Annotated in this window: 95 protein-coding genes and 3 pseudogenes (2 of these 98 running past the window's edge); 53 read left to right on the top strand and 45 right to left on the bottom strand. The window is 73.4% G+C overall.

The genetic code is table 11. The features are described 5' to 3' along the window. Positions 1–359, bottom strand: the 5' portion of a protein-coding gene (locus tag ACFV3R_RS17210; protein WP_385582709.1) for a glycoside hydrolase family 3 N-terminal domain-containing protein. The gene continues 130 nt to the left of window position 1, outside the view; the window shows 359 of its 489 coding nt (coding positions 1–359); its start codon is at positions 357–359; its stop codon lies beyond the left edge, outside the window. A gap of 151 nt (positions 360–510) precedes the next feature. Between ACFV3R_RS17210 and ACFV3R_RS17205 the strand changes: the two genes are divergently transcribed. From ACFV3R_RS17205 to ACFV3R_RS17180, 6 genes are all read left to right on the top strand, one after another. Then, complete coding sequence (locus tag ACFV3R_RS17205) at positions 511–1,449, top strand: sugar phosphate isomerase/epimerase family protein (protein WP_385582706.1); 939 nt, start codon at positions 511–513, stop codon at positions 1,447–1,449. A 52-nt stretch (positions 1,450–1,501) separates the two neighbouring features. Continuing rightward, the gene (locus ACFV3R_RS17200; RefSeq protein ID WP_385582703.1) at positions 1,502–3,211 is read left to right on the top strand and encodes a dihydroxyacetone kinase family protein; all 1,710 of its coding nucleotides are present in this window, start codon (positions 1,502–1,504) and stop codon (positions 3,209–3,211) included. A gap of 59 nt (positions 3,212–3,270) precedes the next feature. Beyond that, a complete protein-coding gene (locus ACFV3R_RS17195) occupies positions 3,271–3,786 on the top strand; it encodes a ribose-5-phosphate isomerase (protein ID WP_385582700.1) in 516 nt (171 codons plus the stop codon). A 76-nt stretch (positions 3,787–3,862) separates the two neighbouring features. Next, positions 3,863–5,266 (top strand): gluconate:H+ symporter, encoded by a 1,404-nt coding sequence (locus ACFV3R_RS17190; protein ID WP_385582697.1) that lies wholly within the window; start codon positions 3,863–3,865, stop codon positions 5,264–5,266. A 75-nt stretch (positions 5,267–5,341) separates the two neighbouring features. Beyond that, positions 5,342–6,274, top strand: coding sequence for an NAD(P)-dependent oxidoreductase (locus ACFV3R_RS17185; RefSeq protein WP_385582694.1), 933 nt, complete (start codon positions 5,342–5,344; stop codon positions 6,272–6,274). 126 nt (positions 6,275–6,400) lie between these two features. Then, the gene (locus tag ACFV3R_RS17180; RefSeq protein WP_385582692.1) at positions 6,401–7,081 is read left to right on the top strand and encodes a GntR family transcriptional regulator; all 681 of its coding nucleotides are present in this window, start codon (positions 6,401–6,403) and stop codon (positions 7,079–7,081) included. 1,691 nt (positions 7,082–8,772) lie between these two features. Here ACFV3R_RS17180 and ACFV3R_RS17175 read toward each other — a convergent pair. Beyond that, a complete protein-coding gene (locus ACFV3R_RS17175; protein ID WP_385582689.1) occupies positions 8,773–9,624 on the bottom strand; it encodes a LysR substrate-binding domain-containing protein in 852 nt (283 codons plus the stop codon). Positions 9,625–9,705: 81 nt separating this feature from the next. Here ACFV3R_RS17175 and ACFV3R_RS17170 point away from each other — a divergent pair, with 81 nt between their 5' ends. Further along, complete coding sequence (locus ACFV3R_RS17170; RefSeq protein ID WP_385582686.1) at positions 9,706–10,200, top strand: cupin domain-containing protein; 495 nt, start codon at positions 9,706–9,708, stop codon at positions 10,198–10,200. 172 nt (positions 10,201–10,372) lie between these two features. Beyond that, positions 10,373–10,732 (top strand): DoxX family protein, encoded by a 360-nt coding sequence (locus ACFV3R_RS17165; protein WP_385582683.1) that lies wholly within the window; start codon positions 10,373–10,375, stop codon positions 10,730–10,732. Between the two features lie 314 nt (positions 10,733–11,046). Here the strand turns inward: ACFV3R_RS17165 and ACFV3R_RS17160 are convergent, their stop codons facing one another. Then, on the bottom strand, positions 11,047–11,436 hold the full coding sequence (locus ACFV3R_RS17160) for a DUF3592 domain-containing protein (RefSeq protein WP_385582680.1): 390 nt from the start codon (positions 11,434–11,436) through the stop codon (positions 11,047–11,049). A 654-nt stretch (positions 11,437–12,090) separates the two neighbouring features. On the opposite strand from ACFV3R_RS17160, the gene ACFV3R_RS17155 reads away from it, so the two are divergent. Beyond that, the gene (locus ACFV3R_RS17155) at positions 12,091–13,518 is read left to right on the top strand and encodes a DUF4041 domain-containing protein (RefSeq protein WP_385582677.1); all 1,428 of its coding nucleotides are present in this window, start codon (positions 12,091–12,093) and stop codon (positions 13,516–13,518) included. A 610-nt stretch (positions 13,519–14,128) separates the two neighbouring features. On the opposite strand, the gene ACFV3R_RS17150 is transcribed toward ACFV3R_RS17155, so the two are convergent. The 3 genes from ACFV3R_RS17150 to ACFV3R_RS17140 form a co-directional block, all read right to left on the bottom strand. Next, positions 14,129–14,734, bottom strand: coding sequence for a hypothetical protein (locus ACFV3R_RS17150; protein ID WP_385582674.1), 606 nt, complete (start codon positions 14,732–14,734; stop codon positions 14,129–14,131). A 568-nt stretch (positions 14,735–15,302) separates the two neighbouring features. Beyond that, on the bottom strand, positions 15,303–15,725 hold the full coding sequence (locus tag ACFV3R_RS17145; RefSeq protein ID WP_385582670.1) for a secondary thiamine-phosphate synthase enzyme YjbQ: 423 nt from the start codon (positions 15,723–15,725) through the stop codon (positions 15,303–15,305). A 541-nt stretch (positions 15,726–16,266) separates the two neighbouring features. Continuing rightward, positions 16,267–17,589, bottom strand: coding sequence for an MFS transporter (locus ACFV3R_RS17140; protein ID WP_385582668.1), 1,323 nt, complete (start codon positions 17,587–17,589; stop codon positions 16,267–16,269). Positions 17,590–17,742: 153 nt separating this feature from the next. Here ACFV3R_RS17140 and ACFV3R_RS17135 point away from each other — a divergent pair, with 153 nt between their 5' ends. From ACFV3R_RS17135 to ACFV3R_RS17115, 5 genes are all read left to right on the top strand, one after another. Further along, entirely contained in the window at positions 17,743–18,495 is a 753-nt protein-coding gene (locus ACFV3R_RS17135) for a (Fe-S)-binding protein (RefSeq protein ID WP_385582665.1), read from the top strand. Next, positions 18,492–19,979 carry a lactate utilization protein B gene (locus tag ACFV3R_RS17130; protein WP_385582662.1) on the top strand — a complete coding sequence of 496 codons (1,488 nt, stop codon included), beginning with the start codon at positions 18,492–18,494 and terminating at the stop codon, positions 19,977–19,979. The genes ACFV3R_RS17135 and ACFV3R_RS17130 overlap by 4 nt, the downstream gene beginning before the upstream one ends. Then, positions 19,976–20,635 (top strand): lactate utilization protein C, encoded by a 660-nt coding sequence (locus ACFV3R_RS17125; protein ID WP_385582659.1) that lies wholly within the window; start codon positions 19,976–19,978, stop codon positions 20,633–20,635. Before ACFV3R_RS17130 ends, ACFV3R_RS17125 begins: the two co-directional genes overlap by 4 nt. A gap of 166 nt (positions 20,636–20,801) precedes the next feature. Further along, positions 20,802–24,026 carry a glycoside hydrolase family 2 TIM barrel-domain containing protein gene (locus ACFV3R_RS17120; protein WP_385582656.1) on the top strand — a complete coding sequence of 1,075 codons (3,225 nt, stop codon included), beginning with the start codon at positions 20,802–20,804 and terminating at the stop codon, positions 24,024–24,026. Between the two features lie 149 nt (positions 24,027–24,175). Beyond that, positions 24,176–25,300, top strand: a complete 1,125-nt coding sequence (locus ACFV3R_RS17115) for a hypothetical protein (protein ID WP_385582653.1) — start codon at positions 24,176–24,178, stop codon at positions 25,298–25,300. A gap of 87 nt (positions 25,301–25,387) precedes the next feature. Here ACFV3R_RS17115 and ACFV3R_RS17110 read toward each other — a convergent pair whose 3' ends face one another. After that, on the bottom strand, positions 25,388–25,792 hold the full coding sequence (locus ACFV3R_RS17110; protein WP_385582650.1) for a hypothetical protein: 405 nt from the start codon (positions 25,790–25,792) through the stop codon (positions 25,388–25,390). A gap of 40 nt (positions 25,793–25,832) precedes the next feature. Then, on the bottom strand, positions 25,833–27,683 hold the full coding sequence (locus ACFV3R_RS17105; protein WP_385582646.1) for an ABC transporter ATP-binding protein: 1,851 nt from the start codon (positions 27,681–27,683) through the stop codon (positions 25,833–25,835). Between the two features lie 118 nt (positions 27,684–27,801). Here ACFV3R_RS17105 and ACFV3R_RS17100 point away from each other — a divergent pair, with 118 nt between their 5' ends. Further along, positions 27,802–28,296, top strand: coding sequence for a MarR family winged helix-turn-helix transcriptional regulator (locus ACFV3R_RS17100; RefSeq protein WP_385582642.1), 495 nt, complete (start codon positions 27,802–27,804; stop codon positions 28,294–28,296). 84 nt (positions 28,297–28,380) lie between these two features. Next, a complete protein-coding gene (locus tag ACFV3R_RS17095) occupies positions 28,381–31,311 on the top strand; it encodes an FAD-binding and (Fe-S)-binding domain-containing protein (RefSeq protein WP_385582639.1) in 2,931 nt (976 codons plus the stop codon). Positions 31,312–31,400: 89 nt separating this feature from the next. Here the strand turns inward: ACFV3R_RS17095 and ACFV3R_RS17090 are convergent, their stop codons facing one another. Beyond that, a complete protein-coding gene (locus ACFV3R_RS17090) occupies positions 31,401–31,790 on the bottom strand; it encodes a signal peptidase I (RefSeq protein WP_385582636.1) in 390 nt (129 codons plus the stop codon). Continuing rightward, on the bottom strand, positions 31,787–32,530 hold the full coding sequence (locus ACFV3R_RS17085) for a L,D-transpeptidase family protein (RefSeq protein ID WP_385582634.1): 744 nt from the start codon (positions 32,528–32,530) through the stop codon (positions 31,787–31,789). Before ACFV3R_RS17085 ends, ACFV3R_RS17090 begins: the two co-directional genes overlap by 4 nt. Positions 32,531–32,823: 293 nt before the next feature. On the opposite strand from ACFV3R_RS17085, the gene ACFV3R_RS17080 reads away from it, so the two are divergent. Beyond that, entirely contained in the window at positions 32,824–34,671 is a 1,848-nt protein-coding gene (locus ACFV3R_RS17080; RefSeq protein ID WP_385582630.1) for an ABC transporter transmembrane domain-containing protein, read from the top strand. Continuing rightward, positions 34,671–36,500 carry an ABC transporter ATP-binding protein gene (locus ACFV3R_RS17075; RefSeq protein WP_385582627.1) on the top strand — a complete coding sequence of 610 codons (1,830 nt, stop codon included), beginning with the start codon at positions 34,671–34,673 and terminating at the stop codon, positions 36,498–36,500. Before ACFV3R_RS17080 ends, ACFV3R_RS17075 begins: the two co-directional genes overlap by 1 nt. A 110-nt stretch (positions 36,501–36,610) precedes the next feature. Here the strand turns inward: ACFV3R_RS17075 and ACFV3R_RS17070 are convergent, their stop codons facing one another. After that, entirely contained in the window at positions 36,611–37,405 is a 795-nt protein-coding gene (locus tag ACFV3R_RS17070) for a metal-dependent hydrolase (protein WP_385582624.1), read from the bottom strand. A 251-nt stretch (positions 37,406–37,656) separates the two neighbouring features. Here ACFV3R_RS17070 and ACFV3R_RS17065 point away from each other — a divergent pair, with 251 nt between their 5' ends. Both ACFV3R_RS17065 and ACFV3R_RS17060 read left to right on the top strand, forming a co-directional pair. Continuing rightward, positions 37,657–40,170: a DEAD/DEAH box helicase gene (locus ACFV3R_RS17065; RefSeq protein ID WP_385582620.1), complete on the top strand. Its 2,514-nt coding sequence runs from the start codon at positions 37,657–37,659 to the stop codon at positions 40,168–40,170. Positions 40,171–40,413: 243 nt separating this feature from the next. Then, positions 40,414–40,944 (top strand): TerD family protein, encoded by a 531-nt coding sequence (locus tag ACFV3R_RS17060; RefSeq protein ID WP_385582617.1) that lies wholly within the window; start codon positions 40,414–40,416, stop codon positions 40,942–40,944. A 123-nt stretch (positions 40,945–41,067) separates the two neighbouring features. Here ACFV3R_RS17060 and ACFV3R_RS17055 read toward each other — a convergent pair. Next, positions 41,068–41,876, bottom strand: a pseudogene (locus ACFV3R_RS17055) (LysR family transcriptional regulator). A 69-nt stretch (positions 41,877–41,945) separates the two neighbouring features. Here ACFV3R_RS17055 and ACFV3R_RS17050 point away from each other — a divergent pair. The 3 genes and pseudogenes from ACFV3R_RS17050 (at position 41,946) to ACFV3R_RS17040 (ending at position 43,889) form a co-directional block, all read left to right on the top strand. After that, a complete protein-coding gene (locus tag ACFV3R_RS17050) occupies positions 41,946–42,842 on the top strand; it encodes an NAD(P)H-binding protein (protein ID WP_385582615.1) in 897 nt (298 codons plus the stop codon). Beyond that, positions 42,803–43,303 (top strand): annotated as a pseudogene (locus tag ACFV3R_RS17045) (SDR family NAD(P)-dependent oxidoreductase). The gene ACFV3R_RS17050 and the pseudogene ACFV3R_RS17045 overlap by 40 nt, the downstream one beginning before the upstream one ends. A 115-nt stretch (positions 43,304–43,418) precedes the next feature. Beyond that, positions 43,419–43,889: a VOC family protein gene (locus tag ACFV3R_RS17040; protein ID WP_385582612.1), complete on the top strand. Its 471-nt coding sequence runs from the start codon at positions 43,419–43,421 to the stop codon at positions 43,887–43,889. Between the two features lie 28 nt (positions 43,890–43,917). On the opposite strand, the gene ACFV3R_RS17035 is transcribed toward ACFV3R_RS17040, so the two are convergent. From ACFV3R_RS17035 to ACFV3R_RS17005, 7 genes are all read right to left on the bottom strand, one after another. Next, a complete protein-coding gene (locus ACFV3R_RS17035) occupies positions 43,918–45,030 on the bottom strand; it encodes an AAA family ATPase (RefSeq protein ID WP_385582609.1) in 1,113 nt (370 codons plus the stop codon). Continuing rightward, positions 45,027–45,683 carry a nicotinamide riboside transporter PnuC gene (gene pnuC / locus ACFV3R_RS17030; protein WP_385582606.1) on the bottom strand — a complete coding sequence of 219 codons (657 nt, stop codon included), beginning with the start codon at positions 45,681–45,683 and terminating at the stop codon, positions 45,027–45,029. The genes ACFV3R_RS17035 and pnuC overlap by 4 nt, the downstream gene beginning before the upstream one ends. Before the next feature lie 98 nt (positions 45,684–45,781). Continuing rightward, complete coding sequence (locus ACFV3R_RS17025) at positions 45,782–47,239, bottom strand: GH1 family beta-glucosidase (RefSeq protein ID WP_385582603.1); 1,458 nt, start codon at positions 47,237–47,239, stop codon at positions 45,782–45,784. Positions 47,240–47,531: 292 nt separating this feature from the next. Beyond that, the gene (locus ACFV3R_RS17020) at positions 47,532–48,899 is read right to left on the bottom strand and encodes an MFS transporter (RefSeq protein ID WP_385582600.1); all 1,368 of its coding nucleotides are present in this window, start codon (positions 48,897–48,899) and stop codon (positions 47,532–47,534) included. A gap of 344 nt (positions 48,900–49,243) precedes the next feature. Next, positions 49,244–50,029, bottom strand: coding sequence for an MgtC/SapB family protein (locus ACFV3R_RS17015; protein WP_385582597.1), 786 nt, complete (start codon positions 50,027–50,029; stop codon positions 49,244–49,246). Between the two features lie 266 nt (positions 50,030–50,295). Further along, positions 50,296–50,691 carry a TIGR03618 family F420-dependent PPOX class oxidoreductase gene (locus tag ACFV3R_RS17010; RefSeq protein ID WP_385582593.1) on the bottom strand — a complete coding sequence of 132 codons (396 nt, stop codon included), beginning with the start codon at positions 50,689–50,691 and terminating at the stop codon, positions 50,296–50,298. A gap of 187 nt (positions 50,692–50,878) precedes the next feature. Next, the gene (locus ACFV3R_RS17005; RefSeq protein ID WP_385582590.1) at positions 50,879–51,709 is read right to left on the bottom strand and encodes a putative protein N(5)-glutamine methyltransferase; all 831 of its coding nucleotides are present in this window, start codon (positions 51,707–51,709) and stop codon (positions 50,879–50,881) included. 484 nt (positions 51,710–52,193) lie between these two features. On the opposite strand from ACFV3R_RS17005, the gene ACFV3R_RS17000 reads away from it, so the two are divergent. The 3 genes from ACFV3R_RS17000 (at position 52,194) to ACFV3R_RS16990 (ending at position 58,668) form a co-directional block, all read left to right on the top strand. Beyond that, positions 52,194–53,105 carry a YceI family protein gene (locus tag ACFV3R_RS17000; protein WP_385582587.1) on the top strand — a complete coding sequence of 304 codons (912 nt, stop codon included), beginning with the start codon at positions 52,194–52,196 and terminating at the stop codon, positions 53,103–53,105. 378 nt (positions 53,106–53,483) lie between these two features. Next, positions 53,484–56,834, top strand: a complete 3,351-nt coding sequence (locus ACFV3R_RS16995; RefSeq protein WP_385582584.1) for a GH92 family glycosyl hydrolase — start codon at positions 53,484–53,486, stop codon at positions 56,832–56,834. 535 nt (positions 56,835–57,369) lie between these two features. Beyond that, a complete protein-coding gene (locus ACFV3R_RS16990) occupies positions 57,370–58,668 on the top strand; it encodes a YeeE/YedE family protein (RefSeq protein WP_385582581.1) in 1,299 nt (432 codons plus the stop codon). Positions 58,669–58,779: 111 nt separating this feature from the next. On the opposite strand, the gene ACFV3R_RS16985 is transcribed toward ACFV3R_RS16990, so the two are convergent. Continuing rightward, entirely contained in the window at positions 58,780–59,235 is a 456-nt protein-coding gene (locus tag ACFV3R_RS16985; protein ID WP_385582578.1) for a nitroreductase family deazaflavin-dependent oxidoreductase, read from the bottom strand. A gap of 182 nt (positions 59,236–59,417) precedes the next feature. Between ACFV3R_RS16985 and ACFV3R_RS16980 the strand changes: the two genes are divergently transcribed. Continuing rightward, positions 59,418–59,921 carry a hypothetical protein gene (locus tag ACFV3R_RS16980; protein WP_385582575.1) on the top strand — a complete coding sequence of 168 codons (504 nt, stop codon included), beginning with the start codon at positions 59,418–59,420 and terminating at the stop codon, positions 59,919–59,921. A gap of 126 nt (positions 59,922–60,047) precedes the next feature. Continuing rightward, on the top strand, positions 60,048–60,530 hold the full coding sequence (locus ACFV3R_RS16975) for a MarR family transcriptional regulator (protein WP_385582572.1): 483 nt from the start codon (positions 60,048–60,050) through the stop codon (positions 60,528–60,530). 67 nt (positions 60,531–60,597) lie between these two features. Here ACFV3R_RS16975 and ACFV3R_RS16970 read toward each other — a convergent pair whose 3' ends face one another. Continuing rightward, positions 60,598–60,729 (bottom strand): hypothetical protein, encoded by a 132-nt coding sequence (locus ACFV3R_RS16970; RefSeq protein ID WP_385582569.1) that lies wholly within the window; start codon positions 60,727–60,729, stop codon positions 60,598–60,600. 440 nt (positions 60,730–61,169) lie between these two features. Between ACFV3R_RS16970 and ACFV3R_RS16965 the strand changes: the two genes are divergently transcribed. Beyond that, the gene (locus ACFV3R_RS16965; RefSeq protein ID WP_385582566.1) at positions 61,170–61,613 is read left to right on the top strand and encodes an ATP-binding protein; all 444 of its coding nucleotides are present in this window, start codon (positions 61,170–61,172) and stop codon (positions 61,611–61,613) included. 344 nt (positions 61,614–61,957) lie between these two features. Here the strand turns inward: ACFV3R_RS16965 and ACFV3R_RS16960 are convergent, their stop codons facing one another. Further along, on the bottom strand, positions 61,958–62,398 hold the full coding sequence (locus ACFV3R_RS16960) for a hypothetical protein (protein WP_385582562.1): 441 nt from the start codon (positions 62,396–62,398) through the stop codon (positions 61,958–61,960). Between the two features lie 211 nt (positions 62,399–62,609). Next, positions 62,610–63,266, bottom strand: coding sequence for a dienelactone hydrolase family protein (locus ACFV3R_RS16955; RefSeq protein ID WP_385582559.1), 657 nt, complete (start codon positions 63,264–63,266; stop codon positions 62,610–62,612). Between the two features lie 201 nt (positions 63,267–63,467). On the opposite strand from ACFV3R_RS16955, the gene ACFV3R_RS16950 reads away from it, so the two are divergent. After that, positions 63,468–64,712, top strand: coding sequence for a PP2C family protein-serine/threonine phosphatase (locus tag ACFV3R_RS16950; protein WP_385582556.1), 1,245 nt, complete (start codon positions 63,468–63,470; stop codon positions 64,710–64,712). Positions 64,713–64,815: 103 nt separating this feature from the next. On the opposite strand, the gene ACFV3R_RS16945 is transcribed toward ACFV3R_RS16950, so the two are convergent. Continuing rightward, positions 64,816–65,703: a helix-turn-helix transcriptional regulator gene (locus ACFV3R_RS16945; RefSeq protein WP_385582553.1), complete on the bottom strand. Its 888-nt coding sequence runs from the start codon at positions 65,701–65,703 to the stop codon at positions 64,816–64,818. Between the two features lie 124 nt (positions 65,704–65,827). After that, positions 65,828–67,135 (bottom strand): glycosyl hydrolase family 28-related protein, encoded by a 1,308-nt coding sequence (locus ACFV3R_RS16940; RefSeq protein WP_385582551.1) that lies wholly within the window; start codon positions 67,133–67,135, stop codon positions 65,828–65,830. Positions 67,136–67,173: 38 nt separating this feature from the next. Between ACFV3R_RS16940 and ACFV3R_RS16935 the strand changes: the two genes are divergently transcribed. Beyond that, complete coding sequence (locus tag ACFV3R_RS16935; protein WP_385582548.1) at positions 67,174–67,899, top strand: CDP-alcohol phosphatidyltransferase family protein; 726 nt, start codon at positions 67,174–67,176, stop codon at positions 67,897–67,899. 66 nt (positions 67,900–67,965) lie between these two features. Here ACFV3R_RS16935 and ACFV3R_RS16930 read toward each other — a convergent pair whose 3' ends face one another. The 5 genes from ACFV3R_RS16930 to ACFV3R_RS16910 form a co-directional block, all read right to left on the bottom strand. Beyond that, the gene (locus ACFV3R_RS16930; RefSeq protein ID WP_385582545.1) at positions 67,966–68,394 is read right to left on the bottom strand and encodes an adenylyltransferase/cytidyltransferase family protein; all 429 of its coding nucleotides are present in this window, start codon (positions 68,392–68,394) and stop codon (positions 67,966–67,968) included. 31 nt (positions 68,395–68,425) lie between these two features. Then, positions 68,426–70,120: a fibronectin type III domain-containing protein gene (locus tag ACFV3R_RS16925; protein WP_385582541.1), complete on the bottom strand. Its 1,695-nt coding sequence runs from the start codon at positions 70,118–70,120 to the stop codon at positions 68,426–68,428. A 173-nt stretch (positions 70,121–70,293) separates the two neighbouring features. Continuing rightward, positions 70,294–71,862, bottom strand: a complete 1,569-nt coding sequence (locus tag ACFV3R_RS16920) for a lipopolysaccharide biosynthesis protein (protein WP_385582538.1) — start codon at positions 71,860–71,862, stop codon at positions 70,294–70,296. After that, on the bottom strand, positions 71,859–73,559 hold the full coding sequence (locus tag ACFV3R_RS16915) for a lipopolysaccharide biosynthesis protein (RefSeq protein ID WP_385582535.1): 1,701 nt from the start codon (positions 73,557–73,559) through the stop codon (positions 71,859–71,861). Before ACFV3R_RS16915 ends, ACFV3R_RS16920 begins: the two co-directional genes overlap by 4 nt. Beyond that, a complete protein-coding gene (locus ACFV3R_RS16910) occupies positions 73,556–75,091 on the bottom strand; it encodes a hypothetical protein (RefSeq protein ID WP_385582534.1) in 1,536 nt (511 codons plus the stop codon). The genes ACFV3R_RS16915 and ACFV3R_RS16910 overlap by 4 nt, the downstream gene beginning before the upstream one ends. A gap of 313 nt (positions 75,092–75,404) precedes the next feature. On the opposite strand from ACFV3R_RS16910, the gene ACFV3R_RS16905 reads away from it, so the two are divergent. Together ACFV3R_RS16905 and ACFV3R_RS16900 are read left to right on the top strand one after the other, a co-directional pair. Beyond that, complete coding sequence (locus tag ACFV3R_RS16905; RefSeq protein WP_385582530.1) at positions 75,405–75,560, top strand: helix-turn-helix domain-containing protein; 156 nt, start codon at positions 75,405–75,407, stop codon at positions 75,558–75,560. A 72-nt stretch (positions 75,561–75,632) separates the two neighbouring features. Beyond that, positions 75,633–76,904 (top strand): glycosyltransferase, encoded by a 1,272-nt coding sequence (locus ACFV3R_RS16900; RefSeq protein WP_385582527.1) that lies wholly within the window; start codon positions 75,633–75,635, stop codon positions 76,902–76,904. On the opposite strand, the gene ACFV3R_RS16895 is transcribed toward ACFV3R_RS16900, so the two are convergent. The 3 genes from ACFV3R_RS16895 to gmd are packed head-to-tail and all read right to left on the bottom strand — an operon-like array spanning position 76,864 to position 79,633. Further along, complete coding sequence (locus ACFV3R_RS16895; protein WP_385582524.1) at positions 76,864–78,060, bottom strand: glycosyltransferase; 1,197 nt, start codon at positions 78,058–78,060, stop codon at positions 76,864–76,866. The two genes, ACFV3R_RS16900 and ACFV3R_RS16895, sit on opposite strands and share 41 nt — an antisense overlap. Next, positions 78,057–78,605, bottom strand: coding sequence for a putative colanic acid biosynthesis acetyltransferase (locus ACFV3R_RS16890; protein ID WP_385582522.1), 549 nt, complete (start codon positions 78,603–78,605; stop codon positions 78,057–78,059). Before ACFV3R_RS16890 ends, ACFV3R_RS16895 begins: the two co-directional genes overlap by 4 nt. Beyond that, a complete protein-coding gene (gmd, locus tag ACFV3R_RS16885; protein WP_385582519.1) occupies positions 78,602–79,633 on the bottom strand; it encodes a GDP-mannose 4,6-dehydratase in 1,032 nt (343 codons plus the stop codon). The genes ACFV3R_RS16890 and gmd overlap by 4 nt, the downstream gene beginning before the upstream one ends. 187 nt (positions 79,634–79,820) lie before the next feature. Here gmd and ACFV3R_RS16880 point away from each other — a divergent pair, with 187 nt between their 5' ends. Then, positions 79,821–80,792 carry a GDP-L-fucose synthase family protein gene (locus ACFV3R_RS16880; RefSeq protein WP_385582516.1) on the top strand — a complete coding sequence of 324 codons (972 nt, stop codon included), beginning with the start codon at positions 79,821–79,823 and terminating at the stop codon, positions 80,790–80,792. Here ACFV3R_RS16880 and ACFV3R_RS16875 read toward each other — a convergent pair. Next, positions 80,786–81,373, bottom strand: a pseudogene (locus tag ACFV3R_RS16875) (sugar transferase); the annotation flags it as partial. The gene ACFV3R_RS16880 and the pseudogene ACFV3R_RS16875 overlap by 7 nt on opposite strands. Before the next feature lie 399 nt (positions 81,374–81,772). On the opposite strand from ACFV3R_RS16875, the gene ACFV3R_RS16870 reads away from it, so the two are divergent. The 4 genes from ACFV3R_RS16870 to ACFV3R_RS16855 all read left to right on the top strand — a co-directional run bounded on the left by ACFV3R_RS16870 (position 81,773) and on the right by ACFV3R_RS16855 (position 85,642). Beyond that, the gene (locus tag ACFV3R_RS16870) at positions 81,773–82,135 is read left to right on the top strand and encodes an STAS domain-containing protein (protein WP_385582513.1); all 363 of its coding nucleotides are present in this window, start codon (positions 81,773–81,775) and stop codon (positions 82,133–82,135) included. A gap of 175 nt (positions 82,136–82,310) precedes the next feature. After that, positions 82,311–83,948 (top strand): SpoIIE family protein phosphatase, encoded by a 1,638-nt coding sequence (locus ACFV3R_RS16865; RefSeq protein WP_385582510.1) that lies wholly within the window; start codon positions 82,311–82,313, stop codon positions 83,946–83,948. Between the two features lie 175 nt (positions 83,949–84,123). After that, entirely contained in the window at positions 84,124–84,528 is a 405-nt protein-coding gene (locus tag ACFV3R_RS16860; protein WP_385582507.1) for an STAS domain-containing protein, read from the top strand. 379 nt (positions 84,529–84,907) lie between these two features. Next, positions 84,908–85,642 carry an SDR family NAD(P)-dependent oxidoreductase gene (locus ACFV3R_RS16855; RefSeq protein WP_385582504.1) on the top strand — a complete coding sequence of 245 codons (735 nt, stop codon included), beginning with the start codon at positions 84,908–84,910 and terminating at the stop codon, positions 85,640–85,642. A 104-nt stretch (positions 85,643–85,746) separates the two neighbouring features. Here the strand turns inward: ACFV3R_RS16855 and ACFV3R_RS16850 are convergent, their stop codons facing one another. From ACFV3R_RS16850 to ACFV3R_RS16830, 5 genes are all read right to left on the bottom strand, one after another. Beyond that, on the bottom strand, positions 85,747–87,090 hold the full coding sequence (locus tag ACFV3R_RS16850; RefSeq protein ID WP_385582501.1) for a UDP-glucose dehydrogenase family protein: 1,344 nt from the start codon (positions 87,088–87,090) through the stop codon (positions 85,747–85,749). A gap of 466 nt (positions 87,091–87,556) precedes the next feature. Beyond that, the gene (locus ACFV3R_RS16845) at positions 87,557–87,916 is read right to left on the bottom strand and encodes a hypothetical protein (RefSeq protein ID WP_385582498.1); all 360 of its coding nucleotides are present in this window, start codon (positions 87,914–87,916) and stop codon (positions 87,557–87,559) included. Between the two features lie 442 nt (positions 87,917–88,358). Next, positions 88,359–88,766: a rodlin gene (locus tag ACFV3R_RS16840; RefSeq protein WP_385582493.1), complete on the bottom strand. Its 408-nt coding sequence runs from the start codon at positions 88,764–88,766 to the stop codon at positions 88,359–88,361. Between the two features lie 213 nt (positions 88,767–88,979). Then, entirely contained in the window at positions 88,980–89,249 is a 270-nt protein-coding gene (locus ACFV3R_RS16835) for a GlsB/YeaQ/YmgE family stress response membrane protein (RefSeq protein WP_385582489.1), read from the bottom strand. Positions 89,250–89,466: 217 nt separating this feature from the next. Continuing rightward, positions 89,467–90,783, bottom strand: a complete 1,317-nt coding sequence (locus ACFV3R_RS16830) for an ROK family protein (RefSeq protein WP_385582486.1) — start codon at positions 90,781–90,783, stop codon at positions 89,467–89,469. 152 nt (positions 90,784–90,935) lie between these two features. On the opposite strand from ACFV3R_RS16830, the gene ACFV3R_RS16825 reads away from it, so the two are divergent. From ACFV3R_RS16825 to ACFV3R_RS16810, 4 genes are all read left to right on the top strand, one after another. Then, a complete protein-coding gene (locus ACFV3R_RS16825) occupies positions 90,936–92,249 on the top strand; it encodes an ABC transporter substrate-binding protein (protein WP_385582483.1) in 1,314 nt (437 codons plus the stop codon). A gap of 10 nt (positions 92,250–92,259) precedes the next feature. Then, the gene (locus ACFV3R_RS16820) at positions 92,260–93,273 is read left to right on the top strand and encodes a carbohydrate ABC transporter permease (protein WP_385582480.1); all 1,014 of its coding nucleotides are present in this window, start codon (positions 92,260–92,262) and stop codon (positions 93,271–93,273) included. Continuing rightward, positions 93,266–94,141, top strand: coding sequence for a carbohydrate ABC transporter permease (locus tag ACFV3R_RS16815; RefSeq protein ID WP_385582477.1), 876 nt, complete (start codon positions 93,266–93,268; stop codon positions 94,139–94,141). Before ACFV3R_RS16820 ends, ACFV3R_RS16815 begins: the two co-directional genes overlap by 8 nt. An 86-nt stretch (positions 94,142–94,227) precedes the next feature. After that, a complete protein-coding gene (locus ACFV3R_RS16810; RefSeq protein WP_385582474.1) occupies positions 94,228–95,595 on the top strand; it encodes a GH1 family beta-glucosidase in 1,368 nt (455 codons plus the stop codon). A gap of 71 nt (positions 95,596–95,666) precedes the next feature. Here the strand turns inward: ACFV3R_RS16810 and ACFV3R_RS16805 are convergent, their stop codons facing one another. After that, positions 95,667–96,551 (bottom strand): glucose 1-dehydrogenase, encoded by an 885-nt coding sequence (locus ACFV3R_RS16805; protein ID WP_385582471.1) that lies wholly within the window; start codon positions 96,549–96,551, stop codon positions 95,667–95,669. A 227-nt stretch (positions 96,552–96,778) separates the two neighbouring features. Here ACFV3R_RS16805 and ACFV3R_RS16800 point away from each other — a divergent pair, with 227 nt between their 5' ends. The 3 genes from ACFV3R_RS16800 to ACFV3R_RS16790 are packed head-to-tail and all read left to right on the top strand — an operon-like array spanning position 96,779 to position 100,391. After that, positions 96,779–97,294 (top strand): (2Fe-2S)-binding protein, encoded by a 516-nt coding sequence (locus ACFV3R_RS16800; protein WP_385582468.1) that lies wholly within the window; start codon positions 96,779–96,781, stop codon positions 97,292–97,294. Continuing rightward, on the top strand, positions 97,291–98,301 hold the full coding sequence (locus ACFV3R_RS16795; protein WP_385582464.1) for an FAD binding domain-containing protein: 1,011 nt from the start codon (positions 97,291–97,293) through the stop codon (positions 98,299–98,301). The genes ACFV3R_RS16800 and ACFV3R_RS16795 overlap by 4 nt, the downstream gene beginning before the upstream one ends. Then, on the top strand, positions 98,298–100,391 hold the full coding sequence (locus tag ACFV3R_RS16790; RefSeq protein ID WP_385582461.1) for a xanthine dehydrogenase family protein molybdopterin-binding subunit: 2,094 nt from the start codon (positions 98,298–98,300) through the stop codon (positions 100,389–100,391). Before ACFV3R_RS16795 ends, ACFV3R_RS16790 begins: the two co-directional genes overlap by 4 nt. 168 nt (positions 100,392–100,559) lie before the next feature. Here ACFV3R_RS16790 and ACFV3R_RS16785 read toward each other — a convergent pair whose 3' ends face one another. Next, positions 100,560–101,417, bottom strand: coding sequence for a SigB/SigF/SigG family RNA polymerase sigma factor (locus ACFV3R_RS16785; protein ID WP_385582458.1), 858 nt, complete (start codon positions 101,415–101,417; stop codon positions 100,560–100,562). A 455-nt stretch (positions 101,418–101,872) separates the two neighbouring features. Between ACFV3R_RS16785 and ACFV3R_RS16780 the strand changes: the two genes are divergently transcribed. Further along, on the top strand, positions 101,873–102,745 hold the full coding sequence (locus tag ACFV3R_RS16780; protein ID WP_385582455.1) for a DUF2382 domain-containing protein: 873 nt from the start codon (positions 101,873–101,875) through the stop codon (positions 102,743–102,745). A 115-nt stretch (positions 102,746–102,860) separates the two neighbouring features. Here ACFV3R_RS16780 and ACFV3R_RS16775 read toward each other — a convergent pair whose 3' ends face one another. Next, positions 102,861–103,757, bottom strand: coding sequence for a 2-hydroxy-3-oxopropionate reductase (locus ACFV3R_RS16775; protein WP_385582452.1), 897 nt, complete (start codon positions 103,755–103,757; stop codon positions 102,861–102,863). A gap of 111 nt (positions 103,758–103,868) precedes the next feature. Then, positions 103,869–105,647 (bottom strand): glyoxylate carboligase, encoded by a 1,779-nt coding sequence (gcl, locus tag ACFV3R_RS16770; protein WP_385582449.1) that lies wholly within the window; start codon positions 105,645–105,647, stop codon positions 103,869–103,871. 312 nt (positions 105,648–105,959) lie between these two features. Here gcl and ACFV3R_RS16765 point away from each other — a divergent pair, with 312 nt between their 5' ends. Next, positions 105,960–106,400 (top strand): ATP-binding protein, encoded by a 441-nt coding sequence (locus ACFV3R_RS16765; protein ID WP_385582446.1) that lies wholly within the window; start codon positions 105,960–105,962, stop codon positions 106,398–106,400. Between the two features lie 196 nt (positions 106,401–106,596). Then, complete coding sequence (locus ACFV3R_RS16760) at positions 106,597–106,980, top strand: STAS domain-containing protein (protein ID WP_385582443.1); 384 nt, start codon at positions 106,597–106,599, stop codon at positions 106,978–106,980. 119 nt (positions 106,981–107,099) lie between these two features. Here ACFV3R_RS16760 and ACFV3R_RS16755 read toward each other — a convergent pair whose 3' ends face one another. Beyond that, on the bottom strand, positions 107,100–108,329 hold the full coding sequence (locus ACFV3R_RS16755) for an acyl-CoA dehydrogenase family protein (RefSeq protein WP_385582440.1): 1,230 nt from the start codon (positions 108,327–108,329) through the stop codon (positions 107,100–107,102). 165 nt (positions 108,330–108,494) lie between these two features. Here ACFV3R_RS16755 and ACFV3R_RS16750 point away from each other — a divergent pair, with 165 nt between their 5' ends. Continuing rightward, the gene (locus ACFV3R_RS16750; protein ID WP_385582437.1) at positions 108,495–109,148 is read left to right on the top strand and encodes a TetR family transcriptional regulator; all 654 of its coding nucleotides are present in this window, start codon (positions 108,495–108,497) and stop codon (positions 109,146–109,148) included. 33 nt (positions 109,149–109,181) lie between these two features. On the opposite strand, the gene def is transcribed toward ACFV3R_RS16750, so the two are convergent. Next, positions 109,182–109,733: a peptide deformylase gene (def, locus tag ACFV3R_RS16745; protein ID WP_385582434.1), complete on the bottom strand. Its 552-nt coding sequence runs from the start codon at positions 109,731–109,733 to the stop codon at positions 109,182–109,184. A 229-nt stretch (positions 109,734–109,962) separates the two neighbouring features. Between def and ACFV3R_RS16740 the strand changes: the two genes are divergently transcribed. The 4 genes from ACFV3R_RS16740 to ACFV3R_RS16725 all read left to right on the top strand — a co-directional run. After that, a complete protein-coding gene (locus tag ACFV3R_RS16740; protein WP_385582431.1) occupies positions 109,963–111,201 on the top strand; it encodes a MurT ligase domain-containing protein in 1,239 nt (412 codons plus the stop codon). 32 nt (positions 111,202–111,233) lie between these two features. Further along, positions 111,234–111,962, top strand: coding sequence for a type 1 glutamine amidotransferase (locus tag ACFV3R_RS16735; RefSeq protein ID WP_385582428.1), 729 nt, complete (start codon positions 111,234–111,236; stop codon positions 111,960–111,962). 139 nt (positions 111,963–112,101) lie between these two features. Further along, the gene (locus ACFV3R_RS16730) at positions 112,102–113,127 is read left to right on the top strand and encodes a 6-phosphofructokinase (RefSeq protein WP_385582426.1); all 1,026 of its coding nucleotides are present in this window, start codon (positions 112,102–112,104) and stop codon (positions 113,125–113,127) included. Between the two features lie 158 nt (positions 113,128–113,285). After that, a protein-coding gene (locus ACFV3R_RS16725; protein WP_385582424.1) for a cytochrome c oxidase assembly protein crosses the window boundary here: on the top strand, positions 113,286–113,689 show its 5' portion. The gene runs 565 nt beyond the window's last position; 404 of the gene's 969 nt are visible here — the first part of the coding sequence; the start codon lies at positions 113,286–113,288; its stop codon lies off the right edge, out of view.

The following is a 113,689-nucleotide window of genomic DNA, read 5'->3' as shown; positions in this document are numbered from 1 at the left end:
ATCTCCTCGATCAGGGCCGTGTCGAAGGTGGCGGCCCAGGCCGGCGGGGTGGGGTAGACCGTGGCCTCGAAGGCGGCGAATCCGGTGAGGCACTCGTCGTGGGCATTGGCTGGTACGCCCAGGCGTGTGGCGCACAACGCCCGCTGTACGCGGGCGAGTTCGACGCGTCCCTCCTCCGGGCCCAGGGGGCGCGTGTCGTAGGGGCGGGTGAGGTGGCCGATGCCGTGGGCGAGCGCCGTGGACTCGCTCGGGCGCGCGGCGAGAGCTTCCTCGATCGGGGCGACCCGGGCGTCGCCGCTGCCGACGTTGGACTTGCCCCAGTAGCTGTCGAGCTGGGCGAGTTTCTCCTCCCGCGCCATCTCGGCCAGCCGGTCAAGAGGTCCCGGCCACCTTCTTCACCCTGCGGAACGGATCGTTCCGTTCCGACTACGCAGCGCCCGCATGTGGCGCAGGTCACTCTTGACAGGGGTAGAAATCGTAGATCCTATAGGAAATGAAGAAAGGGAGCCGATGCTGACTCACACCGCGGAAACCTGGCCGATCGCCGCCGCCCTGCTGCAATTCCCGAACACCGGGCCCGATGGCGTCTCCACACAGGACCAGCCGGCGGAGCAGTGGGTGCAGACCCTGCAGGAGGTAGCCGACGCGGGCTTCACCGAGGTCGATCTCACCGATGGCTGGCTGCGTCCGGGAGACCTCGCCCCCGCCCGGCTCGAGGAACTGCGGGACACCCTCAAGAAGGCCGGCCTGACCGCCCCCGCCATCTCGGCGATCCGCCGCAGCGTCATCGACCCGGCCGACGGCGACGACAACCTCGCCTACTCGCACCGCACCATCGACGCGGCCGCCGCCCTCGGTGTCCCCCTGGTCTCCTTCGGTCTGCACAGGCCCCTCACACCGGAGCAGCAGTCCGTGCTCTGGTTCTGGACCGTGCCGGGCCCCAAGGACCCGGTCGGCGACGAGGAGATGTGGCGCAAGGCCGTGACCCGGTTGCGTGACCTCGCCGACCACGCCGCCTCGGTGGGCATCGAGCTGTCCTTGGAGATGTACGAGGACACCTACCTGGGCACCGCGGACTCTGCGGTCGCGCTGCTCTCCGACATCGAGCGGGACAACGTCGGGCTCAACCCGGACCTGGGCAACCTCATCCGCATGCAACGCCCCATCGAGTCGTGGGAGTCGATGGTCACCAAGACGCTGCCGCACGCCAACTACTGGCACGTCAAGAGCTACTACCGCGTCGAGGACCCGGCCACCGGCACCGTCCTGACGTCTCCGGCCCCCATGGAGTCCGGCTTCGTCAACTACCGGCGAGCCGTCAGGATCGCCCTGGAACACGGCTTCGACGGCGCGTTCTGCGTCGAGCACTACGGCGGCGACGGCCTCAGTGTGTCCGCCGCGAACCGCGACTACCTGCGCCGCATCCTGCCCCGCCGTTCCGCGGCCTGAGCCTTCCCGGACCTCCACCGACGCACGCCCCGCACGACAAGGAACCACCGCCATGACCAGGCTGTACACCGACCCCTCCCGCTTCAGCGAGGATCAACTGCGAGGATTCGCCGCGGCCTACCCCGAGCACGCCACTCTCGTGCCCGGCGGCGTCATACGCAGCAGCCCGCTGCGCGCGGGGCAGGTCGCCGTCGTCGTCGGCGGCGGCTCCGGGCACTACCCGGCCTTCAGCGGTCTCGTCGGCAGCGGGTTGGCCGCCGGCGCGGTCGTCGGCAACATCTTCACGTCACCCTCCACCCGGCAGGCCGAGTCGGTGGCGCGTGCCTGCGAGGCCGGCGGCGGTGTCCTCTACTGCTTCGGGAACTACGCGGGCGACCGCATGAACTTCGGCATGGCGCAGGCCCGGCTGCGCGACGCGGGCATCGACACCCGCACGGTCCTGGTCACCGACGACGTGGCCAGCGCGCCCGCCGAGCGCAGCGAGGAACGGCGCGGCATCGCCGGGGACTTCACCGTCTTCAAGGTCGCGGGCGCCGCGGCCGAGGAGGGCCTCGACCTGGACTCCGTCGAGGCCGCGGCCCGCCGTGCCAACGCGGCCACGTACTCCTTCGGCATCGCCTTCGCCGGCTGCACCCTGCCCGGCGCCGACACCCCGCTGTTCCGCGTGCCCGACGGAAAGATGGCGATCGGTCTCGGCATCCACGGCGAACCCGGCGTCGAGGACGCCGACATGGCCGACGCCCCGGCAGTCGCCCGCGTCCTGGTCGACCGGCTGCTCGCCGAGCGGCCGAAGTCGGCCGGTACCCGCGTGGCCGCGATCCTCAACGGGCTCGGCGCCACGAAGTACGAGGAGCTCTTCCTGCTGTGGGGCCACGTCGTCGAGGCACTCGCCGGAGCCGGGCTGACCGTGGTCAGGCCCGAGGTCGGCGAGCTCGTCACCAGCCTCGACATGGCCGCGTGCTCACTGACCCTGATGTGGCTCGACGAGGACCTGGAACGCTGGTGGTGTGCGCCTGCCGACGCCCCCGGATTCCGCCGAATCCCGCTCCCCGAGGCCCCGGCCGGGCCGCGGGTGCTGCCCGAGGCGGTGCCCGGGACAGCGCTCGTCGAGGGCGACGGGCCGTCGCGCAGCGCCGGGGCCACCGTCCTCACCGCACTGCACGCCCTGCGGAGCGCACTGCACGAGGCCGCCGACGAGCTCGGCCGGATCGACGCGGTCGCGGGCGACGGCGATCACGGACGTGGCATGACCAAGGGCGTCGACGCGGCCGTCCGCGCCGCCGAAAAGGCCGACTCAGCGGCGGCGGGCGCACGTTCGCTGCTCAGCGCGGCCGCCGACGCCTGGGCCGACGAGGCCGGAGGTACCTCCGGGGTGCTGTGGGGCGTGGGTCTGCGCGCCCTGGCCCAGGAACTCGGCGACACCGGACCGGTCGACGCCGTACGCATGGCCGCCGGCGCCCGCGCAGCCTTCGAGGCCGTCACCTCCCTCGGCGGCGCCAAGCCGGGCGACAAGACCCTGGTCGACGCCCTCGGCCCGCTCGTCGACACCTTCACCGCGGGCGTCGCCCACGGAGACACCGCCGAGGCCGCCCTCGGCAGGGCCGCGGCCGAGGCGAGTTCCGCAGCCGAGGCCACCGCCGCACTCACCCCGCGCCTGGGACGCGCCCGGCCGCTCGCCGAACGCAGCGTCGGCACCCCCGATGCCGGCGCGCTGTCGCTGGCGCTCTGCGCGCGCACCCTCGCTGCCCTCTTCGAGAAGTAGCCGCCTGCTTCACGAAGCTGCGGCACGGAGCAACACCCCTACCAGGAACAGGAACCACCATGGGTCACCCCGACCGGACCACCCCTGCCCCGCTGCGCCTCGTCATCGGCAGCGACGACGCCGGCCACGCCTACAAGGAAGCCCTCCGGGCCGACCTCGAGGCCGACCCCCGCGTCGCCTCCGTCACGGACATCGGGGTCGGCAAGGACGACCACACCGCCTACCCGCACATCGGTGTCGCGGCCGCGCGGCTCGTGGCCGACGGCAGCGCGGATCGGGCGCTGCTGTTCTGCGGCACCGGCCTCGGCGTCGCCATCAGCGCCAACAAGGTGCGCGGCGTCCGCGCCGTGACCGCCCACGACAGCTTCTCCGTCGAACGCGCCGTGCTCTCCAACAACGCCCAGGTGCTCACCATGGGCCAGCGCGTGATCGGTCTGGAACTGGCGCGCCGCCTCGTGGGCGAGTGGCTCGGCTACCGCTTCGACGCCGCCTCTCCCTCCGCCGAGAAGGTCCGGGTCCTGGACTCCTACGACATGGGCGCCGAGGAGAGCGGCGCGGCCGGCTCAGGCTGCTGAGCCCCGGCGCCGCGCGGGACGGCCCGCGCCTCTCGCTCGCCCGATGCCTCTTACAACGACGTAAGGACACCCCAGCATGCTGGCTCAGATCGCCCTGCCTGTGGCGGCCGCGCCCTGGACGGGGCACGACACCCGGCTCCTCGCCATGGTGGCCGTCGCCATCGGTGTGATCGTCTCCCTGATCACGCTGTTCGACCTCCATCCCTTCATCGCCCTGATCGGTGGTTCCCTCGTCCTGGGCATCGGCTCGGGCACCGAACTGGCGAAGGTCGTCGAGTCGTTCAGCAACGGCATGGGCGCGACGCTGGGCTCCACCGGCGCACTCATCGCACTCGGCGCGATCCTCGGCAAACTGCTCGCCGACTCGGGCGGCGTCGACCGCATCGTCGAGCGCCTCGGCTCGCGCTCCGGGCCTCGCGTGCTCCCCTGGTCGATGGCGCTGATCGCCGTGATCATCGGGCTGCCGATGTTCTTCGAGGTAGGTCTCGTCCTGCTCATACCCATCATCGTGGTCATGTCCAAGCGGACCCGTACACCGCTGGTCCTGCTGGCGGTGCCCGCCCTGGCCGGACTCGGCACGCTCCACGCGTTCGTGCCCCCGCACCCCGGCCCCCTCGTGGCGGTCAGCGCGCTCAAGGCGGACATCGGCACCACGTTGGGACTCGGCCTCCTCGCAGCGATCCCCACGGTGATCGTCGCGGGACCGCTCTACGCGAAGTTCATCGCCCGCCGCGTGCACGCGGAGGCACCGGCCGAGCTGGTGGAGACCCTCATGGCCGCCCAGGAGGACAACGGCACGGCCGGCGTCCGCGCCCCGGGATTCGGCACCTCGCTCGGCGCGATCGTGCTGCCGGTCGCCCTGATGCTCGCCAAGTCGATCGCCGACATCGCCTTCCCCGGCAACGCCTGGTACAACCACGTGCTCGACTTCCTGGGCACGCCGCTCGTGGCCATGTTCCTCGCCGTGCTCTTCGCCATGACCGTCTTCGGCTGGGGCCTCGGCCGCAGCCGGGCGGAGGTCCGCTCCATCGTGACCGCGGGGCTGCCCGCCGTCGCCGGCATCCTGCTCATCGTCGGCGCGGGTGGCGGCTTCAAGCAGCTGATCGTGGACACCGGTGTCGCCGACGCCATCGGCAAGGCCGCGGCCGAGGCCCACATGCCGCACCTGGTGCTCGGTTGGCTACTGGCCGTGCTGATCCGGCTGGCCACCGGCTCCGCCACCGTCGCCACCACCGCCGCCGCGGGCATCATGGCACCCATGGCCGCGGGTGCTCCGCCGGTGGAGGCCTCGCTCATCGCGCTGGCCGTCGGCGCCGGTTCGCTGTTCTTCTCCCACGTCAACGACGCCGGCTTCTGGCTCTCCAAGGAGTACTTCGGCATGAGCGTCGCCCAGAACATCAAGACGTGGTCCGTGCTCTCGACGATCGTCGCCGTCATGGGCCTGGCCATGTCGCTCCTCATGTACACCGTCCTCGTCTGAGGCCGTCACCAGGCGTAGCGAGACACTGTTCCCCGCGGTCCCACCCGGCCGCGGCCCGCACGAAAGAGGCTCTTCATGTCCACCGACACCACCGCCCCCGTCACCGCAGTCCTCGGCCTCGGCGCCATGGGTCTGCCGATGGCCACCCACCTCTCGGGGGCCTTCCCGGTTCGCGCCTTCGACGTCTTCGAGGAGCGCCGGACTCTGGCTGCCGAGGCCGGTGCCACCCCCGCCGCGACACCCGCCGCCGCGGTCGAGGACGCCGACGTCGTCGTCATCGCCGTACGCGACCAGGAGCAGCTCGAGTCCTGCCTGTTCGGCGGCGGCCTCGTCGAACAGGGCGCCGAGGGTGCACTGCGCGAGGGCGCGGTCGTCGTCGTCACGTCCACCGTGGGTGTCGACGGCGTACAGACCGTGGCCGCCCGCCTCGCCGAGCGGGGTGTACTCCTGGTCGACGCTCCTGTCAGCGGGGGCGCGGTACGGGCCGGCACCGGCGAGCTGCTGATCATGGTCGGCGCCGACGACACCGCGCTCGGCGCCGCCCGCCCGGTGCTGGACCGGCTCGCCTCGAACCTGCACGTCGTCGGCCCGCGGATCGGCGACGGCCAGATCATGAAGACGGTCAACCAGCTGCTGTGCGGCATCCACACCGCTGCCGCCGCGGAGTCCCTGGCACTGGCCCGTGCCCTCGGGATCGACCTCGACCGTGCCGTCGACGTACTCGGCCAAGGTGCCGCCGCGTCGTTCATGCTCGCCGACCGTGGCCCGCGCATGGTCCAGCAGTACGAGGTCGCGGAGGACGGCACCGGCGGCCCCGAGCTGCGTTCCCGGCTCGACATCATCCGCAAGGACATGAACATCGTGGTGTCCCTCGCCAAGAAGGCCGGAGTGGCCACGTCCGTCGCCGCCGCGGCCGACCAGCTCTACCAACTCGCCATGAGCCAGGGCCTCGGCGGGCAGGACGACTCGGCGCTGGTGACCCTGCTGTCCCCGCGCACCACGAGCTGAGTCGACGACGGGAGGCGTGCCGACCGGTCGCACCACTCCCCCGGTTAAGCTGAAGACCGGCGCACGGGTGCGCTCAGCTGGGACAACAGGACCCTGAGGCGAGGGCCACAGCGGAAAGAGGCGACGATGGGAGCAGTCGGCAGACAGGTGCGCCCGACCGGGCTCGGCAGGACCGTGCTGATGGACGAGGCGTATGAGGCCCTCCTGGCCCTCATCCTCGACGAGGGACTGGACCCGGGCACGCCGCTGCGCATCGACACCATCGCGAAGGACTGGGGTGTTTCGCCGACACCGCTGCGTGAGGCGCTGGCCAAACTGGAGAACACGGGCCTCGTGCAGCGTGTGCCGCACCGCGGCTACACGGTGGCTCCGCTCCTGGACGACGCCGGTTTCCGCGAACTCATGGCGGCCCGGTTGCTCATCGAGCCGTACAGCGCGCGCCAGGCGTGCGAACGGGACGCGGCCGGAACCACCCGGGTTCTCGTCGAGCACCACAGGGAGATGACCTCGGCCGCGGACCAGCGGGAGACGGACGACTTCCGTGCCTACATGCAGGCCGACTCCGCTTTTCACGCCGCAATCGCCGAGGCCGCGGGCAACCGCTTCCTCGTCGCGGCCATCGATCCCCTGGGAGCCCACATCCAACGCTTCCGTCGCTTCACCGGCGGCCGCATCACGGACACGGCGGAAGCCCTTGCCGAACACGCGGCGGTGCTGAGCGCCTTCGAGGCGGACGACGCGGCGGCGTGCGAAGCGGCGATGCGCACACATCTGGAGGGCGTGGCCCACCGCTCCTTCGGCCACTGATCCCAGGCCCCTGTCGCCCGCTGCGGTGCGGCTCGAGCGACTTACCCGCCGAAGAAGCTCAACCGGACGTGAGGGTTGGCGTTGTCCACGTCCGTGTCTGCCAGGCTCCGTTGAGGCAACCCCGGCAAGAACCTACGCAGCCGGGCGTCGCCGCAGACCAGAGCCACGGAGAGGGCCAAGTTCTGCCGGAGGTCCCGAGCCCTGAGCGACCTGTTCTCCTACGCCAGGCGCGGATCGCGACGGCCCTGCCCGACAATTTCGCCCACGGCTGCGTTTGCACGGCGGCGAGCGTTCGCCTCCCTCACCGAATTCGTTCGAACACCTCCTCCTACGCTCGGCTGCGGTGCAGCGCCAGCTCCTCGGGAGGGGGCGTAACCGAGACCCATCACCATCTGTACGCATCCTCGCCCGCCGGCCGGGGCGCTCAGCAGCCTGCGCAGCCGTGGGTGTTCCAGCGGCTGGGTGGCGAGTCCCGTCGAGAGATGCGCCAAGGTGGCGGCGAGGAAGACCCTCTCCGTGGCCTGTCCGGCCACGAGCCAGTGAGCGGACCCGTCCTGCTCCGTGGTGACCAGCGCCATCCGGGGTGCTGGTCGAAGTCGGTGGTGGCGCGCTCACTGCCGGTGCCCCCGGGCGAAACCCCGTGCCGGGCCACGGGTGATGTCTGCTGCGGGGCCCCACCGCCGTACGGGAGGCCCTGTCGTCGGTGCCCGTCTCGGGTCCGAGGCCCGCCCGCGTCCAGTGGCGCTCGTCGGGCTCCTCCTCCTCGGCCTCCGCCTCGGCCTCGTCCACGAGGTCGAGCACCATGGCGTTCTGCCGTTCATCGGGAGAGACCAGCCTCGCTCCTTCCCCTGCCGCCTCTCCGGCAAGCGCGAACTTCACCTCACCCGGTATCACCGCGTCCTCGAAGGGGAAACGGCTGGTGTGGCGGTGTGCGACCGCCGGATGCAGAACCGCGAGGACCTCGTCCCCCACGCCCTGTTGCGAGGTGGACAGCGACCACCAGGCCCGGGTCCGACGGGTCGGGAAGCAGTTCCACTCACACCTCGTTCCGGGGTGGGCGGCGGCCACCCGCAGGTAGAAGAGGACGGCCCCGCAGCCCAGGTACGGCCCCCGGCGGTCCGGGGCCGCGTGCGGCATCGTCCGGCTGGGGTCGGCACGCACCCCGATCACGGAGTCGACGCGGCGGTGCCGGAACCCCAGGGCTGGGCCTCGTGCATCGACGGCGCCGCGACCGCGTCCCCGACCAGGGCGCCGGCTGTCTCCTCCGCTATCGGTCTGGGCATGGACATCGCCTTCCTGGCTCGTCGAGGTCGACCGTGCACCGGCGGAACGCCGTCTGCTCCTCGTCGGGCGACCACTTCCGCCCGTGACCGCGTGCACACTGTTGACCACCGGTCGCTCACCGTGCGTGCCGTCCCGGGACGGTACCGCTCCGTCGTCGTACCTGCCCTGCACTTCACGGGTCCCCGCCTGCGGCCAAATCCCGCCTCGCCGGTCCGCATCGAGCAGGTGCGCCGTTCGGCTTCCGGTACGTGTTGCTCGACCGCGCGGACGGTGCCCCGTCCGTGGTGCCAGAGACGGGTGGCTTTGTTCACGAGAAGCGACAGCAGATATTCACCATTTCCGGAGGCGGTAACGAGGGCTGCAGCGTTCGAATTGTTCACGAGCTGCGGCAGCGCCATTGCCGATCCTCAGTGGCGGTACGCGGCTGTCGCGATCTTGATGAATGATCGGGTCAACGGGTTGGTGTCTCCTTCGTTACACACCGCCACTACTCGGCTCGGTGCCATGTCGATCAGCGGCACCATGGTGAACTCCGCAGGCAGGTCGTGTCCGAGCGGGGCCAGGCCGACCGTGCCGTTCCACAGCACAGCCTGCAGGCATTCCTGGACGACGCGCACCACTGGCCCCTCCCGCGGCCTGCCACCGTTCCAGTACGACTGCCAGATGGGGTCGGTGCCCTGCGGGAACTGGAACCACCGGCGGTCGCGCAGCTCGGCCAGCCGCAGTTCATCGCGGCGGGCCAGCGGATCGTCGGCGCGCAGGACCACGCCGACCGGATCGCTCCGCAGCGCACGCACCGTCAGGGCGGTCTCGTCGAACGGTGCCCGGGTGAGGGCGACGTCGACCAGTCCAGCGCGCAGTCCGCACGTCGGGTCAGTCAGATCGGCGTCGCGGATGCGGATGTCGACTCCGGGGTGGTTTCGGCGGTAGGCCGCGGCCAGCCTGGCCACTCCCGGGTCGGTGCCGTCGCCCAAGATGCCGACGGTGATAGTCGCGACGCCGGCTGCTGCGCTCACACGCACCCGGACCCGGTCGGCGTGGTCGAGTAGGGCTCGCGCCTCGTCGAGCAGCACCGCGCCCACTGGAGTGAGCGTGACGCCGGTGGTCGCGCGGGCGAAGAGCAGGGCCCCGACCTCGGCTTCCAACTGCTTGATCGCCCGGCTCAGCGGCGGCTGACTCATATGCAGTCGGGTGGCGGCCCGGCCGAAGTGGAGTTCCTCGGCGACCGCCACGAAGTAGCGCAAGGTCCGTAGCTCCACGCTGCAACGATACCCATGAGGTATCAGCACTGCCGAAGGGGTCTTGGACACCGGCGAGGTCCCGGCGGTGCACTCGTGACCATGACCGAAAAAGCGAAGACCAGCGAGCCGCAGGCCGACCCCGCCGTATCGGTGGTGGGTCCTTACGACGGCGAGACGATCGTTCTGGGCGCCACGCGCATGCGCGTTCTGGAGGACGGCAGCCACACCGGGCACCGCCTCGCGATCGCCGAGTCCGTCCTCGCCCCGCACACGCAGGGACCGCCGCAACACCGCCATGGCCAACACGACGAGGGCTTCTATGTCCTCTCCGGCACCGTGCGGTTCACCGTCGGGGACGAGGACTACGACGCCGCCGCGGGGACGCTCGTCATGGTTCCGCCCGGCACCCCGCACACCTTCGCCAACCTGACCGACCAACCCGCCGTCATGCTCAGCACATTCACACCCGACCTGTATGTGCAGTACTTCCGAGACCTTCAGGAGGTGCTCGCATCCGGACAGCCGCTGACGCCACAGGCCAACATCGACACCATGAGCCGCTACGCGACACAGCCCGCGACCGACCTCGCCTGAAGTCGGCGGGACGGAACGGCCCGGCCGCCCTCCTTTCGGCCTCTGGGGCCGTGGCGCTCCCGCCTTCGCGTCCGAACCCCTCGGACGACGGACCGGCCGTCTCCAGGAGCTTCCCTGGCATTCGACGCAATCGACAGGACCCCGCGAACCGGGGCCCCCGTGAACGGAAACCATGAACATCGCCTACTGGATCGTCGCGGGACTGCTCGCGCTCTTCTACTTCTACGCAGGCACGCTGAAGGTGATCCGCGGCCGCGATCAACTCCGACCGATGATGGCTTGGGTCGACCGTGTTCCCCTGCCCGCCCTCAGGGCGCTGGGGGCGGTCGAAATACTCGGCGCGGCCGGTCTGGTCCTGCCACCGCTGACCGGTACCGCTCCATGGCTGGCGTCGGCCGCAGCCATCGGCTTCGTACTTCTGCAGACCGGTGCGATCGCCGTTCACCTGACCGGAGAAGACCGCCGGATCACACTCAATGTCGCACTCACCGCCACCGCGGCCGTGACCGTCTGGTTGGCCACCAGGCCGTGACCGTGGCTCAGTCCTCGACCGGCGGAGGCGACTGCTCGGCGAGCCGCCTCACGGCCGCTGTCACTTCTCATGAACATCGAACACGCCGCCGTCCACGCGCTGCGCGGTGAGGCGTACATCTGCTGTCGAAACTCGTGAACAAAGCCAGACGGGTAGGGCCGGGACGAGACCGGTATGCGCAGGGACGACAGCGTGAACGGAGCACGACACTCCGCCCCGTGATCCGAACCTCCGAGCCTGCGGGCGCCCTCGGAGGCGTCACTTCCGGGCGAGTGGCACCGCAGTCCGGAGGCCCCTGGACAGGGGGCCGCGCCTCAGCGGTCCAGGAGGAGCATGACCCCGACGGCCAGGAACACGCCGCCGGCGACGAGCGACTGAAGCCCCACGCGCCGCTTGGAGGGAACGTCGACGCGGGCGGACCCCTTCACGCCCGGGAGGTAGACCACCAGGGCCGGCCCCCCGACAGGCAGACCCCGGACCCCTGAGGACCCGGCCCGCACCTCGTGCCGGAGGCCGTGCAGGTCCACGAAACCAACCACCGCGAAGGTCACCGGACCCTCCTTGGCCGACTCCCCGCGGTGGCGGACGACCACCCCTTCGGTGCGGACGCCTTCACGCCGCAGGCGCTGCACGAGCGCGATCTCGCGGACCGACCACCCGATCACCCCGAGACCCGCCAGCAGGAACACGACCGACAGCCCCACCGCCACTCCCTCTTCTCCGCGCCTTCCAGCGCCCGCCGGGTCGATCCCCGAAGACCAGTCGTAACAGAGCACCTGGCGCCGAGTCGACTCAGCCTCCCCGGCCCCGACCGGCGACGCATCCTTCCCTGGCTCTTCGCACCGCTGCGGCCACGCGTCACCCGGACTCGGATGCAGTTGGCCAGGACGTCTCGCGATGGCTCGTGTGGGGCGTGGTCGCGGGGCGGCCGGCAGGGCTTCGGCGTCGTCGGCCGGCGCCCGGGCTGCTGAGGCCTCCGTTTCCCACGAGCAAGGGCGCGGAGGGACGGCGACGCCTCTACAGAACGAAAGGCTCGCTGAGTAAGGCGACTCAAGGAGAGCCGAGAAACACCCGGGGCCGATGATGCCCACAACCAGACCGACCGCCTGTGAGTCGTACTGCACACACGCATCACCGGCCTTCGGGGAATCCTGCACAGGACAGGGCATACCCCGGGTGCCGCGGCACTCAGGGAGCAGATCCGCATGGCGTACCGCTTCAACCCTCCGCCCGGCTGGCCGGCTCCCGCCCCGGGTTGGGTACCTCCGCCCGGCTGGCAGCCGGATCCGTCCTGGCCCGTGCCTCCGGGGTGGCAGCTGTGGCTGCCCGAGGAGCCGACGCCACCGCCTGCTGTCCCCGTGCCCCGCGACGGGACGGCAAGCGCTGCTCCGGTGGGCGTGTTCGGGCGGCGGCGCAAGCAGGCCGAGGCAGAGGCCGAGCGCCTGGCGAGCGAGCTCACCCACCGCGAGCAGCAGGCGCGTACGCTGCAAGCACAGGTGGGCCGGCTGACGGATCAGCTGGCCCGGGTGATCGGCGCCGACAGTGCGACGATCGTCGCGGAGCAGGAAGGGTTGCGGCAGGCCCACGCCGAGAGGCTGCGGGAGCTTGAGCGGATCGACGCACTGCTGGACGCGAAGGTGGAGCACGCGGCGGAGCAGGCGGCACAGTCACTGGTCGACGTGCGCAGCCAGGCACACGCGCTGGCGCAGCAGGCGGAACAGGCCCAGCGGCAGGTGGCCGCCGCACAAGCGGACCTGGTGGTCATCGATGAGGTGCGGATGCTGCAGGAGGCCGGGGTCTACGAGTACCGGCACCCCCTGGCCGATGCGGTGGCGTACGCCGGGCAGCTGGAACGACTGAAGGCCCGGTACAAACAGCTGGTGCGTGACAACGGCGCAGTCCTGGCCGCCCAGGACTGGACCGTGAACGGCAGTCTCGCGCAAGGGAGCAAGATGGTGCGGGACTTCTCCAAACTGATGTTGCGCGCCTACAACGCCGAGGCCGACACCGCCGTGCGCGGGATGAAACCGCATCGCCTGTCCTCGCTGATCGACCGGCTGGGCAAGACGCGGGAGACGATCGCCCGGCTCGGTGCCACGATGCACATCCGCATCAGCGACGAGTACCACCGCCTGCGCGTGCAGGAGCTGGAACTGACCGCCGACCACCTGGCACGCAAGGAGGTCGAGAAGGAAGAGCAGCGTGAGCTGCGGGCCCGCCAGCGTGAGGAGGAGCGGCTGCATCGGGAGATCGAACGCGAGCGGCAGCGCCTGGAGAAGGAACGCAGCCACTACGAGAGCGCGCTGCGGCGGCTGCGCGCCGGGACGAACGATCCGGCCGGCATCGCAGAACTGGAGGACAGGCTGCAGCAGCTCGATGACGACCTGCAGGCGGTGGATGCCAGGGAGGCCAACATCCGAGCCGGCTATGTGTACGTCATCTCCAACATCGGCGCCTTCGGCGAACGGATGGTCAAGATCGGGCTCACCCGGAGGCTGGACCCCATGGACCGGGTCAACGAACTCGGCGACGCCTCCGTGCCGTTCCGCTTCGACGTCCACGCTCTGATCTTCAGCGAAGACGCAGTGGGCCTGGAGCGGAGGCTGCACCAGGAGTTCGAGGACCGTCGCGTCAACCGGGTCAATCAGCGGCGGGAGTTCTTCTACACCACCCCCGCCGAAGTGCGCACCGCCCTTGAGCGCCTGGCCGGCCAACACCTCCTGGAGTTCACCGAAACCGCAGAAGCTCCCGAGTGGCGCGCCAGTCGGACACCTGAAGCAGGCTGACAGCTGCCTCCTCTCCCCGGGCGCCGGCACGGGCCTCCGGCGCCTGCGCCCGCTGGGCCCGCGGCCCCCCGGCCTCCCGTACCTGTCACCAGCGCTGGACCGACCGCACACTGACACGCAGGTCTGTGGCGGATACGGCGTGAATCCGGTGGGGACTCGGACTGTTTGGGCTGCCGCTGCGCTGAGGCCGTGACGACCAAGGGGCTGGGCAGATGGTGGCTCGTTGCTGCGCTGGCCGCTTCCACGGTACTCACCTCGGCGTGTGCCCACTCGGTCGATGCCGAAGAACTGTCCGGCAGGTACCGCAACGACGCGACCAGCGGGGAAATACTGCTGGAGTCCGGCGGAAGGTTCGCTGCCACCGATGTGTCGACGAACTCCTCCTCCGCTCCGGCCGACTTCAGCGGTCGGTGGGAGTTCGTCGACAGCGGCACGAGCGAGACTTCGTCTACCTGGATGTCGAGGGCCGGGGCATCGGTGAGATTTCCGGTGTCCAGTTGTACACGAGGGGCCGGGGGACGGTGGAGTTCAGCACTCCGGATGAGCCGTGGTCCTTTGCGCTGCCCAAAGGCCCGCCCGGTAGATCAGCACGCCCCGCCCGGTGTGCGGCTCAGCCCCTCGGCCAGAGCGGCAGATCCGCGTGCCGGACCCGGTACCCACCCTTCGTGACGGGTGCGAAGGCGGCGGGTGCCATGCAGGAGCCCACCGCATCCATGTGCTTCTCAGCGCCCCTCGTCCAGTTCACCCCGTCGTCCCAGGAGAACCCCACCCGGTCCCGCGATGCCTTCCCCGGTCTGTCCACACCGCCGTCACGAACGCTGAACCCCAGCCGCTTCCCCCTCCAGTTCGGCCCACCGGCGCTCACCTCGGTGATGACCGCGGTCAGGGTGGCGCTGCCGGGCGCGGTCACCAGGCAGTCGACCCTGCCTGCGGCGGTATAGGTGATGTCCCGGTCAGCTGAGTAATGGGAGATCGCCACTGTGCCGTGCGCGTCGGTCGGCAGGCCGCTGGGGACGCCGGGGATCGGTCTGCTGTAGGGGGCGGCGTGCGCGTCGAAGGTCAGCGATCGGACGTCGTCGTCCTTCAGATACGGCAGGCGGAACGTGGCCGACCCGGTGACGCTCGCCTGCGCCGGCCTCTCTCGCGGGCTGCCGGATGCAGTCGTGGCGCCGGTGACGACGACGGCGGAGACCGCGATCGCGAGGATCGTGGTCAAGGAAGCCGCCTTGCGGGTGCGAAACAGGGAACTCACAGGTCTCATGGGGTCCTCCAGTCGCTGATGCGGTCGGGCGACGGATGTCCTCCTCGCCCACCCCCAAATGCTCCTGCCCGCGCGAGCGCTGGGCGTCATCCCGCAGAAGCGACCGCCTATGAGCCCGAAGTCGTACAGTCACAGTCGGCGTGCACCCAGAGGCTGATCCAGTGCGCGCGGACCTCGCGCGCAGGACGGTGCCGAGGGACAGGCCGTGGGGCTGACGGCGGGAGCGGATGGACTCAGCAGCGCCGCGAACCTGCACGAGCCGGGGCACCGTCCGGGCCCCGCTCGATGCGGCGTCAGCACCGCGGACGACAGCCCAAGAGCGGCAGAACCGGCGTGACCGGAGACCATGGACACCACCACAGGACGCGTGCCCGCCGCTACGCATGCCGCAGCGCACCATCAGGCCCGGAGGGACCTGGCCCGGCTCGGTGGGTGCGGAACGCGCCCTACCGCTCTCGGGCCGCGGCGGCCCCCTCATGAGCCCTGGCCGGACTCCCTCACCGAAGTCGTCACCCGTCGGCCCTCAGCCGAGGAACGACAACCGCACCTGCCGCTCCCGGTTGTCCACGTTCGTGTCCACCAGGCACACCGACTGCCAGGTCCCCAGCGCCAGCCGGCCTTCCACCACCGGAAGGGTGGCGTGGGGTGGGACGAAGGCCGGGAGGACGTGGTCGCGGCCGTGGCCGCGGGTGCCGTGGCGGTGGCGCCAGCGGTCGTCGGCGGGGAGGAGGTCGTCGAGGGCGGCCAGGAGGTCGTCGTCGCTGCCGGCGCCGGTCTCCAGGAGGGCGATGCCGGCGGTGGCGTGCGGGACGAAGACGTTGAGGAGGCCGTCGCGGCCGGCTGCCGCCTCGCGGAGGAAGTCCTCGCAGGTCGCGGTGAGGTCGTGGACGGTCCGGGAGGAGCCGGTGGTGACGTCGACGGTGCGGGTGGTGAAGGCGTTGGTCATGGTTCCATCCTCGTACCTCCGGGGGCGGATCTCATGCATGCCGTCGACGGTAAGGCGAACACCCGGGCGGTCATTCACGGGAACGGGTGATGTGCTGCGGATTCCCCACCGGGCACCGCTCTGCCGTCCGATGCTTGTGGTGCGCCAGAGACGGGATGCATACCGTGCGGCGCCTCCGGGCCGACGTCCCTTACCGGTCCGGGGGGTGGGGGTGGGTGCCATGCGCCCTGTCGCGGTCCGGACGCTCCTCCGCCTGTCCCGAAGTACCAACAATGCACTAGGAGAACGACCTCATGAACATCCTCACCAGCATCCTCGCCGGCCTCGTCCACCTGGTGGGCTGGCTCGTCTGAGGACGCTGCCCGTCGGCCGCCCGCGGGGCGCACCGGTGACCCGGCGGTACTGACCGCCTCTCACCGGGTGCGGAGCCCGTAGACGTCCGACAGAGACCGTGGTGCCGCCCCTCCCCGTCCCAGGGAGGGGCGGCACCGTGCGTTCCGGGCCGGGTTCCGGCCGGCGAGGGGCGTGCGGGCCTCGCCCGTCAGGTGTCCAGCTCCCGCCGGGCCGTCTCGGGCAGGCGCAGGTAGACCAGGCCGGACAGCAGGCAGAGTACGGCCACGTACCAGGGGAAGAGACCGGAGTTGCCGGCCTGCTTGAACCAGGTGCCCACGTAGGGCGCGGTACCGCCGAAGAGGGCGACGGTCAGTGAGTACGGGAAGCCGATTCCGGCGGCGCGGACGCGTGCCGGGAAGACCTCGGCGTTCACGGCGGCGGCGATCGCGGTGTAGCCGGTCAGCAGGACCATGCCGGCGCAGCTCACCAGGAGCAGGGAGACGAAGCTGTCGGTCAGGAGGTGCAGGAGGGGCACGCAGAGCACGGCGAATCCGCCGGCGAAGACCAGCAGCAGCGGTTTGCGGCCGACACGGTCCGAGAGTATGCCGCCGAGCGGTTGCAGGACGGCGAAGAAGGCGAGGGCAATGGTGCTGACGGTCAGCGACTCGCCCTTGTCGAAGCCGACGTTGACCTGGGCGTAGGTGGGCAGGTAGGTGGTCCAGGTGTAGTAGGCGAGGGTGCCGCCGGCGGTGATGCCGCAGATGAGCAGGGAGGGGCGGGGGTGGCGGCGCAGCGCCTCCAGGAGGCCGGGGCGGGGCGCCTGCAGCTGCTTCTCGCTACGGGTCTCCCGCGCGCCGCTGCGGATCCACAGGCCGAGCAGGCTCAGCAGCGCGCCGACGCCGAAGGCGACGCGCCACCCCCAGTCCCCCATCTGCTCCTCGGTGAGCAGGGCGGCCAGGAGGGCGGCGGTGCCGGAGGCCAGCAGCTGGCCCGCGGTGGTGGAGACGTACTGGAAGCTGGAGAACAGCCCTCGCCGGCCGGGTTTGGCCGACTCCACCAGGAAGGTCGTGGACGCGGCGAACTCGCCTCCGACGGAGAGCCCCTGGACGAGCCGGGCCAGCACCAGCACCACGGGTGCGGCGAGGCCCGCCGCGGCGTAGGTGGGGGTGAGGGCGACCAGCGCGCTGCCGCCTCCCATGGCGAGGATCGTGACGGTCAGCGCGGCCCGGCGGCCGTGGCGGTCGGCCACCGCCCCCATGAGGAGGCCGCCGACGGGGCGCATGAAGAAGCCGACGGCGAAGACGGCGAAGGTCGACAGGAGCGGCACCAGGGAGTCGTCGGCGCTCGCCGGGAAGACCTTGTCCGCGAAGTAGACCGCGAGGAAGGAGTAGGCGTACCAGTCGAACCATTCGACGGCGTTGCCGACCGAGGCCGCGGCGAGCTGGCGGAGGGCGGAGGGGCCCCTGGGGGGCGTGGTGCCGGTGGGAGGGTCGTCCGGAGCCGCCGCGGGCGGGGGTGTACTGCTGGTCATGTGGGTTCCTGTGGGTCGATTGGCTGCCGGGCGACGGCCCAGGGGGTCCTTCCCGTACGTCGGCGGCTGGGGCAGGATGGGCCGAGGACGTGATCATGCACCCGACGGAGGGCGTCCGCCAGGGTTTCACGGCGGCTGAAAGGAGCCCGTAACGTGCGCGTCGCGCTGTTCGTCACCTGTGTCAACGACACGCTCTACCCCCGTACCGGCCAGGCTGTGGTCACGTTGCTGGAACGTCTGGGGGTGGAGGTCGTCTTCCCGCCAGAGCAGAGCTGTTGCGGGCAGCCGCAGTTCAACACCGGCTACCGGCACGCCACCGAGCCGCTCGTCCTGCGTTACGCCCGGGCCTTCGAGGACGTCGACCACGTCGTGACGCCGTCCGGCTCCTGTGCGGCGATGGTGCGGGACAACTACCCGCGGATCGCTGCGAAGGCGGCGGCGGAGGGGCGGGGCGGCGCCCTGGAGCCCGCGGCGCGGGCAGCGGTCGCCAAGACCTGGGAGCTGACCGAGTTCCTGGTCGACGTGCTGGGGGTGTCGGACGTCGGCGCGTACTACCCGCACACCGTCACCTACCACCCCACCTGCCACGGGCTGCGGATGCTGGGCCTCGGGGACCGGCCCCGCAAGCTGCTGGAGCAGGTGCGCGGGCTCACGCTGCGGGAGTTGGAGGGGGCGAGCGAGTGCTGCGGTTTCGGCGGCACCTTCGCCGTCAAGAACCCGGCGGTCTCGGCGGCGATGGGGGCCGACAAGGCACGGCACATCCGGGAGACGGGCGCCGAGGCGGTCTGCGCGGCGGACAACTCCTGCCTCATGCACATCGGCGGCACGCTCTCCCGGCAGGGGGCGGCCACCCGCCCGGTACACATCGCGGAGATCCTCGCCAGCACGGAAGGGAACGTCCTGTGAGCGGCACCTACCTCGGTATGCCCGCCTTCCCGGCGGCGGCACGGGAGTCGACGGCGGACACCCGGCTCCGCGCCAACCTGCTCCACGCCACCCACACCATCCGCGACAAGCGGGCCCGCGCCGTCGCCGAGCTGGACGACTTCGACAGGTTGCGGGCGGCCGGCGCGGCGGTGAAGGACCGCACGCTGCGCCACCTGGACCACTACCTGGAGCAGCTTGAGGAGGCGGTGACGGCGGCCGGCGGGACGGTGCACTGGGCCGTGGACGCGGCGGACGCCAACCGGATCGTCACCGAGCTGGTGCGCGCCACCGGCGAGCAGGAGGTGGTGAAGGTCAAGTCGATGGCGACGCAGGAGATCGGCCTGAACCAGGCGCTCGCCGAGGCCGGCATCCACGCCTACGAGACGGACCTGGCGGAGCTGATCGTGCAGCTCGGCGACGACCTGCCCTCGCACATCCTGGTGCCCGCCATCCACCGCAACCGGGGCGAGATCCGGGACATCTTCCGCCGGGAGATGGCGCGCTGGGGACGGCCGGCGCCCGAGGGCCTGACCGACGACCCGCGGGCCCTGGCCGAGGCCGCGCGGCTGCACCTGCGGGAGAAGTTCCTGTCGGCGAAGGTGGCCGTCTCGGGCGCCAACTTCATGGTGGCCGAGAGCGGCACCCTGGTGGTGGTGGAGTCCGAGGGCAACGGCCGCATGTGCCTGACGCTGCCTCAGACGCTGATCTCGGTGGTGGGCATCGAGAAGGTGGTGCCGACCTGGCAGGACCTGGAGGTCTTCCTCCAGCTCCTGCCGCGCTCCTCCACGGCGGAGCGCATGAACCCCTACACCTCGACGTGGACCGGGACGACCGACGAGGACGGTCCGCGCGACTTCCACCTGGTGCTGCTCGACAACGGGCGCAGCGACACCCTCGCCGACACCGTCGGCCGGCAGGCGCTGCGGTGCATCCGCTGCTCGGCGTGCCTGAACGTCTGCCCGGTCTACGAGCGCGCCGGTGGCCACGCGTACGGGTCGGCCTATCCGGGGCCCATCGGCGCGATCCTCACGCCGCAGCTGCGGGGGACGGCGAGCGAGCTGGACGCCTCCCTGCCGTACGCCTCGTCGCTGTGCGGGGCCTGTTACGAGGTCTGCCCGGTCGCCATCGACATCCCGAAGGTCCTGGTGCACCTGCGGGAGCGGGTGGTGCAGGGCGGGCCGGTGACGCGGCGCGGGGTGCGCACGACCGTGAAGCCGGCGAAGGGCCATGCCGCCGAGCGGGCCGCGATGCGGGCTGCGGGCTGGGCCTTCGACCACCCGGGGGCGCTGCGCGCCGGGCAGCGGCTGGCGGCGCGGACGCGGCGGCTGCACCCCAGGCGGGTGCCGGGGCCGGGTCGGGCGTGGTCGGACACCAGGGACCTGCCGCCGGTGCCGGCTGAGTCCTTCCGGGACTGGTGGCAGCGGACCCGCGGTGCGGCGGGAGCGGAGGGTGAGCAGGGATGAGCAGCAGGGACGTGGTGCTGGCGCGGGTGCGCCGGGCGCTGGCGGACGTACCGCGCGAGGAGGGCCCCGGGGACGTTCCGGTGGTCAGGGACTACCTGCGGGCGCACGGTGAGCGCTCGGCGCGGGAGCGGGTGGAGCTGCTGGCGGAGAACCTCGCGGACTACCGGGCGGTGGTGCACCGTACGGACGAGGCGGGTCTGCCGGAACTGGTGGCGCGTCTGCTCACGGCGCGAGGCGCACAGCGGGTGGTGGTGCCCGCCGACGTGCCCGAGGAGTGGCTCACCGCCGTCGACGCGGAGCCGGTGGCGGACGAGGCGGCCACCACGGCGCGGGAGCTGGACGCCGTGGACAGCGTGGTGACCGGCTGCGCGGTGGCGATCGCCGAGACCGGGACGATCGTGCTGGACGCGGGGGTGGCGCAGGGGCGGCGCCGCATCACTCTGGTGCCGGACCACCACGTGTGTGTGGTGCGCGTCCCGGAGCAGGTGGTGGACTCGGTGCCGCAGGCGCTGGAGCGGCTGGACCCGGGGCGGCCCCAGACCTGGATCTCCGGGCCCTCGGCCACCAGTGACATCGAGCTGGACCGGGTGGAGGGGGTGCACGGGCCCCGGACGCTGGAGGTGGTCCTGGTGGCGGGGGCGGGAGAGGCGAGCTGACGCGGCCGGCACCCCGGCCCGGGGTGCCCGGCTGACGGGGCGTCGGGAGGCGGCCCGGGCGGTGTTTCTTGTGCGTCAAGGGGGCCAAGTGGCGCACAGCGGTTGTCTTGTGACAGGTAGTGTTCGATCCTGACGGCTCCTGTTGTCTTACGTTCGGAGCTGTCGTATGAGCGTACGCCGCTGGAGCCGCCGGTCGTTCCTCACCACCAGCACCGCCCTGGCGGGCTGGGCGGCCTTCTCGACGCAGAAGGCCGCCTTCGCCGGGACCGCGACCGGGTCCGGCCCGGTCGCCGCGGGTGGGGAGTGGGACGGGGCCCCGCAGGTCTTCCAGGTCAACCGGGAGGCTGCCAGAGCGCGCCTGGTGCCCTTCGCCGACCGCACCGCCGCCCGGTCGGCGGACCCGGCCGACTCGCCCTACTTCCGGTCCCTGAACGGGACCTGGCGCTTCCACTGGTCGAAGAACCCCGACGAGCGGCCGGTCGGCTTCCACGCCCCCGGCTACGACGACAGCGGGTGGGACGACATCCCCGTCCCCGCGAACTGGGAGATCGAGGGGTACCGGGAGCCGATCTACCTCAACATCCCCTACCCCTGGACCGGCTACGAGGACCCGAAGCCGCCGGCGGTGCCGCACGACTTCAACCCGGTCGGCTCCTACCGCCGCACCTTCAGCCTTCCGCGCTCCTTCGACGGACGGCGCACCCTGCTCTCGTTCCAGGGCGTGAAGTCGGCGTTCTTCGTCTGGGTCAACGGCAAGCGCGTCGGCTACAGCGAGGACAGCTACACGCCGGCCGAGTTCGACATCACCGACCGGCTGCGGCCGGGCACCAACTCCCTGGCGGTGGAGGTCTACCGCTGGTCGGACGGGAGCTGGCTGGAGGACCAGGACATGATCGACCTGTCCGGGATCTTCCGCGAGGTGTACCTGTACTCCGTCCCCAGCGTCCACGTGCAGGACCTCCAGGTCGACACCGACCTCGACGACGCCTTCCGGGACGCGGAACTGCGGGTCACCACCACCGTGCGGGACCGGGTCGGCGGCGCGGGGCCCCACCGGGTGCGGGCCGAGCTCTTCGACGCGGCGGGCCGCGGGGTGGCCGGGCCGATGACCGCCGAGGTCGACTTCGACGACGAGGCCGGGGACGAGGCGGGCGACGACAGCACGGGGGCCGCCGCCGACGCCACCGCCGTCCTGCGCGCCACCGTGCGCCGGCCGCGGCTGTGGTCCGCGGAGGACCCGAACCTGTACACGCTGGTGGTGGCGCTGGTCGGCCCGGACGGGGAGGACGTCGACGTGCACCGCACCCGGGTCGGCTTCCGCCGGGTGGACTTCGGCCCCGGCCGGTTCACCGTCAACGGCAAGCCGATCGTGCTGCGCGGCACCAACCGGCACGAGAGCGACCCGGACCACGGCCAGGCGGTGCCCGAGAGCCGGATGGTGCAGGACATCCGGCTGATGAAGCAGCTCAACATCAACGCCGTCCGCACCTCCCACTACCCCAACCACCCGCGCTGGCTGGAGCTGTGCGACGAGTACGGGCTGTACGTCATCGCCGAGGCCAACCTGGAGAGCCACGGCCAGCGCGACGTGCTGCCCAAGAGCCTGCCGGAGTGGCGCGGGGCCTGCCTGGACCGGGTGCGCTCGCTGGTGGAGCGGGACAAGAACCACCCCAGCGTGATCGTCTGGTCCCTGGGCAACGAGGCCGGGTCGGGCGACAACTTCCAGGCCATGGCCGACTGGGTGCACGCCCGGGACGACTCGCGCCCGGTGCACTACGAGGGCATGAACGCGGTGGCCGACCTGGAGAGCCACATGTACCCCACGCCCGACCAGGTCGAGGAGTACGGGAAGTCGGGGAACCCGAAGCCGTACGTGATGTGCGAGTACGCCCACTCCATGGGCAACAGCACCGGCAACTTCCAGGAGTACTGGGACGTCGTCGAGCGCTACCCGAACCTGCACGGCGGGTTCGTCTGGGACTTCGTCGACCAGGCGATCCGGCTGCCGGTCCCCGGCGACCGCCGGCACACCTACCTCTCCTACGGCGGCGACTGGAAACCCGGCTACCCGACGGACGGCAACTTCTGCTGCAACGGCCTGGTCTCCGCCGACCGGACGCCGCACCCGGCGACGCTGGAGGTGAAGAAGGTCTACCAGACGGTCCGGGTGGCCGCCGGCGACCTGGAGGCCGGCACGGTCACCGTCTCCAACCACCAGCTCTTCACCGGGCTGGACGCCTACGAGCTGCACTGGGAGGTGACGCGCGACGGCACCCGGATCGACCACGGCGTCCGTGCCGCTCCCGAGGTCGGGCCCGGTGAGAAGGCGACGGTGAAGCTGGACCTGCGCAGGCCGGCCCGTCCGGAGCCGGGCGCCGAGTACTGGCTGAACCTCTCCTTCGTGCTGCGGGAGGACACCCGGTGGGCGGAGGCCGGGCACAGCGTGGCGGCCGAACAGCTGGCCCTGCCCTGGCGGGCCCCGGCGCCCGCCGAGCCGGCGGCCGCGTCGCTCCCGGCGCTGAAGGTGTCGCAGGACGACAAGGCGGTCAGCATCTCGGGGCCGCACGTCGAGGTGGTGGTCGACAAGGCGGCGGGCACCCTGTCCACCTACCGGGTGGCCGGCCGCCGGCTGCTGGTGTCGGGGCCGGTGCCCAACTTCTGGCGCGCCCCCACCGACAACGACATCGGCCGCAAGGCGCAGCAGACCCTCGCCACCTGGCGGGACGCCGGGCCGCACCGGAGCGTGGAGTCCGTGGTGGTGGACCAGCCGGCCGCCGGGGAGGTCACCGTGGAGGTCGCGGCCACGCTGCCCACCTCCCCCGCGCCCTCCCGCTGGACCACGCTGTTCACGGTGCGCGGTGACGGCGAGGTGCGGGTGCGGCACACGCTGGAGCCGGGCAAGGGACTGCCGGACCTTCCGGTGGTGGGCGTGCTGCTGACCCTGCCGGCGGGGTGGGAGGAGTTCGGCTGGTACGGCCGGGGTCCGCAGGAGAACTACCGGGACCGCAGGACCGCCGCGTTCGTGGGCCGGCACCGCAGCACCGTCGACGAGCAGTTCGGCCCGTACATCCGGCCCCAGCAGACGGGCAACGTCACCGACGTGCGCACCGCCACACTCGCGCCGCGCGGCGGAAAGGGGCTGGTCATCAGCGCCGAACCGGGCGAGGAGGACGGCCTGCTGGAGATCAGCGCGCTGCACGCCGCGCCCACGGACCTGGAGGGGCCGCGCCACCCCTACCAGGTGAAGCGGCGTCGGGAGACGGTGGTGGGCGTCAACCACCGTCAGATGGGGGTGGGCGGCAACAACTCCTGGGGACTGCCGCCGCTGGAGAAGTACCTGCTGCACGCCGACCACGTCTACACCTACGGGTACCGCCTGCGACCGCAGTGAGGCGGCCGTCGGGGTGGTGAGCCCCGACGCGGCGTGGGCCGGGCTGCGGTCCGGCCCACGCCGGCGGCGGGGCGAGTCGTCACCCGAAGAGCTGACATGGGGCGGGTGACCTGCCGGGACGGTCGTCGGAGCGGCTACAGATGGACGCCATGACAAGCCAACCGGCAGCGGCCACGACCACGCCCCAGCAGCCCGCGGCAGCCGATCCCGGCGCTCCACCGGGCGTCTACTGTCCGATCGAGCCGGCCGTCCATCCGCAGCGGGAGCGGATCGAGGAGCGGGCGCTCGCGTGGTGGGACCGCTTCCCGCTCCGCGCCGGGGGCCAGGAGCGGGCCAGGCTGGTCGGGACGCGGGCCGCGGAGCTCATGTGCCGCTTCGCCCCGCACGCCCAGGAGGAGCGGCTGCAGGTGCTGGCGCAGTGGGGGTACTGGGCGTTCCGGTTCGACGAGCAGGTCTGTGCCGCCCCGGAGGTGAACCACCGGCCGGCGGCCTTCCTGCCGCGCGCCGGCAACCTGCTGCAGGTCGCCGCCCACCCCCGGCAGGACGTCGCCGAGGACCGGTTCGCCGCCGCGCAGGGCGATCTCAGCCGCGGGCTGCGACGGCTGGGGGCCACCCCGACGCAACTGCGGCGCTGGGTCGAGGGGCACCGGGCCTGGTACTTCGCCGTCGCCGTGGAGATGAGCCGGCTCCAGAGCGGCGCCGTGCCGACGGTCAACGACTACCTGACGACCCGCCTGTACAGCACCGGGGCCAAACCGGTCACCGCCGTCCTGGACTTCCTGCACGGCCGGGAGCTGAGTGAGCACCAGTACAACGATCCGGCGGTGCGGGCCCTGACCGAGCTCACCTTCTTCATCGGCGCTCTGGACAACGACCTGCAGGCTCCGGGGCGGGAGGGGCGGCACGAGCAGCACGGCGTCGACATCCTCAGCGTCCTGCTCCACGAGGACGGCGGCAGCACGGCCGATGCGGTGCACAAGACCGTGGCGCTGCGCGACCGGGCCACCCTCCGCTTCCTCCAGCTGCGGCGGAAGGTGCTCCTGCGGGCGGGACCCGCACTGCGGCAGTACCTGACGTCGCTGGGCCACATGATCCGCGGCAACCTCGACTGGGGAGCCGGCACTCCCCGCTGCGCCCCCGTCGACGCCACGGCCGCCGCCGAAGGGACCGGCGCCGGCCGGCTCGCCGTCCTGACCGGCCGGCCGGGCCATGAGGAGGCCGAGCCCCTCCCCTACCCGGTCGCCCGGTGGTGGTGGGGGACGGAACTGGGCTGAGGACGGCTGCCGTTGCTGCGGAGGGCGGCCGGCCCGCGCTCGCGGCACGGGCCGCGGCGGCGGCGGACGTCGCCCGGTGAGGTGTCCTCAGCCCTGTCGCCCGGTGCCCGCCTCGTCCGTCCGGCCGGCCTGGCGGGCGGTGTGCAGGGCCCAGAGCACCAGGGGTACCTGGAGGGGCAGCCGGCCGTAGGCGAGGGTGCGCAGCGCCTTGGGGCGGTTGCGCCAGTCACGGGCCATCTTGACGTTGGCGGGGAAGACCGCGGTGTAGAGGCCGGCCGCGGCGAGCGCGCCCAGGCGGCGGGTGCGGGGGACGGCGACGGCAGCCGCCACGGCCAGCTCCGCGGCGCCGCTGAGGTGGGTCCAGGTCCGGGGCCGGCCGGGCAGGGCGCGGGGCACCAGGGCGTCGAACGGCTTCGGCGCGAGGAAGTGGAGTGTCCCCATCCCCGCCAGCATGCGGGCCATCGCTGCTGCGGACCTGTCGGTGGCTGCCACGGGCTGCTCCCCAGGGTGTGTCGGCGTCGGGCACCCGACCTTACCCGCGAGTCACTTCGGCGGTCACCAGCTTGCCGGACTCCTCGCCCAGGTGTGGGTCACGCCGCAGCAGCGCCGCGTACCGGCCGTCGAGGGCGAGGAGTTCCTCGTGGGTGCCGCGTTCGGCGATGCGCCCGGCGTCGAGCACCACGATCTGGTCGGCGTCGCGGACGGTGGAGAGCCGGTGGGCGATGGTGAGCGTGGTCCGGCCCCGGGAGAGGGCGTCGACGGCCTGCTGCACGGCGTACTCGGTGCGGGTGTCCAGTGCGCTGGTGGCCTCGTCCAGGACGAGCACCGGCGGGTCCCGCAGGATGGTGCGGGCCAGGGCCAGGCGCTGCTTCTCGCCGCCGGAGAAGCGGTGGCCGCGTTCGCCGACGAGGGTGTCGTAGCCGTCGGGCAGGGAGGCGATGTGGTCGTGGATCTGGGCGGCCCGCGCGGCGGCCTCGATCTCCTGCTCGGTGGCGTCCGGCTTGGCGAAGCGCAGGTTGTCGGCGACCGAGGCGTGGAAGAGGTAGGTCTCCTGGGAGACCAGGCCGACGGCGCGGGCCAGGGTGGCGAAGTCCAGCTCCCGCACGTCCACGCCGTCGAGGGTGACCCGGCCCGCGGTCACGTCGTACAGGCGGGGCACCAGGCTGCTGAGGGTGGACTTGCCGCTGCCGGTCGCGCCCACGACCGCGAGGCTGCTGCCGGCGGGGACCGTCAGGTCGATGTCCTGGAGCGTGGGGGCGGTGGCCGGTGCGCCGTCGGCGGGGCTGCCGTAGCTGAAGCAGACGCCCTCGAAGCGGATCTCGCCGCGGACGGCGGGCAGCGGGGTGGGGTGCTCGGGTTCGGTGAGGGTGACGGGCAGGTCGAGGTACTCGAAGACGCGGCCGAAGAGCGCCAGGGAGGTCTGCATCTGCACGCCGGTGGTCAGCAGCGAGACGGTCGGGCGCAGCAGGCCCTGCTGGAGGCTGACGAAGGCCACCAGGGTGCCCAGGGAGAAGGCAGGGCCGCCGAGTTGGAGGACGACGCCGGCAGCCCAGTAGACGGCGGCGGGCATCGCGGCCATGACAATGCCGATGGTGGCCATGCGCCAGCGGCCCGCCATGTTGGAGCGGACCTCCAGGTCCACGAGTGCCTCGGACTCCTTGGCGAAGTCCTCGGTCAGGGAGGCGGCGCGGCCCATGGTGCGGCCCAGCAGGATGCCGCTGACCGACAGCGACTCGGTGACCATCGCGGACAGGACGGCCATCTGCTTCTGGCGGCGTGTGGTGATCTTCTTGCGCTCGTTGCCGACGCGCCGGCTGATCCAGACGAACAGCGGCAGGAGGAGCAGGGAGGCGATGGTCAGCCGCCAGTCCAGCGCCACCATGGCCACGATGGTGGCGACCACCGAGGTCAGGTTCGAGACGAGCGAGGTGGCCGTGGAGGTGACGGTGGCCTGCATGCCGCCGATGTCGTTGGCGATGCGCGACTGGACCTCACCGGTGCGGGTCCGGGTGAAGAACTCCAGGGGCATGGACTGGAGCTTGGCGTAGACGGCGGTGCGCAGGTCGTGCATGACGCGCTGGCCGACGGTGGTGGAGATCAGCGTCTGGAGGACGCCGAAGACGCTGGTGGTGACGGCGGCTGCGATCATCCCGGCGGCCAGGAGGCTGAGCAGCCCCAGGTCGCGGTGGGGAATGGCGGTGTCCAGCACCGCGCGCAGCAGGAACGGGGAGGCCACCGAGACCAGCGAGGACGCGGCGACCAGCAGGCCGACCAGGGCGAGGCGGCCCCGGTAGGACCGGAAGAGGCGGAGGATGCGCCGCAGTTGCGGCGGCTGGCGTTCGTCCTTGGGCGGGGGCGTCCATCGGATGTCGTCGCGGGGCATGTGCTCCTTCGGGAGTGCGCGGGGTGGGGCAGGCGCGGCACCGGGGCGGTGCCGCGGGACGAGCGTAACCGATACTTACCTATACTCACAATGAACTTTGTCCTGATAACCTGTGGTCATGGCCACGCCCGACGTCACCACCGGCACCGACACTTACCTCGCCGACCAGCTGCTGCGCCTGACCCGGCAGCTCCACCGCGCCCAGCGGACCCGGCTGCGCCCCCTGGCGCTCACCCCGGCCCAGGGCCGGCTGCTGCGGACGGTGGACCGCTACGGCGACACCCCGCCGCGGATGACGGACCTCGCGGCGCGTCTGGAGGTGGTGCCCCGCGCCGTGACCACGCTGGTCGACGCCCTGGAGGAGAGCGGGAAGGTCAGCCGCCGGCCCGACCCGGCCAACCGGCGGGTGGTGCGCATCGTCCTGACCGAGGAGGGCCGGGCCGCCCTGAACGCCCTGCGGCAGGCCCGGCGCGACGCGGCGCAGGAGGTGCTGGAACCGCTGAGCGGGCCGCAGCGCGAGACGTTGGCCGGGATCCTGTCGGCCGTCGTGGGAGGGGAGACCGCGCTCGCCGGCCCCCCGTCGCACCACGAGCACGGCGACCGGACCGCCTGACCCCCTCCGGCCCCGGCTGCTGCACACTGGTGCGCACAACGGCGAGGTGCCACCCCCGCCGCCGCACGGCGTGAAGGGAAGACGATGGTCTGGCTCGACCCCGATCCGGGGGCACTGCGTCCCGACAGCACCGAGGGCCCCCTCCACGACCGGGTGGGGGACGAGCGGGCCGCCGGTTCACCCGAGGACCTGCGGCGGGACCTCGCGGCACTGCTGGGCCCCTCGAAGGTCCTGCACTCCCTCTCCGACCTGGTGCGCTACGCCTCCGATGCCAGCCCCTACCGGTTCGTGCCGCAGGTCGTGGTGGTTGCCGAGACGGTGGCGGACGTGGCCGCGGTCTTCGCCTACGCCCACTCCCACCACCGCAACCTCGTCTTCCGCTCGGCCGGCACCAGCCTGAACGGCCAGGCACAGGGCGAGGACATCCTCGTCGACGTCCGGCGCCACTGGTCCGGGGTGGAGGTACTGGCCGACGGCCGCCACGCCCGCATCGCCCCCGGCACCACCGTCGTCCGCGCCAACGCCACGCTCGCCCGGCACGGCCGCGTGCTGGGACCCGACCCGGCCAGCGCCATCGCCGCCACCCTGGGCGGGGTCGTCGCCAACAACGCCTCCGGCATGACGGCCGGCACCACCTGCAACTCCTATCGCATGATGGCCTCGGCAACGGTGGTGCTGCCCTCCGGCACGGTCGTGGACACCGCCGCGCCCGACGCCGACGCCCGCCTCGCGGCGGCCGAACCCGCCCTGTGCGCCGGCCTGCTGGAGCTGAAGGCCGAGATCGAGGCGGACCGGGAGTTCACCGACCGCATCCGCGCCAAGTACACGATCAAGAACACCAACGGCTACCGGCTGGACGCCTTCCTCGACGGCGAGACGCCGGTGCAGATCCTGCGCGGGCTGATGGTCGGCTCCCAGGGCACCCTGGGGTTCCTCGCCGAGACGGTCTTCGACACGCTGCCGCTGGACCGCCACACCTCCACCGCCCTGCTGTTCTTCCCCGACCTGCGGGCCGCGGCGGCGGCCGTCCCCGGCTTCAACGCGGCGCGGGCCACGGCGGTGGAGCTGATGGACGGCAACACGCTGCGGGCCTCGGTCAGCGTCGCGGGGGTACCCGCCGACTGGGCCGGGCTGCCGCGGGAGACCACCGCGCTGCTGGTGGAGTTCCGCGCCCCCGACGAGGCGACGCTGGCCGCGCACGAGACGGCGGCGCGCAAGGTGCTGGACGAGGTCGAACTGGTCGCGCCCGTCGCCTCGGTCACCAACTCCTTCACCCGGGACGCCCGGACGATCGCGGGCTACTGGAAGGCGCGCAAGGCGTTCGTGACGGCCGTCGGCGGCTCGCGGCCCTCGGGGACGACGCTGATCACCGAGGACTTCGCGGTGCCGCCCGCGCAGTTGGCCGACGCCTGTGCCGCGCTCCTGGAGCTCCAGGCCGAGCACGGCTTCGACGCCGCGGTCGCCGGCCACGCCGCCCACGGCAACCTGCACTTCCTGCTGGCCTTCGACGCGGCGCGCCCCGCGGACGTGGAGCGCTACGCGGCCTTCATGGACGCCTTCTGCCGGCTGGCCGTGGAGCGTTTCGACGGCTCGCTCAAGGCCGAGCACGCCACCGGCCGCAACATCGCGCCGTTCCTGGAGCTGGAGTGGGGAACCCGCGCCACGGAGCTGATGTGGCGCGTCAAGGCGCTGTTCGACCCCCGCGGCGTCCTCGCCCCCCGGGTGATGCTGGACCGCGACCCCAGGGCGCACCTGCGCGGGCTGAAGACCATTCCCGAGGTCGAGGCGATCGCCGACCCCTGCATCGAGTGCGGCTTCTGCGAACCCACCTGCCCCAGCAAGGACGTCACCACCACGCCCCGCCAACGCATCGTCCTGCGCCGGGAGATGATGCGCCAGGCACCCGACTCCCCCGTCACCGCGTCCCTGCTGGACTCCTACGGGTACGACGCCGTGGACACCTGTGCCGGGGACTCCACCTGCAAGCTGGCCTGTCCGGTGGGCATCGACACCGGAGCGATGATGAAGGACTTCCGCCACCGGCGCCACAGCCCGCGCGAGGAGCGGATCGCGGACCTCACGGCCCGGCGGTTCGGTGCCGTCGAGCGCGGGGCCCGGCTCGCGGTGGCCGCGGCGGAGCGGATCGGCGACGGGCTGCTGGCCTCGGCCACCGCGCGGGTGCGGGCGGCGGTCCGCCCCGACCTCGTCCCCGAGTGGCTGCCCGAGGTCCCGGGGGCTGCGGCGCGGCGCCTGCCGGTGACCGAACGGCCGGGGGCGCACGCCGTGTACTACCCGGCCTGCGTCAACCGCATCTTCGGTGAGCCGGAGCAGCACCGCGGGCCGACGCTGCCGGAGGCGGTCGTCGCCGTCTCGGCCCGCGCCGGCCGGCCGGTGTGGATCCCGCAGGACGTCACCGGCACCTGCTGCTCGACCATCTGGCACTCCAAGGGCTACGAGTCGGGCACCGCCACGATGGCCAACCGCATCGTCGAGGCCGCGTGGGGCTGGACGGCGGGCGGGCGGCTGCCCCTCGTCGTCGACGCCTCCTCCTGCACCCTGGGCATCGCGCAGGAGGTCCTGCCCTACCTCACCGAGGAGAACCGGGAGCTGCACGGGCAGTTGACGGTGGTGGACTCCCTGGTGTGGGCGGCCGAGGAACTGCTGCCCCGGCTGAGGGTGGAGCACCGCCTCGACTCGGCGGTGGTGCACCCCACCTGCTCGATGCGCCACCTGGGCGACGAGGAGCAGCTGCGGGTACTGGCGGCGGCGGTGGCGCGGGAGGTCGTGGTGCCCGAGGACGCGGGCTGCTGCGCCTTCGCCGGCGACCGGGGCATGCTGCACCGGGAGTTGACGGAGATCGCGAGCGCGCGGGAGGCCGCCGAGGTCACCTCGCGCCACTTCGACGCGCACCTGTCGGCCAACCGCATGTGCGAGATCGGCATGGACCACGCGACGGGCGGGCGCGGCTACCACTCGGCGCTGCTGGCCCTGGAGCGGGCGACGCGTCCGCAGTGAGGCCGCGGTGGGCGGCGCGGGCGGGCGGCGTCGCGCCGCCCGGCGCCCCGCGGCGTGCCCGTGCCCCGGACCGCGCCGCCTGCGGTGGGTCAGCGCACCGCGTACCCCGGGACCGAGGGCCAGCGCACCGTCAGGACCACCGACTCCTCCTCCGCGCACCAGGAGTGGTCGACTCCCCTGCCCCACACCACGTAGTCGCCCTGGCGGGCCAGGACCACGTCGCGGCCGGGGAGTTCGACGCGGAACCGGCCGCTGACGAGCACCAGCAGGGCGGTGCGTTCCTCGCCGCGCACCCACCGGGCCCGACGCTCGCCCCGAGGGTGCACGCCCCACTTGATCTCCAGGGCCGCACTGTGCCGCGGGTCGTCGGCGTCCTTGAAGTGACCGAGTATCCAACCGTGGTCCAGCGCGGCATCCTCGCCCGCGTTGCCGACGTACACGTCGGCGAGCGGGTCGCGGGGCGGGTCATGCTCCGTCATGCCGCCAGGTGGCCCTTGTCGCCCATCACCACGACGGGGTGCGCGGCGGGGTCGAGAGTGCCGAGCAGGGTGCGCAGGGCCGGCTTGGGCAGGCTCACGCAGCCGGAGGTGCCGCTCCCGTGGTCCAGGTGGAGCCAGATGCCGCCGCCCTTGGACTGCCCCAGCGGCCGGCCCGGGTCGAGCGGGGAGGTGCCGGGGGTGCGGTTGTAGTTGATGGCGACCACGTAGTCGAAGTCGTGGCGGGTGCTCTTGGCCCAGTAGGAGGGCGGGGTGAAGGCCGCCGAGTGGCTGTAGGGCAGCTTGGTGCCGGGGCTGGGCAGGACGCCGCCGGCGTCGGTGAGGCCGAAGACCCCGACCGGGCTGCGCTTGTCACCCTCGTGGTGGTCGGTGGTCCAGCCGCGCTTGCCGTTGTGGGCCGACCAGAGGTCCTTGCGGTCCCAGCCCTTGGCGCCCTTGACGTAGAGGGCGACGGTGGCGTCCGGGGAGTCGACGCCCTTGCCGTAGACGGCCACCACCTGCCGGGAGTCGGCGGGGATCTTCTTCTGCAGCGCGTCGACGTCCGGTACCTGGGCGAGGTGGGTGGTGGGTGCCGCCTGAGTGGCCCCGGCGGCCTTCGGCGAGGACGCGGCGGCCCCGCCCTTGTCGTGTCCGCCGCCGTCCCCGGTGCCGCAACCGGCCACCAGGGCCACGCCACCGACGAGGGCCGCCACCGTCCGCACCACACTGCCCGCAGTTCGCATGCCCCCATGCTCGCACCGCCGCCCGGCAACCGGGGCGTCAGGTCCCGGAACGGGAGATGCACGACATGCCCGCCCCCGAACCCGGCACGGAAAACCAGTTGAAAAGGTGGCGAATTTCACGCAAGGCTGTCCGACGCCCGCCCACCCCCGTCGCCGGAACCCGCTTCCCTGCCGCCCCGCAGCCGGCCTCGGCGGTACCCGCCCCGGCACGCGCCCGCGCCGGGCAGCCGGCCGCCCCCGCTCGGGGCGCGGCGCTCCCCCACCCCACCCGTCACACGACCTCTGGGACGTTCATGCAGATCCGCGATCTCCCCCATCCCGACCCGGGCGAACCCGACGTCCGCTCCGGCGGCCGGTTCCTGTGGTGGCTCTTCGGCCGCCAGTGGGGCGGCCAGGTGCGGGCCTTGCTGTGGGGGCTGCTGCACACCTGCGCCGTCGCCGCGCTGCCGCTGCCCGTCGGTGCCGCCGTGCAGGCGGCGGTCGACCGGTCGGCGCAGGACCTGCTGCGCGCGGGCGGCGTCATGCTCGCCCTCGGCACCGCGGTGGCCCTCGGCGACACCATGCTCCACCGGGCGGCGGTCACCAACTGGATCACCTCGGTGGCCCGGGTGCAGCAGCTGCTGGCGCGCCGCGCGGTGGAGTTGGGGGACGCCCTGACGCGGCAGGTGGCAGCCGGGGAGGTGGTGGCCGTCGGCACCGGTGACGTGGAGAAGATCGGCTGGTTCGTCGAGGCGCTCTCCCGCTTCACCGCGGCGGCCTGCGCGGGCGTGGGCGTCTGCGTGGCCCTGGTGGTCTACCAGCCGGCGCTGGGCGTCGTGGTGGCGGTCGGGGTGCCGGTCATGGCGCTGGTGGTGCTGCCGTTGCTGCCGCCCGCCACCCGGCGGGCCGACAAGCAGCGGGAGAAGGCCGGGCTCGCCACCGAGTTGGCCTCCGACACGGTGGCCGGGCTGCGGGTGCTGCGGGGCGTGGGCGGCGAACAGCTCTTCCTGCGCCGCTACCGGCACGCCTCCCAGGAGGTGCGGCACGCGGCGGTCCGCAGCGCCCGGATGTGGAGCCTGATCGCGGCGGTGCAGGTACTGCTGCCGGGCCTGCTGCTGACCGGGGTGGTGGCGATGGGCGTGGCGATGGTCGACGCGGGGCGGGTCCCCGTCGGGACCCTGGTGACGGTGTACAGCGCGGTGACCTTCCTGCTGCTGCCGCTGCGGCACCTGGAGGAGATCACCATGGCGTACTCCTTCTCCCGGCCCTCCGCGCGGCGCGCCGCCCGGGTGCTGGCTCTGCGGCGTCCCACCGGCGGCGCGGCCGCCCGTGGCGCGCTCCGCGGCGACCTGGTGGACCCGGTCAGCGGAGTGCGGGCGTGCGAGGGCGAGTTGACCGCGGTGGTCTGCGGCGACCCGGACACCGCGGGTGAACTGGCCGAGCGCTGGGGCGGCCATGCCGTCCGCGGCGCTGCCGGTGAACCGTCCGTCCTCCTCGGCGGGACCGCGCTGGACCAGGTGGACCGGGAGTCGGCCCGCACCGCGGTGCTCGTCCAGGACAAGGACCCGGTGCTGCTCTCCGGAACGCTCGGCGAACTCCTGGACGTGCCCTCGACCGGCAGAATCCCGGCGGCCGAGGCACTCGCCGCGGCGCAGTGCGAGGACGTCCTGGCGGCGCTGGCACGGGGGTCGGCGGACGCGGACGGGGACCCGCTCGCCGCCCACCTCACCGAACGCGGACGGTCCCTGTCCGGCGGGCAGCGCCAGCGCCTCGCCCTGGCGCGTTCGCTGGTGGCCGACCCGGAGGTGCTGGTCCTGGACGAGCCGACCAGCGCCGTCGACTCCCACACCGAGGCAGCGATCGCGGCCGGGCTGCGGAAGGTGCGGGCCGGCCGGACGACGCTGGTCCTCACCTCCAGTCCCCTGCTGCTGGACCGGGCGGACCGGGTGGTGTTCCTGCGCGAGGGCCGGGCCGAAGCCGCCGGCGACCACCACGAGCTGCTGCGTTCCTGCGCCGCCTACCGCGCCGTCGTCACCCGGGAGGTGACCGGGCCGGACCCGCGGCCCGGCGAGGGGGCCCCGGCCGGTGCCGCCCCGCACGCCCGCCCGCTCGACGCCGCCCTCGCCGGCGGCGAGTCCCTCGACCCGCTCGGAGAACTGTGATGCCCCACCCCGAAGCGCCCTCCCGGCAGCAGCGCCGCACGGCGCGCACCGCGTGGCCGCCCAGACCCGAGGAGAGTGACGCCGGCGCGTCGCGGACCGCCACGACGCTGCCCGTCGGCTCGCCGGCCACGGTCCGCACCTACGTCGGTGAGTTGCTGCGCCGGCACCGGCGGGCGTTCACCACGCTGGTGGGTGTCAACGCGGTCGCCGTGCTGGCGTCGATGGTGGGGCCCTGGCTGCTGGGCGGGCTGGTGACGGACCTGTCCGCCGGGGCCGACGTCCGGACCGGCCCGGTGCTGGCCTGGTTCCTGGCGGCGCTGGCCGTGCAGACGGTGTTCGTGCGGCTGGTGCGGTTGCGCGGCGCCGTGCTGGGTGAGCGGATGCTGGCGGACCTGCGGGAGGACTTCCTGGTACGGGCCGTCGCGCTGCCGCCGGGCGTCCTGGAGCGCGCCGGCACCGGCGACCTGCTCTCCCGGATCACCACCGACGTCGACCGGCTCGCCAACGCCATGCGGGAGGCGGTGCCGCAGCTGGCCATCGGCGTGGTGTGGGTGGCGCTGCTGGTCGCCGGACTCGTGGTGACCGCGCCGCCGCTGGCCCTGTCGGTCCTGGTGGCCCTGCCGGTGCTGCTGGTGGGCTGCCGCTGGTACTTCCGGCGGGCCCCGTCGGGCTACCGCTCCGAGGCCGCCGGGTACGCGGCGGTCGCCGCCACCCTCACCGAGACGGTCGACGCGGGCCGCACCGTCGAGGCGCACCGGCTCGGCGCGCGCCGGGTGGCACTCACCGACGCGCGGGTGGGGCGGTGGACGCGCTGGGAGGCGTACACCCTGGCGCTGCGCTCGGTGCTCTTCCCCGTCGTCAACGTCTCGCACCTGCTGGTCCTGGGGGCGGTGCTGATGCTGGGCGGCTGGTTCACGCTGCGGGGCTGGGTGAGCGCCGGCGAGCTGACGACGGGGGCGCTGCTGGCCCAGATGATGGTGGAGCCGGTGGGCCTGATCCTGCGCTGGTACGACGAGCTGCAGGTCGCCCAGGTCTCGCTGGCCCGGCTCGTGGGCGTGCGGGAGGTGGAAGCGGTGGCCGCCGACGACGGGCGGGAGCCCGAGGGCCGGGACGTCGACGCGCACGGCGTGCGGTTCGGCTACCGCAGCGGGGTGGACGTGCTGCACGAGGTGACCTTGCGGGTCCGGCCGGGGACACGGCTGGCGCTGGTGGGGCCCTCGGGGGCGGGGAAGTCGACGCTGGGCCGGCTGCTGGCCGGGATCTACGCCCCGCGTACCGGCGAGGTGCTGCTGGGCGGGGCGCACCTGTCCCGGATGGGGGCCGAGCGGGTGCGGCGGCACGTGGCGCTGGTCAACCAGGAGCACCACGTCTTCGTCGGCACGCTCCGCGACAACCTGCTGCTGGCGCGGGAGGACGCGGCCGAGGAGCAGTTGTGGGCGGCGATGGGGGCCACCGGCGCGGACGGCTGGGCGCGGGCGCTGCCGGCGGGCCTGGACACGGCGGTCGGTTCCGGCGGACACGCCCTCACCCCGGCGCAGGCGCAGCAGGTGGCGCTGGCCCGGCTGGTGCTGGCCGACCCGCACACGCTGGTGCTGGACGAGGCGACCTCGCTGCTGGACCCGCGGGCCGCCCGCGACCTGGAGCGGTCGCTGGGCCGGGTGCTGGCCGGGCGCACGGTGGTGGCCATCGCCCACCGGCTGCACACCGCGCACGACGCCGACCTGATCGCGGTGGTCGAGGACGGCCGCATCAGCGAGCTGGGGCCGCACGAGGAGCTGGTGGGGCGCGGCGGGGCGTACGCGGCGCTGTGGCGGTCCTGGCACGGCTGAGCGGGGCGGGGCCGGAGGTGGTGGCGGGGCGTCCTGGTCGCCTCCCGCTCCCGGCGGACGGAACGGTCCGCCGGGAGCGGGAGGCGCCAGCCCGGGCCCGGGCCCGCGCGTCAGAGGATGCCGAGCGCTGCGACCGCGCCGATGCCGCCGGCGATCATGAACGCCGGCATCAGGACCTTGTTCTCCACCCAGCTGCCGGCCCGGAACCGCATCGGCTTGGGCGTGCTCACCGGGTACCAGCGCTTGCGGCCGACGGGGATGGGCCACAGGATCGGGCAGCCGGAGATGGTGATCGCGTCGCCCACGTCGTGGACCAGGGCGCCCAGGACGACGGGCAGGCCGAGCCAGAGGTACTGCTGGCCGGGTTCGGCGAAGAGCCAGTGGGCGCCGTTGCCGGGCTGGTCCATGATGCCGGCGACGATCCAGGCCGTCGCGGCGCCCAGCAGCCAGACCAGGACGTCGCTGGAGACCCGGGCGGCCCGCCACAGCAGCCCCTCGATGGCCAGCACCATGTGGACGAAGAGGATGCCGAGCACCGCCCACCGGCCGCCGAGCACCGCGAGCAGCGACACGCCGCCGCCGACCAGCACGGCCCACAGCCAGGTGTGGGTGAGGGTGCGGTGGCCGCCCGAGCGGCGGGAGCCGTCGCCCTTCATCCTGGTGGCCTTGTAGACGGAGTGCGAGAGCCGGTCGATGATCTCGCACAGGCCGCGGGAGATGGGCCCGAAGGCGCGGGATATCGTCGCCGCCTTGTGGTCGAGGTCGGGGGCGAGCGCCGCGCCGGCGCAGATCAGGCTCCCGGTGACGAGGACCGGCCAGGGCATCGGGTGGCCGAGCCCGGAGGCGGCGGCCCCCACCCCCAGCCACGCCGCGGCTCCGGACAGCGAGTGCGCCGGTCCCATCATGTGTGCTCCCCCACCCTCTGGTGTTCGTGCGGCCGGCCGCACGAGGGGCCGGCCGGCGGCGACCGCGGTCGTCCCCGGCGTCCCCCTGGGCGGACGGTCCTGCTGCGGGCGCGCACTCCGCGCGCCGGTGGCCGCCGGGCCGCCCGCACGCGCTTCACCGGGGGCCCGGTCGGCCACACAGCGTAGCGTCAGATGATCTCGGTCCGACGGCCGGTTCCCGGTCGGGCGGCACGGGAGGGCAGTATGGGGGCGTGACCCTCATCGATCATCTTCCGGACAGCGCCGACCCCGACGCCCTCTTCGAGGCCTTCTCGACCTGGGCCGAGCAGCAGGGCATCTCGCTCTACCCTGCGCAGGAGGAGGCGTTGATCGAGGTGGTCTCGGGTGCCAACGTCATCCTCTCCACCCCGACCGGCTCCGGGAAGAGCCTGGTGGCGGCGGGCGCGCACTTCGCCGCGCTGGCGGCCGACAAGGTCACCTTCTACACCGCTCCGATCAAGGCGCTGGTCTCGGAGAAGTTCTTCGACCTGTGCAAGCTCTTCGGCACCGAGAACGTCGGCATGCTGACCGGTGACGCGTCCGTCAACGCCGACGCCCCGGTCATCTGCTGCACCGCGGAGGTGCTCGCCTCCATCGCGCTGCGCGACGGCCGGGCGGCCGACGTGGGCCAGGTGGTGATGGACGAGTTCCACTTCTACGCCGAGCCGGACCGCGGCTGGGCCTGGCAGATCCCGTTGCTGGAGCTGCCGCAGGCCCAGTTCCTGCTGATGTCGGCGACGCTGGGGGACGTCTCGCGGTTCGAGGAGGACCTCACGCGCCGCACCGGGCAGCCGACCTCCGTGGTCCGCTCGGCGAGCCGGCCCGTGCCGCTGTCCTACGAGTACCGCACGACCCCGATGACCGAGACGCTGACCGAGCTCCTGGAGACGCACCAGGCGCCGGTCTACATCGTCCACTTCACGCAGGCCGCGGCGGTGGAGCGGGCCCAGGCGCTGATGAGCATCAACATGTGCACCCGGGAGGAGAAGGACCGCATCGCCGAGCTGATCGGCAACTTCCGCTTCACCACGAAGTTCGGCCGCAACCTCTCGCGCTACGTGCGGCACGGCATCGGCGTGCACCACGCGGGCATGCTGCCCAAGTACCGGCGGCTGGTGGAGAAGCTGGCGCAGGCGGGGCTGCTGAAGGTGATCTGCGGGACGGACACGCTGGGTGTGGGCGTGAACGTACCGATCCGCACGGTGCTGTTCACGGCGCTCACCAAGTACGACGGGACGCGGGTGCGCACCCTGCGGGCCCGGGAGTTCCACCAGATCGCCGGGCGCGCGGGGCGGGCCGGGTTCGACACCGCGGGGCTGGTCGTCGCGCAGGCCCCTGAGCACGTCATCGAGAACGAGAAGGCGCTGTCCAAGGCGGGCGACGACCCGAAGAAGCGCCGCAAGGTGGTACGCAAGAAGGCTCCCGAGGGGTTCGTCAGCTGGGGCCAGAACACCTTCGAGAAGCTGATCGCCGCCGACCCGGAGCCGCTCACCTCCCGCTTCCGGGTCACCCACGCCATGCTGCTGTCGGTGATCGCCCGGCCCGGCAACGCCTTCGAGGCGATGCGGCGGCTGCTGGAGGACAACCACGAGCCGCGGCGCAACCAGCTCCGGCACATCCGCCGCGCGATCGCCATCTACCGTTCGCTGCTGGACGGCGGCATCGTGGAGCAGCTCGACGAGCCCGACGCGGAGGGCCGCACCATCCGGCTGACCGTCGACCTCCAGCAGGACTTCGCCCTCAACCAGCCGCTGTCGACGTTCGCGCTGGCCGCCTTCGACCTGCTGGACCCGCAGTCGCCCTCGTACGCGCTGGACATGGTCTCGGTGGTGGAGTCGACGCTGGACGACCCGCGCCAGATCCTGGCGGCGCAGCAGAACAAGGCACGCGGTGAGGCCGTGGCACAGATGAAGGCGGACGGCGTCGAGTACGAGGAGCGCATGGAGCGCCTCATGGACGTCGAGTACCCCAAGCCGCTGGAGGAGCTGCTCAGTCACGCCTACGGCCTGTACCGGCGCAGCCACCCGTGGGTCGGCGACCACCCGCTCTCCCCCAAGTCGGTCATCCGCGACATGTACGAGCGCGCCATGACCTTCACGGAGTTCACCTCCTTCTACGAGCTGGCGCGCACCGAGGGCATCGTGCTGCGCTACCTGGCAAGCGCGTACAAGGCGCTGGACCACACCGTGCCGGACGACCTGAAGTCGGAGGACTTCCAGGACATCGTGGCCTGGCTCGGCGAGATGGTCCGCCAGGTCGACTCCAGCCTGCTGGACGAGTGGGAGCAGCTCGCCAACCCGGAGGAGGAGAGCGCCGAGGAGGCCGCCGAGCGTGCGGACCAGGTCAAGCCGGTCACCGCCAACGTGCGGGCGTTCCGGGTGCTGGTGCGCAACGCCATGTTCCGGCGGGTGGAGCTGGCGGCGCTGGACAAGGTCGAGGAACTGGGCGAGCTGGACGCCGAGTCAGGCTGGGACGCGGACGCCTGGGGCGAGGCGATGGACGCCTACTGGGACGAGTACGACGACCTCGGAACCGGCCCGGACGCTCGCGGGCCCCGGCTGCTGCGCATCGAGGAGGAGCCTGCGAACGGGCTGTGGCGGGTGCGGCAGACCTTCGCCGACCCGGCGGGCGACCACGACTGGGGCATTTCGGCGGAGGTCGACCTCACCGCCTCGGACGAGGAGGGGCGGGCGGTCGTCAAGGTCACCGACGTCGGGCACCTCTGACGTCCCGCGTCACGGCCGGAAGACGGCCGGTGAGGGCCGTCGGCGGTGGCGGCGGGGGTGGCAGGTGAGGGACAATCAGGCACCGGTGCCCATGGGCGCGGCCCCTGGCCCGCTGCCGCGGGCCTGCGGTGCCGTCCGTCCCGGTCCGCGCCGCCCCGAACCGGGCCGCAGGGCCGGCGGTGGGCGCCGGCCACCGGGCCGGGCACCGGGGAGCGCCACGCGCACACGACACGGGGAGGCCGTATGCACAGTGCCAGCAAGGGGATCGCGAAGGTGGAGTTCGCGCTGCGGTGGGACCCCGGTCCGCGCGACGCCCCGCCGCACGACCTGGACGTCGTCGCGGCCACCTATCTCGGGGACGCTCCGCAGGGCGCACCTGACTACGTCGTCCACTTCGACAGCCGGTCGCCGGACGGGACCATCAACCTCAACCGCGACAGCCACGACGGCCAGGGCTTCGGCTACGACGAGGTGATGACGCTGGAGCTGGACCGGCTCGCTCCCCGCTACGGCAGGGTGGTCGTCGGCGTGGTGATCCAGCAGCGGGCGGGCCGGCTGACGTTCGGCGAGGTGGCGCAGCCCGGGGTGCGGGTCCGGGAGGAGTACACCGACCTGGTGGTGGAGGACTTCGCGGGGGTCGCGGGCAGCACGGCGGCCACCGTGGTGGAGTTCCTGCGCGACGAGGCGGGCGAGTGGCGGCTGCTGCCGGCCCTGCGCGGTTACGACGTCGACCCCGCGGACTTCCCTGGGGTCATGGGCGGCCCGGCGAGCTGAGGCGGCGGACCGCCGGGCCGGGGGCTTCGCGCCGACGGCCGGCGGGCGGGCATCCCGGCTCGCCGGTCCGGCGGCGGCAGCTTGACTCTCCCGGCGCCGCCGGCGGCTTGGCCCGCCGGTCGCTCAGGTGGGTCGCAGCACCGCCGTGGCGATCTCCAGGAAGTCGCACACCAGCTGCCGGCGCCGGTCGGCCAGGACGACCAGGCAGGTCTCGATCCCCTGGGCGTCCGTCACCGGCAGGTGCACCAGGTCCGGGCGGGAGTAGGAGCGCGCGACGCTCTGCGGGACGAGGGCGATGCCGTATCCGGAGGCGATGAGTTCGAACTTCTCCTCCAGTGAGGACGTCCGCCTCGTCGGGGTGTCGAGTACCGGCTCCCCGTCGAGGTCGGCGAGGGTCAGCTCGCCGCGGCCGGCCAGTGGGTGCGTCGAGGGCATGCAGGCGACCCTGGGGTCGTGGCCGACGGGGACGGTGTGCAGCCCCGAGGCGTCGAACGGCTGGCGCAGGTAACCGACCTGGGCCCGCCGTCCCGGAGCGGCGCGTCCCGCTCCCACCAGTACGTGGGCACGACGTCGGTCTCCACGTCCGGGTGGCTCGAGGCGAACGCCCGGATCGCGTCCGCCACGTGCAGCCCGGGAGAGAAGGCGACCGCGAGCCGTTGGACGCCGCGGTCGGTGTCGTGCACGCGCCGCACCGCCGTGGCGACGGCCGTGAGAATGCCCTGCGCCTCCTCGTAGAGCTGCTTCCCGGCGGGGGTCAGCTCCACGCTGCGCGTGGTGCGTTCGAGCAGGGTGCACTCCAACTCCCGCTCCAGCGCCTTGATCTGGCGACTGAGAACGGGCTGCGCGATGAAGAGCTGTTCCGCCGCCCGGCCGAAGTGCCGGCGCTCGGCCACCGCGACGAAATAGCGGAGCTTGCGCAGATCGAGATCCATACCCGCAAGGTATCAATTGCCGGAAAGGGTATGGGACGTCACCGCCGGAACGGCCGGAGACTCGGGGACATGATCCTCATCACCACTCCCACCGGCCAGATCGGCAGCCGGCTGCTGAACATCCTGCTCGACGGAACCAGCGCGCCTGACGAGGAGTTGCGCGTCGTCGTGCGCGACCCCGGGAAGCTTCCCGAGACGGTCCGGGCCCGCGTCGACGTGGTCACCGGTTCGCACGGCGAGGCCGCGACCATCGACCGGGCCTGCGCCGGTGCGGACGCCGTCTTCTGGGTGGTCCCGCCGGGCCGGGGGGCACCCAGCCTGGACGCCGCCTACTCCGGGTTCACCGGCCCCGCCGCCAAAGCTTTCGCGGCCCACTCGGTCGGACATGTCGTCGGCGTCTCGGCGCTCGGCCGCGGCACACCCGTCGCCGGACGCGCCGGACTGGTCACGGCTTCGCTGGCCATGGACGACCTCATCGCGGGCACCGGCGTGGCCTACCGGGCGCTCGCCAACCCGTACTTCATGGACAACCTGCTCCGCCAGGTGGCCTCGATCCGCGACCACGGCGTCTTCACCGACACCGTCATCGCCGACCGCAAGGCGCCGGCGGCCTCCACCGGGGACATCGCCGCGGCCGCCGCCTCTCTGCTGCTCGACCGCTCGTGGACGGGGACGGGCGAGGTCCCGGTGCTGGGCCCCGAGGACCTCTCGCCCGACGACATGGCGGGCGTCATGTCCGAGGTGCTGGGGCGCCCGGTCCGCTACGAGCGGCAGTCGCTGGAGGACTTCCGCGCCGTCCTGACCGGACACGGTGTCGGGGACGCTTTCGTCGAGGGGTACGTGGACATGATGCGCGCCAAGGACGAGGGCCTCGACGCCGGCGTGCAGCGCACCCCGCACAACGCGAGTCCGACGACCTTCCGCCGATGGTGCGAAGAGGTCCTGAAGCCGGCGGTGCAGGCGTGAGCCGGAGGACCGCCCTGGTCGTCGGAGCGTCCCGGACCCTCGGGCTCGGCCTCGCCACCGAGCTCGCCCGCCGCGGCTGAAACGTCGTCGGAACCGTCCGGGGCAGCGGCCGCACCGGTCTGCACGACCTGTCCGAGGTGTCCGGGGGCCGGGTCGAGGTCGAGTCGCTGGACATGACGCAGCCGGACCAGGTCGCCGCGCTGCGCGCCCGCCTGGCGGAGCGCACCCTCGACCTGCTCGTCGTCAACGCGGCCGTCACCAGCTACGCCGCCCGGTACGCGGACGACGCGCACACGCTGCTGCTCCTGTGCCCCGGCCACGTCCGTACCGGACTCGGCGGGCCGGACGCACCGCTGACCGTCGAGGAGTCCGTACCCGGCGTGGTGGACACCATCGAACGGCACAGCGGCGAACCGGGGCTGCGGTTCCTCAGCCACCAGGGCCAGACCGTGCCCTGGTAGCGGCGCGCCGCACCGCGCGGGCCCGTGCCCCCCGGGCCGGCGCACGTTAGTGTCCCGGCAGGCTACCGGCGCTGGTTCCGCCGGTTCGGCACCGTCCGGGCAACGAGGAGACGCCGTGCAGAAGATCACCCCCTTCCTCTGGTTCGACACCGAGGCCGAGGAGGCCGCGGAGTTCTACACCGGGATCTTCGAGGAGAGCCGGATCGTGGAGGTGGCCCGGTACGGGGAGGCCGGCCCGGGACCCGCCGGGTCGGTCATGACGGTGACGTTCGAGCTGGCCGGGCAGCGCCATGTCGCTTTGAACGGGGGCCCGCAGTTCGTCTTCACCGAGGCCCTCTCGCTCTCGGTGGACTGCGCGGACCAGGCGGAGGTCGACTACTTCTGGACGCGGTTGTCCGAGGGCGGCCAGGAGGGGCCCTGCGGCTGGCTGAAGGACAGGTACGGGCTGTCCTGGCAGGTGGTGCCCCGGGTGCTGCCGCGTCTGATGGCCGACCCCGACCCGGAGCGCGCGGCGCGGGTGACCCGGGCCATGCTGGCGATGGGCAAGCTCGACGTGGCGCGCCTGGAGGCCGCGTACGAGGGGTGAGGGCCCGGCTCTGGACGGGCCTGGCCGGTCAGCCGAGCGGGTCCGCCAGGCGCCAGCCCCGGGCCAGCAGGCGGTCGACCTCCGCGAGCGCCTGCTCCAGCCGGGCCCGCCGGTCGCCCCGCACCTCCACCCAGGGCACCCCGGAGGCGGCCAGCACCGAGCGGAAGCGGTCGGTCATCCACGGCCGCAGGTGCTCGCCGTCGCGCAGGCCGTCGTCCTCGAAGGGCACGTCCTGGTGGCCGGTGAGCAGGTAGAGCGCGCGCGGCGGCTGTTCCGCCGCGGCCTCGGCGACCTCGGGGGTGGTGCGGCCCCGGTAGCGTTCCTGCCAGACGGTGGTGGCCAGGACGTCGGTGTCGCAGACCAGGACGGGGCCGCCGGAGCGCGCGGCCTCCTCCTCCGCCTCGCTCTGGCGGCGGCACACCAGCCGGAAGTCAGCATCGCTCCACTCCACTGCGGCGAGGTCCGGTGCGGGGCACTCCGCGGGGGCGAGGCCGCGGGCGACGGCCAGCTTCGCCACCGTCAGCTCCCTGCCGTACTCGGGCACCCAGCGGGTCAGCGCGTGGGCGCCGCCCCGGCCGCGGAGGGCGGTGGCGAGGTCGCGGGCGAGGGTGGTGGTGCCCGTCGACTCGGCGCCGACCACCACCACCCGGCGGGCCAGCCAGGCGCGCACCGGTGGCTCCACGGCGTCCCAGTGGGTGACGGGGTCGGCGCGTACCGCGGTGCCGGAGACGGCGAAGACGCTCCGTGCGGTGTCGAGGGTGACGGCGGTGGCCCCGAAGCGGCGCGCCAGCTCCCGACCGTAGGGCTCGGAGGTGAACACCGCGTCGACCGCCGGCGCCGGGCCGCAACCGGTCAGGGCGGTGCGCATGAGGGCGACGTGACCGCGCCAGGCGTCCTCGTCCTCGTAGTCGACGGGCAGGTCGTCGACGACGCCGGCGACCACCACGTGGGGGTCGGCGGCCCACCGCTCGCGCAGCCAGGAGACCCGGGCGGCCAGCGGTATCGACTCCTGCTGCGCGGCCATCACGACCACGGTGACCCGCTCGCAGGCGTCGGCGGCGGCGCGGACGAGGAAGTGGTGGCCGGCGTGCGGCGGGTAGAACTTGCCGATCACCAGCCCGTGGACGAGGCGGTCCGTCATGCCGTGGCCTCCGTGGCCGCAGGGGTGACCGGGGCGGGGATCCGGCGCCAGTCGCGCAGTCCCACCAGGCACATCACCAGCAGCAGGGCGTAGACCAGCGCCGTCAGGTCCAGCCCCCGCACCAGGTAGAGGGGGACGTAGACCACGTCGGCGGCGATCCAGAGGTACCAGTTCTCCTGGAGCTTGGCGTTCAGCAGCCACTGGGCGGCGAGCGAGAGGGCCGTGGTCAGCGCGTCCCAGAAGGGCGCGGCGTCGCCGGCCGCTGTCAGGGTCGCGGTGAGCACGGCCGTGGCGGGCACCAGCAGCGCGAGCAGCCACGCCAGTTGACGGGGCGAGGCCCGCCCCACCCGGCGCTCCCCGCCCTCCCCGCCGTGACGCCACTGCCACCAGCCGGCGGCGGCCAGGGCGAGGTAGACGACCTGGAGAGCGGCGTCGGCGTAGAGGCGGGTGCTCCAGAACAGCACCAGGAAGAAGAGGTTGTTGGCGATGCCGACGGGGAAGTTCCACACCGTCGCCCGCACGCACAGCCACACGCAGGCGCCGGCGGTGACGAACCCCGCGAGCTCCGCCCAGCTGACGGCGTCCTGCCCGAGGGTGAACAGCGGATGGTTGAGCGCGGCCAGCGCGCGATCGAAAGCCTCCGGCACGGACATCCCGGCCCCTCCCCCTTATTGTCGACCTGACGATATAGGGGAAGGGTGTCCGGCACAACGGGTTACCGCTGGTCGCCACGGGCGGCCGGCGGGCGGGGTCACCCCTCGGAGCGGGGCGGCTGCCCGGTGCGGGCGCGGTGGTCGGCCAGCAGGCGGCGGTACCAGTGGTAGCTGTCCTTGGGGGTGCGTCGCTGGGTGGCGTAGTCGACGTGGACCACGCCGAACCGCTTGCGGTAGCCGTGCCCCCACTCGAAGTTGTCCAGCAGCGACCAGAGGTAGTAGCCGCGCACGTCGACCCCCTGGTCCACGGCGCGCGCCAGAGCGTGCAGGTGGTCGTGGAGGTAGGCGACCCGGTCCGCGTCGTGCACGGTCCCGTCCTCCCCCACGGCGTCCTCCTCGGCGGACCCGTTCTCGGTGATCACCAGCGGGGGCAGGCCGGGGTAGCGGCGGTCGAGGTCGAGGAGGAGGTCGGTGAAGGTCTCCGGGGCGACGGGCCAGCCCATGGTGGTGCGGCGCACCCCCGCCATGCCGACCTCTCTGACGCCGATGTCGGCGGCGGTGCGGCGGTGCGGGTCCGGCTCCTCGTGCGGTGCGTCGGCCATGACCAGGGGCCGGTAGTAGTTGACGCCCGCGAAGTCCAGGGGCGCGCCGATGACTTCGAGGTCGCCCTCGCGGCGGTAGGAGCCGTCGGCCAGCGGCCCCCAGGTCTCCGCCTCGTGCTCCGGGTAGCGCCCGGCGAACAGCGGGTCGAGCCAGACGTCGTTGTGGAGGGTGCGGGCCCGGCGCACCGCGGCGGCGTCGGCGGGCGAGTCGGTGGCCGGCAGCAGGTGGTCGGGGTTGAGCGTGATACCCACCTCCTTCGCCCCGGTCCCGCGCAGCGCCGCGACGGCCAGGCCGTGGCCGAGGAGGAGGTGGTGGGCGACGGCCAGCGCGGGCCGGCCCTCCCGCGTGCCCGGGGCGTGGCGGCCGACGGCGTGGCCCACGAAGGCGGTGCAGAAGGGCTCGTTGAGGGTGATCCAGCGGGGCACCCGGTCGCCGAGCCGCCGGGCGACGTGGTCGGCGTACTCGGCGAACCGGTGCGCGGTGTCCCGGGAGCGCCAGCCGCCCCGGTCCTCCAGCGCCTGCGGCAGGTCCCAGTGGTAGAGGGTGGCGGCGGGGCTGATGCCGGCGGCCAGCAGTTCGTCCACCAGGCGGTCGTAGAAGTCCAGTCCGGCGGGGTTGACCGCACCCGAACCCTGCGGCTGCACCCGGGGCCAGGCCACCGAGAACCGGTAGCTGTCGACGCCCAGTTCGCGCAGGAGCCCGACGTCCTCGCGGTAGCGGTGGTAGTGGTCGCAGGCGACGTCGCCGCTGTCGCCGTCGGCGACCCGGCCCTCCTGGCGGCAGAAGGTGTCCCAGATCGAGGGGGCTCGGCCGTCCTCGTCGTGGGCGCCCTCGATCTGGTAGGCGGCAGTGGCCGCGCCGAAGGTGAAGCCGGCGGGGAACCGGGGCAGGTGGCCGGCCGGGCCGTTGACGGGCCCTCCGGCGGACGCGGGCTGCTGGGGGGTGGGGGCCATGGCGTGTCCCTTTCCAGGTCCGGGCCGGCGGCCGGGTCCTGCGCACGCCGGCCGGGGTCGGCAGCGCAGGGGTGAGCGCCGGCCCGTCCGGGCGCGAACCGGGGGCGGGCGGCGGCCGAGCGCGACGAAAGCGGTTTCGTCGCGACGGTAGGAGGCGGGGGACGCCCCAGTCAACGGGGCGTCGGGCAACGGATGGTGCGGGAGGGGCGTCGGCCCTCCCACATTCCGGTGGCCCACCCCGGGCCGGCGGTGCCGGCGCGGGGCCCGGGGAGCACTCCTTCGCGACGGGGCGTCAGGTCTGCGGTGCGGTGGCCCCGTCGAGCCCGGGGCCCGCGGCGGGGCCCGGCCGGACGCCCGGCGCACGCCGGCGGACCAGCGGCACCAGCACGATCGCCGCCGCCCCCAGCACCGCGGCGACCGCGAAGGTGGTGAAACCCAGTCCCGCGTTGCCGCCGGTGAGCACCGCGCCGCCGAGCCAGGGGCCGACGACGGCACCCACCCGTCCGACGCCGGTGATCCACCCCAGGCCGGTGGCGCGCTGGGCGGGCGAGTACACGCCCGGCGCAGCGGCGTAGACCATGGCCTGCGCCGAGAAGAGCCACACACCGGTGACGAAGATGAGGCCGTAGGCGACCGCGAGCGGCAGGCTCGCGCGAAGCAGCAGCGCGCCGCAGGCGGTGAGGAGGAACCACAGGGCGGAGACACGGACGGCCCCGAACCGGTCGGAGGCCCGTCCGGCCACCAGCATCCCGACGATGCCGCCGGCGTTGATGACCATGAGGAAGGCCACGGAGGAGGAGAGGGAGTAGCCGGAGGCGCGCATGAGTTCCGGCAGCCAGGTGGAGACCCCGTACACCAGGAGGAGGCCGGCGAAGGACGCCACCCACAGCAGCGGGGTGGCCAGGCGCAGTCCGGGTGCGAACAGGGAGGCCACCGCGGACAGGCGGCTGCGGGCGCCGGCCTCGGGGGCGACCGCGGCCACCGGTTCGAGGAGCCGGTAGCGGTGCGCCACCGCCGCAGCCTCGGCCGGGCGCCCCTTGGCCAGCAGGACCCCGGGCGACTCGGGCAGCCACTTCAGCAGCAGGGGGACGGCGACGACCGCCGGCAGGACCCCGGCCCAGAACACCCAGCGCCAGCCGTGTTCGGGGGCGACGGTGAGGCCGATGCCGGTGGCCGCCATCCCGCCCGCGTGGTAGGAGGTCATCATCAGGCCGGTGGCCAGCGCCGCACTCCGCGGCGGGGCGAACTCGGCGACGACGGCCAGGCCGAGGGGCATCAGGCCGCCGAGGCCCAGGCCCGCCAGGAAGCGCCCGGCGCCCAGCACGGCGGCGTCGGGTGCGAGGGCGCAGACCGCCGATCCCACGGAGAAGAGCAGCACGCTGCCGGCGACCATGGGCCGCCGTCCGAGCCAGTCGGTGAGGGTGCCGCAGGCCAGTGCGCCGACCAGCATGCCGAAGGTGGTCCAGCTCCCCACGGTGCCGGCCATGGCCGGTGTGAAGCCCAGCCCGGGGTCGTCCAGCAGATGCGGCATGACGGTGCCGTAGACGTTGACGTCCATGCCGTCGAAGAACACCGCCAGCCAGCACAGGGCGATGACGGGGGCGACGGTGCGGAACGAGCGTCCGGGGACCGTCGGGGCGGGGGGACTCGGTGGGGTCACGGACAGCCTCACTCCGTTGTGAGGAGCGCCGGCGGGCGGGGACGGTGCGGCGGCACCGTCGGCCGCGGACCCGACAGCAGCTCTCGTTCGCATAGTGAACTAACGTTCGCTTCGTGTCCGAGGAGTGTGCTGCCGGGGCGTCGCGCTGTCAACGGTCAGGAGTGCCGCTCCCGGGAGCACCGGACATCAGGGCGGGAGCACAGGGCGGCCGCGGGGACAGTGGTGAGCAGGCCCGTCCGCCGCGGCAACCGCACGGCCCGGGCGCGGCAGAAGCGGAGGCCCGGAGGACGGGCCTCCGGGGGCACGGAAGCCCCGGCGGGGCACCTCACCTACGGGCCCGCTTCTCACTCGTCGGCGGAGGCCCCGCCGTTCACGGTCAGGACACCCTCGATGCCCGCCAGGGTGTTGACCAGGCCGTCCAGGTCGCCCTTGCCGTCCAGCGAGACGCTCACCTCCGCGACCCCGGCACCCGAGGCCCCCGACCCGCCGGCGTGCGTCTCGCTCTCCTTGCGCAGGCGCCGGCTGGTGGTGGCCTCCGCCCGCTCCACGTCCGTCGTCTCCAGGTGGACGACCGAGAAGCCGGCCTCGGTGATGGCGCTGAGCAACTCGCGCAGCAGCCCCTGCCCCTCCAGGTACTGGATGCGCATGCGGGGGTAGCCCGTGCCGAGCAGCCGCGCCGAGGCCCGGGCGACGACCGGCAGGAAGAGGACCGCCAGGAAGTAGGCGACGGTACCGACGACGGCCAGGACCGGGAGGCCGGCCGCCGCTGCCGCTCCCACCCCGGCGGTGAGCCAGACGCTGGCGGCGGTGGTGAGCCCGCGCACCGCGTCCCGCTTGACGAAGATGACGCCGCCGCCGATGAAGCCGAGCCCGGAGACGATCTGCGCGGCCACCCGGGAGGGGTCGAGGACGACGTGGTCCGAGACCAGGACGTCGGTGAAGCCGTACTTGCTGACCAGGAGGAACAGGGCGGAGCCGAGACCGACCACGGTGTAGGTCCGCACCCCGGCGGCCCGCTGCTTCAGCTCGCGTTCCAGGCCGATGGCCGCGGACAGGAGGAAGGCGATACCCAGGTAGCCGATCTGGGTCCACCCCTGACCACTCGGCTCACCCCAGGCAAAGTGCACCATATCGGTCATCATAGGGTTCCCTCCCGCAACGGTCGCGCCCACTGTCTGCCACTCGGCCCGCAGCAGCGCCTTGCCCGCCACCGCGCTCTCACACCTGTGAGCTGGGCAGAGGCAACCGACGAGGCGCCGTGCGGGCTGCCGGGAAGGGCCGAGGGGGCGACAGGCCGGGTGACATTCCGGCCCGGTGGGACGGGCGCGGGCCGAGCCGGGAGGACGCGCAGGGCACCACCGCCCCGCCACCGGGGGCGGGGCGACGCCGGCCGGGCTCAGGGGGAGCTGACCCGGTCCGCCTCGATCACCAGGAGGACCCGCACCTGTTCCCGGCCGCCGCTGAACTCCCACGGGTAGGGCCGCCCGAGGTACTTCTGCGAAACGGTGTCGATGTGCTCGGCGGCCCCCTCGGTCCGCACCTCCACCACCCGGCCGCGCACCTGGAAGTAGCGGTGCGGGGCCTCGGGGTCGGAGACGGCGACGGCCACCCGGGGGTCGCGCCGCACGTTGCGCACCTTCTGGTGCGTCAGGACGCTGTTGACCAGGACGTGCTCGCCGTCGGTGTCGACCCAGGTCTGGGTCAGCTGCGGGGAGCCGTCGGGCATCGTGGTGGAGAGGTAGCAGGGACTCGGCCCGCGCAGCAGGTCGAGGAGGTCGTCGGGGAGTTCCACAGTGGCTCCTTGGGATCGGTGGGCTGCCTGCCCCATGGTCGGCGACGACGCCGGCGCCCGTCCCACCGGCCCCGCCGGACCCGGTGACGGCACGTCCGGCGGCCGACCGGCGGAGGTGCAGGGCCCACGTCCCGTGGCCGACGGGCGGAGGTGCAGGGCCCACGTCCGGTGGCCGACGGGCGGAGGTTCAGGCGAGCGGCCGGGTGCCGACCACGACCGTGGCGTCACGCTCCTCGTCCTCGGCCACCCGGGGCAGCAGCCCCGCGTCGGTCAGGACGGCCACTGCGCGGTCCGCCTGCCGGCTGCTGACCTCCATGAAGAGGTGCCCGCCCGGCGCGAGCCACCGCGTCGCGCGGGCGGCCACCCGCCGTTGGACATCGAGGCCGTCGCCCCCGCCGTCCAGGGCCACCCGCGCCTCGTACAGCCGCGCCTCGGGCGGCAGCAGCGGGATCTCGGCGGTGGGCACGTAGGGGGTGTTGGCCACCAGGAGGGTGACGCGTCCGCGCAGCCCGGCGGGGAGCGGGGCGTACAGGTCGCCCTCGTGGACGGTGCCGCCCAGCGGCGCCAGGTTCCGCCGGGCGCACGCCACGGCTGCGGGGTCGATGTCGGCGGCGTGCAGTTCGGCGACGCCCGCACCGGTGGCCGCCAGCGCGGCGGCGAGGGCGACCGCCACCGCGCCGGAGCCGCAGCACAGGTCGAGCACCACGGGGTCCGGTGGCGCGAGGGCCAGCGCGAGGTCGACGACGGCCTCCGTCCGCCGGCGCGGGACGAAGACCCCCGGGTCGAGGCTGATCCGCCGGCCGTGGAACCGGGCCCAGCCGACGACCTGCTCCAAGGGCAGGCCGGCCGTCCTGCGATCCAGCATCCGGGTCAGTTCGGCGGGGTCGCGGGCGGTTTCGGAGAGCAGACGCGCCTCCTCCTCCGCGAAGACGCATCCCGCGCCACGCAGCGCAAGGACGAGGGCTTCGGGGGAGAGCGGCGGGCAGGAGGCGGGTGACGCGGGGTGCCTGACGGACACAGGTGACCTTTCGGAGCGCTCAAGGGGCGCTCCGGGTTGCCTATGCGGGACCTGCCGCGCAACCCCGGCGGGTGAGCGCCCCACCGTGACGTGCCGTGATGGGTCTCACCTCCTCGGTCGGACTTCGCCTGGACCCGGGAATGATACCGAAGAACGGGCGTCGCGGGCGGCCCGGCGCGGGGACTCCCCCTACGCCCCGGAGGCATCGCCCCGCCCCCACTCCTTCACGCATGCTTCACGGTGGCCGCCTCCTGTGAGGATCTGGTGTCCCCCGCCTTGCCGGAGGCTGTCACAGCGGGCGCAAATCCGCTCTTCCCGCCTGGCGGTGCAGGCGACGGACCGTCACAGACCCTCCCCGCGCGCACCCGCCCTCCTCACTCATGTGATCGTAGAGAGACCTCCGGCCTTCGGGCCGGGCCGTGCACGGCCACCCCCCACCACCTGGAAGGGCTGCACGGCACGCACATGGAGAAAGGTTTTTGTCATGCCCCTTGCACTGTTCCGGAGGAAGGCGTCCGGACGCTCCCCGGCGGGGGCCGGGCTCCTCCACCCCGTCCCCTCGGGAGCGGGAGCGTTCCACTGCCGGGTGCTGGACCCCGTCGGCGAGCCGATGGCGGGCGCGGAGGTCACGCTCACCTCGGTGCAGACCGGCAAGGTGGCGGTGAAGGCCACGACCGACCCCTACGGCCTGGTCTTCGTGACCCTGCCGCCGGCCCGTTACGGGCTCCTGATCTCCGCGTCCGGTCTGCGACCGCACCAGGAGACAGTGGAGGTCACCGCGGACCGCACCTCGCAGGTCACCACCGTCCGGCTCGACGTGGGACGCTCGCCGACCCTGCCGCAGCCCGGATCCTGGGTCTTCGACCCGCCGCACACCGCGATCCGCTTCATCGCCAAGCACGTCGGCATGGCCCACGTGCACGGCCGCTTCACCCGCTTCGACGGGCGCATCGAGGTCACCCCGGACGTCGCCGACACCCGGATCGACGTGCGCATCGACGCCTCCAGCATCACCACCGGCAACCGGACGCGCGACGACCACCTGCGGTCGGCGGACTTCCTGGACGTCGAGCGCTACCCGTACATCGACTTCTCCTCCGACGGCCTGTCCTACCGGGGCGGTTCGAAGTGGACGCTCAACGGCGCGCTCACCATGCACGGCGTCAGCCGCACCGTCGGACTGGACACCACCTACCTGGGCGTCGTCAACGGCGGTTACGCGGAGGAGCTGCGCTGCGCCGCCCTGGCCGAGGCCGAACTGCACCGCGAGGACTACACCCTGAACTGGCGCTCCATGCTGGCCCGAGGCATCGCCGTGGTCGGGCCCACGGTCAAGCTGGAGCTGGACGTGCAGGCGATGTACCGCAGCTCGGACACGCCGACGCCCCCGGAGTAGGCGGTAGTCCCGCCGGCGGCGCGGCCCCGGGGGCGACGGCTCCCGGGGCCAGTCCCGGCCAACCGGCGGACACCGGGGACTACGCCGCGCGGCGAGAGGGCAGGGCTGGGACGGCCACCGTCCGACCCGCCCGAAGGACCGCACGTGCCCCCGGACACCTCCCGCACTCGCTCCACGCACCCCTACCGGCCCTCCGGCGGCTCACGCCGGCCTCCTCACCCCCGCGACACCGCCCCGGCGACGGCGTTCCGGGCACCGCGCCCGGGACCGCACCGTTGACGGCCCGCCTCCGGCGCACCAGACTCGCGGCGCCGGGCAGCCCGGCAGTCGACTCCCGGCATCCGCACAGCGACTGACGAGACGTTGAGGAGACAGGGTATGCACAGACCCGGAACCGGACGGCTGGGGCGGCTGCTCCGGCACGTCCTGCCGGTGACCGTACTGGCGGCCGGCACACTGACGGTCGCCGGCCCCGCCCGGGCGGCCGACCACCCCTCGCCCGCCGACACCGACCTGGCCCGCTACGTCAACCCGTTCGTCGGCACCCGGCCCGGCGGCGCGGACTACGGCACGGGAGGCGGCGCGGGCAACACCTTCCCCGGTGCCGACGCACCGTTCGGCATGGTCCAGTGGAGTCCCGACACCGACAAGAGCCAGCCCGGTGGCTACGCCTGGGACGACGACAAGATCAAGGGGTTCAGCCTCACCCACCTCTCGGGGGCCGGCTGCAACGGCGACCAGGACCTGCCCTTCATGCCCTACGCCGGGGACGTCACCACCTCCCCGGCCGCCGACCCGGGGCACTACCTCGACGGCTTCTCCCACGACGACGAGTCGGCATCCCCCGGCTCCTACTCCGTGAAGCTCGCCTCGGGGACGAAGGTCGAACTGGCCGCCACCCAGCGTTCGGGGGCGGGCCGCTTCACCTACCCGGCCGGGAAGACCGCGACGATGCTGCTCAACGTCTCGGGGTCGATCGGCGGGGCCTCCGACGCCCAGGCGCGCGTCACCGGTGACCGGACCGTGACCGGCTACGTCGCCAGCGGCCACTTCTGCGGCGGCGACAACACCTACAAGGTCTACTTCTCGGCCACCTTCGACCGCCCCTTCGCCTCGGTCGGCACCTGGCACGACGACGAGGTCGACCCCGGGGCGAAGACCGTGCGGGGCACCGCGAAGGCCAAGGTCCCCACCTCGCACGCCGCCCGGACCACGGGCGGCGACCACGCGAGCGGCGACCGCCGGCCGCTGGACGCCGGCCGGAGCGCGATGACCGCCCCGTCCAAGGCGACCAGCGTGTCCGGGCCCGGCTCCGGCGCCTACGTCACCTTCGACACCTCCCGCGGGGCGAGCGTGGGCGTGAAGGTCGGCCTCTCCTACGTCAGCGTCGCCGGTGCCGCCGCGAACGCCCGGGCCGAACAGGGCCACGCCTCGTTCGACAACGTTGTCCACCGCACCCGTGCGGCGTGGAACTCCCGACTCGGCCAAGTGGCCGTCTCCGGCGGCACCCAGGCGCAGCGCGCCACCTTCTACACCGCGCTGTACCACTCGCTGCTCCAGCCCAACGTCTTCAGCGACGCGGACGGCCGGTACGTCGGCTTCGACGACAAGGTCCACCACGCCGCCCGCGGCCACGCCCAGTACGCCAACTTCTCGGGCTGGGACACCTACCGCTCGGAAATGCAGCTGGTCTCGCTGCTCGCACCGCACGAGGCGGGCGACATGGCGCAGTCGATGTACAACCAGGCGCACCAGGCGGGGGACGTGTGGGACCGGTGGTCGGTCAACAACGACTTCGAGGGCGTGATGACCGGCGACCCCTACCACTCGATCATCGCCAGCACCTACGCCTTCGGCGCCACCGGCTTCGACGCCCGGGGAGCGCTGGCCTCCATGGTCAAGGGCGCCACCACCGTCCAGTCCTCCGACGCGCCCTACATCGAGCGGCCCGGGCTGGCGGACTACGAGAAGCTGGGGTACATCCCCGGTGACGTGAGCACCACCCTGGAGGACACCACCGCCGACTTCGGCATCGCCCAACTGGCCGGGCGGCTCGGCGACACGGCGACCCACAACACCTTCATGGAGCGTGCCCAGAACTGGCAGAACATGTTCAACCCGGCCCTGGGCACCATCCAGCCCCGCAACCGGGACGGGTCCTTCGTCAGCCCCTACAGCCCCGCCGACCCCTCGCTCTACGTGGAGGGCAACGGCGCCCAGTACCAGTGGATGGTCCCCTACGACCAGCGCGGCCTGTTCGACGCCATGGGCGGCGACGAGAAGGTCGTGGGCGCGCTGGACCAGTACTTCACCAAGCTCAACGCCGGCCCGAAGGAGCCCTACGCCTTCCTCGGCAACGAGCCCTCGCTGGGCACCCCGTGGTCCTACGACTACGCCGGCGCGCCGTACCGCACGCAGGACGTGGTGCGGCAGGCGGTGGACACCCTCTACCAGCCGACGCCGGACGGTCTGGTCGGCAACGACGACCTCGGGGAGATGTCCTCGTGGTACGTGTGGGCCGCGATGGGCATGTACCCGGCGGTCCCCGGTCGCGCCGAACTCGCACTGGCCAGCCCGCTGTTCCCGCACGTCACGGTGCGGCGCGGGAGCGGTCAGACCCTCTCGGTGAACGCCCCCGGGGCCTCCTCGGCGGCGCGCTACGTGCACGGGCTGAAGGTCGACGGCAGGCGCAGCGGCAAGGCGTGGCTGCCGGAGAGCTTCGTGCGTGAGGGCGGGCGGCTCGACTACACCCTGTCCACCTCGCCGGACCGCTCCTGGGGCTCGGCCGCGAAGGACGCGCCGCCCTCCTTCCGGCAGGGCGAGCAGCCGTACCTGACCGGAACCGGCCCGGGCCGGGTGAAGGTGCAGCCGGGCAAGGGCACCGAGACGGCCACCGTCGACGTGACCTCGCTGCGGCGTGCGGGCACGACCGTCCACTGGAAGGCGGACGCCCCCGAGGGGGTCACCGTCTCGCCGTCCTCGGGCGAGTTCGCGGTACCGGGGGCCGGCCACGCCTCGACGAAGGTCACGGTGTCGGCTGCGGCGGGCACCAAAGCGGGCTTCTACCACGTCCCGTTGACCCTCACGGGCGCCGACGGCAGCACGCTGCCGAAGGCGGCGCTGGCGGTGACGGTGGGCACGCCGGGGACCGTGCTGTGGTACCTCAACGGCAACGGAATCTCCGCCGACGACGCCAACCCCACTGCCAACTTCGACGGGGGCGGCTGGAGTTACTCCGGGCCGGCGCTGGCCGCCGCCGGGGCGGCCCCGGGCGGCACGGTGACGGCGGGCGGCTTCACCTGGGCCTGGCCGGAGACCGGTGAAGGGGTGCCGGACAACATCGTCGTGGGCGGTGGCGAGAGCCGGGTCCTGGACGTGCCGGCCGCCTCGGCGGGCGCCGGCCGGCTGAGCCTGCTGGGCAGCGCCACCAACGGCCCCAGCCACGGGACGATGGTCCTCACCTACACCGACGGCACCACGCAGGAGGTGGAGCTGGGCTTCAGCGACTGGACCCTGGGCGCGGGCGCGCAGCAGCCCTCGTACGGCAACACGGTGGCGCTCCACACCCCCTACCGCGACGTCGCGTCCGGCGGGAAGGAGGAGGTCGGCACCTACGTCTTCGCCTCGGCCCCGGTGGAGCCGGCGGCCGGCAAGGAGCTGCGCAGCGTGACGCTGCCCGCCACGGTGACGGGAGGTGCGATGCACGTCTTCGCGGTGGCGGTCGGCTGAGCATCCCGGCACCGCTTCCGGGGTGCCCTCGCACGGTCGCACCGCGACGGCACCCCGGGCCCGGCCGGCTCTTCCCGGCCGGGCCCCGCACGACCCCTTGTGGCGACCGTCACCCTGCTTGCACCGCCTCCGAACAGGCATGTCTCACCAGCTCTCTCGTATCGTGAGACGACTGGACCGAGGGGCGGGCAGGCGCGGTTATCGTGGTCGCCATGTTCGGACAAGCGTGCGCCCTGACCATGGCGCTTTTCTCAGCGACGACGTGGAGCGTCGACGACGCCCTCTGTCGTCGCTGAAACGCGTCTCCCGGCCCGCGACGGCCGCACGCCGTCGCCGCGCGTCACGCATGTCCCTCACCGCCACGCCCGGCAGCCCGCCGGCGTCCGGCGCGGGCAGCCACGGACCACCGGGATGCCGCCGCCGGAGTGGCTCAAGGACTTCGCGCACCGGCATCGGCGGCCCCGCCCCCGTGGTGCGTGTCCCGGGGACCGACCCACCGCCGCACCCGTCCCGCGTCCCCCGTCGGAGGAAGTCGTTGACCACCCAGGCATCCCCCACCCGGCCGCCTGCCTCTGAGGCAGCCCCGCGCCGCGGCCTGCTCGCCCCCTCCCCCACCCGTCTTCCGCTGCCCACCCCGGCCGAGCCGCCCACGGTCCGCAGGGGGCCGCTCGCCGTCGCCGCCGTGATCGGCGCCGCGCTGACGGCCTACGTGTGGGCCCGGCACGGCGCCGAACCGGGCGTCCTGCTCCTCCTCGGGATCGCGCTCGGGGTGGCCCTGTTCCACTCGCGGTTCGGCTTCACCTCCGCCTGGCGGCAGCTCATCGCCGTCGGCAACGGGGTCGGCCTGCGCGCCCACACCGTGCTGCTGGGCGCCACCGCCACGCTCTTCGCGATCGTCATCGGCACCGGTAGCGGGCTGTTCGGCTCGGTGCCGCAGCCCAGCGGCGGCCCGCTGGGGATCGCCCTGGTCATCGGCTCCTTCCTGTTCGCGGTGGGCATGCAGCTGGGCGGCGCCTGCGCCTCCGGGACCCTCTTCGCGGTGGGCTCGGGCCAGACCTCCATCGTGCTCACGCTCGGCGGCTTCGTGGCGGGGTCGACGCTCGCCGCGTGGCAGTTCCCGCTCTGGAGCGACCTGCCGGCCTTCCCGTCGGTGGTCCTCTCCGACCACGTCGGGTGGGCGGGTTCGTGGGCGCTGACGGTGGCCGTCCTGGCCGTCGTCTTCCTGGTCTCGCGCCGGGTGCAGGCCCGGCGCAACCCGCCGCCGGCCGGTGTCGCGCCGTCCGCGCGGGGCTTCCTCGCCCGCACCGTGCGCGGGTCCTGGCCGCTGTACGCCGGCGCCGGCGTCCTCGCCGTGCTGGGAGCGCTCGTGCTCCTGGTCTCCGGCGGCGCCTGGGGCGTGACCAGCGCGTTCGCCCTGTGGGGCGCCAAGCTGGTGAGCGCGCTCGGCGGCCACCCGGAGACCTGGGCCTACTTCCAGCAGCCGAAGAACGCCGCCCAGCTCTCCGGTCCGGTCCTCGCCGACAAGACGAGCCTGACCGACATCGGCGTGATGGTGGGCGCGGCCGTCGCGGCAGCGGTGGGCGGCGTGTGGCGGCTGCACCGCAGCGTCCCCGCGCGCACGGCGGTGGCCGCGCTGCTCGGCGGCGTCCTCATGGGCGTCGGCGCGCGTCTGGCCTCCGGCTGCAACATCGGCGCGTACCTGGCCGGCATCGCCTCCGGGAGCCTGCACGGCTGGGTCTGGGGGGCCGTGGCCCTGGTCGGGACCTGGGTGGGGCTGCGGCTGCGCCCGCTGTTCGGGCTGGGCAACCCGCGGCCGGGCGACTCGGTCTGCTGACCCGCCCGGCCGACCGGTCCGGCCACCCGTCCCCGCCCCGCCGGTGGCTCGGGCGGCGCGGGGCGGTGCGGTCGGCGGTCGGGGCCGACCGCACCCCGCCGCCGGCAGGGCTCAGCGCGTGCCGTGCGGTGCGTCCGCCGGCTCCAGGACGAACACCGGGATCTCCCGGTCGGTCTTGGCCTGGTAGTCGGCGTAGTCGGGGAAGGCCGCCACTGCCCGCTTCCACCAGGCGGCCTTCTCCTCCCCGGTGACCTCGCGCGCGGTCATGTCCTGCCGCACCGGGCCGTCCTGCAACTCCACCCGCGGGTCCGCGACGACGTTGTGGTACCAGACCGGGTGTTTCGGAGCACCGCCCAGCGAGGCCACCGCGGCGTACCGGCCCTCGTGCTCCACGCGCATGAGGGGCGTCTTACGGATCTTCCCGCTCCGGGCGCCGCGGGTGGTCAGCACGATCACGGGCAGGTCCCGCATCGTCGTCCCCTCGGTACCTCCCGAACCCTCGTACAGGGCCACCTGATCGCGTACCCACTGCTGCGGGCTGGGCTCGTACTCACCGGTGAGCGGCATGCTCCCTCGTCCTCCTCGTGGTCGACGCCTGGTCACGGTACGGCCCGTCGCCGGGTCCGACCGCCGTCTCCCTTGCCTTCCCCGGGCCCCGCGCGGTGAACCTGACGGCTCCGCCGCCGGCTGCCTCCGCCACTCGGCCCACCCGCAGTGAGAGGGCCCGGCGGCCCGGGAAGAGGCACCGCATGACCGAGCACTTCGACAGCACGCCCGCCGTCCCCGGTGCGGACGGGACGGGCGGGCCCCCTTCCACGGGACGTGCGCCGTCCCGTTCCGCCGACGGGCCGCCGTACCCGGGACACCTGGTGCCGCCCGGCGTCAGCGACACCACGGTCGAGGCCCTGGGGGTGCTCTCCGAAGCGCTGGAGACCACGGAGCGGGCACGCGGGCACCTCTACGCCTTCCACCAGCTCACCGGGGGCGCCGACTGGCGGCTCGACGAGGCGGTGCGGCTGCTGCGGGAGGCGGGCCACGAACCCCACGCCCGCCTGGTGGAACGCAAGCTGGTCGGACGCGACGTCATTCCGCAGCACTGGACGTACCAGATCGTCGAGGCCTACGAGGACACCTACTACCGCGTCTTCCGCGAGGTGGAGGAACAGGTACGCCAGGACCTGGCGGCCGGCCGCCGGCACCTGTACGAAGCGCGGATGCAGGCCCGGCGCCGGCCGGAGCCGGAGGCCGGCTGACCGCCGCGCCCGGCACCGGCCGCCGCCCCGGGCCACCGGGCCCGGAGGACGGCGAAGGCCGGGGCGCCGGTGGCCGGGGCGCGCTTCCCGCCCCCGGACCTGCGGCCGTCCGGCATCATCGACGCGATGGAACACACCGACCCCGTCCCCTCGTCGCCCCAGCCCGCGCCGTCCCCGCTGGCGGACCTGTACGGCTCGTTGTCGGCCCTCGCCTACGCCATGACCGGGACCCGCGCCCACTCCCGGTTGCGCACGGAGTCGGGGCTGGCCGTCGACCGGGCCTCGCTCGCGCTGCTGCGGGCCCTGGTGGCGGCCTGCGAACCGCTGCGGCTGGGCGCGCTGGCCGAGAGCCTGATGGTCACCGCACCCCATGTGACCCGCCAGGTGGCCCTGTTGGAGGACGCCGGCCTGGTGCGGACCGCCCGGGACGCCGGCGACCAGCGGGTACGCCGGGTGGCCGCCACCGCCGAGGGCGTGGCGGTGGTGACGCGGGCCGAGGAGGCGGGCACCCGGCGCCTCGCCGAGGCCCTGACCGGTTTCACCCCGGCGGAACTCCAGGTGGCTGCGGACGTGGTCCGGCGAGTGGTCGACGCCTACCAGCTGCGGTGACCGGCGACTGCGCGCCGGGGGGCGGGTCTGCGGCGGGTTGCGGGGCCGGGGCGGCCGGCGGGCGGTGTCACGGGCGCGGGGTCCGGGCGGGCTGCGGGCGGGGGCGTGCGGGGGCGCGCAGCACCAGGTCCTCCACGCCTCCCATCACCAGCAGGAGTCCCAGCATCAGGGGCGGCAGCAGGAGCGCGAGGAATATCACGACGGGCCTTCCGGCAGGAGGAGACGTCTGCACCGCCCTCGCCCGCCCCCACACCGCCGGCGCGGGGTCGGTCGCGGGCCGTGCGCTTTCACCACGCGCCCGGGTGGCGCGCGGCCAACGCCTTACTGACCGTGTGACCGCCCGACGCCGAGGGATGCCGCCGGTTTCGGTCTGATCCGGCGTCCATAAGGGCGCGGCCCGCAGACGCGGGGGGGCGGGCGCCGTGCCGCGTGGGGCGGCCGGGCCGCCGCACCTCGCGGGCTCCGGGGCGACGGGGCGCTCCCCTGGTATGGCGGCGGGCCCGGGCGGCGGAAAAACCCGTGGGTGTGAAGAACCCGGGAGGGGGTACGGGCGGCTTGGGAAGCCAGGGCACCTCAGGGGGGCGCCCTTGTTTCACAAGTGGCAGCGTCAGAGGCAGGTGCTCAGTGGTGCAGGACGGGATGACAGTGACGGCAGAGGACGGAACAGCACTGTGCGGCGGCCCGCTGCGGGCCAGCGCGACCTACAACGGCGGTTCGGCCTCGATCGGGGTGGCACGCGACTTCGCCACCCGGTTCCTGACGCAGGCGCAGAGCGAGTTCGGCATGCCTGTCACCGACCGGCTGGTCGGCACCGTCCAGCTCGTCGTGAGCGAGCTGGTCACCAACGCGTGCAAGTACGCCCCCGGCCCGTGCCTGCTCGACCTCGCCGTCGAGGGCGACCTCCTCCACGTCTCCGTCTGGGACACCGAGACCGTCATGCCGGTGCCCCGCGCGCCCGAGTCGGGCCGTATCGGCCAGCACGGCCTGGAGATCGTCCTCGCGCTGTGCCAGGACTTCGCGATCCGGCGCCAGGCCGGCGGCAAGCGCACCACCGCGACCCTCCGCCTCACCGGCGAGCTCTGACGAGCAGGCCCGTCCGGGCCGTCCACTCGCCTCCTCCGGCCGGGCCGGCCCGCCACCTCGTACGCGGGTGAGCCGCACGCACGGCCCGCCGTCACCGACTGCCCGCTCCCGCGCCACCCGCGCCACCCGCGCCACCCGCGCCACCCGCGCCACCCGCGCCAGCTGACCGTAACCGGCTGTCGCCCTTATGGCACCCCCCGCTCCCCGGAAGCGGCGATTTCACCTTCCCGACCTGCGCGAGCGGTCCCTGGCGACCGGGCCACGGGGCCACCTGTTCACGGTGGGACGCCGGGAGGCCCGGCATCCCGCCGCGAACAGGTGGCCCTACCGGCCCTCGGCGGCCCTCACAGCTCGTCCCGCATGTCGCTGACCTCGGCGATGCCGCGCAGCTCGTCGTCCTGCTGCTGCCGGTCCCGCGCCCACTCCCGCAGCTCGGCGAGGCGCTCGGGGTCACGGGCCGTGTCCGAGTCGACCATGACCCGCACCGGGTGCCCCTCCCCGTCGGTGTCGACCTCCACGAACTCATGGTCCATGCGGCCGGTGATGGCGATGGTGACGAGGGTGGAGACCTCCTCCCTCATCTGCGGTGTCACCCGCCCCTCGTCCTCGCCCAGGTCGATGTCGATGTTGCCGACCCGCTGTTCGCGGATCGCCGCCATGATCGGGTCGACCATCCGCATGAGCAGCTCGAAGTCTGCGTCCGCCATGCGCGCCCGGAGGGCGTCGAGGTAGAGCAGCACGGGGTGGGTGTCCGGCAGACCCGGTTCCTGGGGTTCGTCCGTCATTGCTCCATCCTGCCCGCGACGGGGGCTCCACACCGCGTGCCGGCACCGCGCGTCGGTGTCGCGGTTCCGACGCGGACGGCCGTGCCGGCCGGGGCCGGGCACGACGGGTACGAGTGTGCTGTCCTGGCCTCATGCCCCGTGACCCCGGTGGGGAAGCCCGTCGGCCGTCCCGGTCGCGGGGCCGGGCGCCGACCGGGCAGGACTGGCCCGTTCAGGTGCCGGGCGCGCGGCCCGGCTCCCGGAACCAGGCGACGGCCCGCTGCGCCACTTCCTCCAGGGCGCCCGGTTCCTCGAAGAGGTGGGTCGCCCAGGGCACCACGTGCACCCGGGACGCCTCCGGCAGCCGGCGGACCGCCTGTTCGTTGAGGTCCAGGACGGTGGTGTCCTGCCCGCCGACGACGAGGAGCACGGGGGCCCGCACCCCGTCCAGGGCGTCACCGGCCAGGTCCGCCCGGCCGCCCCGGGAGACCACCGACCGCACCGGCTCGGGACGGGCGGCGGCGGCCACCAGCGCCGCGGCGGCCCCGGTGCTGGCCCCGAAGAGGTGGGGCGCGAGGCCGCGCGCCGGCTCGTGCCCGGCCAGCCAGTCGACGGCCGCCACCACCCGCGCGCCGAGGAGCTCGATGTCGAACCGGTACTCGGCCGTGTTGACGTCCCGGCTCTCCTCGTCCTCGGTCAGCAGGTCCATCAGGAGGGTGCCCAGCCCCTCGCGCTGCAGCGCGGCGGCCACCGCGCGGTTGCGGGGACTGTGCCGCGAGCTGCCGCTGCCGTGGGCGAACACCACGACGTCCGCTGTCCCCGTCGGCAGGAGGAGATCGCCGTGCAGCGTCACCTCGCCCGCCGGGATCGCCACGGCCTCCTCGTACATCGCACTCTCCCCTCACTCGTCTGCGGCACCGCTCACTCCCCGGGTAGCCCGCCGGGCCCGGAACATGACCGGGGCGGGCGAGCACCCGTCCGGGCCTGCGCAGAACGGACCGGTGCCCGGGGCAACCTGCCCCCGGCGGGCCGGGCGCCCGTCCGGCGATCTCCGCCGGTGGGTGCGAGACTGCCGAGGGAGGAGGTGACCATGTCCACGGACTCCCTCTCCGAGCCGCAACCGCTCCCGGGCGCCGACGGGTCGCTGGAAGCGCTTCAGGAGCAGGCCCAGCACGCCACCCCCACCGACCTGCACGACCTCGTCAACCGGCACGCCACGGCCTGCGGCCTGCAACGTGTCGTCATCCATCTGGTCGACATCCAGCAGCGCCGGCTGGCCTCCCTGGGCGAGGGCCGTCCGCCACTGTCCGTGGACACCTCCACGGCGGGCTGGACGTACCGCACCATGACGAGCCGGGTGGAGGAGGCCGGGGACGGATCCATGCTGATCTGGCTTCCGCTGGTCGACGGCGTGGAGCGGCTGGGCGTGCTGGAGGTCCACAGCGCGGTGGTGGACGCCCCGCGGATGCAGCGCGCCCGGGCGCTCGCCTCCCTGCTGGCGCCGGTGATCACCTCCAAGCGCGCGTACAGCGACACCTTCGTGCGGCAGTCACGCACCCGGCCCATGGAGGTACCGGCCGAGATGGTGCGCGCGTTCCTGCCGCCCCGCACCATCGGCAACGACCAGGGGGTGTCGACGGCCGTGCTGGAGCCGGCCTACGAGATGGGCGGTGACGCCTTCGACCACGCCATGACCCGCTCCACCCTGCACACCTCCATCGTCGACTCGATGGGGCACGACCTGGCTGCCGGACTCGCCACCGCGGTGGTCATGGCGAGCTGCCGCAGCGGCCGGCGGGCGGGGGCGGACCTGAGGGAGACCGTGGCCACCATCGACAAGTCGCTCTCCCGCTGGCTGCCGGACCGCTTCGCCACGGGAATCTTCGCCCAGCTCGACCTGGCGTCCGGGCGGCTTCGGTGGATCAACTGCGGTCACCCGCCGCCGCTCCTGATCCGTCGCGACACCGTGCTCGCGGGCGCCCTGGAACGCCCGGGGCAGCTGCCCATGGGCCTGCCGTCCTCGCTCAGCGACGAGCCCCGCACGGTCCACGAGGCCGGCCTGGAGCCGGGCGACCGGGTGCTGATGTACACCGACGGGGTCACCGACGTGCGGGGCGCGGACGGGGAGGTGTTCGGGCTGGAGCGGTTCACCGACTCCATCATCCGCGCCTCGGCCGCCGGTGAGCTGGCGTTCGAGACCCTGCGGCGTCTGATCCACTTCATCGTGGACGACCAGGACAACGAGTTGCGTGACGACGCCACCCTGCTGCTGTTGGAGTGGCGGCCGGGCGACGGCGGCTCGGTCACCGCGCCCGGCCGGCCCCCCTCCTACTGACCGCGCCCGCCGGGCTCCGTGTCCGGGCACTCGGGCCGCCGCTGCGCGGGGAGCGCCGGGCGGTCACGCCTGTCCGCCGCTCACCCGGCGGGCGGGCAGCGCCTCACCCGCCGCCGAGGGCGAGCGCCTCCTCGTACTCCCCGGTGCGCTCCCCGGACGCGTGGGCGGCGAGGCGGTCGAGGCGGTCGGCGGTGTCGGTTCCGGCAGGCGCGGTGTACACCACCAGCGTCTGGTCCGGGTCGCCGGGCAGGGCCAGCGACTCGAAGCCGAAGTGCAGTTCGCCTGCTTGTGGGTGGCACATCCGCTTGGTGCCGTGGGTCTTCTCCTTGACCTGGCGGGCGTTCCACAACCGGACGAAGTCCGGCCCGGAGGCGCTCAGTTCGCTCACCAGGGCGTCGGTCCGCCGGTCCCCGGGGTGCCGTCCCGCGTCCAGCCGGAGGTGGGCCACGGTGTCGGCTGCCACCGACTCCCAGTCGGGGTAGACCTCCCGCGCTGCCGGGTCGAGGAAGACGGCGCAGGCCATGTTGCGTCGCCGCGCCGGCATGCCGCTGAACCCCACCACCGCGTCGCCCAGCGCGTTCCAGGCCAGGACGTCCATGCGCCGGCCCAGCACGAAGGCGGGTGCCGCCCCCACCGCGTCCAGCAGTACCCGCACCCCTTCGCGCACCGGCGCGGCGTGTCCGGAGCCCGGGGGCCGGTGGAGCGCCGGGCTGCGGCGGTCGGCGCGGACCAGGTCGCGCAGGTGGCCGTGTTCGGTGGCGTCCAGCCGCAGGACCCGCGCCACGGCGTCCAGGACCGCGTCGGAGACGGAGGCGCCACGCCCCTGTTCCAGCCGGACGTAGTAGTCGACGCTGACACCGGCGAGCTGCGCCACCTCCTCACGCCGCAGGCCGGGCACCCGGCGGCGGCCGAAGGCGGGGAGCCCGCAGTCCTCCGGGCGTATACGGGCGCGGCGCGAGCGGAGGAACTCGCCGAGTTCGCTGGAGTGCATGCGCAGAGCGTATGAGGTGGTGCACGCGTCGGGCCCGGGAATTGCGGTACGGGGCCGCCCGGCCGCGTGCTGCGGGCCGGCGTCCCCGCGGTGCGGCCGGCCCGCTGTCCGGCGCCCGTCCCGCTCACCGGCCGAGGCAGTCCACGAACCTGACGGCCTCCCCACCGGCCGAACAGAAGTCGTGCTGGCTGTGGTTGGCGAACAGGCACATGTCGTAGCGGACGGTGCGGGGGCCGCCGCCCTGGCGCCGGTACTCGTGGTGGCCGGAGAGCTGGCAGGAGTCGTAGCGCACCAGGGGGCCGCGGGGCCCCGCGCGGTACCGGTGCGGCCGGGTGCCGGCGGCGAAGTCCCGGAAGGCGTGGGCGGTGTCGTCGCAGTCGTTGAAGTGGACCGTCCCGCTGTCCCAGGCGCAGTCGATGACGACCGTGTCGGGGCCGCGGACCTCGAACCGGATGTCCTCGGCGTGGAAGCGCTGCACCGAGTCGTGGTGGGGGCCCCGGGGGAAGCGGAAGAAGGTGCTGGTGGGGCCGTCCTTCCCGGCGCCGCCGGGACGCCGGCCGGTGACGATGTACGAGCCGCCGCGGCAGGTGATGGACCCGCCGTAGGGGAAGTCCAGGAAGTCGCCCCACTCGTACTCCACCTTCATGTCGGTGAACCAGTAGTTCAGGAACTGGTCCTGCGCGGCCACGTCGGTGGTCCGGTGGGAGAGCCCGGAGTACAGGAACGCCCTGCGGTAGGCGCCACCGACCCGGCACGCCTCCCAGCGCATCTCCGAGTTGGTGTTGCTGCCGTCCAGGGCCAGCCCGTAGCCCCACTCCCCCGTCCACTCGCACTCGCTGAACCGGTAGTCCTGTGCCTGCCCCGTCGAGTACGAGGAGAAGAAGGAGACGCCCGGGGTGGCGGAGCGGAAGGCGATCCGCTCGAAGGAGACGTTGGCCCAGGCGTCGTTGTTGCGGCAGAGGTAGGTGTCGGCGGCGGCGTCCTCGTCGTGCGGCCGTGCAGGCGCGAAGACGATCTGGGTCATGCGCTTGCCGGCCCCTTCGAACCGCAGCCCGTTGGCCTTCAGGTGTGACCCGTCGGCGTCGAGCAGGGCTCCGGGCCGCCGTACCAGGTAGGTGCCTGCGGGGACGGTGACGACGGTGCGGCCGACGTGGTCCCACACGCGGCTCTCGGCGTGCCGGTAGGCACGCGCGAACGCCTCGCTGTCGTCGGTGCGTCCGTCACCCCGGGCACCGCAGTCGCGCACCACGTCGACGGTGTCCGAGCCGCGCGGCGGTCTGCCCGTCACCACCGGAGCCACCGGGGCGCGGCCGTCCGCGGGGCCGCGGTCCGCGTCGCAGCCCGCCGCCACGACGCCGAGCGCCGCCGCGGCCCCGGCGAGCACCGCCCGCCGCGGGGTACCGGAGGTTGACGGGCGGGGCGCGGCTGCCAAGATGGGCTCCTTCGCGGGGAGGACGGTGGGTGGGGGAGATGGCACGTTACGTGACGGCGTGGCGGGCGTTGCGCACCGCGCAGAAGACGTCCCGGGGGGTGTCGCTGTACTCGCGGTGGGTCAACCGCCCGGTGGGACGGGTGTTCGCCGCGGCGGCCTTCCGGCTGGGCATGACGCCGGACCAGGTGACCGCGGCCAGCGCCGTGGTCAGCCTGGCCGGGGTGGCCGCGGTGGCCTGGTTCCGGCCCGCGCCGTGGCTGGGGCCGGTGGTGTGGGCGGCGCTGGCGCTCGGGTTCGCACTGGACTCGGCCGACGGGCAGCTCGCCCGGCTGCGCGGGGGCGGCAGCGCTGCGGGCGAGTGGCTCGACCACGTCGTGGACTGCGTGAAGACGGTGACCCTGCACGCGGCGGTGGCCGTCTCGCTGCTGCGCTTCCCGGTGGACGGACGGTGGCCCCTGGACGGGCGGTGGCCGGTGGTGCTGCCGTTCTGCTTCCAGACCGCCGCGGTGACGGTGTTCTTCGGCGGGGTGCTCCGCGAACTGCTGGGCCGGCGCGCCGCCCCCGCTCCCCCGGCGGGCCCCCCGTCCCGGGTGCGCGCCCTCGCCCTGCTGCCGGTGGACTTCGGGGTGGTGGCCCTGGCGTTCGTCACGCTGGGGTGGCCCGGGGTGTTCACCGTGGTCTACGGGCTCCTGGCGGTGGCGCATCTGCTGTTCCTGGTCGCCTTTCTGGCCAAGTGGTACCGGGAGCTGTCGCAGGCCGGGTGAGCGGAGGGGCGGGCGCGGGCCGTCTCTTGCGGCCCGCGCCCGCCCGGGGCCGGCACCCCGCCGCCCTCAGGCGGGCCCGGCCCGGCGGTCCAGGGTCCGGCGCAGCAGGGAACTGGAGGTGTGGACGGTGTAGGGCAGGTACACCACCTCCACGCCCACCGCGGCCATGTCCTTCTCCAGCCGGCGCCCCTTGTCCGTCCCGCGCCAGTCGTCGCCCTTGAACAGCACGTCGAAACGGACCTGTTGCCAGGCCCGTACCTTCTCCGGCTCCGTCTCGACGAAGGCGGCGTCCACGTGGCGGACGCTGCGCACGATCTCCAGGCGCTCGGCGAGCGGGACGACGGGGGCGCGCCCCTTCGCGCGCACCGCCATGGCGTCGGAGACCACCCCTGCCACCAGGTGGTCGCAGCGGGAACGGGCGTGACGCAGGATGTTGAGGTGCCCGATGTGGAACAGGTCGTAGACGCCGGGGGCGTACCCCACGCGGTAGGTCACGGGCTCCCCCCGGCGGCGTCCTCGGGCACGGTCATTTCTTCGCGGTGACGTAGACGGGGCCGTTGCGGCCGGAGAGGTTGGTTCCGTCGGTGACCTCCAGGGAGTAGCGGTGCTCGGCTCCGGGGGTCACGGTGTCCGTGTACGTCATCGTCGGCCGGTCCCAGTAGCGGGAGTCGCCGGTGACCGTCTTGAGCAGGACGCCGTCGCGGTAGATGCGGTAGGTGAGGGTGCCGTCGTCGCGGTCCCAGGAGGCCTTCCAGCTCAGGGTGATTCTGCCCGAGGCCGTGCTGGTGCCGCTCATCAGGGGCACCTGGGGCGCGCCGGTGTCCGGACTCGCGGCGAACCGTGTCAGGCCCCGCTGGGGTGCGTCGTTGACCTGCGTGAACTCGCCGCCGGCCCACAGTACGCCGTCGGCCATCGCCAGCGCCCGGGGGCCGATGCCCTCGCCAATGCCGTCGTCGGTGTCGGGGAACCACGGGAGGATGGTGCGGTCGGTGACGGACTGCGCGAGGAAGTGCTGGCGGAAGCCCTCGTCGGGGAAACCGCCGGGCGTGTCCTGGCAGTTGTGGGCGTGGGAGGCGCTGTAGAGGACACCGCCGGTCGCCACCAGGGCCTGCGTGGCGCCGAGGCAGGTGTCCTTCCAGACCATCCCGCCGTCGGAGAGCCGGCCGGCGATGCGGCCGTCGAAGACGAGGTGGCCGGTGCCCTCCGCCCCGACGTAGAAGTTCGTGCCGTCGTTGATCAGGACCTTGACGGCGGACTTGGCCGGGATCCAGCCGGTGAAGGGGTGGGTCACCGCCCCGGTGCCGGCGTCGAGGCCCACCAGTGCCTGGGCCTTGCCCGAGTGGTTGACGGAGGTGAAGCGTCCGCCGACGATGACCTGCTTGTGTGCGGGGTCGACGGTGATCGCGTTGACGCCGGGGTTGGGGTCGTTGGAGATCGAGGACCCGGCGAGCACGGCGTGGAAGGGCCGCAGGGTGCCGTCGGTGGCGAGGGCGGCGAGGCGCTCGCGGGTCTGGCCCTGGACGCTGGTGAAGTCCCCGCCGATGTAGACGGTGTCGGCGGTGACGTCGATCGCCTTGACGGTGGCGTTGACCACCGGCTTCCAGGCCGGGGCGACGCTGCAGTCGGCGGTGGAGAGGGCGGCGGTGTTGGAGCGGCCGATGGTGCCGACGTGCCCGAAGGAGCCGCCGACGTACAGCAGGGACCCGTCGGTGGAGACCCGCAGGGCGCGGACGGTGCCTGTTCCGCCGGTGAACGCCGGCGCGCAGTCCAGCGGTTCGCCACTGGCCGCGTCGAAGGCGGCGAAGTTGGTGCGGGCGAGTTCGCCGGCATCGCCCGGCGCGGTGCCGGGGGGCCGGATGTGGCTGAAGGTGCCTCCGACGTAGACCACGCCGTGCGCCTGGGCCATCGCCCAGACGGTGCCGTCGGTCTGCCAGGTCGGCAGCGGGTCGGCGGTGACGGTGGCGGGGCCCGCGGCGGCGGCAGCGGTGGCCGGGTGCGGCGCGGCGGTGGCCGCCGCGGGCGCCGCCGCAGTGGTGGTGGGGTGCGCGGCGGTGGAGCTGCCGGCGGCAGCGGAGCGTACTGCGGTGCCGGCGGCCGGCGCGGCACGGCCGGGGCTGCCGCTCCGGGCGACCGCGTGGGTCGTGCCGGCGCAGAGCATGACGGAGGTGGTGCCGAGCATCGCGGAGGCGAGTACGGCGGCGATGGTTGGTGCGCGGCGCATGGGTCCCCCCGGGGAGCGCGGCGAGTTGCCTGGAAGGTGCGGGGCGGCCGGTCCGGCGGGCTCGCGCTGCACCGGGCCGTCCGCCCCAGCGGCGGTGCGGGGGCGCCTCCGCCTGGCGCGTGCCCGACTCGGCACGCCCGGACGGCGGTTCCCTCACACCCTCTGGACACGGGTCACGAGTCCGGCGCGCGGCCCCGGCGCAGTGCACCGAGGAGCGTGCCGGCCCCCAGAGCTTCACGATAGCGCCACATTGCCCCCGCAAAGGCCGTAATGGACAAAGGGATCGCCGGCACCGCGCCGCCGGGAGTGTCACCGCCCAGGCACCGCACCACCCCCGCCACGGCAACCGTCCAGCCGGCCGCGGCCACCGCCGCGCGGTACCCGCGGTCGACCGTGCGGAAGCCCAGCCGCCACCGGGCCAGGGCCGCGGCGGCGAGGTTGTCGGTGACGACGGCGGCGCCCCAGGCCGCCGCCGCGCCCAGCGCGCCCCAGCGGGGCGCCCACCACAGGCCCAGGCCCACCTGCACCGCGAAGGCCGCGGCGGCCACGGCCAGGTTGTCGCGGCTGCGCCCGGCCATCAGCAGCAGGGTCTGGGCGTTGCCGACGCCCACGTTGACCAGGCTGCACAGCGCGAGGACCGTCAGGGCGGGCGCGCCGGAGGCGAAACCGGCACCGAACAGGGCGAGGGCGGTGTGCGGGAAGAGGGCCAGGAGGGCGAGCACGGGCCAGGAGAACAGGGCGATCCAGGTGGTGGAGCGGCCGTGCAGGCGCTGCGCCGCCCGGTGTTCACCGGTGGCCAGCAGGGAGCCGATCCGGGGCGCGACCGCGAGGCGGACCGCGAGCTGCCACAGGGTCGCGGCGGTCACCAGGCGCGTCACCGCGGTGTAGACGCCGGCTTCGGTACCGGAACCCGACAGTGCCAGCAGGGGAACTCCGATCCAGACCGCCGCGATGTCGAAGAGCGAGGCGAGGGCGCGGGGCCGCGCGAAGGCCCAGAACTCGGCCTTGGGGGGCGGGAGTTGCGGCACGGCCGGGCGGGCGCGTCGCTGCCCGCGCAGGAACAGCCAGGCCGCCGCCGTCCCCAAGGCGGTCGGGGCGAGCCAGGCCGCGCCCAGCGTCACCGCGCCCGGCGCCGCCCACACCAGGGCCGCCCAGGTCAGCGCCGTCCGGGCCAGCGGCTTGCCGATCTGTTCGACGGTGACGAAGGCGAGGACGGAGCCGTGTCCGCGGCTGGCGGCCAGGACGACGAGGCCGGCGGTGGCCACCGGCAGGAAGACGGCGAAGAGCACCATGAGGTGCCGTGCGTCGGTGGCGGCGAGGTCCGGCATCAGGCGCGGCGCCAGACCGGGAGCCAGTGCCAGGACGACGGCGGTGGCGGTGGCGAGCGCGCAGGAGGGCAGCAGCGCGGTCCGCAGCAGCCCCCGGACCGCTCCGCCACCGGTGAGGGCGAGGTCCCGGGCCACGAAGCGCACCAGGGCGGTGTCCGCGCCGAGTTTGCAGGCGTTGCCCAGCACGGTGAAGACGGCGATACCGGTGAAGAGGGCCCCGGTGCCCGCCGCGCCCGCCCCGTGGCTCACCAGGGCCACCAGCGCGAAGCCGCTGACCGCGTTGACCGCCGAGCCGAGCAGGGCGAACCAGCCGCCGCGCGCGGTGGCCCCCTCCGCCCCGCGCGGCGGTGACGGGTCCTGCGGCTCGGCGGCGTCGGGCGGATCCGCTCCCTCCGCGGGAGCCGTGCCCGTCACGGCAGGCGCAGCCCGGTCGGGTCACCCGGGTGGGGGCCGTCGTCGTACCGCCCGTCGAGGCGTCCGTCCGGCGCCACCGGGTACGGGGACTCGCCGCCGGCGGGCGCACCCGGTACCTGGGCTCCGCGGTCCCGGCGTCGCTTGTTGCGGGCCGGGCCGCCGTCCAGGAGGCGCGCCAGACCGCCCCGGCCGCTGCCGCCGTCCCGGTCCAGGACGGCGCCCAGGATGCGTCCCCCGGCGGCGGTGACGAGTTCCCAGACCCGGTCGAGGTCGTCGCGGCGTACCCGGTCCAGGTCGCAGACGACCAGGACGCCGTCGACCCGCTTGGCGACGGCGAGCCCGTCCGCGTGCGAGAGCAGCGGCTCGGTGAGGACGACCACGTTCTCGTTGGGGTCGTTGGGGGTGGCGAGCAGCCGGGTGAAGGAGGCGGAGGACAGTACACGCGCGGGGTGCTGCACCCGCCGGCCGGGCACCAGGGCGAACTCGCCGCAGATCCCGGCGTCCACGGTCAGCCGTTGCTCCCCCGGCCACTCCCCCAGCGTGCGGGGGTCGCGGATGGTGCGGCGGACCGGGAGCACCCGTTCCAGCAGCGGGTCCCGCAGGTCGGCCTCGACCAGCAGGACGTCGTTGCCGATCTCGGTGAAGGCCCCGGCGAGGTTGACGGCCACCTCCACCGCCCCGGAGTGCTCCCGCGGCGCCACCACCAGCAGGCTGCCGCGTCCGGCGAAGCGCCGGTCGTGCACCAGGCGGAAGGCGATGGTGCGGTAGGCCTCGGCGCGGTTGCCCGCCCGCGGGCGTCCCACCTCCATCACCGCCTGGCTGCGCGGTCCGCGCGGGAGGATGCCGAGGACGGGGGCGCGGAGGTTGTCCTGGACGTCGGCGACCGAGCGGACACGGGGTTCGAGGACCGCGCGGACCCAGGCGCCGAGCAGGCCCAGGGCGAGTCCGGCCACGGCGCCCATCAGGAGCAGCAGGCCGAGTCCGGGGCCTGCGGGGTGGGCCGGCGGGTCGCCGCGCCGGACCACCTCGCCCGGCGTGGTGTCCAGCGACTTCAGGCTGGAGGTGCGGGAGCGCAGGTCGGCGATCTGGCTGACCAGGTCGGCGCGTTCGGAGAGGTCGGTGTCCTTGGTGGGGTCGTCGCCCGCCGCGAGCCGGTGGTCCAGCGCGGACCTCTGCTCCACCAGCGGGTCCAGTTCCGCCGCCAGCTTCTTCACGGAGGTGTCGATGCGGTCCTTGGCGGCGTCCTCGCGGTAGGCGAAGTAGGCGGCCACGAAGGCGTTGACCCGTCGGGCGGCCTCCCGCGGGGTGGTCGCGGTGTAGTCGAACTGGAGGGTCTGGGTCTGCGGCGGGTTGCTGACCTGGAGGTCGCGTTGGATGTCGGCGACGGGCAGCGTCAGGTGCAGGGCGTTGGCCGCGCGGCCGGCGACGGCGGCGCTCTGTGCGATCTGCCGCTCGGTGGCCATGCTGACCTGCTTGTCCGCCGACAAGCCCTCGGCCTCGAAGGGTGCGGTGCTGATGGCCTGGACGACGACCTCGCCGGTGGCGGTGTACCGGTCGCCCGTCAGCAGGTCCACGGCGACCCCGCCGAGCAGGCCCAGCACCAGCCCGACCAGGATGAGGGAGCGGTAGCGCAGGAGCTGGCGCACCTGGTCGCGGAGCTGGTCGGGCTCTTCGAAGTGGTCCTCGGTGGCGCTCAACGCGTGACTCCCTCAGGTGGCAGGGGACGGGGGGCCGGTGCCGGCATCAGGGCGGGGGCCGGGGGCCCGTTGCTGTGCCTCGGGGCTCGCCGGCTGACCAGGAAGGGCAGCACCACCACGAGCGCCAGGGGCCCGAGGACGCCCAGCAGGGAGCCGCGCAGCAGGACAAGCTGGTAGAAGCCGGCGGCCGGCACCAGCAGGGCGCCGAGGGTGCCGGAGCGCCGGTGCCGGTGGAAGATGCGGTCGACCCGCGTGCTGACGGCGCCCAGCAGGGCGAAGAGCGCCACGACGGCGGCCGGTCCGGCCCACAGGTAGGTCTCGATCCACAGCGGGGCCGAGAGGTTGTCGAAGCTGTAGCCGGCGTGCCGCGCCAACAGGACGCCCGCGTCGTCGGGTTTGCCGGGCCACAGCGAGCGGGGCACGAAGAAAAGCGGCGGGCCGAGCGCGGCGGTCGGGGTGAAGCCGTGTTTCGCCACGTAGTCGACGCCGGTGGCGATCTGCTGGAAGGCGTCGTAGTCGCCGTTGGTGGTGAACTGCTCGGCCAGGGAGACCACCTGGACGTCGCCGTGGGTGTCGTAGCGGAAGTAGTCGCTGTAGGGGAAGACGACCAGCACGGTGGCCGTCAGCACGCCCGCCACCACCCGGAACGCCCGGGGCCGGGCCGTCACGGGCAGACTGAACACCAGTGTCAGCAGGACCGTCCCCGCCCAGAAACGGGGCTGGCTGACGGGGTTGTTGACGACGACGTTCACCGCGACCAGCGCGGGCAGCAGCAGCCACCGCAGGCCGCGCAGCACCCGGTCGCCGCCGCGCACCCGTTGCACGTGGGCGAGCGCGGCGAGGGCTGTGAAGGCGGGCACGCTCAGGCCCCAGGCGGCCAGCGCGCGACCGGCCGAGTCGTTGGAAGCCAGTTGTTCCGCCGCGGTGTTGGCGGCCTGCCGGCTGTGGAAGAAGGCGGCCGGTCCGCCCTGCTGGATGATGAGCACCACGGCCAGGAGGAGCGCCGCGGCGCTCAGCAGCAGGACCCGGGCGGGGGCCATGGTGCGCGACAGCAGCGGCCGAAGGACCGTGGAGGTGTGGGTGGGCCGCCGGCCGGCGAGCGCGGCGCCCACGCTGTAGGCGGTCAGGCCTGCCTCCACCAGGGCGCACGCGGCGAATGCGGTGTCCGCGTCGACCACGAAGCCGCGAGGATAGGTGCCGGTGGCCAGCATCGGCAGGGGCGCCAACCCCAGCCACACGTAGGAGAAGAGCCAGAACCCGAGGGCGCTCACCCGGGATGTGGGGGCGGTGAGGACGCGCGCCAGGGCCGTTCCGGCGTGGGCCACCACCACGCACTGCAGGGCCGTGGCGGCTCCGAGGCGCGCAGTGGCCCCGTGGAGGACCAGCAGTGGCAGGGCCACGACCAGGAGGAGGGTCCACACGCACAGCGCGACCACCGAACGCGCCTGCCGCGTACCGGTGTTCGTACTCCGCGACGTGCGGTGCCGGACCGGGGCGCGGTGCGGCGCCGCAGGCTGTTCGCTCTCGCCCATCCCTCCCCCTCCGCCACCCGGGGTCAATGTAGGCGATCTGCGGCAGGCCGGCGGGCGAACCGGGTGGTTTTCGTCGCGGACCTGCCTGGCCGGCCTCACCGTTGAACTGCTGCAGCTCGGCCTCGGAATCCGTGCAGACCTCCCTCATGACCTCTCCGCACAGCGTCATGATCTCGTCCGCCATGGCGCCACGCCGGCACTTGGTGAGGAGAACCGACTGGGCGTGGAGGTTGTGGATGACATGACGGCCTGTGCGCACATCAGGATGCGCATTCCCACGTGGTGACATGAGGCACGTTTGTATGATCACGGTGTGCAGCTCCGGTCCGGCTTCCGCGTCTGTCCCAACGGTCCGCAGCGCTCGGCGCCGGCCAGGGCCTCCGGGTGTGCACGAGTGGTCTTCAACGACGCGCTTCGCGTCCGTGAGACCGGGGAGGAGTCCCGGTCTCACCAGCGCTCCGCAGGCTGATACCGCCGGCCCCGCCGGACAACGGCGCGGCAGACGGGAATCCCCGTCCGTCAGGGCGGGGAGGATGTCACATTGGCCGGACCTTCTGAGGGGGATGACGTGGAGAACCCGTTCGCGGGCCGGTGCGTGCTCGTGGTGTCCACCAACTACGCGCCGGAGCACGCCGGGATAGGCCCGTACTCGGCCCAGATCGCCGAGCACCTGGCGGCGGTGGGCGCCGACACCCACGTACTGACCGGCATGCCGCACTACCCGGCGTGGCGGGTGCACGCGGACTACCGGCGCCGGTGGCGGGTGCGCGAATCTCTCGCCGGGGTGACGGTGCACCGCCGCCGGCACACCGTGCCGTCCCGGCAGACGGCGGTGCGGCGGGCCCTGTACGAGGCGACGGTCCTGGTCCACGGCGCCCTCGCGCCGGTGGGGATACGGCCCGACGTGGTGCTGACGCAGATGCCGACGCTGGCCGGCGGGCTGCTCGGCCACCGGGCCGCGCGCCGGGCCGGTGCCCCGCACGTGGTGGTGGTGCAGGACCTGATGGGGGCGGCTGCGCGGCAGAGCGGCATACCCGGCGGGGGGCGGGCCGCGGCGCTGGCCACCGCGTTGGAGGGCAGGGTGTTGCGGGGCGCCGCCGCGGTGGGGGTGGTGCACGAGAGCTTCGTCGAGCCCGTCGTCGCCCTCGGGGTGGACCGTCGGCGCGTCCACACCGTGCCGAACTGGGTGCACGTGCCGGCGGCCCGGCAGGACCGGGCCGGGGTGCGCGCCCGGCTGGGCTGGCCGGCGGAGGCCACGGTGGTGCTGCACGCCGGCAACATGGGCCTGAAGCAGGGGCTGGAGGTCCTGGTGGAGGCGGCACGCCTGGCCGACGGGGAGGGGGGCGGGGTGCACGTGGTGGTGATGGGGGACGGCAGTCAGCGGGAGCGCCTCGCGGCGCTGGGCGCGGACGTCTCCTGCCTGGAGATCCGGCCTCCGGTGGCGGCGGAGGAGTTCCCGGAGGTCCTCGCCGCCGCCGACGTGCTGGTGGTGACGCAGCGCGCCTCGGTGACCGACATGAGCCTGCCGTCCAAGCTGACCTCGTACTTCGCCACCGGACGCCCGGTGGTGGCCTCGGTCGCGGCGGACGGGGGGACGGCCCGCGAGGTGACCCGCTCGGGGGCGGGGGTGGTGGTGCCCGCGGAGGACCCCCGGGCGCTGCTGGACGCCGTGCGGCAGCTGGCCGAGGACGGGCCGCGCGCCGCCGGACTGGGGGCCCGCGGACCCCGGTACGTCGAGGAGCGGCTGAGCAGGCGGGCCGGGCTGGACCGGGTCACCTCCCTGCTGGCGGGGACGATGTCCCACCCGGCCTGACGGCGGTGGCCGGCGGCCCGGGCTCGAGGGCCTGGGCGTAGAGGCGCTCCAGCCGGTCGGCCACCCGGTCCACCGAGAAGCGTGCGGCCACCAGGCTCCGGCCGGCGGCGGCGACCCGGCGGTGCAGGGCGGCGTCGTCCACCAGCCGGGAGACCGCCCTCGCCAGGGCCGCGGGCGAACCGTCGGTGACCAGGGCGGCCCCGGCCCTGCCGAGTTCCTCGGCTATGCCGCAGCTCGCGGTGCACACCACGGGGGTGCCCGCCGCCATCGCCTCCAGGACGCCCATGGGGAACGGCTCGTCGACGCTGGGCAGCACGTAGACGGTGGCGCGGGCGATCCGGCGCAGCGCGGCGGCGTGGTCCAGCGGGCCGCCGTAGCGCACCGGGCCCTCCAGCCGCTCTGCGGCGATCAGCCGGCGGACCGGGGCGAGTTGGCCCTCGTCGGCCCCGTGCAGGGTGAACTCGGCGTCCGGGTGTTCGCGGCGCACCAGGGCGGCCATCCGCACGAACGCCTCGGGGCGTTTGCGCGCGTGCAGCCGGGCCAGGAACAGCACGTCCGGTACCGGGCCCGCGGGCCGTGCGGCGGGCGGGGGTGCCTGGGCCGGCGGGCGGACGCCGTTGGGCAGCCGGGCCAGCCGGGCGCCGCGCCGCCCCCGCCCCAGTAGTCTGCGCAGCCCCGCCTCCTCCCGCCCGGTCAGTGCCAGGACCTGCCGGGCGCGGCGCAGCAGGGGCAGGTACAGCAGGTCGAAGCAGCGCGCGAGCAGGGCGCCGCGCGGCGCGACCATGCCGTGGGTCTGCACGAGGAAGGGCCGCCGGCGCAGGACGGCGCAGGCCACCGCCGTCAACGAGACCAGGTCGCGGCCGGCGTGCACGTGCAGGACGCCCTCCTCGCCCGCCGCCCGCCACAACGCGGCCACCAGCCCGGGGTGCAGCAGCCCGAGGAAGCCCTGGCCGGGCACGAGGGTACGGGCGCGGTGAGCGCGCAGCGGCACACCGCCGAGGGCGGCCGGTGCCGGTCCGGCGCCCCGCCACAGGGCGAGCAGCGCGACCTGGTGGCCGCGCTCCGCCAGGGCGGCGAGTTGTCCGGTGGCCACGCTGACCGGCCCGCCGTAGGCGGCGTCGTCACTGACGAGGGTGACGACGTGGGTGATTCTCACCGGCCGTCCCCCGCGGTGAGGAGGGTGCCGGCGGGCACGTCCTGGCGGGCGACGGCGCCGGCGCCCACCACGGCGCAGCTGCCGACGGTGACGCCCCGCAGCACCACGGCGCGCGCCGCGACCCAGCACCCGGCCCGCAGGTGTACCGGCGCGTTGTCGAACTCGAAGGTCGGCGAGTGGCGGCGGTGGCTGCCGGTGCACAGCAGGGCGCCCTGCGAGATGCAGACGTCGTGCTCGACGGTGACGGGTTCGAGGTTGAGGATCCAGGCGTCCTCACCGATCCAGACGTCGTCGCCGACGTCGAGCTTCCAGGGCCAGTGGATCCGCACGCCGTGGCGCACCAGCACCCGGGCGCCGACCCGGGCACCGAAGAGGCGCAGCAGGGCGGGGCGCAGCCGCGGCGGGAGCCACCACTTCACGAAGCACAGGTGCAGGACGGCGAACCAGGCTGCCTGGACCAGCGGGCCCCGCCCCTTGTCGTAGCCGGCGCCGGTGAAGCCGCGCAGCCGGCGGCCGGTGGTGCGGGTCTGCGGGGCGGCGCTCATGAGGCGACGCCCGCGCGGCTGCGGACCGGCATGTCGGCGAGGCGGCGCATGTCGGCCTCGACCATGATGCGGGCGAGTTCGTCGTAGTGCACTGCTGCCTCCCAGCCCAGGAGTGTGCGGGCCTTGGTGGCGTCGCCGACGAGTTGGTCGACCTCGGCGGGTCTCTCGTACTTCGGGTCGTGGCGTACGTAGCGCTGCCAGTCGAGCCCGGCGGCGCCGAAGGCGGCGGCGAGGAAGTCGCGGACGGTGGCGGGGACCCCGGTGGCCACGACGTAGTCGTCCGGCTCCTGCTGTTGCAGCATCCGCCACATGGCCTCGACGTACTCGGGCGCGTAGCCCCAGTCGCGGACCGCGTCGAGGTTGCCGAGGTGCAGCTCGTGCTGGAGTCCCGCCTCGATGCGGGCGACAGCGCGGGTGATCTTCCGGGTCACGAAGGTCTCACCCCGTCGGGGGCTCTCATGGTTGAAGAGGATGCCGTTCACGGCGTAAATACCGTAGGCCTCACGGTAGTTGACCGTCGACCAGTAGGCCATGGCCTTGGCGCAACCGTAGGGACTGCGGGGGTGGAAGGGGCTGTGCTCGTTCTGCGGCGGGGGGGTGGCGCCGAACATCTCCGAGGAGGACGCCTGGTAGACGCGGGTGTCCAGGCCGGCCGCGCGGACCGCCTCCAGCAGCCGCAGGGCGCCCAGAGCGGTGACGTCGGCCGTGTGCAGCGGAGCGTCGAAGGAAACGCGGACGTGCGACTGCGCTCCCAGGTTGTAGACCTCGTCGGGGCGTATCTCACGGAGCAGGTTGACCAGCGACACGCCGTCGGAGAGGTCGGTGTGGTGCAGCACCAGCCGTCGCCCGGGGGTGTGCGGGTCCTGGTAGATGTGGTCGATGCGCTCGGTGTTGAAGCTGGACGTCCGCCGCATCAGGCCGTGCACGGTGTAACCCTTGGCCAGGAGCAGTTCGGCGAGGTAGGAGCCGTCCTGTCCGGTGACGCCTGTGATCATCGCGGTCCCGGGTCGTGCGGTCGTCGGCCTCATGGTCCCCCCAGGGGTTCGACGTGCGGGGTGGCCGCCGGGGCTGGTCGGGCGCCGGGCGGTCGGGTGGTGTTCGCTGGTGAGAACGTTAGCGTCGGCGGCTTCCGCGGACCGGCGAATCCGGACGATCGGTGCACGGGGATGGTGAATGCCGCCTCGGGCGAGGGCGGTTGGTGGAAGAATCGCCGGCGTGGAGGATCTGCTGCCCGTGCCGTCCCGGGTCTTCGTCGCCGGCCATCGCGGCCTGGTGGGTTCCGCCGTGGCACGCCGTCTCACGGAGACCGGGTACGAGGTGGTCTCGCGCGACCGCGCCGAGCTGGACCTGCGGGACGCCGCGGCCACCCTCGCCTTCCTGCGGGAGCAGCGGCCCGACGCCGTCGTGCTCGCCGCGGCCAGGGTCGGTGGCATCCTCGCCAACAGCAGCCGGCCGGTGGAGTTCCTGGAGGACAACCTCCGCATCCAGCTCAGCGTGGTGGCGGGCAGTCACACGGTGGGCGTGCGGCGGCTGCTGTTCCTCGGTTCGAGCTGTGTGTACCCCAAGTTCGCGGCGCAGCCGCTGACGGAGGACGCCCTGCTGAGCGGCGCACTGGAACCGACCAACCAGGCCTACGCGATCGCCAAGATCGCCGGTCTGGAGCAGGTGGCCTCCTACCGGCGGCAGTACGGCGCCTCGTGGATCAGCGCGATGCCCACCAACCTCTACGGCCCGGGGGACGACTTCGACCTGGAGACCTCCCACGTGCTGCCCGCCCTCCTCCGCCGCTTCCACGAGGCGAAAGCGGCGGGTCGGGAGGAGGTCGTGCTGTGGGGGACGGGCACCCCGCGGCGCGAGTTCCTGCACGTGGACGACCTGGCCGCGGCCTGCGAGGTGCTGTTGCGCCGGTACGACGACGCCTCACCGGTCAACGTGGGCTGCGGCCGGGACCTGACCATCGCCGAACTCGCGGCGGTGGTGGCCGAAGTGGTCGGCTACCGGGGCGCGATCCGGTTCGACCCCTCGCGGCCGGACGGGACGCCCCGCAAGGTGCTGGACGTCTCGCGTCTGACGGCGCTGGGCTGGAAGCCCGGCATCGGCCTGGCGGAAGGTGTCGCCCGGACCTACCGGTGGTGGCTGGAGTCGGGGGCGGTCGACGCCCCCTCCCGCAGGGCGCGCGTTCAGTAGGCGCCCCGGCCGCTCACCACGGCCCGCAGTGTGCGGGCGAGCACCACGAGGTCGGTGCGCAGGCTCCAGCCGTCGACGTAGGCGAGGTCGAGTGCGAGCCCCTCGCTCCAGGTGAGGTCCGAGCGTCCGCCGACCTGCCACAGGCCGGTGAGGCCGGGTTTGACCGAAAGACGCCGCAGCGTCGCCTCGTCGTAGCGGGCCACCTCCTCGGGCAGCGGAGGCCGGGGGCCCACCAGGCTCATGTGGCCCGCCAGGACGTTGAGGAGCTGCGGCAGTTCGTCCAGGGAGCTGCGGCGCAGCAGCCGTCCCAGCGGGGTGACGCGCGGGTCGCGGCGCATCTTGAACATCGGGCCGTCCAGCTCGTTGCCTGCCGCGAGGTACGGGCGCAGCGCCTCGGCGTCCACCACCATGGTGCGGAACTTCCACATCACGAAGGGCCGCAGCTCCCGTCCCACCCGGTGCTGCCGGTAGAAGGCCGGCCCGCCGGTGGTGAGGCGCACGGCCGCCGCGACCACGAGGATCAGGGGGAGCGAGAGGACGAGCAGGAGCGCGGCTCCGAGCCGGTCGCCCACCTCCTTGACCAGCCGGGCGGCCGGCCGTGCCGGTCGGCCGGCGGCGAGGGGGCCGCCTGCGGGCCCGCCCGGTCCGCCGGACACCGCCGGCCACGGTGCCGGTCTCAGCCGCTCGGTACCCATGACTTCGGACAACGCCCCGCCCCCTGACTCCCCGCTGCCGCCCCCGGCTCGGCATCGCAACAGCAAACGATGCCGCGGGAAGAACGGTAGAGCACGGAGTGCCGCTTCCGTAGCAGTTCGCCCAATTCGTTCGCGCCACCGCCAAACCCACCCTCGATCTCCGGCCATGCCGCACGCCCCCGGCGCACCGCCCCGACCCGCCCGCCCCACTGAAGAGTGATGTCACTGTACGCATATTGACGATCACCTGGCGTGCCGAACGCGTGTACCGGCAAGCTCGTGTCCATGGCCTCCAGTTACCCGACACCCCAGGACGGAGCAGGGGACGTCGTCGCCGGCCGCTACATGCGTGAGCGGGCCTGCGTCGTGGCCCTCCGAGGAGAGATCGACATCGAGTGCGAGGAGGACGTCCGGCACGCCCTGGACACCGCATGCACCAGCGCCGACCGCGTGGTCGTCGACCTTTCCGAGGTCACCTTCGCCGACTCCACCGCCCTGGGGCTCCTCCTCCACGCCCGCACCCGCAGCGACCTGCGGCTGGCCGGCCCCCTCGCCCCCGCCGTCGCCCGGCTGCTGTCGATCAGCGGCACCACCGGTTTCCTGCCCGCCCGGCGCAGCGTCGAAGAAGCCCTCGCCGCGCCGACCTGAGCAGCGGGCCCCGCCGCCCGCGCCCCCTTGCCGCGACCGCGCGCCACCTGCCTTCCGTGCGCCCGACCGGGGCTTGCCTTGTCGACGTCCGGGAGAGGATGGTTGTCTGACAGCAACGAAGTCGACGTGGGAGAAGGTGAACGGAATCCGGGCCGTGAGGACGGAATTCCCCGATGTGAGGCGAACCGCGAAGGTCAGTGACGTACCGGGGGGCGGTGACGCCTGCACCCTGGACGCTTCCCCCCTGCCCGTGCTCGTGACGGACGGGGACGGCGTGGTGCGGGTGCTCAACGCTGCGGCGGCCTCGCTGCTCCCGCAGTTGGCTGTCGGAGCGCGACTGGAGCGCGGCGGCCCGACGTGGCTCGCCGAAGCGCAGTCGCGCCGGGCCGAACGGGCGGAGGGGCCCGTCGGCAGCCGCCGCTTCCAGGCGCACCGCACCCGTGCGGCCGACGGTTCGGTCGCGTGGTGGCTGGCAGACAACACGGAGCTGCACTCGGCCCGCCAGGCCCTGCGGACCGAACGCGAGCGGACCGCCTTCCTCGCCGAGGCCTCGCACCGGCTGCTCTCCTCGCCCGACGCGGACACCTGCATGGAGACCACGGCGCGGCTGGCCGCCGGGCACCTGGCGGACGCCGCGCTGGTGGTCGGCGGGCCCGCCGGACGGCACCCCCAGCTGACCCGGGTGTGCGGTGACGGCTCGCTGCACCGCGACAAGCTCCGGGCCGACCCCGGCGAACTGCCCGGCCTCGCCGAGGCGCTCGGTGGCCCGCCCGCCGTCCCGGCGGCCCGGCCCGGCGAGCCGGTCGCCGTGCCCGAGTGGGTCGTGCCGGAGGAGTTCGGACCGGTGGGCGACGTCCTGGTGGTGCCGCTGCCGGGCAGTGCCGGTCCTGCCGGCGCCCTCGTCCTGCTGCGCCGCGGGGGTGGGGAGCGCTTCGGCGAGGACGAGGCCGCCTTCGTCCGCGTCTTCGCCGCACGGGCCGGGGCCGCCCTGTGCTCGGCCCTGCTCCTGGCGCGGCAGTCCGCCCTCGCGGACCTGCTCATGCGCGACCTGCTGCCGCCGGAGCTGCACGACCGCACCGGCGTCGAGATCGCCGGCGGCTACCGGGCCTCCCGGGACGAGGAGCGGGTGGGCGGGGACTTCTACGACGTCCACCCGGCCGACGACGACGGGGACGGGACGGGCGAGACACTCGCGGTCCTCGGCGACGTCTGCGGCAGAGGCCTGGAAGCGGCCGTCCTCACGGGCCGGATCCGCAACACGCTGGGGGCACTGCGGATGGTCGAGCCCGACCACGAGAAGCTGCTCAAACTGCTCAACGGCTCGCTGCTCAGCGTCCACCACACCCGCTACGCCACCCTGGTGCTGGCCTCCATCACGCCCCACCACGGCGGCGTCGGCCTGCGCCTGACCAGCGGAGGCCACCCGCCGCCGCTGATCGTGCGGGCCGGCGGCGAGGTCGAGGAGGTGCCGACGCACGGCACCCTCGTCGGCGCCCTGCCCGAGGTGTCCGCCACGACGCACACCACGGAGCTCCAGCCCGGTGAGACCTGCCTGCTGTACAGCGACGGGATCACCGAGGCGAAGGGCGGTCCGCAGGGCTCGGAGCTCTTCGGCGAGGAGCGGTTGCGGCGGGTGCTGGGGCGGTGCGCCGGGATGCCCGCGGAGACCGTCGTGGAGCGGGTGCAGAGCGATGCCGCCGAGTGGGTGGGCCAGGGCCACCACGACGACATGGCGGTGATGGCGATCACCGCTCCGCGCCGTACCCATCTCAGTGCAGTAGGAGGCCACGGACCGGGTAGGTTCACCCGATGACCGTGCTCTCCCGGCGCCCTGTGCGGGCGCTCCCCCGCCACCGAGCAAACGGCACCGGGCAGCGGGCCGCAGGTCCGGGGCCGCAGCGGCTTTCGCCGTCGCGTTCCGTCCCGTGCGGACCGACCGCACACCACCCCCTTCGCCGCCCTCCCCTCCCCACGACCGGAACCGCAGCATGACCTCAACCCCCGACGGAGCCACGGCTCTCCTCCACCTGGACGTCTCCACCCCCCGTACCGGTGAGGTCCAGGTGGCCCTCACCGGTGACCTGGGGTACGAGACGGCCGACGAGCTGCTGCACGTCGCCTCCGAGGTCCTCGGCGCGAGCCCGGCGCCGCACCGGCTCACCCTGGACTGCGCCGAGTTGGGCGTCTGCGACTCCATGGGCCTGTCCACGCTGCTGATGCTCCACCGGCGGACCCTCGCGCTCGGCACCGAGCTCGTCCTGCTGCACCGCCGCCCGCCGCTGGTCCGGTTGCTGGAGATCACCGGCACCCTCACGCTCTTCGCGCACGCCGACAGCCCCGACCCAGCCACCGAGGACCCCTCCGGACCCTCCCGGGACGGCGAGCCCGGGTAGGCCTGTCCGGCGGATCCCGGCAGGGCTCCTGCCCGCGGGCAGTGCCGGGCGCGGCCCGGTCCGCCGGCCTCCGGAAGGGGCGGAAGAACGCGCGCAGCTCCTCCGCGCAGAGCTCGGGTTCCTCGATCGGTGCGAAGTGTCCGCCCCGCGCCGGCTCCGTCATCCGCGCCACGTCCCGGCAGGGTTCGGGTGGTCCAGCCCGTTGTGGCGACTGCACCTGGCTGCCGATCTCGCCGCCCACCGCGCAGAACCGCTCGCGGCCGAGGACACCCACGAGCCCGGCCCACAGTCCGCTGCCGCGACGGAGACCGGCCGGGGGGGCGGTGAGGACGGTGATCTAGAGTCGCGGCGGGCGCGCACTCTTGATCAGGAGACAACCATGGACCGAACAGGAGTCACCGTCGTCACCGGCGGCAGCCGCGGTATCGGCGCGGCCGTCTGCGCCCGGCTGGCCGCGGAGGGCCACGACGTGGTGGTGGGTTACCGCAGCGACGCCCGGGCCGCCGACCGGGTCGCCGAGGAGGTGCGGGCGGCGGGGCGCGGCTGCGTCACGGTCGCCGTGGACACCTCCGACGAGCACGCCGTCGACCGGCTCTTCGACACCGCCGCGCAGGCGTTGGGTCCGGTGACCGGGCTGGTCAACAACGCGGGGGTCAGCGGGCCGGTGGGGCCGCTGGCGGAGGCCGACGCAGCCGGCATGCGCCGTGCCCTGGAGGTCAACGTGCTCGGGTACCTCCTGTGCGCCCGCCGGGCCGTGCGGGACATGGCCGCCTCCGGCGGCGGGGCCGTCGTCAACGTCTCCTCGGCCGCCGCGACCCTCGGCTCACCCGGCGAGTACGTCCACTACGCGGCGGCCAAGGGCGCGGTGGACACCCTCACGGTCGGTCTCGCCCAGGAGGTCGCCGAGCAGGGCATCCGCGTCAACGCGGTCGCGCCGGGAACCGTCTGGACCGACTTCCACCTCGACCCGCAGCGCCCGGCCCGGGTCGCCTCCGGGGTGCCGATGCGCCGCGCCGGTCAGCCCTCGGAGATCGCCGGGGCCGTGGCGTGGCTGCTCTCGCCGGACGCCTCGTACACCACGGGAGCCGTGCTGCGCGTCGCCGGCGGACGCTGACCGCCGGGGTCAGCGAGGAGGCCGTGCCGCCGCCCCGCGCCCGGGGACAGCCGTCCCGGCGGGGGCGGCCGGGCCCTCCCGACGGAGGCCGGGCCCGGCCCTTCTCACTCGGCGAGCTTGCGGTCGGGGGCCCGCACCGGGGCGGGCGCCGTGGGCACCAGGCGGGTGCCCATCCCCCGGTAGCGCACCGCCAGTCCGGCCAGCGCCTGAGGCGGGAGGCAGTTCTTGCCGTCGATCACCACGTGGGGCTCGGCGAGCCCTGCCGTCAGGGCCCGCCAGTCGGCACCGACGACCTCCGGCCACTCGGTGAGGACGACCAGCGCCTGGCTGCCGTGCACCGCCTCGTGCAGGGAAGCAGCGGGGACGGTGCCGGGGAACATCCCGTTCAGGGTGGGCAGGTCCATGGCCGGGTCCCACACCCGCACCTCGCCGGCCAGCCGGGTGAGTTCCGGGATGACCAGGCCGCTCGGGGCGGCGCGGATGTCGTCGCTCCACGGCTCGTAACGCACCCCCAGCACGGCGACGCGCGCTGCTGCCAGTGCGGGGCCGAACTCCTCCCGGAGCATGTCGACCACCAGGGCGGGCTGGGCGGCGTTGACCGCCGTGGTGGCGTCGAGCAACGGGGTGGGGATGCCGAGGTCGGCCGCCCAGCGCCGGAGGGCCGAGGTGTCCTTGGGCAGGCAGGAGTCGCCGAAGCCGAGGCCGGGGCGGAGGAACGCGTCACCGATCCGGGGGTCGTGTCCGGCCCCGCGCATCACGTCGTCCACGTGCACGTCGGGCTGGGCACAGAGCCGCGCCATCTCGTTCGCAAAGCTGATTTTGGTGGCGAGGAAGGCGTTGCTGGCGTACTTGACCATTTCGGCGGAGGTGGGCGTCGTGACGACCCAGGGGCTCGGCGCGTCCCCGTACAGCGCGCGCAGAAGCGGCAGCATGTCCTGCGACCAGAGGCCGGCGACGATCCGGGAGGGCGTGCGCCAGTCCTCCAGGGCGCTGCCCTGGTTGAGGAACTCGGGGCTGTAGGCGTAGGTGTCGCGCAGCCCGGTGTAGGTGTCCAGCAGCAACGCGCTGGTGCCCGGCGGCACGGTCGACTTCAGCACCACGCTGGGCGTGGGGTCCAGCGCGGCGACCTGGTCCAGTGCGGACCTGACCTGCGTGAGGTCGGCCGCCCCGTCGGGGCCGGGCGGGGTGCCCACGGTTACGAGAACGATGTCGAACGGGTGCCTGCGGTGCTCGGCTGCCGTGTCGGCGGCGAACACCAGGCGGCCGGAGCCGCGCAGCCGGGCCAGCGCCTCCGGCACTCCGGGCTCGTAGATCGGTGAGGTACCCGCCCGCAGCATGCTCAGCCGTCCGGGGTCACGTTCGACCCCCACCACGTCGTGTCCCTGTTCGGCCAGCGCAATGGCACCGGTCAGCCCTACGTATCCCTGTCCCATCACGGCTACACGCATGACGGCCTCCCGCACGAAGGTCCGCGGGCCCGCGCTCGGCGGCTCGGGTCCACGCAGGTTGTCCGCCCGTTCGCGGATGCCTCTCCCGTGCTCGTCCGCACGCCGGGCACCCCGGGCTCGAGGCCGCGCCGCAGCCCTGCGGCGCTCGGGTCAGCGGGCGTCGGGACGCCCTCGCAACGGGGCGCCACCGATCTGCTGACTGTTCTGGCAGCGTACCCCGCCCAGGTGAACGGCGCGCGGCGACGGGTGATCACCGATCTTTCCGTGGCGGGACGGCGGGTTCAGCCGGTCAGGCCACTGCCCGCACCGCCCGCGCAGTGCGGCGGCCGAGGGTGTGCGGTGGGTGTGCGACAGCCCACCGAGGGTGGCCGGCGACGCAGGACGGGGGACGCCGCCGGGGACGCGGCAGTGCCCGGTGAGCGGCACGAAGGACCACTCACCGGGCACCGGTACTCACCGACCGGGGTCAGAAGTTGAAACCGCCCCAGGCGACGAAGCCGCCGCGGATGTTGCCCCAGCGACCGTAGTCGCCGTCGTGACGGTCGTGGTTCCAGCCACGGCCGTAGTCCCAGCCACGGTCGTCGCGGTACCCGTCGCGACGGTCGTAGTCGTGGCGGTGGTGGCGGTGCTTGCAGAAGCACACCCAACGCGAGTCGTCGTCCCGGCGGTGGTCGCACTTCTTGCCGTGGTGGTCGTAGTCGCCCCCGCTGATCTGGGTGGCGGCGGCCGACTGGGCGGGAGCGGCCTGGGCAGCCCCGGCCATCGGCACCACAGCGGCGGCGGACAGGGCGGCCACGGCGATGCCGCGGGCGAGAGTCTTCTTCACAGTCGATCTCCTCGACTCGTTCCAACAAGGACATTTCAGACGCTATGGGGTGCGCCGCGATCCGTCCTGCTGAGCGCCGTCCGCCTACTCCGTCCAGGCATTCGCCCAGGTCGGCAGTGCGTTACGGAGAGTGCCGACGGCGGGTGGGAAGTACCGGCAACCGTCCGGGCCGAGGGACGGGAGGCCTGCAAATCCCGTGCGTGCGGAGGGTGTCCACTCCGGGGACAGGCGGCTTCGTCCCAACGGCCACCGGGTCACGCAGGGTTAGGACCCGGCCGGCCCTCTCCGCACTCCGGGGAGCAGCGCCCCGGAGCCGCAGGCGGACCGCAGGCCCCGGGGCGGTGCACACAACGGCGCCGCGGCGCACCTTCCCGGAAGGGGAGGTACGCCGCGGCGTTCCCGTTCACACGGTGGCGGACCTGTCGGTCCGCAGTGGTGCCGCTCAGCGGTTGCCGGCACCGTTGGCGGAGAGCACCGGGATGTCGTCGAGGATGTGCGACAGCGGCTCGTCGCGCTTCTGCTGCGTCGAGTTGTCGGTGCACTGCTGGAACTGCGGGTTCGACAGGACGTCGATGTCCTGGACGGCCACGTTGATCAGACCGATCAGGCTGCCGACGTTGGCCTTGACGGGGACACCCACGCAGGGCTTGTTCAGCAGGCCCTGCGCGACGTTGAACTGGGGGCTGCGGTGGCCACGGGTGGCCGCGTTGCCGATGGCCTCGCCGGATCCGTTGCCGTTCACGGCGGTCGGGCCGTGGTCGTTGGCGGTGGCGAACGCCTGCGGAGCGACGGCGGCCGACAACCCCACCAGCGAGGCGGCGATCGTCGCGCCGGCCATGAACTTCTTCATCGGTTCTTCCCTTTCGAGCGGAGCGCCCTTGTGATCAAGGCACCCGGCTCAACCCCGTCCGACGCCGAGATGTTGCGGTGCTCCACTCGAACGGCTCACACCTCCCCCTGTCCGCGGGGCCCGGTGCGCGACGTCACCCGCGCCGGGTTGACGCCGCGGTGCCGGCCGCCGTCCCGGTGCGACCCGGGGGGCGGGGCCCCGCCCCCCGGTGGTTCACCGTCGTGCGCGTCCCCCGGTCAGGAGCCGGTAGAGGAGCAGCACGATCACCGAGCCGACGACGGCGGCGATCCAGGTGGACAGGTGGAAGAAGCCGTTGATGGACTTCACTCCGAAGATCACCTTTCCGAGCCAGCCGCCCAGCAGGCCGCCGACGACGCCGATGAGCATCGTGATCAGACAACCCCCCGGGTCCTTGCCGGGCATGAGCGCCTTCGCGATGGCGCCCGCCAGCAGTCCGACGACGATCCAACCGAGGATTCCCACGGCTCCACACCCTTCTTCTCCGCTTGCCTGCTCCTGCGCCCCGCACGGCCGCCTCCGCACTCCGCCACGAGGGGCGGTGCGGCGCGGACGCGGACGTGCCGGCCTTCGGCCCGGTTCCGGGGCGCCCCCGCCGCATGCCCGCCCGGTGGCCGGTCACACCTGCGGCGCGCTCGGCCGAGGACACCGGGACGGGACGGCGGCCCGGGCACGGCCGGGGTCAGGCGGAGGCGGCTCCCACCGAGAGCGGGACGCGGCTCTGCTCCCGCGCGGCTTCCGCGGGCTCGGCGACCCGGTCCGCCTCGTACCGTCCACCGCTCTCCAGGAAGTGCGCCAGGGGCAGCGTGGCCCCGCCCATGGTCACCGCGTTGGGGCCGAGCTCCCCCAGCTCGATGGTGCCGCGCCCGGCGGGGTGGCGGAGTGCGTAGGCCCGGGCATGGCCGCGCACCTCCTCCAGCAGCCGCGGGCCCACCATCAGCCCGGCCCAGCCGCCGATGAGCACGCGCTCGGGGCAGAAGAGATTGACCATGTCGGCGATGGCCGCGCCGAGGAACTCCGCCGTCTCCCGCAGCAGGGCGGCGGCCACCGGGTCACGCGGCTGCCCGCCGTCCCCGCCGGCCGCCGCGATGAGGGCCGCCAGCGCGGTCTCCTCGCCGGCGCCGTCGGGCGGGGTGCCGCCGGCCTCCCGCCACCGTGCCGTCATCGCGTCCGCGCCCACGTAGGCCTCCAGGCAGCCGCGGCAGCCGCACCGGCAGCGGCGGCCGCGGACCTGGAGCGTGGTGTGGCCCCACTCCCCCAGGCTGTTGCGGCCCCCGCCGTACAGGGCGCCGTCAGTCACCACGCACGCGCCCACGCCCGACCCGATGAGGGCGATCACCGCGTTGCGGGTCCCGCGTCCGGCCCCGAACCACATCTCGGCACGCCCCAGGGTGTGGGCCCCGTTCTCGATGAAACAGCCGACCTCGGGCGGGAGTTCGGCCGCCTGCCGCAGCATCCGCTCCAACGGCACGTCCACCCAGTCGGTGGTCTGGCTGTGCACCACCCCCATGCCGTCCGCGTCACGCTCGACGATGCCCGGCACGCCCACCCCCACCCCGAGCAGTTCCTGGCGGGTGATCCCGCCGGCGCGCAGCACCTCGGCCAGCGCGCCCGCGATCTGCTCCACGACCTGTGCGGGGCCGAAGCCGTCGCGGTCCAGGCGCCGGTCGCAGCGGGCGATCTCGGTCATGGCGATGTCGAACAGTTCCAGCCTGACCCTGGTCTCGCCCACGTCGACCCCCACCAGGTAGCCGACGGATCCCGCGACCTTGAGCAGGGTGATGGGCCGGCCTCCGCGGGAGTCGACGATCCCGGCCTCCTCCACGAGACCGTCCGCGAGGAGTTCGCCGACCACGTTGCTCACCGCTCCTGAACTCAAGCCGGTGTCCTCGCCCAACTGCTGGCGGCTGAGGGGGCCTTCGAAATACAACCGTTGCAAGACCCGGGCTCTGTTGTCACGTCGCAGGTCACGCACGGTCCGCTTGCTCCGCTGGGGCATGTGGCTCCTTCCGCGGACGAACATACAGGCGCCGAAAGCCTTGACGACACTCCTTCCCACTACTTAACTCACGCCAAAAGTTAAGCCATGAACGTCGTTTGGTTCTCGAACACAGACTGAACGCCGCACCCCTAAGAAAGGGGCCACCGATCATGCGCACCACCAGAGCCGCCGCCGCCACCGCCGTCGTCGTCGCGACCCTCGCCGCCGCCACCGCCTGTGGCGGCGGCACCTCCTCCGGGGGCGACAACAGCCAGCCCAAGCAGCTGACCTACTGGGCCTCCAACCAGGCGGCGACCCCCGAGGACGACGTCAAGATCCTCACCCCCGAGTTGAAGAAGTTCGAGAAGCAGACCGGCATCAAGGTCAAGCTCGAGGTCATCCCGTGGGCCGACCTGCTGAACCGGATCACCGCCGCCACCTCCTCGGGCCAGGGTCCGGACGTGCTGAACATCGGCAACACCTGGTCGAGTTCCCTGCAGGCGACGGGCGCCCTGCTGCCGTTCGACGACAAGACCTTCGCCAAGATCGGCGGCAAGTCGCGCTTCGTGAAGTCGGCCATGGCCTCCACCGGCGCCGCGGGGCAGGACCCGGCAGCGGTGCCGCTGTACTCCCTGGGCTACGGCCTCTACTACAACAAGGCGAGGTTCAAGGAGGCGGGCATCGCCAAGGCGCCGACCACCTGGGACGAGTTGGTCGCGGACGGCAAGAAGCTGACCAAGGACGGCAAGTACGGCCTGGCCGTCGAGGGCAGCAACCTCAGCGAGAACGCCCACCACGCGTTCATCCTCGGCAAGCAGCACGGCGCGGACTTCTTCGACGCCAAGTCCCGGCCGACCTTCACCACCCCGGGCGCGGTCGCCGCGGTGAAGCAGTACGTCGACTTCCTGGCCGCCGACAAGATCGCCGCCCCCGGCAACGCCGAGTACTCCAAGAACCAGTCGATCAACGACCTGGCTACCGGCAAGGCCGCCATGCTGCTGTGGCAGAACGCCCGCAACCCGCTCAAGGCCGACGGCATGAAGGACGGCGACTGGGGCGTGGCCCCGATGCCCGTGCAGTCGGGCGAGCCGGGCACCGGCAAGCAGGTCAACAACATGGCGGCCGGCATCAACCTCTCCGTCTTCAAGAACACCAAGAACCTCGACGGTGCGCTGAAGTTCGTGAAGTTCATGACCAGCAACGACGAGCAGAAGGTCCTCTGCAACGTCTTCGGCGCCGTGCCGCCGGTCACCGCCGTCCAGGCCGACGACGCCTTCCAGGTCCCCGACCTGAAGGTCATGGCCCAGGAGCTCAACGCGTCCTCCGCCGCACTGCCGCAGGTCGCCAACGAGTCGCAGTTCGAGACCGAGGTCGGCACCGCCATCAAGAACCTCCTCGCCGACGCCGCTGCCGGCCGCAGCGTGACCACCGAGAGCGTGAAGGCCGAACTGACCAAGGCCCAGCAGAAGATGCCGACGGAGTGAGACGCTACCGATGACTGCCACGACCACCTCTGCGGCCACGCCCGGGGACGGCGTCCGGCCCGAGGGGACGGACGGCGGCCGGCCGCGGGGCCGCAGGACTCCCCGCGGCTCGGGGCGGCTACGGGGCCGCGCGCTCCCGTACCTCCTGCTGCTGCCCGCCGTCCTGATGGAACTGCTCATCCACCTCGTGCCGATGGTCTACGGCGTGATGATGAGCTTCAAGCAGCTCACCCAGTTCTTCATCCGCAACTGGACCGGCGCACCGTGGAACGGCCTGGACAACTACAAGGTCAGCTTCGACTTCAACGGCGCCGTGGGTGCTGGCCTGCTCGACTCCTTCGTCACCACCGTGTGCTACACCGTGCTGGTGGTGGGCCTGTCCTGGCTGCTCGGGACGGCCGCGTCCATCCTCATGCAGGGCAGCTTCCGCGGGCGGGCAGTGCTGCGGACGGTCTTCCTGGTGCCCTACGCGCTGCCGGTGTACGCGGCGACGATCACCTTCGCGTTCATCTTCCAGCACGACAACGGCATGCTGAACCACCTGCTCCACGACGAGCTGCACCTCACCGACAAACCCTCCTTCTGGCTGATCGACAGCAACAGCTTCTGGGCCATGGTCATCGTCTCGGTCTGGCGCAACTGGCCGTTCGCCTTCCTGGTCCTCATGGCCGGGCTGCAGAACGTGCCGGGCGAGCTGTACGAGGCCTCCGCCATCGACGGCGCCGGGGTGTGGAAGCAGATCCGCCACATCACGCTGCCCTCACTGCGGGCGGTCAACCAGGTCCTGCTGCTGGTGCTGTTCCTGTGGAACTTCAACGACTTCAACACGCCGTTCGTGCTGTTCGGCAAGGCGCCGCCGGAGGCGGCCGACCTGGTGTCCATCCACATCTACCGCAACTCCTTCGTCAACTGGAACTTCGGTACCGGCTCGGCCATGTCCGTCCTGCTGCTGCTGTTCCTCCTGGTGGTGACGGCGCTGTACCTGTGGTTCACCTCGCGCGAGAGGAAGACGGCCGATGTCTAGTACCTCAGTGACCAGGCGCCGCTCCCCCAACGCCGACCCGCGGTCGCTGGTGTGGACGCGCCGCGTGGTGCTGACCCTGCTGGCGCTCTTCGCCCTGGTGCCGGTCTACGTGATGATCACCAGTTCGCTGAAGCCGCTTCGATACGTCTCGGGGAAGTTCCACTGGATCCCCTCGGGGCTGACGATCCGGCCCTACATCGACATCTGGACGACCGTCCCGCTGGCGAAGTACTTCGTCAACTCCCTGATCGTGGCGGGCACCGCGACGGTCTGCTCGGTGGTGATCGCCATCCTGTCGGCGTACGCCGTGAGCCGCTACGACTTCCGCGGCAAGCGCGTCTTCACCGTCACGGTGCTCTCCACGCAGATGTTCCCGGGCATCCTGTTCCTGCTGCCGCTGTTCCTGATCTTCGTGAACATCGGCGAGTCGACCGGCATCGCGCTGTTCGGGTCCCGCGGTGGCCTCATCCTGACCTACCTGACCTTCTCGCTGCCGTTCTCGATCTGGATGCTGATCGGGTACCTGGAGTCCATCCCCAAGGAGTTGGACGAGGCGGCGCTGGTGGACGGGTGCGGGCCGCTCGGTGCGCTCTTCCGCATCGTGGTGCCGGCCGCGGTGCCGGGCATCGTGGCGGTCGCCGTCTACGCCTTCATGACGGCGTGGGGCGAGGTGCTGTTCGCCTCGATCATGACGAACGACACCACCAGGACCCTGGCGGTCGGTCTCCAGGCCTACGCCTCGGAGAACAACGTCTACTGGAACCAGGTGATGGCGGCCTCACTGGTCGTCAGCGTGCCCGTGGTGGCCGGGTTCCTCCTGCTCCAGCGCTACCTGGTCGCCGGTCTGACCGCCGGTGCCGTGAAGTGACGGTCCGGGGCCGCCCCGGCCCCGGCCTCACCACCCCGTCCGCCCCCACCCCGTGCGGACCGACGAGAACACATGAGGATCCTGTCGTGAACCAGCACCAAGTCCCCCGGCTCGACGCCCTGCCCGCCGACTTCGTCTGGGGGGTGGCGACCGCCTCGTACCAGATCGAGGGCGCCGTGGCCGAGGACGGGCGCGCGCCCAGCATCTGGGACACCTTCTCCCACCGGCCCGGGAAGGTCGCGAACGGCGACACCGGCGACGAGGCCTGCGACCACTACCACCGCTGGCCCGAGGACATCGGGCTGATGCGGACCCTCGGGGTGGACGCCTACCGTTTCTCGATCGCCTGGCCGCGCGTCGTGCCGGGCGGTGACGGGGCGGTGAACAAGGCCGGCCTGGACTTCTACGACCGGCTGGTCGACGGCCTCCTGGAGGCGGGCGTCACCCCCTTCGCCACCCTCTACCACTGGGACCTGCCCCAGGCGCTCCAGGACCGCGGGGGCTGGCCGTCCCGGGAGACCGCCGAGCACTTCGCCGCCTACGCCTCGGTCGTCGCCGAGCGCCTGGGCGACCGGGTGAAGCAGTGGGGGACGTTGAACGAGCCGCTGTGCTCGGCCTGGATCGGCCACCTGGAGGGCAAGATGGCCCCGGGCCTGACCGACCTCACCGCGGCGGTGCGCGCCTCCTACCACCTGCACCTCGGACACGGCCTGGCGACCGCCGCGGTCCGTGCGGCCTGCGCCGACGCGCGCGTCGGCATCGTCAACAACCTCAGTCCGATCGAGCCGGCCTCCGGCTCCGAGGCCGACCACGCGGCGGCGCGCCGCGCTGACGGGCACACCAACCGCTGGTGGCTCGACCCGATCCACGGCCGCGGCTACCCGCAGGACATGCTCGACCTCTACGGCGTGGACCTGCCGGTGCACACCGGCGACCTGGAGACCATCGCCGCGCCGCTGGACTGGCTGGGGATCAACTACTACTTCCGCCAGGTCGTCGCCGACGACCCCGCCGGGCCCGTCCCGCACGCCCGCCAGGTCGACCCCGAGGGCGCCCGCCACACCGCGATGGGCTGGGAGGTCCACGCCGACGGGCTGGAGCAGATCCTGAACCGGGTGACCCGGGAGTACGGCCCGGCGGCGGTGTACGTCACCGAGAACGGCTCGGCCTGGGCCGACGTGGTCGCGGCCGACGGCAGCGTCGACGACCCGGAGCGGGTGCGCTACCTGGACGAGCACCTGGCGGCCTGCGACCGCGCGGTGGCGGCCGGCACCCCGCTCGCCGGGTACTTCGCCTGGTCGCTCATGGACAACTTCGAGTGGGCCTACGGCTACGACAAGCGGTTCGGCCTGGTGCACGTCGACTACCCGACCCAGCGGCGGACCGTGAAGACCAGCGGACGCCACTACGCCGAGGTGGTCAGGGCGGCCCGGGCTGCGGCGGCGGGTGCCTGACCCGGCCCCGGGCGGGCTCCGGGTCCGGGAGCGCGACTGCCTCCCGGGCCCGGGGCCGTCCTGCACCCCCGCTACGGCAGCGGCGTGCCGCCGGTGGCGTTGACGATCTCGGCGGTGATGTAGCTCGCCTCGTCACTGGCGAGGAAGACGTAGGCCGGCGCCATCTCCGCGGGCTGCGCGGCCCGGCCCAGCGGCGCCTGCTCACCGAAGGACTCGGTGTCCGGCAGGGTGGCCGGGATCAGCGGCGTCCACACCGGGCCGGGAGCCACCGCGTTCACCCTGATCCCGCGCTCCACGAGCGCCTGCGCCAGGCCCTTGGTGAAGGTGACGATGGCGCCCTTGGTCATCGCGTAGTCCAGGAGGTGCGGGCTGGGGTGGTAGGCCTGCACGGAGGTGGTGTTGATGATGCTGCCGCCGGCGGGCATGTGCGGCAGCACCTTCTTCGACAGCCAGAACATGCCGTAGAGGTTGGTGTGCACCACCCGGTCGAACTGCTCGGTGGTGATGCCCTCGATGCTCTCGGGCTGCGCCATCTGGTAGGCGGCGTTGTTGACCAGGACGTCCACGCCGCCGAACTCCGCCACGGCGCGGTCGACCAGCGCCTGGCACTGCTCCTCGGCCCGGATGTCGCAGGGGACCGCCACGCCGCGGCGGCCGGCCTCCGTCACCAGCCGTACCGTCTCGCGCGCCTCGTGCTCCTCCTCGTCCAGGTGGGTCACCAGCACGTCCGCGCCCTCCCGAGCGAAGGCGAGGGCGACGGCCCGCCCGATGCCGGAGTCGCCACCGGTGACCACCGCCCGCCGGCCGGTGAGCCGGCCGCTGCCGCGGTAGCTCTCCTCACCGTGGTCGGGGCGGGGTTCCATCCTTGCGGTGTCACCGGGGTGGTCGTCGTCCTGCTGGGGGTAGGGCGGCTTCGGGTACCGGTCGCCGGGGTGTCGCGGGTCGGAGCCGGGCACGGTGCAGCACTCCTCACGGGTCGGCTGGTGGGACGGTAGAGCGGTGTACCCCCGGGCCGGTGATCCAAACGATCTTCACCGCCCGTCCCGGTCCCCGCCGCACACGCCCGCGTTCGGCCGTCCCGGTGAGCCGCGCCGCTCCGGCGCCCCCACCGGGTTTGCCGCGGCGCGGGGAGGCCACCTCACCGCTGCTCATCGGCGAGCCAGGCCACGGAAGGAAAGGTGACGTGGGCACCACGACCGCGCTGACCCTGCACGTCAACGGCGAGCGGCACTCCCGCGTCGTCGACAACCGCACCACACTGCTGGACCTCCTGCGCGAGGAAATCGGCCTCACCGGCGCCAAGAAGGGCTGCGACCACGGCCAGTGCGGCGCCTGCACGGTGCTGCTGGACGACCGCAGGGTCAACTCCTGCCTGATGCTGGCGCTCAGCGCCCGGGAGGGCCAGGTCACCACCGTCGAGGGGCTGGCCGACGGGGACACCCTCCACCCGTTGCAGGAGGCGTTCCTGGCGCACGACGGGTACCAGTGCGGGTTCTGCACCCCGGGGCAGCTCTGCTCCGGCGTCGCGGCCCTCGCCGAGGCGCGGGCCGGCTGGCCCAGCTCGGTGACGGCGCAGGACACCCCTCCCGGCCCGGTCACGCTGGACCGCACGGAGATCAAGGAGCGCCTGAGCGGCAACCTCTGCCGGTGCGGCGCCTACGTGCACATCGTTGACGCGGTGGCGGAGGCGGCCCGGTGAGGACCTTCCGCTACGAGCCGGCGACGAGCGCCGAGACCGCCGTGGAGCTGCTGGCCGGCGAGCCCCGTGCCGCGTTCCTGGCCGGCGGGACCAACCTGGTCGACCTGATGAAGCTGGGGGTGGAGACGCCCGAGGTGCTGGTCGACGTACGGCGGCTGCCCCTGGACGAGGTGGTGGCGACCGAGTCGGGCGAGCTGCGGGTGGGGGCGGCGGTGACCAACACCGACCTGGCCGTCGACCCGCTGGTGCGCAGCCGCTACCCCGCGCTGTCGCAGGCCCTGCTGGCGGGCGCCTCGACCCAGCTGCGCAACGTGGCGACCGTGGCGGGCAACCTGCTGCAGCGCACCCGGTGCAGCTACTTCCAGGACGTCGGCAAACCCTGCAACAAGCGCCGGCCGGGCTCGGGCTGCCCGGCCCGTACCGGCGTCCACCGCGATCTGGCGGTCCTCGGCGCCTCCAGCCACTGCGTGGCCACCCACCCCTCGGACATGGCGGTGGCCCTGGCCGCGCTGGACGCACGGGTGACCTGCCTGTCCGCCGAGGGGACCCGTACCGTCGAGGTGGTGGACCTGCACCGCCTCCCCGGCGACTCCCCGGAGCGGGAGACCGTGCTGCGCCGCGGCGAGCTGATCACCTGCCTGGAGCTGCCGGCGCCCGTCGAGGGGGCCCGCTCGGCCTACCGCAAGGTCCGCGACCGGGCCTCCTACGCCTTCGCGCTGGCGTCCGTCGCCGCGGATCTGCACGTGGTCGACGGCCGGGTGCGGCACGTGCGCCTCGCGTTCGGGGCCCTGGCGGCCAAGCCGTGGCGGGCCCGGCGCGCGGAGGAGGCGCTGCTGGGCGGGGAGGCGACGGCGGCGGAGTTCGAGGTGGCGGTGGGGCGGGAGCTGTCCGCGGCCGAGCCGCTGCGCGACAACGGCTTCAAGGTGGTGCTGGCCCGCCGGCTCGCCGTCGCCGTGCTGACCGACCTCGCCGCCGGGCAGGGCACCACCGAAGGGAGCCGGGCATGACCGCCACCACCCCACGGGCCACCGGCCGGGACCTCGCACGACTGGAGGGCCGCGAGAAGGTGACCGGGGCCGCCCGGTACGCCGGCGACCACGTGCCGGCCGGCCTCGCCTACGCCTGGCCGGTGCCGGCGACCGTGCCCCACGGCCTCGTCACCGCGGTGGCGGTGGACGAGGCCCTGGAGGACCCGGCGGTACTGGCCGTCCTCACCCACGAGGACGCCCCGGGCCTGGGGACGGTGGACGACGCGACGCTGCTGGTCCTGCAGTCGCCGCAGGTCGCCCACAGCGGCCAGGTGGTGGCGCTGGTGGTGGCGACCTCCCTGGAGGCCGCCCGGCAGGGGGCGCGGGCGGTGCGCGTGGACTACGAGCGGCTGCCGCACGACGTGGTGCTGCGCGGTGACCACCCCGACCTGTACGCACCCGAGACGGTCAACGGGGGCTACCCGGGGACGCGGGAGCAGGGGGACGTGGCGGGCGCGCTGGCAGCGGCGGCCGTGCGGCACGAGGCCGAGTACGGCACGGTGCCGCTCCACAACCACCCCATGGAGCCGCACACCGCGATCGCCTGGTGGGAGGACGGCTCGCTGCGGGTCCACGACTCCAGCCAGTGCGCCAACATCGTCCAGGGGGACCTGGCGAAGCTGTTCGGCCTGGACCGGGAGCAGGTGACGGTGACCAGCGAGCACGTCGGCGGCGGCTTCGGCAACAAGGGGACGACGCGTCCGCACGTGGTGCTGGCCGCCATGGCGGCCCGGGCGGTGGGACGGCCGGTGCGGCTCGCGCTGGCGCGGCAGCAGTTGCCGACGCTGACCGGCCACCGGGCCCCCACCCGTCAGCGGTTGCGGCTGGGAGCGGACGCGGACGGCCGGATCGTGGCGCTGGCGCACGAGGTGACCACGCAGTCCTCCAGGCTCAACGAGTTCACCGAGCAGGCCGCGGTGGTGAGCCGGGTGATGTACCGCGCGCCGGCTGCCCTCACCTCCCACCGGCTTGCCCGGCTGGACGTGCCGACCCCGTCGTGGATGCGGGCGCCGGGCGAGTGCCCGGGGATGTTCGCTCTGGAGTCGGCGATGGACGAACTCGCTCTCGCCTGCGGCGTCGACCCGGTGGAGCTGCGCATCCGCAACGAGCCGGAGACCGAGCCGGACTCCGGACTGCCGTTCAGCAGCCGCGGGGTGGTGACCTGTCTGCGCGAGGGCGCCCGGCGCTTCGGCTGGGCGGAGCGCGACCCGGCCGTCGGGACGCGGCGCAAGGGCCGGTTCCTGGTGGGCACGGGGGTGGCCTGCTCGACCTACCCCGCCATGCTCCAGCCGTGCCGGGCGCGGGCCCGGTCGCTGCCGGACGGCGGGGTGGAGGTCGGCATCGACGCCACCGACCTGGGCACCGGGGCGCGTACCGTGCTGACGCAGATCGCCGCGGAGGCGGCCGGGGTGCCGGTGGAGCAGGTCGTGGTCCGGATCGGGTGCAGTGCGCTGCCCCGCGCTTCGGTGGCCGGCGGTTCCTCGGGCACCGCCTCCTGGGGCACCGCGGTGCACCGCGCCTGCGAACGGTTGCGGGAGCTGGTCGCGGAGCGGCGCGGAACGTCCGCGGCGGGACTGGAGGTCGAGGTGGACACCGCGGAGGAGGTGCAGGGCCGTCGGGAGTTCGCCCGGCACGCCTTCGGGGCGCAGTTCGCGGAGGTCCGGGTGGACTCGGTGACCGGTGAGACGCGGGTGAGCCGGATGCTCGGGGTGTTCGCCGCGGGGCGCGTCCTCAACCCCCGCACCGCGCGTTCGCAGTTCCGCGGCGGCATGACGATGGGCCTGGGGATGGCGTTGACGGAGGGGTCCACCATGGACCGGGAGTTCGGCGACTTCGCCGAGCGCGACCTGGCGATGTACCACGTGCCGGTGAACGCGGACGTCCCGGAGATCGAGGTGCACTGGGTCGAGGAGCTGGACGCGGACCTGAACCCGATGGGTTCCAAGGGCATCGGCGAGATCGGCATCGTGGGGGCGGCCGCCGCGGTGGCCAACGCCGTCCACCACGCCACCGGAATCCGGGTGCGAACCCTGCCCATCACCCCGGACGTGCTGCTGCCCCACCTGTGAGGCGGGCGGTCGCACCGGCTACTCGGGCCGAACCGGTGCGACCTGGTGCGCCACTGCACCCGGGTACGGTGGCACACCGCCTCTCACGTGGCCGTACGCGCATCCCCCGCCTGCCGAGGACGGAGCGGGCGGGCGCGCGGGCGGCCACGCGGTCTCGGACCGCCGTCCTCAGGCGGCGACGGGGTGCGGGTCCTCGCGGCGCCGTGCCGTCCCGCCGTTCTCCACCTCCGCGCGGATGCGGGCGCAGGCGCGGCTGAGCAGCCGGGAGACGTGCATCTGGGAGATGCCGAGCTGCGCCGCGATGCTGTCCTGTGTCATGTCGCAGAAGAACCGCAGGTAGAGGATGCGGCGCTCACGTTCGGGCAGCCGCCCGAGCGGGGACTTCACCGCCTCGCGGCGCACCACCTGCTCGTAGCCGGGGTCGGCGCCGCCCAGGGTGCTCAGCAGGGCGAAGCCGTCGTCGTCCCCGCCCATCGGGGCGTCCAGCGACATGGAGCGGAAGGTGTTGAGCGCCTCCAGGCCGAGCAGGACGTCCTCCTCGGGCAGCCCCGTGTGCGCGGTGAGGTCCGGGACGGTGGGGACCCGCTCGTCGGCGCCGGTGCTCAGCTCCCGGACGGCGAGCCGCACCTTGTTGCGCAGTTCCTGGGCGCGCCGCGGCACGTGTACGTCCCACATGCAGTCCCGGAAGTGGCGCTTGATCTCCCCGGTGATGGTGGGGACCGCGAAGCTCTCGAACGCCTCGGAGCGCTCGGGGTCGAACCGGTCCACGGCCTTGACCAGCCCGAGGGCGGCCACCTGCCGGAGGTCCTCGACGGTCTCCCCGCGGTTGCGGAAGCGCAGGGCCAGCCGCTCGGCCATGGGCATCCAGGCCTGGATGAGCTCCCTGCGCAGCCGGGCGCGTTCGGGCCCCTCGGGAAGGGTCGCCAGGCGCGCGAAGTCGCCCGCGGTGTCGGGGGCGTCGTCGTAGGACCGCCCACGACGGCGCGTACGGGAGGTGGTGGGGGCGGTGACGGCTGGTGTGGCCATGGGGGGAGGTTCCTCCGCTTGGGACGCCGGAGCGGGTGGGCACGGGGGCGAGTCGAGCCGACCTCCCGGCATGCAGGCGCCGCGAGAGTGACCCTCGTCGGTGCCTGCTGTCCGAAGCACTGCCGTCCGCCTTGCCGGGTGCGCACGATCCATGCGTGCGCCGCGCCACGGATTTCCCGGCGCGCCCTCGGCGGTCGGCGCGCGAGCACCTCGGAGGCGGGCACGGGGCGGGTGCGGGCGCCCTCCCCACCCCCGCATCACCCGAATGGAGTACATGGCGGAAATCGGGCCCTGCCCCATGGGCATGGGGCCGTTCGGGTGGACGGGGGGTGCGGGGGCGGGGGTGCCGGGCCGCGAGAGCTTGCCCCGGCCGGGCCCCGGGTGCGGGATGGAAGAAGGCGCGTTCCCCGCCGAGGTTCGGCCCGCGGCGCGCCCGCGACTAGGAGGGAACACCTATGGCACCCGATGGACAGGCATTCAACACCGACGAACTGAGTGGTCTGAACGTGTTCGACACCGACGGTTCGAAGATCGGTCACGTCGCACAGGTCTACGTCGACGACGTCAGCGGTCAGCCCGAGTGGATCACGGTCAAGACCGGCCTGTTCGGCGCGAAGGAGAGCTTCATACCGCTGGCGGGCGCCCGTCGTCAGGGCACCGACCTGCACGTGCCCTACCACCGGGACGTGGTCAAGGAAGCCCCCCGGCTCGAAGCCGACCAGCATCTGGAACCGTCCGAGGAAGGCGAGCTGTACCGGCACTACGGGCTGACGCGTCCCGCGACTCCCCCGACGGGTCCCGGCACGGACACCGCGGACGTGCACGGGCGTCCGCCGGCGGAGGCGGCGACGGGCGGAGCCCCGATGGCCGGCGAGCCGGCCTCCGCGCCGGCCGAGGAGCGCGCCACCGCCGGAGAGCAGGGCGCGGCCGCCGGCCTGACGGAGCAGTCGCTGACCCGGTCGGAGGAGCAGGTCCACGTCGGCACCGAGGAGTACGAGACGGGGCACGCCAGGCTCCACAAGTACGTGGTCACCGAGAACGTGACGACGACGGTGCCGGTCAGCCACGAGGAGGTGCACGTGGTGCGCGAGCCGGTGGCGGAGTCCGACCGCAGCGGCGGCGCGGCCCGCATCCACGAGCAGGACATCGAGATCACCCTGCACGCCGAACGCCCGACGGTGCGCAAGGAGACCGTCGCGGTGGAACGGGTACGGCTCGACACCGAGAAGGTCACCGAGCAGCAGGAGGTCAACACCGAGGTCCGCAAGGAGCAGGTGGAGATGGAGGACAAGGGCGAGGAGGAGTGGGGCCGGGGCGGTACCGGCTGACCGCCGGCCCCGCGGGCGTCGGCCCTCGCGAGGGCCCGCGCCCCTCACCCGTCGGGGCCGTGTCCCCCACCGATGCCGGTGGGGGACACGGCCCCGGGCGCTGCGGGCCGGTGGCTCAGCCCTCGACGCTCATGCCGCTCAGCCGCTCCACACCGCGCAGCAGCGCCGAGTGGTCCAGGCCGCCGTCGCCCTGCGCCCGGAGGGAGGCGACCAGCGAGGCCACCAGGGAGCCCACCGGCAGGGCCGCACCGACGTTGCGGGCGGCGTCGGTGACGATGCCCATGTCCTTGTGGTGGAGGTCGATGCGGAAGCCGGGGGCGAACTCCCGCTGCCGGAAGTTGTCCTTCTTGCGGGTCAGCACGGTGGAGCCGGCCAGGCCGCCGTTGAGGACGTCCAGCGCCGCACCGAGGTCGACGCCGGACTTCTCCAGGAAGACCACGGCCTCGGCGCACGCCTGGATGTTGACGGCGACGATGAGCTGGTTCGCGGCCTTGACGGTCTGGCCGGCGCCGTGCGGGCCGCAGCGGACGATGGTCTTGCCGAGCGCCTCGAACAGGGGCAGCGCCTCGTCGAAGTCGGCCTGCTCGCCGCCGACCATGATGGACAGGACGGCCTCGACCGCACCCGCCTCACCGCCGGAGACCGGTGCGTCCAGCACGCGGATGCCGCGCTCGGCGCCGGCCGCGGCCAGGTCGACGCTGGTCTGCGGGGTGATGGAGGACATGTCGATGAGCAGGGCGCCCTTGCGGGCATGGGCCAGGATGCCGTCCTCGCCGTAGGCGACGGCCTCCACCTGTGGGGAGGCGGGGACCATGGTGATGACGACGTCGGCGTCGCGCACCGCCTCGGCGATGGAGGACGCCGCCTTGCCGCCGGCCGCCGCGAGCCGCTCCAGCTTGGCCTGCTCCAGGGTGTGGCCGGTGACCTGGTAGCCGGCCTTGAGGAGGTTCTCCGCCATCGGGGCGCCCATGATGCCCAGACCGATCCAGGCGACGCGGGGGAGGTTGCTCATGGTGGTGCTTCCTTACGTGAGGTGCGGAAACGGGTTGCGGAACCGGGAGCCGGCGGCCCCGGTCGGGGGCGCACCCGGTCGGTCTCGGGTGCGCCGGTCGGGTGGCTCGGGTCAGGCCATCGGCACGACGGCGGTCGGCGCGTGGCCGGCCTCGGTGGCCAGGTCCTCGAACTCGTTGACCTTGTCGATGTCGGCGGCGCCCATGGAGATGTTGGTGACGCGCTCCAGGATCGCCTCGACCACGACGGGCACCCGGTGCTCGGCGGCGAGCTTCCTGGCCTCCTCGAAGGCGGGCAGCAGCTGCTCGGGGTCGGTGACCCGGATCGCCTTGCAGCCCAGGCCCTCGGCGACCCGGACGTGGTCGACGCCGTAGACGCCGAGTTCGGGGGCGTTGAGGTTCTCGAACTCCAGGTTGACCTGGAAGTCGATGTCGAAGGCGCGCTGGGCCTGGCGGATGAGGCCCAGGTAGGAGTTGTTGACCAGCACGTGGACGTAGGGGATGCGGTGCTGTGCCCCGACGGCCAGTTCCTCGATCATGAACTGGAAGTCGTAGTCGCCGGAGAGCGCGACGACCTCGCAGCCGGGGTCGGCGGTGGCGACGCCCAGCGCGGCCGGGACGGTCCACCCCAGCGGTCCCGCCTGACCGCAGTTGATCCAGTGCCGCGGCTTGTAGACGTGCAGCATCTGGGCGCCGGCGATCTGGGAGAGCCCGATCGTCGAGACGTAGCGGGTGTCGGGGCCGAACGCCCGGTTCATCTCCTCGTAGACCCGCTGGGGCTTGATGGGGGTGTCGGGGAAGTGGGTCCGGCGCTGGAGGGTGGCCCGGCGGGTCTGCGCGGACTCGGCCCAGGCGGAGCGGTCGGGGAGGCTGCCGGCCTCGCGGGCCTCGCGGGCGGCCGTGACGAGGAGTTCGAGCGCCGCGCCCGCGTCGGAGGCGATGCCGTAGTCGGGGGCGAAGACCCGTCCGATCTGGGTGGGCTCGATGTCGATGTGGACGAAGGTGCGGCCCTCGGTGTAGACGTCGAGCCCGCCGGTGTGGCGGTTGGCCCAGCGGTTGCCGATACCGAGGACGAAGTCCGACTCCAGGAACGTCGCGTTGCCGTAGCGGTGCGAGGTCTGCAGGCCCACCATGCCGGCGTTGAGGCGGTGGTCGTCGGGGATGGTCCCCCAGCCCATCAGGGTGGGGACCACGGGGACCCCGGTGAGTTCGGCGAACTCCACCAGCAGCTCGGCGGCGTCGGCGTTGACGATGCCGCCGCCGGCGACGATCAGCGGGCGCTCCGCGGCGCAGAGCATGGCCAGCGCCTTGTCGATCTGCGCCCGGCCGGCGGTGGGCTTGTAGACCGGCAGCGCCTGGTAGGTCTCGGGGTCGAACTCGATCTCGGTGAGCTGCACGTCCAGCGGCAGGTCGACGAGGACGGGGCCGGGCCGTCCCGAACGCATGAGGTGGAAGGCCTGCTGGAGGACGCCGGGCACCTGCGCGGCCTCCAGCACGGTGGTGGCGGCCTTGGTGACCGGCCGGGCGATCGCGGCGATGTCGACGGCCTGGAAGTCCTCCTTGTGGAGGCGGGCCGTGGGCGCCTGCCCGGTGATGCACAGGATCGGGACGGAGTCGCCCGAGGCGGAGTAGAGGCCGGTGATCATGTCGGTCCCGGCCGGGCCCGAGGTCCCGATGCACACGCCGATGTTGCCGGGGTGGGTGCGGGTGTACCCCTCCGCCATGTGGGAGGCGCCCTCCACGTGGCGCGCGAGCGTGTGGTTGACGCCGCCCGCCGCCTTGAGCGCCGCGTAGAAGGGGTTGATGGCCGCGCCGGGCACCCCGAACGCCTGCGTCACGCCCTCCCGCTTGAGGATCTCCACCGCCGCGCGTGCGGCTGTCATACGAGCCATCGCGTTCTCCCGCGTCGAGCAGTCGGGGGTGGACCGGCGGGTCGGCGCCGCGCTGTCCGCGCCGACTGCCCGACCACCCGCTGACTTCCGTAATATGGAAAAGACTTTCTGTTGTACGGAAGAACGTAGAGGGACCTCCGGGCCGCGTCAAGAGGGGGTGCTCCCGGGCCGGCACGAGGGGCGCAGGGGCTGCTGCCGCGCGCCACGGCCCCCCGTCCGGCGCGGAAGGGCGCATCGACCGCGTATGTCCGGTCCTCAGGGGCACACGGAGCACAAGACCCGCAGGACGACGGAACGCGACGGTGAGTCACCATGGCCCAAGGTCACGACCTCGGCACCACTGATCTCACGAGGTGCTCCCCCGGCACCTCCGGCTCCAGCGACGGCTGGTTCCGGGAGGCGGGGTACGTGCCCAGCAGCTCGCACGCCCGGGAGCTGGCACACGGCTTTCTGGAACGCCTGAGGGAACGGCCCGCGGCCCGCTCGGCCGACGCGGTGATGCTGGTCGTCTCCGAGCTCGTCACCAACGCCCTCGTGCACGCCGGAGGCGTCACCTGGTTCCGGATCGCCGCCCACCCGGACGGGGTCGAGGTCACCGTGCGTGACCGCAGCCGGGTGCCGCCGCGGGAGCGGATCTCCGACCCGAAGCAGCCGGGCGGTTTCGGATGGCCCATGGTCAAAAGGCTCTGCTCCGAGGTGGGGGTGGCCCTGCGGCCGTCCGGCAAGGACGTGCGGGCACTGGTCCCGGTGTGAGTGCGCCCGGTGCGGGTGCGGTGCCCCGGCGCTCACGCGCCCGGCCCGTCACGCCTCCCGTCCCGGCCTCACCGGCCCGGGGCCCGCGGCGGGAGGACCGGGCCCCCGGACTCCTCGGGGCACGCGCGGGGGCGGCTCCCGTGTGATCTCGTACGGCGGCGTACCGCCGCGCCGCGTCGCCTGAGATAGTCGCTGCATGTCCTCATCGCGCGACAGCCGGCCCGCCGGCACCGATCCAGAGTCCTGTGTGGCGGCCCAGTACCGGGAGGGCGACGCGTACGTCGTCGTCCTGCGCGGTTCGGTCGACCTCGACGGCGCCGAACCGGTACGCGAGGCGCTGGAGGCCGCCGCCGCCTCCGGCTCCGAGTGCGTCATCGCGGACCTGTCCGCCATGACCTTCGGCGACTCCACCATGCTGAACCTGCTCCTGCGCGCGCACAGCACCTGTTCGCTGCGTATTGCCGGGCCGGGTGAGGCGGTGTCCCGGCTGTTCCAGCTCACCAGCACCGACACCGTGCTGGACATCTACCCCACGCTGAAGGCGGCGCTCGCCGGCGGGAACCGGCCGGCGGACGCCTGAGGGCCGGGCCGCAGGCCCCGCGTGCCGCACGGGAAAGGGCCCGCGGCCCCACCCCCGGCAACACTCGGCCGGGGGTGGGGGCGCGGGCCCTGCTGGTGCCGCGGTGGGCTGCGCGGACGTCAGCGGATGGGGACCCCGGAGACGGTGCGCGCGATGACCAGGCGCTGGATCTCGGCGGTGCCCTCGAAGATGGAGTAGATGGCGGCGTCCCGGTGCATCCGCTCCACCGGGTACTCCCGGGTGAAGCCGTTGCCGCCGAGGATCTGCATGGCCTGCGCGGTGACCTTCTTCGCCGTCTCGCCCGCGTAGAGCTTCGACATGGAACCCTCGGCCGAGGTGAACGGCTTCTTGTTGGCGCCCATCCAGGAGGCGCGCCACACCAGCAGGCGGGCCGCGTCGATCTGGGTGGCCATGTCGGCGAGCTGGAAGGCGACGCCCTGGTTGTCGATGATGGGCCGGCCGAACTGCTCCCGCGTCCGCGCGTAGTCCAGGGCCACCTCGTAGGCGGCGCGGGCGATGCCGATGGCCTGGGCGCCGACGGCCGGACGTGAGGCCTCGAAGGTGGCCATCGCCGCGTTCTTGATGCGCTCGCCGGTCTTCGCCCGCTCCCGGGCCCGGGCGAGGCGCTCGTCGAGCTTGTCCTTGCCGCCCAGCAGGCAGGAGCCGGGGACGCGCACGTCCTCCAGCACCACCTCGGCGGTGTGCGAGGCCCGGATGCCGTGCTTCTTGAACTTCTGGCCCTGCGAGAGCCCCTTGGTACCCGGCGGGATGATGAAGGAGGCGTGCCCCTTGGAGCCCAGCTCGGGGTCGACGACGGCCACCACCACGTGGATGTTGGCGATGCCGCCGTTGGTCGCCCAGGTCTTGGTGCCGTTGAGGACCCACTCGTCCTTCGCCTCGTCGTAGACCGCGCGGGTGCGCATGGCGGAGACGTCGGAGCCCGCGTCGGGCTCGGAGGAGCAGAACGAGGCGACCTTCACGTCGTTGGCGTCGCCGAACATCTGCGGAACCCAGGTGCCGATCTGCTCCTCGGTGCCGTTGGCCAGGACGCCCACCGCCGCCAGGTTGGTCCCCACGATGGCCAGGGCGATGCCGGCGTCACCCCAGAAGAGCTCCTCCATGGTCATGGCGATGCCCAGACCGGTCGGGTCGAAGAACTGCTGGGCGTAGAAGTCCAGGGAGTACAGACCGATCTTCGCGGCCTCCTGGATGATCGGCCACGGCGTCTCCTCCCGCTCGTCCCACTCCGCGGCGGCCGGGCGTATGACGTCTGCGGCGAAGCCGTGGATCCAGTCCCGGACCTCCTTCTGCTCCTCGTTGAGTTCCATGGTGAACGCGGCCTCAGCCATGACCCCTCCAGCGCTGCGCCCTACTTTGTTACCAACAGTAACGTCGAGTCTGTTACCGGCCAGTAGTCCCTGTCAACCTGGACGGCCGGCCCGGTCGCGCGGACTCGGGTGCTACGTTGCGGCGCAGGGCCGGTGACGGGACGACAACGATCAACGGGAGCGCTCATGCAGGGCAGCACGCACGGCAGCCGGCCACAGCCGGTGGAGTCCGGGCGCCGCCGCAGGGAACTGCTGGAGGCCGCGGAACGCGTGGTGCTGCGCGACGGTCCGCAGGCGTCCATGAACGCCATCGCAGCCGAAGCCGGCATCACCAAACCGATCCTCTACCGGCACTTCGGCGACAAGAACGGCCTCTACCGGGCCCTGGCGGTCCGGCACACCGACGGCCTGCTGGCCGGGCTCCGCGCCGCCCTGGACGCGCCCGCCGCCTCCCGGCGCGAACGCGTCGAGGTCACCCTCGACACCTACCTGGCGGCCATCGAGACCCGGCCGCAGGTCTACCGCTTCCTGATGCACCCGGCCGCCGACGAGCCCACGGCCGAGTCCGGTTTCGACGTCGGGCGTCACTCCGCACCGCTGCTGCGGCGCCTGGGCGAGGAACTGGCCGGTCTCATCTCCGCCCGCCTGGACCTGGACGCCGAGGCCGCCGAGCTGAACCGGGTCTGGGGCCACGGCATCGTCGGCATGATGTACGCCGCCGGCGACTGGTGGCTGCGGGAGCGGCCCTGCTCCCGCCAGGCCCTCGTCACCCACCTCGCGGACCTGCTGTGGGGCCGCCTCTCGCAGGTCGCGGACCGGCCGGCGGCGCCCGGACGGTGAGCTGCCGGGGCACGACCGCGGCCCCGGCCCGCCTCAGCCGCGCGCCTCGCGCGCCCACGGCGCCCGGCGCGCCGCCCACAGGGCGCGCCGCCGCCGCATCCCGTCCAGCCGGTCGGTGAAGAGGGTGCCGTCCAGGTGGTCGCACTCGTGCTGCAGGCAGCGGGCGAAGAACCCGGTGCCCACCACCCGCACCGGCTCCCCCGCCACCGTCACGCCCTCGACCACCGCCTCGTCGTGGCGGGGCGTGCCCGACTCCACGCCGGGCAGCGACAGGCAGCCCTCGGTGCCGCGCACCACGACGCCGCCGGTGGCCACCAGGCGCGGGTTGACGACGTGCCCGAGGTGGCGGCGGTCCTCGTCGTCGGGGCAGTCGAAGACGAACACCCGCAGGTTTACGCCCACCTGGTTGGCTGCCAGCCCCACCCCGCGCGCCGCGTACATCGTGGCGAACATGTCCTCCACGAGGCGGGCCAGGTCGTCGTCGAAGGCCGTCACGTCCCGGCAGGGCGTGCTCAGCGCGGGGTCACCCAGCAGGCGCATACGACGGGGACGGCCGGTGGAGCCGGGGATGGTGCGGTGCGACATGACGCCCAAGACTATGTCGGCCCGACGGGTGCCGAGGTCAGGGCGGCCTTCCGCCCGAGCCGGCCGGCGGGGCCCGTCCGGGCCCGGACGGGTGGCTCGGTGAGGCCGAGCCCGCAGATCTCGATAGGCTTGCCCCTGACCGAGACCCGGCCCGGGAGAGACGGCCGCACGGGACGCGTACCACCGGCGGCGGGGCGAGGGGCGCCGGATGCGAGGAGGAGCTGAGACGATGGCAGGCAACACGGAGCCGCTGTCGCCACGGGCCAGGCTGGCCGTGACGGCGGGCAAGGCCGCGGCGGCGGTGTCGCGCGCGGCTGGCCGCGGCAGCGGGTCGGTGATCGGCGGCCGGGTGGCGCTCAAGCTCGACCCCGACCTGCTCGGCCGGCTGGCGAACCACCTGGACGTGGTGCTCGTCTCGGCGACCAACGGCAAGACCACCACCACCCGGCTGATCGCCGAGGCGCTGGGCGCCGCCGGCCCGGTGGTCTCCAACGCGCTCGGCGCCAACATGCCGGCCGGCATCACCTCGGCCCTGGCCGGCGGCTCCGACGCCCGGTTCGGCGTCATCGAGGTGGACGAGAAGTACCTGGCGGGGGTGGCCCGCGACGTCACCCCGAAGGCGATCGCGCTGCTGAACCTCTCGCGCGACCAGCTCGACCGGGCCGCGGAGACCCGCATGCTCGCCGAGCGGTGGCGGGAGGGCCTGAGCGGTTCCAAGGCCCTCATCATCGCCAACGCCGACGACCCGCTGGTGGTCTGGGCCGCGTCCTCCTCCCCCAACGTGGTGTGGGTCGCGGCGGGCCAGGAGTGGAAGGACGACGCCTGGTCCTGCCCGTCCTGCGGCGGTGTGATGCAGCGCCCCGGTGACGACTGGTACTGCCAGGAGTGCGGTTTCCGCCGCCCCACGCCGAGCTGGGCGCTCTCCGGCGACCACGTCCTGGACCCGCACGGCTCGGCCTGGCCGATCCGCCTCCAGCTCCCGGGCCGCGCCAACAAGGCCAACGCCACCACCTCCGCGGCGGTCGCCGCCGCCTTCGGCGTCCCGCCGCAGGTCGCGCTGGAGCGGATGTACGCCGTGCAGGCCGTCGCCGGACGCTACGACGTGGTCACCTACCAGGAGCGCGAGCTGCGGCTGCTGCTGGCCAAGAACCCCGCCGGGTGGCTGGAGACCTTCTCCCTGATCGACCCGCCGCCCACCCCCGTCATCCTCTCGGTCAACGCCCGGGGCGCCGACGGCACCGACACCTCCTGGCTGTGGGACGTCGACTACACCCGGCTGGCCGGCCACCCGATCTTCGTCATCGGCGACCGTAAGCTGGACCTGGCGGTCCGCCTGGAGGTCGCCGGCCTGGACTTCCACGTCGCCGAGGACGTGGACGAGGCGGTCCGCACGGCACCGCCCGGCCGGATCGAGGCGATCGCCAACTACACCGCCTTCCAGGACCTGCGCCGCCGCGTGGGCAACTGACCGGGCACGCGAGGGTAAAGGACGTTTCCAGCATGAGTGACAACAGCCTGCGTCTGGTGTGGATCTACCCGGACCTGCTGAGCACGTACGGCGACCAGGGCAACGCGCTGGTCGTGGAGCGCCGGGCCCGGCAACGGGGCCTGGACGTGCAGCGCCTGGACGTGCGCTCCGACCAGGCCGTGCCCACCTCCGGCGACATCTACCTCATCGGCGGCGGCGAGGACCGTCCGCAGCGCCTCGCGGCCGAGCGGCTGCGGCGGGACGGCGGCCTGAACCGGGCGGTCGCCAACGGCGCCATCGTCTTCTCGGTCTGCGCCGGCTACCAGATCCTCGGCAACGAGTTCGTCAACGACCTCGGTGAACGTGAGCAGGGCCTGGGCCTGCTGGACGTCGTCTCCACCCGCGGCGAGGGCGAGCGCTGCGTCGGCGACGTGCTCGCCGACATCGACGCCCGGCTGAAGCTGCCGCCGCTGACGGGCTTCGAGAACCACCAGGGCGTCACCCACCTCGGCCCCACCGCCCGCCCCTTCGCCAAGGTGCGGTTCGGCAACGGCAACGGCGTGGGCGACGGCTTCGAGGGCGCCTACAACGACACCGTCTTCGGCACCTACATGCACGGCCCCGTCATGGCCCGCAACCCGCACATCGCGGACCTGCTGATCAAGCTGGCCCTGGACGTGAACGCGCTGCCGCCGGCCGACGACCGCTGGTACGAGGCGCTGCGCCAGGAGCGCATCGCGGCGGCGACCCAGCCCGCGTAACCGGGCAGGTCCCGGTCCCGAAGGCCCGTCCGCGGAGCGAGACCGCGGGCGGGCCTTCGCGCATCCGCTTGTAGGGTGAGGCAAACCACCCGGACGAGGAGGTCCGGGCTGACGCTCCCAGTTGCAGGGGTTGCTGAAAATGCGCATGGGTGTCCTGACCTCCGGTGGCGACTGCCCCGGTCTGAACGCCGTCATCCGATCCGTCACACACCGGGCGGTGGCCGACCACGGGGACGAGGTGATCGGCTTCCGCGACGGCTGGCGGGGCCTGCTGGAGTGCGACTACCGCAAGCTCGACCTGGACGCGGTGGGCGGCATCCTGGCCCAGGGCGGCACGATCCTGGGCTCCTCCCGGGTGCGCCCCGCCGACCTGCGCGACGGCGTGGAGCGGGCGCGCGAGCACGTCGCCGAACTCGGCCTCGACGCGATCATCCCGATAGGCGGCGAGGGCACGCTCAAGGCGGCCCGGCTGCTGTCCGACGCAGGCCTGCCGATCGTCGGCGTCCCCAAGACCATCGACAACGACATCTCCGGCACCGACCACACCTTCGGCTTCGACACCGCGGTCGGCGTCGCCACGGAGGCACTGGACCGGCTGAAGACCACCGCGGAGTCCCACCAGCGGGTCCTGGTGGTCGAGGTCATGGGGCGCCACACCGGCTGGATCGCGCTGCACTCCGGGATGGCGGCGGGCGCCCACGCCATCGTCGTCCCCGAGCGGCCCTTCGACGTGGACACCCTCGCCAAGATCGTCGACGAGCGGTTCGCGGCGGGCAAGAAGTTCGCGATCGTCGTCGCAGCCGAGGGCGCCAAGCCGCAGCAGGGCTCGATGTCCTTCGAGACCGGCGGGACCGACGTCTACGGCCACGAGCGGTTCGCGGGCATCGCCCGCCAGCTCACCGCCGAGCTGGAGCGCCGGCTGGACAAGGAGGCGCGGCCGGTCATCCTCGGCCACGTCCAGCGCGGCGGCACGCCCACGGCCTACGACCGGGTGCTGGCGACCCGGTTCGGCTGGCACGCGGTGGAGGCGGCGCACCGCGGCGACTTCGGCATGATGACGGCGCTGCACGGCACCGACATCACCCTGGTCCCGCTCGCGGAGGCCGTCGAGACCCTCAAGACGGTGCCCGGGGAGCGGTACGCGGAGGTCGACAGCGTGCTCTGAGCCGCTGCCGGCGCGCCGGGCGGCCAAAGGACACGGCGGGCGGTGACCGGCGCGGCGCGGGCGGCCCCGGCGCGGGTCGCCGCGCGGTCCGGTTCTACCCTGGTGCGGGACGCATCGGTCGTGGTGCGGACGCACGGGCGAAAACCGGGAGCGACGGGATGGATCACAGCGGACACGGCATGAGCGGCATGGGGGGCATGCCCATGGACCTGCCGCCGTTCACGCTGGGGCGGTCCCTGGCCTTCAGCAACGACACCTTCTTCCTCGTCGGCTGCGTGCTGGCGCTGCTGCTCTACGGCTGGGCGGTGGTACGGCTGCTGCGCCGCGGCGACCGGTGGCCGGTGGGCCGCATGGTGGCCTGGGTGGTGGGCGTCCTCACCGTCGCGCTGACGATGTGCACGAAGCTGAACGACTACGGCATGGTCATGTTCAGCGTCCACATGACGCAGCACATGATCATCAGCATGCTCTCGCCGATCCTCCTGCTGCTGGGCGGGCCGGTCACCCTGACGCTGCGGGCGCTGCCCACCGCTGGGCGGGGCCGCAAGGGCCCCCGGGAGCT

Source organism: Streptomyces sp. NPDC059740 (assembly GCF_042733155.1).
Classification (GTDB): Bacteria; Actinomycetota; Actinomycetes; order Streptomycetales; family Streptomycetaceae; genus Streptomyces.
The sequence above is the reverse complement of the archived record's forward strand: the minus strand, read 5'-3'. Positions and strand labels throughout refer to the sequence as shown.

Bases quoted from the DNA above. Each gene is read 5' to 3' on its own strand.
- ACFV3R_RS17105 (WP_385582646.1), bottom strand. From the start codon at position 27,683: ATGCCCCGCGACGACATCCGATGGACGCCCCCGCCCAAGGACGAACGC.
- ACFV3R_RS16850 (WP_385582501.1), bottom strand. From the start codon at position 87,090: ATGCGTGTAGCCGTGATGGGACAGGGATACGTAGGGCTGACCGGTGCC.
- ACFV3R_RS17180 (WP_385582692.1), top strand. From the start codon at position 6,401: ATGGGAGCAGTCGGCAGACAGGTGCGCCCGACCGGGCTCGGCAGGACC.
- ACFV3R_RS17140 (WP_385582668.1), bottom strand. From the start codon at position 17,589: ATGACCAGCAGTACACCCCCGCCCGCGGCGGCTCCGGACGACCCTCCC.
- ACFV3R_RS16945 (WP_385582553.1), bottom strand. From the start codon at position 65,703: ATGCACTCCAGCGAACTCGGCGAGTTCCTCCGCTCGCGCCGCGCCCGT.
- ACFV3R_RS17075 (WP_385582627.1), top strand. From the start codon at position 34,671: ATGCCCCACCCCGAAGCGCCCTCCCGGCAGCAGCGCCGCACGGCGCGC.
- ACFV3R_RS17195 (WP_385582700.1), top strand. From the start codon at position 3,271: ATGGGTCACCCCGACCGGACCACCCCTGCCCCGCTGCGCCTCGTCATC.
- ACFV3R_RS16820 (WP_385582480.1), top strand. From the start codon at position 92,260: ATGACTGCCACGACCACCTCTGCGGCCACGCCCGGGGACGGCGTCCGG.
- ACFV3R_RS17000 (WP_385582587.1), top strand. From the start codon at position 52,194: ATGCCCCTTGCACTGTTCCGGAGGAAGGCGTCCGGACGCTCCCCGGCG.
- ACFV3R_RS16765 (WP_385582446.1), top strand. From the start codon at position 105,960: ATGGCCCAAGGTCACGACCTCGGCACCACTGATCTCACGAGGTGCTCC.
- ACFV3R_RS17115 (WP_385582653.1), top strand. From the start codon at position 24,176: ATGACAAGCCAACCGGCAGCGGCCACGACCACGCCCCAGCAGCCCGCG.
- ACFV3R_RS17145 (WP_385582670.1), bottom strand. From the start codon at position 15,725: ATGACCAACGCCTTCACCACCCGCACCGTCGACGTCACCACCGGCTCC.
- ACFV3R_RS16830 (WP_385582486.1), bottom strand. From the start codon at position 90,783: ATGCCCCAGCGGAGCAAGCGGACCGTGCGTGACCTGCGACGTGACAAC.
- ACFV3R_RS16740 (WP_385582431.1), top strand. From the start codon at position 109,963: ATGGCAGGCAACACGGAGCCGCTGTCGCCACGGGCCAGGCTGGCCGTG.
- ACFV3R_RS16855 (WP_385582504.1), top strand. From the start codon at position 84,908: ATGGACCGAACAGGAGTCACCGTCGTCACCGGCGGCAGCCGCGGTATC.
- ACFV3R_RS16840 (WP_385582493.1), bottom strand. From the start codon at position 88,766: ATGAAGAAGTTCATGGCCGGCGCGACGATCGCCGCCTCGCTGGTGGGG.
- ACFV3R_RS16960 (WP_385582562.1), bottom strand. From the start codon at position 62,398: ATGACGGACGAACCCCAGGAACCGGGTCTGCCGGACACCCACCCCGTG.
- ACFV3R_RS17085 (WP_385582634.1), bottom strand. From the start codon at position 32,530: ATGCGAACTGCGGGCAGTGTGGTGCGGACGGTGGCGGCCCTCGTCGGT.
- pnuC (WP_385582606.1), bottom strand. From the start codon at position 45,683: ATGTCCGTGCCGGAGGCTTTCGATCGCGCGCTGGCCGCGCTCAACCAT.
- ACFV3R_RS16755 (WP_385582440.1), bottom strand. From the start codon at position 108,329: ATGGCTGAGGCCGCGTTCACCATGGAACTCAACGAGGAGCAGAAGGAG.
- ACFV3R_RS17015 (WP_385582597.1), bottom strand. From the start codon at position 50,029: ATGGTGCACTTTGCCTGGGGTGAGCCGAGTGGTCAGGGGTGGACCCAG.
- ACFV3R_RS17100 (WP_385582642.1), top strand. From the start codon at position 27,802: ATGGCCACGCCCGACGTCACCACCGGCACCGACACTTACCTCGCCGAC.
- ACFV3R_RS17165 (WP_385582683.1), top strand. From the start codon at position 10,373: ATGAACATCGCCTACTGGATCGTCGCGGGACTGCTCGCGCTCTTCTAC.
- ACFV3R_RS17080 (WP_385582630.1), top strand. From the start codon at position 32,824: ATGCAGATCCGCGATCTCCCCCATCCCGACCCGGGCGAACCCGACGTC.
- ACFV3R_RS16985 (WP_385582578.1), bottom strand. From the start codon at position 59,235: ATGCCGCTCACCGGTGAGTACGAGCCCAGCCCGCAGCAGTGGGTACGC.
- ACFV3R_RS16785 (WP_385582458.1), bottom strand. From the start codon at position 101,417: ATGGCCACACCAGCCGTCACCGCCCCCACCACCTCCCGTACGCGCCGT.
- ACFV3R_RS16965 (WP_385582566.1), top strand. From the start codon at position 61,170: ATGACAGTGACGGCAGAGGACGGAACAGCACTGTGCGGCGGCCCGCTG.
- ACFV3R_RS16815 (WP_385582477.1), top strand. From the start codon at position 93,266: ATGTCTAGTACCTCAGTGACCAGGCGCCGCTCCCCCAACGCCGACCCG.
- ACFV3R_RS16735 (WP_385582428.1), top strand. From the start codon at position 111,234: ATGAGTGACAACAGCCTGCGTCTGGTGTGGATCTACCCGGACCTGCTG.
- ACFV3R_RS16955 (WP_385582559.1), bottom strand. From the start codon at position 63,266: ATGTACGAGGAGGCCGTGGCGATCCCGGCGGGCGAGGTGACGCTGCAC.
- ACFV3R_RS16870 (WP_385582513.1), top strand. From the start codon at position 81,773: ATGGCCTCCAGTTACCCGACACCCCAGGACGGAGCAGGGGACGTCGTC.
- ACFV3R_RS16950 (WP_385582556.1), top strand. From the start codon at position 63,468: ATGTCCACGGACTCCCTCTCCGAGCCGCAACCGCTCCCGGGCGCCGAC.
- ACFV3R_RS17205 (WP_385582706.1), top strand. From the start codon at position 511: ATGCTGACTCACACCGCGGAAACCTGGCCGATCGCCGCCGCCCTGCTG.
- ACFV3R_RS16775 (WP_385582452.1), bottom strand. From the start codon at position 103,757: ATGAGCAACCTCCCCCGCGTCGCCTGGATCGGTCTGGGCATCATGGGC.
- ACFV3R_RS17060 (WP_385582617.1), top strand. From the start codon at position 40,414: ATGCACAGTGCCAGCAAGGGGATCGCGAAGGTGGAGTTCGCGCTGCGG.
- ACFV3R_RS16935 (WP_385582548.1), top strand. From the start codon at position 67,174: ATGGCACGTTACGTGACGGCGTGGCGGGCGTTGCGCACCGCGCAGAAG.
- ACFV3R_RS16910 (WP_385582534.1), bottom strand. From the start codon at position 75,091: ATGGGCGAGAGCGAACAGCCTGCGGCGCCGCACCGCGCCCCGGTCCGG.
- ACFV3R_RS17090 (WP_385582636.1), bottom strand. From the start codon at position 31,790: ATGACGGAGCATGACCCGCCCCGCGACCCGCTCGCCGACGTGTACGTC.
- ACFV3R_RS16825 (WP_385582483.1), top strand. From the start codon at position 90,936: ATGCGCACCACCAGAGCCGCCGCCGCCACCGCCGTCGTCGTCGCGACC.
- ACFV3R_RS17035 (WP_385582609.1), bottom strand. From the start codon at position 45,030: ATGACGGACCGCCTCGTCCACGGGCTGGTGATCGGCAAGTTCTACCCG.
- ACFV3R_RS16925 (WP_385582541.1), bottom strand. From the start codon at position 70,120: ATGCGCCGCGCACCAACCATCGCCGCCGTACTCGCCTCCGCGATGCTC.
- ACFV3R_RS16780 (WP_385582455.1), top strand. From the start codon at position 101,873: ATGGCACCCGATGGACAGGCATTCAACACCGACGAACTGAGTGGTCTG.
- ACFV3R_RS17200 (WP_385582703.1), top strand. From the start codon at position 1,502: ATGACCAGGCTGTACACCGACCCCTCCCGCTTCAGCGAGGATCAACTG.
- ACFV3R_RS16890 (WP_385582522.1), bottom strand. From the start codon at position 78,605: ATGAGCGCCGCCCCGCAGACCCGCACCACCGGCCGCCGGCTGCGCGGC.
- ACFV3R_RS16860 (WP_385582507.1), top strand. From the start codon at position 84,124: ATGACCTCAACCCCCGACGGAGCCACGGCTCTCCTCCACCTGGACGTC.
- ACFV3R_RS16975 (WP_385582572.1), top strand. From the start codon at position 60,048: ATGGAACACACCGACCCCGTCCCCTCGTCGCCCCAGCCCGCGCCGTCC.
- gcl (WP_385582449.1), bottom strand. From the start codon at position 105,647: ATGGCTCGTATGACAGCCGCACGCGCGGCGGTGGAGATCCTCAAGCGG.
- ACFV3R_RS16995 (WP_385582584.1), top strand. From the start codon at position 53,484: ATGCACAGACCCGGAACCGGACGGCTGGGGCGGCTGCTCCGGCACGTC.
- ACFV3R_RS17185 (WP_385582694.1), top strand. From the start codon at position 5,342: ATGTCCACCGACACCACCGCCCCCGTCACCGCAGTCCTCGGCCTCGGC.
- ACFV3R_RS17170 (WP_385582686.1), top strand. From the start codon at position 9,706: ATGACCGAAAAAGCGAAGACCAGCGAGCCGCAGGCCGACCCCGCCGTA.
- ACFV3R_RS17070 (WP_385582624.1), bottom strand. From the start codon at position 37,405: ATGATGGGACCGGCGCACTCGCTGTCCGGAGCCGCGGCGTGGCTGGGG.
- ACFV3R_RS17050 (WP_385582615.1), top strand. From the start codon at position 41,946: ATGATCCTCATCACCACTCCCACCGGCCAGATCGGCAGCCGGCTGCTG.
- gmd (WP_385582519.1), bottom strand. From the start codon at position 79,633: ATGAGGCCGACGACCGCACGACCCGGGACCGCGATGATCACAGGCGTC.
- ACFV3R_RS16760 (WP_385582443.1), top strand. From the start codon at position 106,597: ATGTCCTCATCGCGCGACAGCCGGCCCGCCGGCACCGATCCAGAGTCC.
- ACFV3R_RS16980 (WP_385582575.1), top strand. From the start codon at position 59,418: ATGACCGAGCACTTCGACAGCACGCCCGCCGTCCCCGGTGCGGACGGG.
- ACFV3R_RS17025 (WP_385582603.1), bottom strand. From the start codon at position 47,239: ATGGCCCCCACCCCCCAGCAGCCCGCGTCCGCCGGAGGGCCCGTCAAC.
- ACFV3R_RS17120 (WP_385582656.1), top strand. From the start codon at position 20,802: ATGAGCGTACGCCGCTGGAGCCGCCGGTCGTTCCTCACCACCAGCACC.
- ACFV3R_RS16790 (WP_385582461.1), top strand. From the start codon at position 98,298: ATGACCGCCACCACCCCACGGGCCACCGGCCGGGACCTCGCACGACTG.
- ACFV3R_RS16750 (WP_385582437.1), top strand. From the start codon at position 108,495: ATGCAGGGCAGCACGCACGGCAGCCGGCCACAGCCGGTGGAGTCCGGG.
- ACFV3R_RS17190 (WP_385582697.1), top strand. From the start codon at position 3,863: ATGCTGGCTCAGATCGCCCTGCCTGTGGCGGCCGCGCCCTGGACGGGG.
- ACFV3R_RS17125 (WP_385582659.1), top strand. From the start codon at position 19,976: ATGAGCAGCAGGGACGTGGTGCTGGCGCGGGTGCGCCGGGCGCTGGCG.
- ACFV3R_RS16730 (WP_385582426.1), top strand. From the start codon at position 112,102: ATGCGCATGGGTGTCCTGACCTCCGGTGGCGACTGCCCCGGTCTGAAC.
- ACFV3R_RS17095 (WP_385582639.1), top strand. From the start codon at position 28,381: ATGGTCTGGCTCGACCCCGATCCGGGGGCACTGCGTCCCGACAGCACC.
- def (WP_385582434.1), bottom strand. From the start codon at position 109,733: ATGTCGCACCGCACCATCCCCGGCTCCACCGGCCGTCCCCGTCGTATG.